The 111,384-nt window shown below is 71.3% G+C and carries 107 protein-coding genes, 2 tRNA genes, 3 pseudogenes and 1 riboswitch (2 of these 113 cut by a window edge); of the genes and pseudogenes, 40 read left to right on the top strand and 72 right to left on the bottom strand.

The annotated features are described in order from the left end of the window. The 6 genes from J1M46_RS14385 to J1M46_RS14360 form a co-directional block, all read right to left on the bottom strand. Nucleotides 1-313 carry the 5' portion of a hypothetical protein gene (locus J1M46_RS14385; RefSeq protein WP_206448407.1) on the bottom strand. 236 nt of this gene lie to the left of the window's left edge, so only the first 313 of its 549 coding nucleotides appear in the window; it begins with the start codon at nucleotides 311-313; its stop codon lies beyond the left edge, outside the window. 84 nt (nucleotides 314-397) lie between these two features. Next, the gene (locus J1M46_RS14380) at nucleotides 398-1,027 is read right to left on the bottom strand and encodes a DNA-directed RNA polymerase subunit beta (protein WP_206448406.1); all 630 of its coding nucleotides are present in this window, start codon (nucleotides 1,025-1,027) and stop codon (nucleotides 398-400) included. Nucleotides 1,028-1,111: 84 nt separating this feature from the next. Continuing rightward, entirely contained in the window at nucleotides 1,112-1,504 is a 393-nt protein-coding gene (locus J1M46_RS14375) for an ectoine synthase (protein WP_206448405.1), read from the bottom strand. A gap of 40 nt (nucleotides 1,505-1,544) precedes the next feature. Beyond that, nucleotides 1,545-2,831: a diaminobutyrate--2-oxoglutarate transaminase gene (gene ectB, locus J1M46_RS14370; RefSeq protein WP_206448404.1), complete on the bottom strand. Its 1,287-nt coding sequence runs from the start codon at nucleotides 2,829-2,831 to the stop codon at nucleotides 1,545-1,547. Further along, the gene (gene ectA / locus J1M46_RS14365; RefSeq protein ID WP_206448403.1) at nucleotides 2,828-3,367 is read right to left on the bottom strand and encodes a diaminobutyrate acetyltransferase; all 540 of its coding nucleotides are present in this window, start codon (nucleotides 3,365-3,367) and stop codon (nucleotides 2,828-2,830) included. The genes ectB and ectA overlap by 4 nt, the downstream gene beginning before the upstream one ends. Next, a complete protein-coding gene (locus J1M46_RS14360; protein ID WP_206448402.1) occupies nucleotides 3,364-4,698 on the bottom strand; it encodes an aspartate kinase in 1,335 nt (444 codons plus the stop codon). Before J1M46_RS14360 ends, ectA begins: the two co-directional genes overlap by 4 nt. 316 nt (nucleotides 4,699-5,014) lie before the next feature. On the opposite strand from J1M46_RS14360, the gene J1M46_RS14355 reads away from it, so the two are divergent. Then, nucleotides 5,015-5,087, top strand: a tRNA-Lys gene (locus J1M46_RS14355). A gap of 16 nt (nucleotides 5,088-5,103) precedes the next feature. Continuing rightward, on the top strand, nucleotides 5,104-5,796 hold the full coding sequence (locus J1M46_RS14350; RefSeq protein WP_206448401.1) for a GyrI-like domain-containing protein: 693 nt from the start codon (nucleotides 5,104-5,106) through the stop codon (nucleotides 5,794-5,796). A gap of 196 nt (nucleotides 5,797-5,992) precedes the next feature. On the opposite strand, the gene J1M46_RS14345 is transcribed toward J1M46_RS14350, so the two are convergent. Next, nucleotides 5,993-6,310 carry a DUF2249 domain-containing protein gene (locus J1M46_RS14345; RefSeq protein WP_092915619.1) on the bottom strand — a complete coding sequence of 106 codons (318 nt, stop codon included), beginning with the start codon at nucleotides 6,308-6,310 and terminating at the stop codon, nucleotides 5,993-5,995. Between the two features lie 26 nt (nucleotides 6,311-6,336). Between J1M46_RS14345 and J1M46_RS14340 the strand changes: the two genes are divergently transcribed. From J1M46_RS14340 to J1M46_RS14330, 3 genes are read left to right on the top strand one after another with little or no spacing between them, the layout of a single operon-like run. Next, nucleotides 6,337-7,005 carry a helix-turn-helix transcriptional regulator gene (locus tag J1M46_RS14340; protein WP_206448400.1) on the top strand — a complete coding sequence of 223 codons (669 nt, stop codon included), beginning with the start codon at nucleotides 6,337-6,339 and terminating at the stop codon, nucleotides 7,003-7,005. Then, the gene (locus J1M46_RS14335) at nucleotides 7,002-8,201 is read left to right on the top strand and encodes a hypothetical protein (protein ID WP_206448399.1); all 1,200 of its coding nucleotides are present in this window, start codon (nucleotides 7,002-7,004) and stop codon (nucleotides 8,199-8,201) included. The genes J1M46_RS14340 and J1M46_RS14335 overlap by 4 nt, the downstream gene beginning before the upstream one ends. Next, nucleotides 8,198-10,969, top strand: a complete 2,772-nt coding sequence (locus J1M46_RS14330) for a multicopper oxidase domain-containing protein (RefSeq protein ID WP_206448398.1) — start codon at nucleotides 8,198-8,200, stop codon at nucleotides 10,967-10,969. Before J1M46_RS14335 ends, J1M46_RS14330 begins: the two co-directional genes overlap by 4 nt. 36 nt (nucleotides 10,970-11,005) lie before the next feature. Here J1M46_RS14330 and J1M46_RS14325 read toward each other — a convergent pair whose 3' ends face one another. Then, nucleotides 11,006-11,938 carry an aldose 1-epimerase family protein gene (locus tag J1M46_RS14325; protein ID WP_206448397.1) on the bottom strand — a complete coding sequence of 311 codons (933 nt, stop codon included), beginning with the start codon at nucleotides 11,936-11,938 and terminating at the stop codon, nucleotides 11,006-11,008. A gap of 160 nt (nucleotides 11,939-12,098) precedes the next feature. On the opposite strand from J1M46_RS14325, the gene J1M46_RS14320 reads away from it, so the two are divergent. Continuing rightward, nucleotides 12,099-12,935, top strand: a complete 837-nt coding sequence (locus J1M46_RS14320) for an SDR family oxidoreductase (RefSeq protein WP_206448396.1) — start codon at nucleotides 12,099-12,101, stop codon at nucleotides 12,933-12,935. 33 nt (nucleotides 12,936-12,968) lie between these two features. On the opposite strand, the gene J1M46_RS14315 is transcribed toward J1M46_RS14320, so the two are convergent. Both J1M46_RS14315 and J1M46_RS14310 read right to left on the bottom strand, forming a co-directional pair. Beyond that, nucleotides 12,969-13,042, bottom strand: a tRNA-Leu gene (locus tag J1M46_RS14315). Nucleotides 13,043-13,064: 22 nt separating this feature from the next. Further along, complete coding sequence (locus J1M46_RS14310) at nucleotides 13,065-13,445, bottom strand: A1S_2505 family phage non-structural protein (protein ID WP_206448395.1); 381 nt, start codon at nucleotides 13,443-13,445, stop codon at nucleotides 13,065-13,067. Nucleotides 13,446-13,523: 78 nt separating this feature from the next. Between J1M46_RS14310 and J1M46_RS14305 the strand changes: the two genes are divergently transcribed. Together J1M46_RS14305 and J1M46_RS14300 are read left to right on the top strand one after the other, a co-directional pair. Continuing rightward, a complete protein-coding gene (locus J1M46_RS14305) occupies nucleotides 13,524-14,060 on the top strand; it encodes a gamma carbonic anhydrase family protein (protein WP_206448394.1) in 537 nt (178 codons plus the stop codon). Between the two features lie 70 nt (nucleotides 14,061-14,130). Then, the gene (locus J1M46_RS14300) at nucleotides 14,131-14,625 is read left to right on the top strand and encodes an SRPBCC domain-containing protein (protein WP_206448393.1); all 495 of its coding nucleotides are present in this window, start codon (nucleotides 14,131-14,133) and stop codon (nucleotides 14,623-14,625) included. Nucleotides 14,626-14,644: 19 nt separating this feature from the next. Here J1M46_RS14300 and J1M46_RS14295 read toward each other — a convergent pair whose 3' ends face one another. Together J1M46_RS14295 and glyA are read right to left on the bottom strand one after the other, a co-directional pair. Next, entirely contained in the window at nucleotides 14,645-15,532 is an 888-nt protein-coding gene (locus tag J1M46_RS14295; protein WP_206448392.1) for a bifunctional methylenetetrahydrofolate dehydrogenase/methenyltetrahydrofolate cyclohydrolase, read from the bottom strand. After that, nucleotides 15,529-16,875, bottom strand: a complete 1,347-nt coding sequence (gene glyA / locus J1M46_RS14290) for a serine hydroxymethyltransferase (RefSeq protein ID WP_342384397.1) — start codon at nucleotides 16,873-16,875, stop codon at nucleotides 15,529-15,531. Before glyA ends, J1M46_RS14295 begins: the two co-directional genes overlap by 4 nt. A gap of 43 nt (nucleotides 16,876-16,918) precedes the next feature. Then, a riboswitch (ZMP/ZTP riboswitch) is annotated at nucleotides 16,919-17,010 on the bottom strand. 140 nt (nucleotides 17,011-17,150) lie between these two features. Here glyA and J1M46_RS14285 point away from each other — a divergent pair. Next, nucleotides 17,151-17,921 carry an SDR family NAD(P)-dependent oxidoreductase gene (locus J1M46_RS14285; protein ID WP_206448390.1) on the top strand — a complete coding sequence of 257 codons (771 nt, stop codon included), beginning with the start codon at nucleotides 17,151-17,153 and terminating at the stop codon, nucleotides 17,919-17,921. A gap of 225 nt (nucleotides 17,922-18,146) precedes the next feature. Here J1M46_RS14285 and J1M46_RS14280 read toward each other — a convergent pair whose 3' ends face one another. After that, complete coding sequence (locus J1M46_RS14280; protein ID WP_206448389.1) at nucleotides 18,147-21,683, bottom strand: bifunctional proline dehydrogenase/L-glutamate gamma-semialdehyde dehydrogenase; 3,537 nt, start codon at nucleotides 21,681-21,683, stop codon at nucleotides 18,147-18,149. A 172-nt stretch (nucleotides 21,684-21,855) separates the two neighbouring features. On the opposite strand from J1M46_RS14280, the gene J1M46_RS14275 reads away from it, so the two are divergent. Further along, the gene (locus tag J1M46_RS14275; protein WP_206448388.1) at nucleotides 21,856-22,752 is read left to right on the top strand and encodes a LysR substrate-binding domain-containing protein; all 897 of its coding nucleotides are present in this window, start codon (nucleotides 21,856-21,858) and stop codon (nucleotides 22,750-22,752) included. A 79-nt stretch (nucleotides 22,753-22,831) separates the two neighbouring features. Beyond that, nucleotides 22,832-23,965 carry an AI-2E family transporter gene (locus J1M46_RS14270; protein WP_206448387.1) on the top strand — a complete coding sequence of 378 codons (1,134 nt, stop codon included), beginning with the start codon at nucleotides 22,832-22,834 and terminating at the stop codon, nucleotides 23,963-23,965. Between the two features lie 35 nt (nucleotides 23,966-24,000). Here J1M46_RS14270 and J1M46_RS14265 read toward each other — a convergent pair whose 3' ends face one another. After that, nucleotides 24,001-25,215 (bottom strand): MFS transporter, encoded by a 1,215-nt coding sequence (locus J1M46_RS14265; RefSeq protein WP_206448386.1) that lies wholly within the window; start codon nucleotides 25,213-25,215, stop codon nucleotides 24,001-24,003. A 53-nt stretch (nucleotides 25,216-25,268) separates the two neighbouring features. Here J1M46_RS14265 and J1M46_RS14260 point away from each other — a divergent pair, with 53 nt between their 5' ends. The 4 genes from J1M46_RS14260 to J1M46_RS14245 all read left to right on the top strand — a co-directional run bounded on the left by J1M46_RS14260 (nucleotide 25,269) and on the right by J1M46_RS14245 (nucleotide 30,223). Next, nucleotides 25,269-25,550 (top strand): DivIVA domain-containing protein, encoded by a 282-nt coding sequence (locus J1M46_RS14260; RefSeq protein ID WP_206448385.1) that lies wholly within the window; start codon nucleotides 25,269-25,271, stop codon nucleotides 25,548-25,550. A gap of 20 nt (nucleotides 25,551-25,570) precedes the next feature. Continuing rightward, nucleotides 25,571-26,419 (top strand): formyltetrahydrofolate deformylase, encoded by an 849-nt coding sequence (gene purU, locus J1M46_RS14255; protein ID WP_342384396.1) that lies wholly within the window; start codon nucleotides 25,571-25,573, stop codon nucleotides 26,417-26,419. A gap of 123 nt (nucleotides 26,420-26,542) precedes the next feature. Continuing rightward, nucleotides 26,543-29,041 (top strand): ExeM/NucH family extracellular endonuclease, encoded by a 2,499-nt coding sequence (locus J1M46_RS14250; protein ID WP_206448384.1) that lies wholly within the window; start codon nucleotides 26,543-26,545, stop codon nucleotides 29,039-29,041. Between the two features lie 51 nt (nucleotides 29,042-29,092). Then, nucleotides 29,093-30,223 carry an N-acetylglucosamine-6-phosphate deacetylase gene (locus J1M46_RS14245; protein WP_342384395.1) on the top strand — a complete coding sequence of 377 codons (1,131 nt, stop codon included), beginning with the start codon at nucleotides 29,093-29,095 and terminating at the stop codon, nucleotides 30,221-30,223. Nucleotides 30,224-30,259: 36 nt separating this feature from the next. On the opposite strand, the gene J1M46_RS14240 is transcribed toward J1M46_RS14245, so the two are convergent. The 7 genes from J1M46_RS14240 to J1M46_RS14210 all read right to left on the bottom strand — a co-directional run bounded on the left by J1M46_RS14240 (nucleotide 30,260) and on the right by J1M46_RS14210 (nucleotide 40,397). Beyond that, on the bottom strand, nucleotides 30,260-31,000 hold the full coding sequence (locus tag J1M46_RS14240; protein ID WP_206448383.1) for a GNAT family N-acetyltransferase: 741 nt from the start codon (nucleotides 30,998-31,000) through the stop codon (nucleotides 30,260-30,262). A gap of 72 nt (nucleotides 31,001-31,072) precedes the next feature. Next, nucleotides 31,073-31,861 carry a glucosamine-6-phosphate deaminase gene (nagB, locus tag J1M46_RS14235; protein ID WP_206448382.1) on the bottom strand — a complete coding sequence of 263 codons (789 nt, stop codon included), beginning with the start codon at nucleotides 31,859-31,861 and terminating at the stop codon, nucleotides 31,073-31,075. Nucleotides 31,862-31,879: 18 nt separating this feature from the next. After that, the gene (locus J1M46_RS14230; protein WP_206448381.1) at nucleotides 31,880-35,272 is read right to left on the bottom strand and encodes an error-prone DNA polymerase; all 3,393 of its coding nucleotides are present in this window, start codon (nucleotides 35,270-35,272) and stop codon (nucleotides 31,880-31,882) included. Nucleotides 35,273-35,420: 148 nt separating this feature from the next. Then, nucleotides 35,421-37,019: a DNA polymerase Y family protein gene (locus tag J1M46_RS14225; RefSeq protein ID WP_206448380.1), complete on the bottom strand. Its 1,599-nt coding sequence runs from the start codon at nucleotides 37,017-37,019 to the stop codon at nucleotides 35,421-35,423. 118 nt (nucleotides 37,020-37,137) lie between these two features. Continuing rightward, entirely contained in the window at nucleotides 37,138-38,457 is a 1,320-nt protein-coding gene (locus J1M46_RS14220) for an LPXTG cell wall anchor domain-containing protein (RefSeq protein WP_206448379.1), read from the bottom strand. A gap of 80 nt (nucleotides 38,458-38,537) precedes the next feature. Further along, complete coding sequence (locus J1M46_RS14215; protein ID WP_206448378.1) at nucleotides 38,538-39,599, bottom strand: hypothetical protein; 1,062 nt, start codon at nucleotides 39,597-39,599, stop codon at nucleotides 38,538-38,540. Between the two features lie 30 nt (nucleotides 39,600-39,629). Beyond that, nucleotides 39,630-40,397 carry a hypothetical protein gene (locus tag J1M46_RS14210; protein ID WP_206448377.1) on the bottom strand — a complete coding sequence of 256 codons (768 nt, stop codon included), beginning with the start codon at nucleotides 40,395-40,397 and terminating at the stop codon, nucleotides 39,630-39,632. A 262-nt stretch (nucleotides 40,398-40,659) separates the two neighbouring features. Here J1M46_RS14210 and J1M46_RS14205 point away from each other — a divergent pair, with 262 nt between their 5' ends. Continuing rightward, on the top strand, nucleotides 40,660-41,556 hold the full coding sequence (locus J1M46_RS14205; RefSeq protein ID WP_342384394.1) for a 1-phosphofructokinase family hexose kinase: 897 nt from the start codon (nucleotides 40,660-40,662) through the stop codon (nucleotides 41,554-41,556). 58 nt (nucleotides 41,557-41,614) lie between these two features. Beyond that, nucleotides 41,615-42,061, top strand: a complete 447-nt coding sequence (locus tag J1M46_RS14200) for a GNAT family N-acetyltransferase (RefSeq protein ID WP_206448375.1) — start codon at nucleotides 41,615-41,617, stop codon at nucleotides 42,059-42,061. A gap of 52 nt (nucleotides 42,062-42,113) precedes the next feature. Here the strand turns inward: J1M46_RS14200 and J1M46_RS14195 are convergent, their stop codons facing one another. The 6 genes from J1M46_RS14195 to J1M46_RS14170 form a co-directional block, all read right to left on the bottom strand. Beyond that, nucleotides 42,114-43,922 (bottom strand): ABC transporter ATP-binding protein, encoded by a 1,809-nt coding sequence (locus tag J1M46_RS14195; RefSeq protein ID WP_206448374.1) that lies wholly within the window; start codon nucleotides 43,920-43,922, stop codon nucleotides 42,114-42,116. Next, complete coding sequence (locus J1M46_RS14190; protein ID WP_206448373.1) at nucleotides 43,919-45,847, bottom strand: ABC transporter ATP-binding protein; 1,929 nt, start codon at nucleotides 45,845-45,847, stop codon at nucleotides 43,919-43,921. Before J1M46_RS14190 ends, J1M46_RS14195 begins: the two co-directional genes overlap by 4 nt. A 397-nt stretch (nucleotides 45,848-46,244) precedes the next feature. Beyond that, nucleotides 46,245-46,796, bottom strand: coding sequence for an adenylate kinase (locus J1M46_RS14185; protein ID WP_206448372.1), 552 nt, complete (start codon nucleotides 46,794-46,796; stop codon nucleotides 46,245-46,247). Nucleotides 46,797-46,836: 40 nt separating this feature from the next. Beyond that, on the bottom strand, nucleotides 46,837-48,654 hold the full coding sequence (gene purH, locus J1M46_RS14180; protein WP_206448371.1) for a bifunctional phosphoribosylaminoimidazolecarboxamide formyltransferase/IMP cyclohydrolase: 1,818 nt from the start codon (nucleotides 48,652-48,654) through the stop codon (nucleotides 46,837-46,839). Beyond that, nucleotides 48,651-49,274: a phosphoribosylglycinamide formyltransferase gene (gene purN, locus J1M46_RS14175; protein WP_206448370.1), complete on the bottom strand. Its 624-nt coding sequence runs from the start codon at nucleotides 49,272-49,274 to the stop codon at nucleotides 48,651-48,653. Before purN ends, purH begins: the two co-directional genes overlap by 4 nt. Before the next feature lie 10 nt (nucleotides 49,275-49,284). After that, nucleotides 49,285-50,772, bottom strand: a complete 1,488-nt coding sequence (locus J1M46_RS14170; RefSeq protein WP_206448369.1) for a cell division protein PerM — start codon at nucleotides 50,770-50,772, stop codon at nucleotides 49,285-49,287. A gap of 151 nt (nucleotides 50,773-50,923) precedes the next feature. On the opposite strand from J1M46_RS14170, the gene J1M46_RS14165 reads away from it, so the two are divergent. After that, a complete protein-coding gene (locus tag J1M46_RS14165) occupies nucleotides 50,924-53,143 on the top strand; it encodes an NADP-dependent isocitrate dehydrogenase (protein WP_206448368.1) in 2,220 nt (739 codons plus the stop codon). An 86-nt stretch (nucleotides 53,144-53,229) separates the two neighbouring features. Here J1M46_RS14165 and J1M46_RS15875 read toward each other — a convergent pair whose 3' ends face one another. The 5 genes from J1M46_RS15875 to sucC form a co-directional block, all read right to left on the bottom strand. Continuing rightward, the gene (locus tag J1M46_RS15875; RefSeq protein ID WP_342384393.1) at nucleotides 53,230-53,520 is read right to left on the bottom strand and encodes a hypothetical protein; all 291 of its coding nucleotides are present in this window, start codon (nucleotides 53,518-53,520) and stop codon (nucleotides 53,230-53,232) included. Next, entirely contained in the window at nucleotides 53,495-53,710 is a 216-nt protein-coding gene (locus J1M46_RS15870) for a hypothetical protein (RefSeq protein WP_342384392.1), read from the bottom strand. Before J1M46_RS15870 ends, J1M46_RS15875 begins: the two co-directional genes overlap by 26 nt. 143 nt (nucleotides 53,711-53,853) lie before the next feature. Then, a complete protein-coding gene (locus J1M46_RS14155) occupies nucleotides 53,854-54,027 on the bottom strand; it encodes a hypothetical protein (protein WP_206448367.1) in 174 nt (57 codons plus the stop codon). Nucleotides 54,028-54,164: 137 nt separating this feature from the next. Further along, nucleotides 54,165-55,064: a succinate--CoA ligase subunit alpha gene (gene sucD / locus J1M46_RS14150; protein ID WP_206448366.1), complete on the bottom strand. Its 900-nt coding sequence runs from the start codon at nucleotides 55,062-55,064 to the stop codon at nucleotides 54,165-54,167. A gap of 11 nt (nucleotides 55,065-55,075) precedes the next feature. Next, a complete protein-coding gene (gene sucC, locus J1M46_RS14145; RefSeq protein WP_206448365.1) occupies nucleotides 55,076-56,242 on the bottom strand; it encodes an ADP-forming succinate--CoA ligase subunit beta in 1,167 nt (388 codons plus the stop codon). 188 nt (nucleotides 56,243-56,430) lie between these two features. On the opposite strand from sucC, the gene J1M46_RS14140 reads away from it, so the two are divergent. After that, complete coding sequence (locus J1M46_RS14140) at nucleotides 56,431-57,153, top strand: VIT1/CCC1 transporter family protein (RefSeq protein WP_206448364.1); 723 nt, start codon at nucleotides 56,431-56,433, stop codon at nucleotides 57,151-57,153. A gap of 21 nt (nucleotides 57,154-57,174) precedes the next feature. Here the strand turns inward: J1M46_RS14140 and J1M46_RS14135 are convergent, their stop codons facing one another. The 4 genes from J1M46_RS14135 to J1M46_RS14120 are packed head-to-tail and all read right to left on the bottom strand — an operon-like array spanning nucleotide 57,175 to nucleotide 61,011. Then, nucleotides 57,175-58,170: a cation transporter gene (locus tag J1M46_RS14135; RefSeq protein ID WP_206448363.1), complete on the bottom strand. Its 996-nt coding sequence runs from the start codon at nucleotides 58,168-58,170 to the stop codon at nucleotides 57,175-57,177. Beyond that, entirely contained in the window at nucleotides 58,167-58,661 is a 495-nt protein-coding gene (locus J1M46_RS14130; RefSeq protein ID WP_241249140.1) for a transporter substrate-binding domain-containing protein, read from the bottom strand. The genes J1M46_RS14135 and J1M46_RS14130 overlap by 4 nt, the downstream gene beginning before the upstream one ends. 44 nt (nucleotides 58,662-58,705) lie before the next feature. Continuing rightward, entirely contained in the window at nucleotides 58,706-59,362 is a 657-nt protein-coding gene (locus J1M46_RS14125; RefSeq protein ID WP_342384391.1) for a response regulator, read from the bottom strand. An 11-nt stretch (nucleotides 59,363-59,373) separates the two neighbouring features. Continuing rightward, nucleotides 59,374-61,011 carry an ATP-binding protein gene (locus J1M46_RS14120; RefSeq protein ID WP_241249138.1) on the bottom strand — a complete coding sequence of 546 codons (1,638 nt, stop codon included), beginning with the start codon at nucleotides 61,009-61,011 and terminating at the stop codon, nucleotides 59,374-59,376. 161 nt (nucleotides 61,012-61,172) lie between these two features. On the opposite strand from J1M46_RS14120, the gene J1M46_RS14115 reads away from it, so the two are divergent. The 5 genes from J1M46_RS14115 to J1M46_RS14095 all read left to right on the top strand — a co-directional run bounded on the left by J1M46_RS14115 (nucleotide 61,173) and on the right by J1M46_RS14095 (nucleotide 65,299). Further along, complete coding sequence (locus J1M46_RS14115) at nucleotides 61,173-62,219, top strand: Bug family tripartite tricarboxylate transporter substrate binding protein (protein WP_206448361.1); 1,047 nt, start codon at nucleotides 61,173-61,175, stop codon at nucleotides 62,217-62,219. Further along, nucleotides 62,216-62,761: a tripartite tricarboxylate transporter TctB family protein gene (locus tag J1M46_RS14110; RefSeq protein ID WP_206448360.1), complete on the top strand. Its 546-nt coding sequence runs from the start codon at nucleotides 62,216-62,218 to the stop codon at nucleotides 62,759-62,761. Before J1M46_RS14115 ends, J1M46_RS14110 begins: the two co-directional genes overlap by 4 nt. Next, entirely contained in the window at nucleotides 62,761-64,431 is a 1,671-nt protein-coding gene (locus J1M46_RS14105; RefSeq protein ID WP_206448359.1) for a tripartite tricarboxylate transporter permease, read from the top strand. The genes J1M46_RS14110 and J1M46_RS14105 overlap by 1 nt, the downstream gene beginning before the upstream one ends. 239 nt (nucleotides 64,432-64,670) lie before the next feature. Continuing rightward, on the top strand, nucleotides 64,671-65,051 hold the full coding sequence (locus tag J1M46_RS14100) for a VOC family protein (protein ID WP_206448358.1): 381 nt from the start codon (nucleotides 64,671-64,673) through the stop codon (nucleotides 65,049-65,051). Nucleotides 65,052-65,119: 68 nt separating this feature from the next. Then, entirely contained in the window at nucleotides 65,120-65,299 is a 180-nt protein-coding gene (locus tag J1M46_RS14095; protein ID WP_206448357.1) for a hypothetical protein, read from the top strand. Between the two features lie 140 nt (nucleotides 65,300-65,439). Here the strand turns inward: J1M46_RS14095 and J1M46_RS14090 are convergent, their stop codons facing one another. From J1M46_RS14090 to J1M46_RS14080, 3 genes are read right to left on the bottom strand one after another with little or no spacing between them, the layout of a single operon-like run. Then, nucleotides 65,440-66,180 (bottom strand): DUF3800 domain-containing protein, encoded by a 741-nt coding sequence (locus J1M46_RS14090; RefSeq protein ID WP_206448356.1) that lies wholly within the window; start codon nucleotides 66,178-66,180, stop codon nucleotides 65,440-65,442. Nucleotides 66,181-66,184: 4 nt separating this feature from the next. Next, a complete protein-coding gene (locus tag J1M46_RS14085; protein WP_206448355.1) occupies nucleotides 66,185-68,566 on the bottom strand; it encodes an ATP-dependent helicase in 2,382 nt (793 codons plus the stop codon). After that, nucleotides 68,563-69,513 (bottom strand): glycerophosphodiester phosphodiesterase family protein, encoded by a 951-nt coding sequence (locus tag J1M46_RS14080; protein WP_342384390.1) that lies wholly within the window; start codon nucleotides 69,511-69,513, stop codon nucleotides 68,563-68,565. Before J1M46_RS14080 ends, J1M46_RS14085 begins: the two co-directional genes overlap by 4 nt. A gap of 132 nt (nucleotides 69,514-69,645) precedes the next feature. Here J1M46_RS14080 and J1M46_RS14075 point away from each other — a divergent pair, with 132 nt between their 5' ends. Both J1M46_RS14075 and J1M46_RS14070 read left to right on the top strand, forming a co-directional pair. Beyond that, complete coding sequence (locus tag J1M46_RS14075) at nucleotides 69,646-70,641, top strand: Bax inhibitor-1/YccA family protein (RefSeq protein WP_206448354.1); 996 nt, start codon at nucleotides 69,646-69,648, stop codon at nucleotides 70,639-70,641. Nucleotides 70,642-70,720: 79 nt separating this feature from the next. Then, nucleotides 70,721-70,906 (top strand): hypothetical protein, encoded by a 186-nt coding sequence (locus tag J1M46_RS14070; protein WP_206448353.1) that lies wholly within the window; start codon nucleotides 70,721-70,723, stop codon nucleotides 70,904-70,906. A gap of 117 nt (nucleotides 70,907-71,023) precedes the next feature. Here the strand turns inward: J1M46_RS14070 and J1M46_RS14065 are convergent, their stop codons facing one another. From J1M46_RS14065 to J1M46_RS14055, 3 genes are all read right to left on the bottom strand, one after another. Further along, complete coding sequence (locus J1M46_RS14065; protein ID WP_206448352.1) at nucleotides 71,024-71,611, bottom strand: class I SAM-dependent methyltransferase; 588 nt, start codon at nucleotides 71,609-71,611, stop codon at nucleotides 71,024-71,026. 2 nt (nucleotides 71,612-71,613) lie between these two features. Continuing rightward, on the bottom strand, nucleotides 71,614-72,012 hold the full coding sequence (locus J1M46_RS14060) for a VOC family protein (RefSeq protein WP_206448749.1): 399 nt from the start codon (nucleotides 72,010-72,012) through the stop codon (nucleotides 71,614-71,616). A 99-nt stretch (nucleotides 72,013-72,111) separates the two neighbouring features. Continuing rightward, nucleotides 72,112-73,101 carry a bile acid:sodium symporter family protein gene (locus tag J1M46_RS14055; RefSeq protein WP_206448351.1) on the bottom strand — a complete coding sequence of 330 codons (990 nt, stop codon included), beginning with the start codon at nucleotides 73,099-73,101 and terminating at the stop codon, nucleotides 72,112-72,114. Between the two features lie 119 nt (nucleotides 73,102-73,220). On the opposite strand from J1M46_RS14055, the gene J1M46_RS14050 reads away from it, so the two are divergent. Beyond that, nucleotides 73,221-74,003, top strand: a complete 783-nt coding sequence (locus J1M46_RS14050; protein WP_206448350.1) for an acetoin reductase — start codon at nucleotides 73,221-73,223, stop codon at nucleotides 74,001-74,003. A 24-nt stretch (nucleotides 74,004-74,027) separates the two neighbouring features. Here J1M46_RS14050 and sufU read toward each other — a convergent pair whose 3' ends face one another. Genes sufU through J1M46_RS14020 form a run of 6 tightly spaced genes read right to left on the bottom strand, consistent with a single transcriptional unit; the run spans nucleotide 74,028 to nucleotide 78,779 of the window. Further along, nucleotides 74,028-74,480 carry a Fe-S cluster assembly sulfur transfer protein SufU gene (sufU, locus tag J1M46_RS14045; protein ID WP_206448349.1) on the bottom strand — a complete coding sequence of 151 codons (453 nt, stop codon included), beginning with the start codon at nucleotides 74,478-74,480 and terminating at the stop codon, nucleotides 74,028-74,030. Beyond that, nucleotides 74,480-75,781, bottom strand: a complete 1,302-nt coding sequence (locus J1M46_RS14040; protein ID WP_206448348.1) for a SufS family cysteine desulfurase — start codon at nucleotides 75,779-75,781, stop codon at nucleotides 74,480-74,482. The genes sufU and J1M46_RS14040 overlap by 1 nt, the downstream gene beginning before the upstream one ends. Before the next feature lie 46 nt (nucleotides 75,782-75,827). Next, the gene (locus J1M46_RS14035; protein ID WP_206448347.1) at nucleotides 75,828-77,126 is read right to left on the bottom strand and encodes a sigma-70 family RNA polymerase sigma factor; all 1,299 of its coding nucleotides are present in this window, start codon (nucleotides 77,124-77,126) and stop codon (nucleotides 75,828-75,830) included. After that, nucleotides 77,123-77,476, bottom strand: coding sequence for a YciI family protein (locus tag J1M46_RS14030; protein WP_241249137.1), 354 nt, complete (start codon nucleotides 77,474-77,476; stop codon nucleotides 77,123-77,125). Before J1M46_RS14030 ends, J1M46_RS14035 begins: the two co-directional genes overlap by 4 nt. A gap of 34 nt (nucleotides 77,477-77,510) precedes the next feature. Continuing rightward, nucleotides 77,511-77,966, bottom strand: a complete 456-nt coding sequence (locus J1M46_RS14025; RefSeq protein WP_206448345.1) for a YciI family protein — start codon at nucleotides 77,964-77,966, stop codon at nucleotides 77,511-77,513. Nucleotides 77,967-78,005: 39 nt separating this feature from the next. After that, on the bottom strand, nucleotides 78,006-78,779 hold the full coding sequence (locus J1M46_RS14020) for a hypothetical protein (protein ID WP_206448344.1): 774 nt from the start codon (nucleotides 78,777-78,779) through the stop codon (nucleotides 78,006-78,008). A gap of 76 nt (nucleotides 78,780-78,855) precedes the next feature. Between J1M46_RS14020 and J1M46_RS14015 the strand changes: the two genes are divergently transcribed. Then, complete coding sequence (locus J1M46_RS14015) at nucleotides 78,856-79,116, top strand: type II toxin-antitoxin system Phd/YefM family antitoxin (RefSeq protein WP_206448343.1); 261 nt, start codon at nucleotides 78,856-78,858, stop codon at nucleotides 79,114-79,116. Continuing rightward, complete coding sequence (locus J1M46_RS14010) at nucleotides 79,113-79,520, top strand: PIN domain-containing protein (protein WP_206448342.1); 408 nt, start codon at nucleotides 79,113-79,115, stop codon at nucleotides 79,518-79,520. Before J1M46_RS14015 ends, J1M46_RS14010 begins: the two co-directional genes overlap by 4 nt. Nucleotides 79,521-79,573: 53 nt before the next feature. Here the strand turns inward: J1M46_RS14010 and J1M46_RS14005 are convergent, their stop codons facing one another. The 10 genes from J1M46_RS14005 to guaB all read right to left on the bottom strand — a co-directional run bounded on the left by J1M46_RS14005 (nucleotide 79,574) and on the right by guaB (nucleotide 89,977). Continuing rightward, on the bottom strand, nucleotides 79,574-79,918 hold the full coding sequence (locus tag J1M46_RS14005) for a type II toxin-antitoxin system PemK/MazF family toxin (protein WP_206448341.1): 345 nt from the start codon (nucleotides 79,916-79,918) through the stop codon (nucleotides 79,574-79,576). After that, complete coding sequence (locus tag J1M46_RS14000) at nucleotides 79,915-80,160, bottom strand: CopG family transcriptional regulator (protein WP_206448340.1); 246 nt, start codon at nucleotides 80,158-80,160, stop codon at nucleotides 79,915-79,917. The genes J1M46_RS14005 and J1M46_RS14000 overlap by 4 nt, the downstream gene beginning before the upstream one ends. A 288-nt stretch (nucleotides 80,161-80,448) precedes the next feature. Further along, nucleotides 80,449-82,020, bottom strand: a complete 1,572-nt coding sequence (gene guaA, locus J1M46_RS13995; protein ID WP_206448339.1) for a glutamine-hydrolyzing GMP synthase — start codon at nucleotides 82,018-82,020, stop codon at nucleotides 80,449-80,451. Further along, a complete protein-coding gene (locus J1M46_RS13990) occupies nucleotides 82,020-82,559 on the bottom strand; it encodes a DUF3817 domain-containing protein (RefSeq protein WP_342384389.1) in 540 nt (179 codons plus the stop codon). The genes guaA and J1M46_RS13990 overlap by 1 nt, the downstream gene beginning before the upstream one ends. A gap of 22 nt (nucleotides 82,560-82,581) precedes the next feature. Then, nucleotides 82,582-83,421, bottom strand: coding sequence for an SURF1 family cytochrome oxidase biogenesis protein (locus tag J1M46_RS13985; RefSeq protein WP_206448337.1), 840 nt, complete (start codon nucleotides 83,419-83,421; stop codon nucleotides 82,582-82,584). 24 nt (nucleotides 83,422-83,445) lie between these two features. Next, nucleotides 83,446-85,230, bottom strand: a complete 1,785-nt coding sequence (locus tag J1M46_RS13980) for a glycerol-3-phosphate dehydrogenase/oxidase (protein ID WP_206448336.1) — start codon at nucleotides 85,228-85,230, stop codon at nucleotides 83,446-83,448. Between the two features lie 38 nt (nucleotides 85,231-85,268). After that, a complete protein-coding gene (locus J1M46_RS13975; RefSeq protein WP_206448335.1) occupies nucleotides 85,269-86,393 on the bottom strand; it encodes a GuaB3 family IMP dehydrogenase-related protein in 1,125 nt (374 codons plus the stop codon). 69 nt (nucleotides 86,394-86,462) lie between these two features. Further along, the gene (locus J1M46_RS15950) at nucleotides 86,463-87,257 is read right to left on the bottom strand and encodes a PadR family transcriptional regulator (RefSeq protein WP_206448334.1); all 795 of its coding nucleotides are present in this window, start codon (nucleotides 87,255-87,257) and stop codon (nucleotides 86,463-86,465) included. Next, on the bottom strand, nucleotides 87,254-88,216 hold the full coding sequence (locus tag J1M46_RS13965; RefSeq protein WP_206448333.1) for a DUF4097 family beta strand repeat-containing protein: 963 nt from the start codon (nucleotides 88,214-88,216) through the stop codon (nucleotides 87,254-87,256). The genes J1M46_RS15950 and J1M46_RS13965 overlap by 4 nt, the downstream gene beginning before the upstream one ends. A gap of 252 nt (nucleotides 88,217-88,468) precedes the next feature. Further along, nucleotides 88,469-89,977 (bottom strand): IMP dehydrogenase, encoded by a 1,509-nt coding sequence (gene guaB / locus J1M46_RS13960; RefSeq protein WP_206448332.1) that lies wholly within the window; start codon nucleotides 89,975-89,977, stop codon nucleotides 88,469-88,471. A gap of 177 nt (nucleotides 89,978-90,154) precedes the next feature. Between guaB and J1M46_RS13955 the strand changes: the two genes are divergently transcribed. From J1M46_RS13955 to J1M46_RS13935, 5 genes and pseudogenes are all read left to right on the top strand, one after another. After that, nucleotides 90,155-91,570, top strand: a complete 1,416-nt coding sequence (locus tag J1M46_RS13955; protein ID WP_342384388.1) for a branched-chain amino acid ABC transporter permease — start codon at nucleotides 90,155-90,157, stop codon at nucleotides 91,568-91,570. A gap of 1 nt (nucleotide 91,571) precedes the next feature. Continuing rightward, nucleotides 91,572-92,588, top strand: a complete 1,017-nt coding sequence (locus tag J1M46_RS13950) for a branched-chain amino acid ABC transporter permease (protein WP_206448331.1) — start codon at nucleotides 91,572-91,574, stop codon at nucleotides 92,586-92,588. Then, nucleotides 92,581-93,576 carry an ABC transporter ATP-binding protein gene (locus J1M46_RS13945; RefSeq protein ID WP_206448330.1) on the top strand — a complete coding sequence of 332 codons (996 nt, stop codon included), beginning with the start codon at nucleotides 92,581-92,583 and terminating at the stop codon, nucleotides 93,574-93,576. Before J1M46_RS13950 ends, J1M46_RS13945 begins: the two co-directional genes overlap by 8 nt. Continuing rightward, nucleotides 93,573-94,361: an ABC transporter ATP-binding protein gene (locus J1M46_RS13940; RefSeq protein WP_206448329.1), complete on the top strand. Its 789-nt coding sequence runs from the start codon at nucleotides 93,573-93,575 to the stop codon at nucleotides 94,359-94,361. Before J1M46_RS13945 ends, J1M46_RS13940 begins: the two co-directional genes overlap by 4 nt. A 196-nt stretch (nucleotides 94,362-94,557) precedes the next feature. Further along, nucleotides 94,558-95,646: pseudogene (locus J1M46_RS13935) on the top strand (IS1634 family transposase); the annotation flags it as partial. A 1,426-nt stretch (nucleotides 95,647-97,072) separates the two neighbouring features. Here the strand turns inward: J1M46_RS13935 and J1M46_RS15695 are convergent. Further along, nucleotides 97,073-97,195, bottom strand: coding sequence for a hypothetical protein (locus J1M46_RS15695; RefSeq protein WP_274606947.1), 123 nt, complete (start codon nucleotides 97,193-97,195; stop codon nucleotides 97,073-97,075). A 118-nt stretch (nucleotides 97,196-97,313) separates the two neighbouring features. On the opposite strand from J1M46_RS15695, the gene J1M46_RS13930 reads away from it, so the two are divergent. The 3 genes from J1M46_RS13930 (at nucleotide 97,314) to J1M46_RS13920 (ending at nucleotide 98,372) form a co-directional block, all read left to right on the top strand. Then, nucleotides 97,314-97,604 (top strand): hypothetical protein, encoded by a 291-nt coding sequence (locus tag J1M46_RS13930; protein ID WP_206448327.1) that lies wholly within the window; start codon nucleotides 97,314-97,316, stop codon nucleotides 97,602-97,604. A 137-nt stretch (nucleotides 97,605-97,741) separates the two neighbouring features. After that, the gene (locus J1M46_RS13925; protein ID WP_206448326.1) at nucleotides 97,742-98,146 is read left to right on the top strand and encodes a hypothetical protein; all 405 of its coding nucleotides are present in this window, start codon (nucleotides 97,742-97,744) and stop codon (nucleotides 98,144-98,146) included. Then, nucleotides 98,130-98,372, top strand: a complete 243-nt coding sequence (locus tag J1M46_RS13920) for a helix-turn-helix domain-containing protein (protein ID WP_206448325.1) — start codon at nucleotides 98,130-98,132, stop codon at nucleotides 98,370-98,372. Before J1M46_RS13925 ends, J1M46_RS13920 begins: the two co-directional genes overlap by 17 nt. A 2-nt stretch (nucleotides 98,373-98,374) precedes the next feature. On the opposite strand, the gene J1M46_RS13915 is transcribed toward J1M46_RS13920, so the two are convergent. Both J1M46_RS13915 and J1M46_RS13910 read right to left on the bottom strand, forming a co-directional pair. Then, entirely contained in the window at nucleotides 98,375-98,977 is a 603-nt protein-coding gene (locus J1M46_RS13915) for a hypothetical protein (RefSeq protein ID WP_206448324.1), read from the bottom strand. Nucleotides 98,978-99,096: 119 nt separating this feature from the next. Further along, entirely contained in the window at nucleotides 99,097-99,441 is a 345-nt protein-coding gene (locus J1M46_RS13910; protein ID WP_206448323.1) for a DUF6788 family protein, read from the bottom strand. Nucleotides 99,442-99,596: 155 nt separating this feature from the next. Between J1M46_RS13910 and J1M46_RS13905 the strand changes: the two genes are divergently transcribed. Beyond that, complete coding sequence (locus tag J1M46_RS13905; protein ID WP_206448322.1) at nucleotides 99,597-101,042, top strand: ISKra4 family transposase; 1,446 nt, start codon at nucleotides 99,597-99,599, stop codon at nucleotides 101,040-101,042. 194 nt (nucleotides 101,043-101,236) lie between these two features. On the opposite strand, the pseudogene J1M46_RS13900 reads toward J1M46_RS13905, so the two are convergent. After that, a pseudogene (locus tag J1M46_RS13900) lies at nucleotides 101,237-102,128 on the bottom strand (IS5 family transposase); the annotation flags it as partial. Nucleotides 102,129-102,191: 63 nt separating this feature from the next. Here J1M46_RS13900 and J1M46_RS15945 point away from each other — a divergent pair. Next, nucleotides 102,192-102,495, top strand: a pseudogene (locus J1M46_RS15945) (IS1634 family transposase); the annotation flags it as partial. Nucleotides 102,496-102,956: 461 nt separating this feature from the next. Here J1M46_RS15945 and J1M46_RS13895 read toward each other — a convergent pair. The 3 genes from J1M46_RS13895 to groES all read right to left on the bottom strand — a co-directional run bounded on the left by J1M46_RS13895 (nucleotide 102,957) and on the right by groES (nucleotide 105,663). Then, nucleotides 102,957-104,228 (bottom strand): ABC transporter substrate-binding protein, encoded by a 1,272-nt coding sequence (locus J1M46_RS13895; RefSeq protein WP_206448321.1) that lies wholly within the window; start codon nucleotides 104,226-104,228, stop codon nucleotides 102,957-102,959. Between the two features lie 162 nt (nucleotides 104,229-104,390). Next, entirely contained in the window at nucleotides 104,391-105,302 is a 912-nt protein-coding gene (rarD, locus tag J1M46_RS13890; protein WP_206448320.1) for an EamA family transporter RarD, read from the bottom strand. 64 nt (nucleotides 105,303-105,366) lie between these two features. Further along, complete coding sequence (gene groES / locus J1M46_RS13885) at nucleotides 105,367-105,663, bottom strand: co-chaperone GroES (protein ID WP_092915762.1); 297 nt, start codon at nucleotides 105,661-105,663, stop codon at nucleotides 105,367-105,369. Between the two features lie 153 nt (nucleotides 105,664-105,816). Here groES and J1M46_RS13880 point away from each other — a divergent pair, with 153 nt between their 5' ends. Continuing rightward, complete coding sequence (locus tag J1M46_RS13880; protein ID WP_206448319.1) at nucleotides 105,817-107,019, top strand: class I SAM-dependent methyltransferase; 1,203 nt, start codon at nucleotides 105,817-105,819, stop codon at nucleotides 107,017-107,019. A gap of 10 nt (nucleotides 107,020-107,029) precedes the next feature. Here J1M46_RS13880 and J1M46_RS13875 read toward each other — a convergent pair whose 3' ends face one another. The 7 genes from J1M46_RS13875 to tsaE all read right to left on the bottom strand — a co-directional run. After that, nucleotides 107,030-107,335: a hypothetical protein gene (locus tag J1M46_RS13875; RefSeq protein WP_206448318.1), complete on the bottom strand. Its 306-nt coding sequence runs from the start codon at nucleotides 107,333-107,335 to the stop codon at nucleotides 107,030-107,032. Between the two features lie 7 nt (nucleotides 107,336-107,342). Then, on the bottom strand, nucleotides 107,343-108,305 hold the full coding sequence (locus J1M46_RS13870; protein WP_206448317.1) for a hypothetical protein: 963 nt from the start codon (nucleotides 108,303-108,305) through the stop codon (nucleotides 107,343-107,345). A 97-nt stretch (nucleotides 108,306-108,402) separates the two neighbouring features. Beyond that, the gene (locus J1M46_RS13865) at nucleotides 108,403-108,801 is read right to left on the bottom strand and encodes a DUF4190 domain-containing protein (protein WP_206448316.1); all 399 of its coding nucleotides are present in this window, start codon (nucleotides 108,799-108,801) and stop codon (nucleotides 108,403-108,405) included. 86 nt (nucleotides 108,802-108,887) lie between these two features. Beyond that, nucleotides 108,888-109,949: a tRNA (adenosine(37)-N6)-threonylcarbamoyltransferase complex transferase subunit TsaD gene (tsaD, locus tag J1M46_RS13860; protein WP_206448315.1), complete on the bottom strand. Its 1,062-nt coding sequence runs from the start codon at nucleotides 109,947-109,949 to the stop codon at nucleotides 108,888-108,890. Further along, nucleotides 109,946-110,467: a ribosomal protein S18-alanine N-acetyltransferase gene (gene rimI, locus J1M46_RS13855; protein ID WP_206448314.1), complete on the bottom strand. Its 522-nt coding sequence runs from the start codon at nucleotides 110,465-110,467 to the stop codon at nucleotides 109,946-109,948. Before rimI ends, tsaD begins: the two co-directional genes overlap by 4 nt. Next, nucleotides 110,467-111,093 (bottom strand): tRNA (adenosine(37)-N6)-threonylcarbamoyltransferase complex dimerization subunit type 1 TsaB, encoded by a 627-nt coding sequence (tsaB, locus tag J1M46_RS13850; RefSeq protein ID WP_241249130.1) that lies wholly within the window; start codon nucleotides 111,091-111,093, stop codon nucleotides 110,467-110,469. Before tsaB ends, rimI begins: the two co-directional genes overlap by 1 nt. Continuing rightward, nucleotides 111,090-111,384: the final stretch of a tRNA (adenosine(37)-N6)-threonylcarbamoyltransferase complex ATPase subunit type 1 TsaE gene (tsaE, locus tag J1M46_RS15530; RefSeq protein ID WP_241249129.1), read on the bottom strand. It continues 1,688 nt past the right edge of the window; 295 of the gene's 1,983 nt are visible here — the last part of the coding sequence; the start codon falls outside the window, past its right edge; it ends in the stop codon at nucleotides 111,090-111,092. Before tsaE ends, tsaB begins: the two co-directional genes overlap by 4 nt.

Here is a 111,384-nt window from a genome sequence, read left to right as displayed (position 1 = left end):
CGTCGCCCTCGACGTGCTCGGCGGAGACCACCACCCCCACGAAGAAGGTGCCCGCCTCGGCCTCACCGGATTCCATCGGCGGGTCGGCGATCACGTTGGTGACATCGAACGACCAGGTGTCGCCGAGCCCGTCGTCGACGGTGTACGGGAAGTCGCCGGTGGCGGGCTCCGGCGCCGCGCTCGGGTTCGGGACGGCCGTCACTGCGGGCGGCGCTTCGGGCAGCGCAGGCGGCAGCGGGAGGCAGCCGGTCAGCGCGATGGCGCTCGCCCCGATCACGAGGGCGGCTGCGAGGGTGCGGCGGGGCTTGGGCATGCGAATCTCCGGATCATCCGACGGCCACGACTGGCGGCTCCGCCGAGCCTACGCCGCCGGCCGGGCCGCTCGCTCGGGCCAGCCTCAGGCGAGCGAGTCCGAGCGCCACAGACGCCCGCAGATGCGCAGATCCTCGGCGATGTCCGTGAGCCTGGCCGCGAGCTTCGTGCGCGCGCTCGCGCGATCCGGATGCGTCGTCTCGTCTTGGTGGGCGAGCTGCACGGCACCCGCCGCGGTGACGATCGCGAACGCGGCGGCGCGCTCGAGCGCGAGCGCGAAGTCGCCGGCGAAGACACCGCGCAGGATCGTCTCCGAGAGCGTCCGCAGCTCGGCGGGCGTGGCCGGTGCCGGCACTCCCGCGACCACCGGCGCGGCCGTGGGCAGCGCATCCGCCCCCGCCTGGTAGAGATGGGCTGCCTCCTCCGCCCGCTGGGTCACCAGCGCGTGCAGCAGGTGCACCCGCCAGAGCGCACCCGGCAGCGAGTGCGGCCGGGCGCCCGACCAGAGCTCGGCGACGATGTCGATGCCGTCCTCGCGCGCCACCCGCAGGATGCGCTCGACGACCTCCGGGTCGGCGCCGGCGCGCACGCGGGCGAGCAGCGCGTTCGCCGTCTCGCTCGCCAGCTGCAGCCGCACCACCGGGTCGACGTCGCCCTCGACGCGCTCGAACCAGTCGTTCGAGAAGTGCGTGGGGCGGTGGAAGTCGTCAGCCATCGTCGACGATCCTCTCACGCGGCACGTGCGAGGGCGCCGCCTGGCATGCAACCCGGCGGCGCCCTCTGCGGCTGTCGTCGCCGGTCAGGCCGAGGCCGTCAGCAGCGGGTAGACGCCGTCCTCGTCGTGCACCTCGCGGCCGGTCACCGGCGGGTTGAACACGCAGGCGCAGCGGATGTCGGTCTCGGCGCGCACGGTGTGCTTGTCGTGCTTGTCGAGCAGGTACATCGTGCCGGGCTTGAGCTCGAACTCCTCGCCCGTCTCGCGGTTCACGAGCGTGCCGGTGCCCTGGTAGACGTAGACGCACTCGATGTGGTTGGCGTACCACATCTCGGTCTCGGTGCCCGCGCGCAGCAGGGTGTCGTGGAAGGAGAAGCCCACGCCCGCGTCTGCGAGCACGAAGCGGCGGCTGCGCCAGGTGTCGTGGTCGACGTCGTTGGCGGTGCCGTCGAGCTCGTCGATGTGGATGACCTTCATGGAGTTCCTCTCGTCGTTCGGGGTGATGTCGGGCGTTGCGTCACGCCGTGGCGGCCCGCACGGCCTCGTCCAGCAGCGCGATGCCGCGCTGCAGCTGCTCATCGGTGATGGTCAGCGGCGGCATGAGCTTGATGACCTCATCGTTCGAGCCGGAGGTCTCGACGAGCAGCTTCCGGTCGAAGGCGGCGGCCGCGGCACGGCCGGCGACGGCCGGATCCTCGAAGCGCACGCCGCGCAGCATCCCGCGGCCGCGCAGCGTCGCGCCGGAGTGCTCGGCGATCTGCTGCAGGCCCGCGTCGAGCAGCGCCGCCTTGGCCTGCACCGACTCGGCGAACGCGTCGTCGGCCCAGAAGGTCTCGATCGCGGCGGTCGCGGTCGCGAAGGCGGGTGCGAAGCCGCGGAAGGTGCCGTTGTGCTCGCCCGGCTGCCAGACGTCGAGCTCGGGCTTCAGCAGCGTCAGCGCCATCGGGAAGCCGTAGCCGGAGAGCGACTTCGACACGCAGATGATGTCGGGCACGATGCCGGCGGCCTCGAAGGCGAAGAACGTGCCCGTCCGACCGCAGCCGCTCTGCACCTCGTCGACGATCAGCAGCACCTCGAAGCGCTTGCACATATCGGCCAGCGCGCGCAGCCACTCGGGGCTCGCGGTGCGCAGGCCGCCCTCGCCCTGCACGGGCTCGACGATGACAGCGGCGGGCAGGTCGATGCCGGAGCCGCTGTCGGACCAGACCCGCTCGAGCCAGGCGAGCCCGTCGAAGCCCGGCTCCTCGTATGGGGCGGTGACGCCGAAGGGCAGCGGCACGCCGGCGGCGGCCCGCTTCTTGGCGTTGCCGGTGACGGCGAGCGAGCCGAGCGTCATGCCGTGGAAGGCATTGGTGAACGAGACGATGTCCCGCCGGCCGGTGGCCTTGCGGGCGGTCTTCAGCGCCGCCTCGACCGCGTTCGTGCCGGTCGGCCCGGGGAAGAGCACGCGGTGCTCGAGGCCGCGCGGCACCAGGATGTGCCGCTCGAACGCCTCCAGGAACGCGCGCTTCGCGGGCGTGTGGGTGTCGAGCGAGTGCACGACGGCGCCGCTGGCGAGGTAGTCGATCGCCACCTGCTGCAGCACCGGGTGGTTGTGCCCGTAGTTGAGCGCGCCTGCGCCGGCGAAGAAGTCGAGGTAGGTCTCGCCCTGCTCGCTCACCTGCTCGGCGCCCGAGGCGCTCGCGAACACCGCGGGCCACGATCGCGCGTAGGACCGGACCGCGGATTCGCGACGCTCGAAAGCGCTGATGTCGCCGATGCCGCCTGCGGGCGTCTCGGCCGGAGTTGTGGTGGTGGTGCTCATCGGATTGCCTCCTCAAGTGCGTCGAGCGCCTCGGTCTCCTCGCGCGGCTCGGGCCGCAGCGGGGCGATGCGATGCAGGAGCTCAGCCTCCCACTCGCTCTCGTCGCCGGGGAAGTGCTCGGGTGCGAACAGGTCGGTGACGGTGTGCTCGGCGCCGCGCCGCTCGGCGAAGGACGCGAACAGCCGCACCGATGCCTCGTTTGCTCGGGTGATGGTGGTCTCGACCGCGGCCGCGCCGGTGCGCGAGGCGAGCTCGTCGAGCATCCGGCCGGCGATGCCGCGGCCGCGCTGCGACTCGTCGACCGCGACCTGCCAGATCATCAGCGTGGTCGGGTCCTCGGGGCGCAGGAACCCGGTGACGAAGCCGACGAGCTCGTCGTCGACATCCGCCACCACCGTGGTCTCGCGGAAGTCGCGCGCCCACAGCATGTAGGCGTAGGGCGTGTTGAGGTCGAGCCGCTCGCTGTCGCGGGCCAGCTCCCACAGCTGCGCGCCCTCGTCGGGTCGCGGGGCGCGGAAGGCGATGGTGCCGATCATGCGGCCGCCCCGCCGTGCACGATGGCGAGCTCGACCGCATCGAGCCCGAACGCGCCGTGCAGCACCCGGGTCGCGTGCTCGAGCTGCTCGAGCGGCACGACCACCGACAGCCGGATCTCGCTCTGCGCGATGAGGTGCACCGTGATGCCCTCGGCGCTGAGCGCCTCGAACAGCTGCGCCGACACCTGCGGGGTCGAGCGCATGCCGTCGCCGACGACGGAGACCTTGCCGACGTCGTCGGTGAGCGTGAGGGTCGCGAACCCCAGCCGGTCCTGCTCGCGCTGCAGCGCCTTGGCGGCACGCGTGGCGTCCTCCATCGGCAGCGCGAACGAGAAGTCGATCAGGCCGGTGTCGGCGGCGGTGTGCGTCTGGCCCACCATGTCGACGGTCGCGACGGCGCCGGTGATGACGGCGAAGATGGCGGCGGCGGTGCCGGGCACGTCGGGCACGCCCACCACCGTCAGCATGGACTGGTCGTCGGTGTGCGTGACTCCGCTGATGATGGGCTGCTCCACGGGGCTCTCCTCGAGGTCGGCGTGCTGGTGGACGGATGCGTGGGGGTCGCTGGTGAGGGGATCGGCGGCCAGCGCGGTGGCGACGGGGTCGTCGGAGATCCAGGTGCCCTCGGTGTCGCCGAAGCTCGAGCGCACGTGCAGGCTGACGCCGTGGCGGCGGGCGATCTCCACCGAGCGGCGGTGCAGCACCTTCGCGCCGTGCGCGGTGAGCTCGAGCGCCTCCTCGGTCGAGAGGTACGGCAGCCGCTGCGCGTGCGGCACCACCCGCGGGTCGGCGGTGTAGAGGCCGTCGACGTCGGTGCGGATCTCGCACACCTCGGCGCCGAGCGCGGCGGCGAGCGCGACCGCGGTCGTGTCGGAGCCGCCGCGGCCCAGCGTCGTGACGTCCTCATCGGCGTTGCCGCCCTGGAAGCCGGCGACGATCGGGATCACGCCCGCCGCGATGGCGTCGGCGATGCGCGCGGGCTGCACGTCGAGGATGCGCGCGTCGCCGAACGCCTGGTCGGTGCGCAGGCCCGCCTGCACGCCGGTGAACGAGGCGGCCTCGTGCCCGAGCTCGTGCAGCGCCATCGCCAGCAGCGAGGTCGAGATGCGCTCACCGGCGGTCAGCAGCATGTCGAGCTCGCGCGCCACCGGCTCCGAGGAGACCCCGCGCGCCAGCTGCAGCAGCTCATCGGTGGTGTCGCCCATCGCCGAGACCACGATCGCCACATCGTGGCCGGCGTCGCGGGTCGCCGCGATGCGGCGCGCGACCATGCGCAGTCGGTCGGAATCGGCGACGGACGAACCGCCGTACTTCTGCACGATCAGGGGCATGCATCTCCTCGGTCGATGATCGGGGGGTGCCAGTGGGCGCGAGCCGGTCGGCGCGTGCGAGTCATCCAGGCGCCGCGAGCACACAGGGCTCCGGCAGCCGGGACTCAGCGAACGACTATCGACGCTATCGAGATCTCGATCGATCGCAACCGTGTTCGCGCTCGGAATACCGGGAGCACGGCATGCTACGCGCGTGGGCGCGCGCATATGAAGATGCATCGCCCCGCCGAAGATGACGAGCAGGCAACGATTTCGCCTCGGCGGCGAGGCTCGGGCGTGTCCCGCCGGCTGCTGCACGCCGTTACCCTGGATGCGCGGGCCTGTAGCTCAGTCGGTAGAGCATCGGACTTTTAATCCGTCGGTCGTGGGTTCGAGCCCCACCGGGCCCACGCGAGGTGATGCGGCATGACCGCCAAGCTCGACCTCAAGCGCGAGCTCGACGCCTACCGTGCGAAGCGCGGTGAGCTCAGGCTGGTGGACGTGCCGCCGCTGCAGTACCTGATGATCGACGGGCACGGCGACCCGAACACCGCGCCCGCCTACCGCGAGGCGCTCGAGGCGCTCTACCCGCTCGCCTACGCGCTGAAGTTCGCCAGCAGGCGCGAGCTCGGCCGCGACTACGTCGTCATGCCGCTCGAGGGCCTGTGGTCAGCGGCCGACATGGATGCCTTCACCGTCGCCCGCGACAAGTCGCGGTGGGACTGGACGCTGCTGATGCTGGTGCCCGACTGGATCGATCGCGCGCTCTTCGACAAGGCGGCGGATGCGGTGCGCACGCAGGGCGCGCCCGCGCGGCTCGACGAGATCCGGCTCGCGCCGCTCGAGGAGGGCCGCTGTGTGCAGACGCTGCACCTCGGCGCCTTCGACGACGAGGGCCCGGTGCTCGAGCGGATGCACGCGTGGCTCGAGGCGCAGGGGCTGCAGAAGGGCGGGCGGCACCACGAGATCTACCTCAGCGACGCCCGCCGGGTGGAGCCGGCGAAGCTGCGCACGATCCTGCGTCAGCCGGTGGCTGCGCGCGCCGAGCGGGAGCGGCGCGAGCTCCGGCTGGCTGGCATCGCCGTTCGGGTCGGCGGGCAGCAGTCTCGGCAGGGCTGACTCCTCGCGCATGAGCCGGGCGAGCCGCGTCGTCTGCGCCAGATGGCCGTCGGCGCACTCGGGCTCCCACTCGGTCGCCGCGACGATCACCTCGAAGGGCTGCCGGAGATGCAGGATCGCACGCTCGCGCGCCCGGCTCAGTCGCCCGTGACACACGAGCTGGCCCAGTGCGGCAGCCGGTCGTGGCGGCAGTCGCCTACGCGACGCGCACGAGCCGGATGCGCCAGCGCTCCGGGCCGCGGTCGAGGTAGTCGACCTCGAAGGCATCCGGGTGGCGCTGGCCGAGCTGCGTCAGCAGCGGCACGGGATCGTGCGTCGCCGAGATGATCATTCCGCTGCCGCGCTGCAGCGCGTCGAGTGCGCCGAAGATGGCGGCGTGGCGCACGGCGTGCGGGATCGTCTGCACATCGAGCTCGGGCATGGTGTCGTCGTGCTCGCCGCACGCGCAGGCGTGGGCGGCGGCGGGGGCCTCGTTCGCGTCGTCGAGGCTGCGGTGGATCTGGATATCGGCCATGCCCAGAATTTACTACAATAAGTACCGTGGAAAATACCTCCCGCCGCAGCATCAGCGGACGACTGCACTCTGCCTCGCGCGAACGGCTGCTGCGCACGCTCGAGGCGCAGCACGCGCCCGTGTCCCTCGCCGCGCTCGCGCTGGCCACCGGCCTGCACGAGAACACCGTGCGCGGCCACCTCGATGCGCTCCGCCGTGACGGCTTCGCCACCAGGCGCGCGGCGCCGGCGGCCGGCCGGGGCCGCCCGGCCTGGCTGTGGCAGGCGGCGGAGCCGGAGGCGTCGACGCCGTACGCGCCGCTCGCGAGCGTGCTCGCCGCGACGGTGATGCGCGTCAGCGACGATCCGGTCGCCGAGGCTCGCGAGGCCGGGCGGGCATGGGGGCGCGAGCTCATGGCGGCCCGGGCGGCCGACGAGGATGCGCCGCGCGGCGAGTCGTCCGCGCGGGCAGCCGTCGTCGACCTCATGCGCGAGCAGGGCTTCGCGCCCGATCCGCAGGGCGACGGCACGACGGTGCTGCTGCGCCGCTGCCCGCTGCTCGAGGCCGCGGCGCGGCATCCGGAGGTCGTCTGCGCCGTGCACCTGGGCATGGCCGACGGCGCACTGCAGGCGCTCGGCGCCGAGCGCACCGCGACGGCGCTCGAGCCCTTCAGCGGGCCGAGCGAGTGCACGCTGCGACTGCTGGACGCACGGTGACCGCGCGCCGCGCGCTGCCGCTGCGCGCGCTGTGGATGCTGCCGGCGGCGCTCGCGCTGCTGGCGGGGCTGGACGCCGCGCTGCTACTGCTCGGGCTGCCCGCGCCCGTCACCACCGCGCGGCTGCCGCTCGTGCACGGCGTGGTGCTGGTGCTCGGCTTCGTCGGCACGCTGATCGCCCTCGAGCGCGCGACCGCGTGGGGCCGCCGGATCGGCTTCGCGGCGCCGGCGCTGCTGGGTGCGGGCGCGGTGCTGCTCGTGGTCGACGCCGTGCCGCTGGCGGCGGCGAAGCTGGTCCTGGTCGCCGGCATGGCGGCGTTCACCGCGCTGTACCTGCCGCTGTGGCGCAGGCAGCGCGACGCGGCGCTGCTCACCCAGCTGCTGGCGGCGGCGCTCGGGTGCGCCGCCGCGATCCTCTGGCTGGGCGACCTGCCGGTCACGCGGCTGATGCCGTGGCTGATCGCGTTCGTCGTGCTGACGATCGCCGCCGAGCGCGTCGAGCTCGCCCGCATCACGATGGGCGCGGGTGCCGGCGGACGGCTGCTGCTGGCGGCGTGGGCGACGACGGCGGCGCTGGTGGTCACGCTCATCGACGCCGACGCCGGTGCGCGGCTCCTCGGCGGGGTGCTCGCCGCGCTCACCGTATGGCTCGTGCGGCACGATGTCGCACGACGCACCATCGCGGCGCGCGGCGTCACGCGCTTCATGGCCGCCTGCATGCTGGCGGGCTACGGCTGGCTCGCCGTGGCAGCCGGCGTGCTGCTCTTCGGCCACCCGGTCAGCCAGCCCGCGTACGACGCCGTGCTGCACGCCGTGTTCCTCGGCTTCACGATCTCGATGATCATGGCGCACGCCACGACGATCCTGCCCGCGGTGCTGCGCATCCCGCTCCCCTATCGGGCCGTCATGTGGGCGCCGATGCTGCTGCTGCACGCCGGGCTCGTGCTGCGCATCGGCTTCGGCGATGGCCTGGGCGGGCCGGCCGCTTGGCAGCTCGGCGGCGTGCTCAACATCATGGCGGTGCTGCTGTTCCTGCTCGTCGCCGTCGGCAGCGCGATCGCGGGCCCGGCAGCGCGGGCGCCCGCGCAGGCCGCCGCATCATCCGCAGCCGAGCCGGCCCCAGGCATCCGGATCGGCATTGGTGCAGGCATCGTCACCGGTGCGCGCACCGGCACCAACACGGGCGCTGTGCGATGAGGGCCGCCTCCACCACACGCGGGTTCCAGCCGCTGCGCGATCTGCCGACGGTGCTGTGGCTGCTGCTGCTGGTGCTCGTCACGATCGCGCACCGCGACCTGCCTGCGCCGCGCTGGCTGATGCTGCACGTGCTGCTGCTGGGCGCCGCGACGCACGCCATCCTGGTGTGGAGCCAGTACTTCTCGTTCGCGCTGCTGCGATCCAAGCAGTCGAGCAGCGACCGGTCCCGTCAGACCTGGCGGCTGGCGCTGTCGAACGCCGGCGCGGCGCTCGTCGTCATCGGGGTGCCGCTGGGCGTCTGGCCGGTCACGGTCGCCGGCGCCGCGCTGCTCATCGCCGCCGTCGCCTGGCATGCCGCGAGTCTCGTCAGCCGACTGCGCGGGGCGCTCGCTGGCCGCTTCGGCCGCACGGTGCGCTACTACGTGGCCGCGGCGGCGTTCCTGATCGTCGGCGCGAGCCTGGGCACCTGGCTGGCCGGCGGCTTCGGCGCCGACCGCGAGCGGCTGGTGCTCGCGCACGCGCTCATCAACCTGCTCGGCTGGGTCGGGCTCACGGTCACCGGCACGCTCGTGACGCTCTGGCCGACGATGCTGCGCACGCGCGCCGACGAGCAGGCCGGGCCCTCCGCCGCTCGCGCACTGCCCGTGCTCGCCGTCGCGGCGGCCGTCGCGACGGCCGGTGCCGCACTCGGCGCGAGCGGCGTGCTCGCGCTCGGCCTGCTCGGCTACGCGGCGGGGCTCGTGCTCATCGCGATCGGCATGGTGCGGGCCGCCCGCTCGGCGCCGCCGCGCAGCTTCGCAGCCGGCTCGGCGGGCATGGCGGTGCTCTGGGGCGTCGGCACGCTGCTCGCGCTGGCCGGCACGGCGCTCCACGCCTGGTCGACCGGCGCCGACTTCGTCGCCGTGCGAGCGGCGATGGATGCCGTGGTGCCGTACGCCGCAGCCGGCTTCGTCGCGCAGGTGCTCATCGGCGCACTCAGCTATCTGGTGCCGGTGGTGCTCGGCGGCGGACCGACGCCGGTGCGCACCGGCACGCGGGCGCTCGATCGCGGCGGCGCGCTGCGGATCGCGACCGCCAACGTCGCGCTGGTGGTCTGCGCGCTGCCGGTGAGCAGCCTCATGCGGGTGATCGCGTCCATGCTGTACCTGATCGCGGTGGGGTCGTTCCTGCCGCTGCTGGTGATCGCGATGCGGGCGCAGCGGCGCGCCAAGCAGGCGCAGGCCGCGGGCGCGGGCGCTGCGCCGGTCGCGGGCGCCGCCTCGGTCGCGGGCGCTGCGCAGCCTGCGGCCGCGCGGCGGCGCGGACCCATCGCACCGGAGGGCGAGCGACCGGCCGGGCAGCGCTCCGGTCAGGCCGTCGCCGGGCTGCTGGCGGTCGTGCTCGCGGTCGTGATCGCGGCGGCCGTGCAGCCGCAGGACCTCGGTCTCACCGCTCCCCCGGCGGGTGCGGCGGCGGCAGCACAGCCCACCGCCGAATCCGCACCCGTGCAGACCGTCGAGGTGAGCGCCGCCGACATGCGCTTCACCCCCAGCCGCATCGAGGTGCCGGCGGGCACCCGGCTGGTGATCGAGCTCACGAACGCGGATGCCGAGATCGAGCACGACCTGGTGCTCGACACCGGCGTGCGCTCACCGCGACTGGCACCGGGCGAGCACGCGAGCATCGATGCTGGCATCGTGACCGCCGGCGCCGAGGGCTGGTGCTCCGTGATCGGCCACCGGCAGATGGGCATGACGCTCGCGATCGTCGTCACCGGCGAGCCCGGTGGCGCCACGGCGCCCGACGCGGCCCACCATCACTCGGCGGCCGGCGCCGGTGACGGCGGCGACGCATCCGCTGCCGGTGACGGCCACGACGCATCCGACGCCGTCTACGACCCGATGGCCGAACCGGGCGCAGGCTTCACCGCCCGCGACGCCGCGCTGCCGCCGCTGCCGCCGCCGGCCGACGGGCCCGTCACGCACCGGGAGACGCTCACCGTGACCGAGCAGGTGGTCGAGGTCGCGCCGGGGGTGCGGCAGACGCTGTGGACCTTCGACGGCGCCGTACCGGGCACCGCTCCGGGCCCGACGCTGCACGGCCGGGTCGGCGACCGCTTCGAGATCACACTCGTCAACGACGGCACCATCGGTCACTCGATCGACTTCCACGCCGGGGCGCTGGCGCCCGACGAGCCGATGCGCACCATCGGGCCCGGCGAGGCGCTGACCTACGCGTTCACCGCCGAGCGGGCCGGCATCTGGATGTACCACTGCGCGACGATGCCCATGAGCGCGCACATCGCCAACGGCATGTTCGGCGCCGTCGTGATCGAGCCGGAAGGCCTGCCCGAGGTGGATCGCAGCTACGTGCTCGTGCAGTCGGAGCTCTACCTCGGACCGCAGGACGGCGAGGTCGACGTCGCGCAGCTGGCGACCGGCCAGCCCGACATCGTGGCGTTCAACGGCTACGCCCGCCAGTACGAGCACGCACCGCTGGCCGCCCGGGTCGGCGAGCGCGTGCGGGTGTGGCTGCTGGATGCCGGAGTCGCCCGGCCGTCGAGCTTCCACGTCGTGGGCGGGCAGTTCGACACCACCTGGGCCGAGGGCGACTACCTGCTCGACGCGCGCGAGGGCGGCGACGGCGGCGCGCAGGCGCTCGCCCTGCAGCCGGCGCAGGGCGGCTTCGTCGAGCTCGTCTTCCCGGAGGCGGGCCACTACCCGTTCCTGAGCCACGTGATGATCGACGCGGATCGGGGGGCGCAGGGGGTCTTCGAGGTGGCGCAGTAGCGCGGCGGTGGCGTCGCGCCGGCCAGGACGCGCCGGTCAGAAGCCGACGGGCTCGATGCCCCAGTGGCCGATCCAGCGCTCGCCCGGCTCGAGCCAGACGAGGCCCGTGCCGCTGTTGAGCGCGTTCGCGGGCGCGCTCATCGGCTCGACCGCCGCCGCGTGCTTCGGGCCTGCCGCGGCCGGGAAGCTGCTGGGGGTGAAGACCACCGCGAAGGGGTAGGCCGAGTCCTGCCACAGCTCCGCCCCGCGGCCACCCGCGTCGAGGAGCGACGAGGTGGCCACCCCGCCGACGAACTCCAGCCCCGCATAGTTCGCGTCGATGTCGAGCTCCGCCAGGCGGCGGCCGCCGCGCAGGTCGGGCGCCGACGCATCCATCGCATCCACCAGGGTCTCCTCGGTGGGGATGAGCCCCTCCGCGTTGAACACCCGGGCGGCGGGCACCGTGAGCGTCAGCTCGCCCGGTGCGGTGTCGCCGACGGCGAGGTACGGATGCGCGCCGCACGCCCACGGCGCGCGCTCGGTGCCGACGTTGGTCGCCTCGTGCGTCACCAGCAGGCCGTCGTCGGTGAGCTCGTACGCGATCGTGGTGTCGAGCAGGAACGGCCAGCCGGTCTGCGGATGGATGGTCGCCGCCAGCACCACCTTCGACTCGGTGTGCTCGAGCAGCCGGTAGGGCGCGAAGCGCAGCAGGCCGTGGCTGGCGTTGCCCTTGTCGCGCTCGGTGATGGCGAGCTGCTGCGTCGTGCCCTCGTGCCGCCAGTCGCCGCCGGCGACTCGGCCGCCCCAGGGGGCGAGCACGATGCCCTGCGCCTTCGCGGGGCGGGCGTGCTCGGGGAACGGCTCGACCAGGTCGACGCCGTCGAAGACCAGCTCGCGCAGCCCCGCCGCGACCTCCGTCACGACGGCGCGCAGCTGCCGGCCGTCGACGCTGCGGGCGATGATGAACTGCTCTCCGGTGGGCGGTCGCATGCCGCGAGCCTACCGATGCGCCGCTGGCTGAGCGCCACCCGCCGAGCACTCCCCCAGCGTTGGCTGAAGCGGGCCGAGTGCGCGGGGCGCGCGCCGGACGGGCGCGTACGCTCGCTCCTTGGCGCGCCTCGCCAGCACTGAACCGGAAGGCCCGATGAGCATGACTGACGCACCCGCATTGGCGATCACTGGCGCCACCGGAGCGGTCGGGCGGCTCACCTCGGAGGAGCTCGCACGAGGCGGCACTCCCCTGCGCCTGCTGGCCCGCGCGCCCGAGCGTGCGCCCCAGCTGCCCGACGCGGTCGTCATGCAGAGCTCGTACGGCGACCGCGATCAGGCTGCGCTCGAAGGCGTGTCGACGCTGCTGATGGTCTCGGCCGGCGAGGAGGAGGGGTGGCTGCAGCAGCAGCTCGACTTCGTGGCGGCGGCGGCCGCGGCGGGTGTCGAGCACATCGTCTACACCTCCTTCCAGACGGCGGCCACCGATGCTGTCTTCACCTACGCCCGCGACCACTTCGCGACCGAGGAGGCGATCCGCGCCAGCGGCATGGCCTGGACGATGCTGCGCGACAGCTTCTACCTCGACTTCCTGGCGCTGCTGCCGGATGCCGACGGCCTCCTCCGGGCGCCCGCGGGCCAGGGGCGGGTCGCGGCGGTCGCCAAGCTCGACGTCGCACGCTCCGCGGCCGCCGTGCTGCGCGACCCGGCAGCGCACGCGGGCCGCATCTACGACATGACCGGGCCGGAGGCGCTCTCGTTCGCCGAGATCGTCGAGACCCTGTCGGCGGCCGCAGGACGACGCATCCGCTACCTCGACGAGACGGTCGAGGAGGCCCGTCGCTCGCGCGCGCACTTCAACGCGCCCGGGTGGCAGATCGAGGGCTGGATCACGACCTACACCGCCATCGCCGAGGGCCGGTTCGCGCGCGTCAGCGGCGACGTCGAGCTGCTCACCGGCAGCAGGCCGATCAGCCTGCGCGAGCTGCTGGTGCATTGAGCCGACCGACCCGCTGCGGGCAGCTGGCGCGGGTGCCCCCACTGGGGTTCGAACCCAGACTTGGCGGATTTTAAGTCCGCTGCCTCTGCCAGTTGGGCTACGGGGGCCGGGCGCGCGCCCGCCCCTACGCTACGCCGACTCGGCCGCCAGCACGGCCGCGAAGCGCTGCGGCAGCAGCACATTGGCCGGCGCGCCGCGGAACAGCGGCGCGATCTGGCCCGGTGTGTGGCCGGCGATGCCGCAGCCGATCTCGGTGACGAGGAACTCGAGCTCGGGGTGCCCGGCGGCGAACGCGAGCAGCTCGGTCACCTCGCGCTCGATGGTGCCGAGCCCGCTCATCGTGTCGACGCCGTACGACTGCCCCTGCAGACCGCTGCCCTGCCCCCAGACCGCACCGAAGCGCTCGTGCGCGGTGCGGGCGGCGCCGGCGGCGTGCATCCCCTCGGCGTTCGAGCCGAAGACGAACACCTGGTGCGGCTCGAGCGACTCGATGCGGGCAGGGGCGACCATGCACCCATGGTGCACCCGCAGCGCTCGCGCGACCAGCCGCATCCGCCCCACCCCCGCCCTTCGGCGTACGCTGGCGCCATGACTGTCCACGACCGCGCCACGATCATCCCGCTGCCCGACCGCGTGCCGCACCTGCCGAAGTCGGCGCTGGTGATGCCGGGCGCCGTCATCGCAGGGCAGGTCTCGCTCGGCGAGCGCGTCGGCATCTGGCCCGGCGCCTCCATCCGCGCCGAGGAGGAGCCCGTCGTGATCGGCGACGACTCGAACGTGCAGGACTCCTGCTCGCTGCACGTCGACCACGGCTCGCCGCTCACGATCGGCGCGCGCGTCTCGATCGGCCACAACGCCGTCGTGCACGGCTGCACCGTCGAGGACGACGTGCTGATCGGCATGCACGCGACGGTCATGAACGGCGCGGTCATCGGCACCGGCTCGATCATCGCCGCCGGCGCGCTCGTCACCGAGGGCACCGTCATCCCCGAGCACTCGCTCGTCGCGGGCGTGCCCGGCAAGGTGCGGCGCGAGACCACCGAGGACGAGCGGCGCGGCATCGAGCGCAACGCCGAGACCTACGCGAAGCGCATCGAGGTCTACGTCGAGGCCATCGGGCACTGACGCCGCCCGAAGGCCCTGGCGGGCCAGGCGGGCGGATGCGTAGGCTCGGCCCCACGGGGAGGAGACCGAGATGGCGATCCAACGGACGGGCACCGTCACCGAGCACGGCGAGATGTGCGAGCTGACGCTCGAGCGCAAGGTGGGAGCCGACGCCATCGCGGTGTGGCCGTTCCTGTCGGAGTCGCGCGAGCTGGGCATCTGGTTCGCGAACTACGTCGGCGAGCCCGACTCGGGCGAGGTGGTGCTGTCGATGACCGCCGAGGACGGGGAGTCGACGAGCGCCGTCGAGATCCTCGAGTGCACGCCGCCCGAGCACCTGATCGTGCAGACCACCGACGACTCGGGCAGCTGGAGCCTCGAGGTCGAGCTCGTCGACGGCGGGCACGAGCCCGGCTCCGGCACGCTCATCCGCTTCTCGCACCACGAGCTGCCGCTGTCGATGCTGCCCGACGTGGGCGCCGGCTGGGAGTGGTACCTCGACCGGCTGGTCGCCGCGATCGCCGGCGAGCCGATGCCCGCGTGGGACGACTACTACCCGGCGCTGCGCGACGCGTACGCCGGCTGACGCATCCGTCGCATCCGGGTCAGCGCGAGCGCACCCGGTGCTCGGCCATCTGCACCACGTTGTCGAGCAGCATGACGCGCGTCATCGGGCCCACACCGCCGGGCACGGGCGAGACCCACGCCGCGACATCCTTCACGCCCGGGTCGACATCGCCGAGCAGCTTCACCTTGCCGGTCTCGGCCGAGAGGCCGCGCGTGATGCCCACATCGAGCACCGCGGCGCCGGGCTTGACCCAGTCGGCCTTGATCAGCCCCGGCACGCCCACGGCGGCCACGACGATGTCGGCCTCCCGCACCTGGGCGGCGAGCTCGGGCGTGCGCGAGTGGCACAGCGTCACCGTCGCGTCGATGCCCTTGCGGGTCAGCAGCAGGCCGAGCGGACGGCCGACCGTGAGGCCGCGGCCGACGATGGCGACCGTCGAGCCTGCGATCTCGATGTCGTGCCGGCGCAGCATCTGCACGATGCCCGCAGGCGTGCACGGCAGCGGCGAGTCGATCGGGCCGTCGACGCCCAGCACCAGCCGGCCGAGGTTGGTCGGGTGCAGGCCGTCGGCATCCTTGTCGGGATCCATCAGCTCCAGCATCGCCTTCTCGTCGTGTCCGTCGGGCAGCGGCAGCTGGATGATGTAGCCGGTCACCTCGCGCGCCGAGTTGAGGTCGGCGATCGCCTTCCGCACGTCGGCGGTCGAGGCGCCCGTGGGCAGGTCGACGCGGATCGACTCGATGCCCACCTCGGCGCAGTCGCGGTGCTTGCCCTTCACGTAGGACTGGCTGCCCGGGTCGTCCCCGACCAGCAGCGTGCCGAGGCCCGGCGTCATGCCCTTCGACGCGAGCGCATCCACCCGCTCCTTCAGCTCTGCCTTGATGGCGGATGCGGTGGCGTTGCCGTCGAGGAGCCGTGCGGTCATCGGTGGTCGCCGCCCTGGCTGACGGAGGAGCCGAGGTCGTGCACCGCCGTCGGCTGGCCGGAGGGGCCCACGCCCGGGTAGAGCGGGAAGGCGTCGGCGAGCTTCGCCACGCGGGCGCGCAGCGGCTCGGGGTCGGCGCCCGGCAGCAGCGCGAGCGCGATGACGTCGGCCACCTCGGTGAACTCCTCGTCGCCGAAGCCGCGGGTCGCGAGCGCGGGCGTGCCGATGCGCAGGCCGCTCGTGACCATCGGCGGGCGCGGGTCGTTGGGCACCGCGTTGCGGTTGACGGTGATGCGGATCTCGTGCAGGAGATCCTCCGCCTGCTTGCCGTCGATGGCGGCGTCGCGCAGGTCGACCAGGACCAGGTGCACGTCGGTGCCGTTCGAGCGCACCGTGATGCCCGCATCCGCCACGTCCTGCTGCATGAGCCGCTCGGCGAGGATGTGCGCGCCGCGCAGGGTGCGCTCCTGGCGCTCCTTGAACTCGTCGCTCGCGGCGAGCTTGAACGCGGTGGCCTTCGCGGCGATCACGTGCATCAGCGGGCCGCCCTGCTGGCCCGGGAAGACGCCCGAGTTGATCTTCTTGGCGATGTCGGCGTCGTTCGTGAGGATGAAGCCCGAGCGGGGGCCACCGATGGTCTTGTGCACGGTCGAGGAGACCACGTGCGCGTGCGGCACCGGGTTGGGGTGCAGGCCCGCGGCGACGAGGCCGGCGAAGTGCGCCATGTCGACCCACAGCAGCGCGCCCACCTCGTCGGCGATCGCGCGGAAGGCGGCGAAGTCGAGCTGGCGCGGGTAGGCCGACCAGCCGGCGACGATCACCTTGGGCTTGTGCTCGAGCGCGAGGCGGCGCACCTCCTCCATGTCGACCTGGCTGGTGGTCTCGTCGACGCCGTAGGCGACGATGTCGTACAGGCGGCCGGAGAAGTTGATCTTCATGCCGTGCGTGAGGTGGCCGCCGTGGTCGAGCGAGAGGCCCAGCACGGTGTCGCCGGGGCGCGCGATCGCGTGCAGCACGGCGGCGTTCGCGGTGGCGCCCGAGTGGGGCTGCACGTTGGCGAACTCGGCGCCGAAGAGCGCCTTCGCGCGGTCGATCGCCAGCTGCTCGGCGACGTCGACGTACTCGCAGCCGCCGTAGTAGCGGCGACCCGGGTAGCCCTCGGCGTACTTGTTGGTGAGCACGCTGCCGGCGGATTCGAGCACCGCGACGGGCACGAAGTTCTCGCTGGCGATCATCTCGAGGTAGTCGCGCTGGCGGTTCAGCTCCTGCTGCAGGACCTCGGCGATCTCAGGGTCGACCTCGCTGAGCGGCGAGTTGAACGTGCTGGGCAGGCGGTCGGTCACGGGTGCTCCTTCGCTGTGCGCTCGCGCGCGTCGCTGGCTGGTGTGCTGCGGCCCAGGCGCGCGGCCCATGGCGTTCACCACAGATCGGCCGCTCCCCGGTGGTGCTCCACCAATGCGCCAGTCACGGCCGCACTCATCGTATCCCGCGTGCGCCACCGCGCGCGGGTGGACCCCTTCTGGATCGCGAGGTGCGCGGCGCCGGGGCGATCCCATACGACAACCACAGGTCGCGCGCGCAGACTCGTGAGCACATCTCAGATCTCCAGGAGGATCCCATGAACGTCATCGATCTCACCGGCAAGGTCGCCATCATCACCGGTGGCGGCAGTGGCATCGGCAAGGCAACGTGCGAGCTCTTCGCGAGCCTGGGCGCGACGGTCGTCGTGAGCGACATCGCCGAGACCGCGCACGAGACCGTCGCGAGCATCGAGGCCGGCGGCGGCACCGCATCCGCCGTGGTGGGCGACATCGGCGACGCCGCCGTCGCCGACTCGATCGTCTCGGCAGCCGTCGAGCGCCACGGGAAGCTCGACGTGCTGGTGAACAACGCCGGCATCATGGATCGCTTCGCCGGCGCCGCGACCACCGAGGACGACATCTGGCGGCGCATCATGCGCGTCAACCTCGACGGCCCGTTCTTCCTCACGCGCGCGGCGCTGCGGGCGATGCTGCCGGCCGGCGGCGGCTCGATCGTGAACGTCGCGAGCGCAGCGGGCATCCGCGGTGCGGCGGCCGGCGCGGCCTACACCGCCTCGAAGCACGCGGTCGTCGGCCTCACCCGCAATACGGCATACACGTACGCGAAGCGGGGCATCCGCGCGAACGCGGTGGCGCCGGGCGGCGTCGAGACGAACGTGATGACCGAGGACATCCAGCAGCACATCGACCAGGAGTCGATGGCGGCCATCACTCCCGTGCACCAGTCGGCGCAGCGTGTGGCCCAGCCGATCGAGCAGGCGAACCTGATCGCGTTCCTCGCCTCCGATGCGGCGAGCAACGTCAACGGCGCGATCATCCCGAACGACGGCGGCTGGTTCGCGGGCTGAGCGCCGCGCGGCTCGCCGGACGGGCGTCTGGCGCGAGCGCATCGCGTTCGCAAGTGGACCTGTTCTGGATCGCAGGTCCCGTCCTGGCGGGTCCCCTGATCCCGCAGAGGTCCACGTGGCGAGGGCGGTCCGCCCGGAGGGGTCCGTGGAGCGGCGAAGGGGTCCGCGGACGGCGAAGGGGCCGGAATCGCGAGATCCCGGCCCCTTCCGCAGCTGCCGCGGCCGCTAGATGAGGTGGTCGGTGAGGTGGTTGGGCGTGCCGAAGCGGTGCGCCGTGATCGCGACCGCCTGCTCGCGCAGGAACGGCAGCAGCTCCACGCGGCCCGCCTCCGTCACCGGGTGCGACACGATCGCGAGGTCGGGGCGGCCCTCGACCGCCTCCGCCAGCGCGCGCACGCCCTCGGCGACCGTCGCCTCGGCGGCCAGGTAGCGGATGCGTCCCTGCGGCAGGCGCGTCGCCGCACGCGCGAAGCCGGCGTCGTCCTGCACCTCCACCGGAACCCCGGCCGCCGCGAGCGCCGCGCGCACCGCGGGCGCGGGCTCGATCGCGGTCGACACGTGCACGTCTGCGCCGGCGCGGAGCGCGGCAGCCACGGTGCGGGCGAGCTGCACGAGCCGTGCGCCCTCGGCCAGCCGGATGACGACGTTCGGCATCGGCAGGTGGCGCAGGATGTCGCGCTCGGCGAGCAGCTGCTGCACATCGCGGGCGACACCCAGCTCGCCGGCCCACACGTGCTGGTCGGAGCCGGCCGCGCGGCGGAGCGCGTCGGCCTCGGCGCGCGTGACGGAGGAGTCCGTCGTGGCCGAGCTCGACGCATCCGCCGTCGCCTCGGTCGTCGACCTCGCGGTCGCACCCGTCGTCGCCACCGACGCGACCGCGTCGACGAGCGTCTGCACCGCGTGCAGCTCGATCGGCGCCGTCTCGCGCGCCTCGGCCGAGACCCAGTCGACCAGCGGCATCAGGTAGCTCGGGCCGCCGGCCTTGGTGGTTGGGCCGACGACCGAGCGCTTCCAGCCGCCGAAGGGCTGGCGCTGCACGATCGCGCCGGTGATGCCGCGGTTGACGTAGAGGTTGCCGGCCTGGATGGTGCCCAGCCACTGCCCGATCTCGGCGGGGTCAAGCGAGTGGATGCCCGAGGTGAGCCCGTAGTCGACCTCGTTGACGAGCGCGATGGCCTCCTCGAGGGTGTCGACGCGCATGATGCCGAGGATCGGGCCGAAGTACTCGGTCAGGTGGTACTCGCTGCCGCGCTGCACGCCGGCGCGCAGGCCGGGCGACCAGAGCTTGCCCGTCTCGTCGAGCCGCTCGGGCTTGACGATCCACGACTCGCCCTCACCCAGCTTGGTGAGGCCGTCGAGCAGCTTGCCCTCTGCGGGTGCGACGATCGGCCCCATCTGGCTCGTCGCGTGCCACGGGTAGCCGGTCTCGAGCGAGCGCACGCCGTCGACGATCTGGTTGTGCAGGCGCTTCGACGTGCCGGCCTGCCCGACCAGGATGGCGAGCGAGGCCGCCGAGCACTTCTGGCCGGCGTGGCCGAAGGCGCTCGCCACGATGTCCTTCGCGGCGAGGTCGAAGTCGGCAGAGGGCATCACGATGATGGCGTTCTTGCCGCTCGTCTCGGCCAGCAGGTTGAGGTCGGGGCGGATGCGCCGGAAGGCCTGGGCGGTCTCGAAGCCGCCGGTGAGGATGACGCGGTCGACGCGCGGGTCGCCGATCAGCTGGTCGCCGAGCGAGCGCTCGCCCAGCTGCACGAGCTGCAGCACGTCCTTCGGCACGCCGGCCGCCCAGAGCGCCTCGACCATCGTCGCACCGGTGCGCGCGGTGGCGCGGGCGGGCTTGATGATGACGGATGCGCCGCTCGCGAGCGCCGCGAGCGTCGAGCCTGCGGGGATGGCGATGGGGAAGTTCCACGGCGGGGTGACGGCGATCAGCCGCGAGGGCACCGCGACGGCGCCGTCGACGCGGTCGAGGTCGCGGGCGCGCTCTGCGTAGTAGTGGGCGAAGTCGATCGCCTCGCTCACCTCTGGGTCGGACTGGTCGAGGGTCTTGCCGGCCTCGCTGGCCGCGACCTCCATCAGCTCGCCGCGGCGAAGTTCGAGCTCGACGCCTGCGCGGTGCAGGATCTCGGCGCGCTCGTCGCCCGAGAGCGAGCGCCAGGAGTCGTTCGCGGCGATGCCGGTCTCGATGACCGCCTCCAGCGCCTCGGCGTCGCGCAGCGTGGCCGCCTCGACGGCGTCGACGCCCAGGCGCGAGTCCTTCGCGCGCTCGCGGATGCCGGCCGCCCATGCCTGGTTGGCGGGCAGCGAGGGGTCGGTGTCGGGAGCGTTGCGGAACCCCTCCTCTGTGGCCGGCACCACCGCATCCGCCCTGTTCTGCACCCGGTGGCTGGCGGGCGCCGCGGCGGCGAGGCCGGAGAGCGAGGCGAGGAAGCGATCCTTCTCACGCTCGAACAGCGCCTGTGAGGTCGCCAGCTCGAACACGGCCGACATGAAGTTCTCGCGGCTCGCGCCCTCCTCGAGGCGGCGGATCAGGTAGGCGATCGCGACGTCGAACTCGTTCGGGTGCACGACCGGCGTGTAGAGCAGCAGGCCGCCCACGTCGCGGCGCACCACCTCGGCCTGGCCCTGCGCCATGCCCAGCAGCATCTCGAACTCGACCCCGCGTGTGACGCCGCGCTGCTTGCCCAGCAGCCAGGCGAAGGCGACGTCGAAGAGGTTGTGGCCGGCGACGCCGAGCTCGACGTTGGCGATGCGCTCGGGCGTGAGCGCCCAGGTCAGCACGCGCTTGTAGTGCGTGTCGCTGTCCTGCTTCGTGTGCCAGGTGGCGAGCGGCCAGTCGTGGATCGAGGCCTCGACGCGCTCCATCGGCAGGTTCGCGCCCTTCACCAGGCGCACCTTGACGTTGCCGCCGCCGTTCGCGACGCGCTCGGCCGCCCACGCCTGCAGGCGCTGCATGGCCGGCAGCGCGTCGGGCAGGTAGGCCTGCAGCACGATGCCGCCGCGGTACTGCTCGAGGCCGGGCTCGGCGAGGATCCGCATGAAGACCGCCATGGTCATCTCGAGGTCCTTGTACTCCTCCATGTCGAGGTTGATGAAGGTGCCGGTCTCGGCCGCGCGGCGGTAGAGGGGCAGCAGCCGCTCGACCACGTGCTCGACGTGCGCGTCGAAGGCCCACGGCTGGTGGGGCGCGGTGGTGGCCGAGACCTTGATCGAGACGTAGTCGACGTCGTCGCGCTCGATGAGCGCCATCTTGCCGTCGATGCGGCGCTTCGCCTCACGGCCGCCGAGCACGTACTCACCGAGCAGGTTGACGTTCAGGCGGGCACCGGTGGCGCGGATGCGCTTGATCGCGGCGCCGAGGCGGGCGTCGGTCGCGTCGATGATGAGGTGGCCGACCATCTCGCGCAGCACCCGGCGCGCGATCGGCACCACGATGTGCGGGGCGAGCGGGGCGACGCCGCCGCCGAGCTTGAGCGCCTGGCGCATCGGCCAGGGCAGGAACGCGGGCGCGTCGCCGGCGATCTCGCGCAGCGTGCGGGCGGCCACGTGCACATCCTCGGGGCGCACGACGCCGTCGACGAAGGCGACCGCGAAGTCGAGGCCCTTGGGGTCGTTCAGCACCCCGGCGAGCTGCTCGGCGCTCGCGTCGGCGGGAATCTGCGCTGCGGCCTCGAGCCATGTGCGCACCTGCGCGACGATCTCGGGAGCGAGCGCCTGCAGCGCCTCCAGCTCGGTGTCCTTCTCGGTGGCGGCTGCGCCCATGCTGCTGCCCTCTCTCGCCGTGCCGCGGGCGTGCCCGCGTGGGTGTGGTGCGCGCCGACATGCGCGTCGCGGCCAGTTTGCCCGCAACCATCGTTCAGGTACAGTGACGGTTCACGATGAATATGCATCACGTTGAGTGATGCTTTGGCTGCTGGTCTGCGGGAGGCCGACGATGCTCGAGGTTCGACGGCTCCGGCTGCTGCGCGAGCTGCGGCTGCGCGGCACGATCGCGGCGGTCGCCGCGGCCCTCGCCTACGCGCCGAGTGCCGTCTCGCAGCAGCTCAGCGCGCTCGAGCGCGAGGTCGGCGTGCCCCTCACCCACAAGCAGGGTCGCCGACTGGCGCTGACCCCGCAGGGCGAGCTGCTCGCCCAGCATGCCGAGCGGGTGCTGGACGAGCTGGAGACCGCCGAGCGCGCGGTCGCGGCATCACTCGGCCGCCCCATCGGCACGGTGCGCATCGCGGTGTTCCAGTCGGCGGCGCTCTCGCTCGTGCCCGGCATGCTGCGCATCCTCGCCGACACCGCCCCCGAGCTGCGGATCGAGATGGTGCAGCGCGAGCCCGAGACCGCGCTCTACGACACCCACGTGGGCGACTTCGACCTGGTGGTCGCCGAGCAATACCCGGGCCACGCGGCGCCGCAGCATCTGGGGCTCGACCGCGAGGTGCTGATGACGGATGCGCTGCGGCTGGCCGTGCCGCCCGGCAGCGACATCCGCACCCTCGCCGATGCAGCATCCCACCCCTGGGTGATGGAGCCGGCCGGCGCGGCCTCGCGCCACTTCGGCGAGCAGCAGTGCCGGGTGGCCGGCTTCGAGCCCGATGTGCGCTTCGCGACCGCCGACCTGCAGGCGCAGATGCGGCTGATCGAGACCGGCCACGCGGTCGGGATCATGAATGACCTCACCGGGGTCGGCACCGAGGTGCGATTCCGCGCACTGCCGCTGCCGGGCGCGCCCAGGCGCGAGATCTTCACCGCCGCGCGCGCTGCCTCCAGCGGCTCGCCCGCGATCGCCGCGGTGCGCGAGGCGCTGCGCGGCGCGGTGCCCGCCGACGTCGCCCCCGACTGATCGCTCCCCCGCGCGCTGCCGCAGGCCCACCTCGCAGGCGAGGCTCGGTAGCGTGGGAGCACGCACCCGAAGGAGACCCGTGGGCCTGTTCACCCGGAAGCACCCGATCGTGGTCGCCGAGCCACCCGTCCGTGCGCCCTTGTCACTGTGGGCCGACACGTTCGGCCGCCTCGCGACCCGCGCGCTGCAGACCATCCTGGTGCTCGTCGTGGTCGTCGGTGCGATCTTCGCGATGACGCAGCTGACGGTCGTCATCATCCCCGTCATGCTCGCGCTGATCCTCGCCTCCGCCTTCTCCCCCGTGATGCGGTGGATGCGACGCAAGGGCGTGCCGGCCGTGCTCGCGACGATCATCGCCCTGCTGGCGATCGTCCTCGTGCTCGGCGGCGTGGTGTGGCTCATCGTCAACGCGGTGCGAGACCAGATCGGCGAGCTCATCGAGCAGGCGAACGCGGGTTTCGACCGGGTCGTGGAATGGGTCGCGACGCTGCCGTTCGCCCCCACGGACGACCAGCTCATCGGCGCACGCGACGCCCTGGTCGACTTCCTCACCAGCGCGCAGTTCGGCTCCGGTGCGCTGGCGGGCGTGAGCGCCGCCGCGAGCTTCGCCACCGGGCTCGTGCTGATGATCGTCGTGCTGTTCTTCTTCCTCAAGGACGGCCCGCGCATCTGGGAGTTCCTGCTGCGCCCCTTCGAGGGGGAGGCATACGCGCGCGGCAAGCGCATCGGTGGCAAGACCGTCGAAACGCTCGGCGGCTACGTGCGCGGCACCGCCATCGTCGCAGCCGTCGACGCCGTGGGCATCGGCCTCGTGCTCTGGATCCTGCAGGTGCCGCTCGCGCTGCCGCTCGCTGTGCTCGTCTTCCTGCTCGCCTTCATCCCGATGGTCGGCGCCACGCTCGCCGGGGCGCTCGCGACGCTCGTCGCGCTCGTCGCCAACGACCTGCCCACTGCGCTGATCGTGCTGGGCGGGGTCATCGTCGTGAACCAGCTCGAGGGCAACTTCCTGCAGCCGGTGGTCATGGGCCGCTCGCTCAAGCTGCACGCCCTCGTCATCCTCATCGCCCTCACCATCGGCACCGTGCTCGCCGGCATCGTGGGCGCGGTGCTCTCGGTGCCGATCGCCGCGGTGGCGTGGGGCATCACGCAGGTGTGGGATGGCGACGATCAGCCCGCGCGCGCGTTCCGGCAGAAGCGGCCGGAGCTCGCCTGACGGATGCGCCCGACCGGATGCGGCCGGGCCGCCGCTCAGGCGGTGCGCGAGCGGCGCACGCTGCTGATCGCCACCAGCAGGAGGCTCACCGCGATGCCGGTGAAGAGCACCCAGGGCAACGATCCCGGTCCCCAGCTGTCGAAGGCGATCGCGCCCAGCAGCGCACCGGCACCGATGCCGGTGTTGAAGCCGGTCGTGTACCAGGCCATGGCCGGCTGCAGCAGCCGCTCGGGCGCGGCCTCGAGCAGCCGCGTCTGCAGCAGCGGCGGCAGCGCCCCCATCGCGAGGCCCCACACCAGGATGGCCGCGAAGGTCAGCGGCAGCACGGTCGAGAGCGCGAGCACCACCATCGTCAGCAGCATCACGATCATGCAGGCGACGACACCGGCGAGCGGGCGACCGCCGAGCCAGATGGTCAGCGCCAGCACCGCGATCGCGCCCATCACGCCGTAGGCCAGCAGCGCCGGGCTCAGCCACTCCTCCGGCAGCTGCGCGTGCTGCACCAGGAACGGCGCGATGAACGTATAGAAGGCGTACTGCCCGGTCATCGCCAGCGTGGTCGAGATGATCGCGACGACCATGCCGCTCATCGACACCCGCGAGCCCTCGACCGGCAGTGCCAGCGACCCGGTCTCGGTCGTCGCGACATCCTTCAGGTGGTCGACGGGCGGCAGCACCTTCCAGACCGCGAGCGCCGCGAACAGGCAGGCGATGCCGAACACCGCGAACGCCCAGCGCCAGCCGACGGCCTGGCCGAGCAGCGTCGAGACCGGCAGGCCCAGCACGAAGGCGAGCGAGCCGCCGGCGCTCGTGATGGCGACCGCGCGCCCCAGCTGCTCGGGCGGCACCAGGTAGGCGGCGTAGGCGCCCACGACCGTCCAGAAGACGCCGTGGGCGAGGCCGCCGATGATGCGCATCGCCACGATCCACTCGTAGGTCGGCACGATCGCGGTCGCGAGACAGGAGGCGGTGAAGACCAGCAGCACGCTGATCACCAGCAGGTGCCGCGGCACGCGGCGGGTGAGGCGGATGAGCGTGGTCGAGGAGGCGACGACGGTGAAGGCGAACACCGACACGAGCAGGCCGATCGCGCTCTCGGTGACGCCCAGGTCGCGACTCATCGGCAGCACCAGGCCCATCGGCAGCATCTCGACCGAGATGTTGACGAAGATGGTCAGCGCCAGCACGAGCAGCGCCGCCATCGGGAAGGGCCGTGCCTGCCGCTGCCCGGTCGCCGTCTGCTCACTCACGGCGTTGAGCCTACGCCGAGTCCACGGTCAGGCTCGCTCGATACTGTCGCCGCATGCTCACCTCCGCCGAGGTCGTCGATCTCCGCTTCTCCCCCGCCGGCCTCTTCCGGGCCGGCTACGCCGCCGACGCCGTCGATGACTGGCTCGACCACGTCATCCGCACCCTTCGTGCATATGAGGGAGACGCCGAGGGCGCCGTCGAGCTGCTCGCCGAGGATGTGCACGAGGCGACCCTGCCGACCGGGCGCGGCCGCGACGCCTACGCGACCGAGGAGGTCGACGACGCGATCGACCGCATCGCCACCGCCCTCGCCGAGCACGAGCGGGCGGCCTGACCCGGCCTAGACTCGATCGGGTGAGCAACCACTGGATCCTGTCGTTCGTCTGCGACGACCGGCCGGGCATCGTGCACGCCATCTCGGGCGCGATCGTCGAGTGCGGCGGCAACATCACCGAGTCGCAGCAGTTCTCCTCCGCCGACACCGACCGCTTCTTCATGCGGCTGCAGGTGCAGGCCGAGGCGGAGCGGGCCGACTTCGAGGCTCGGCTGGCGCCCGTCGTCGAGCGCTACGGCATGCAGTGGCAGCTCGACGATGTCGGCCGCCCGCTCAAGACCCTGGTGCTGGTGTCGAAGGCGGCGCACTGCCTGAACGACATGCTCTTCCGCCAGCGCGCCGGCCAGCTCTCGGTCGACATCCCGCTGGTGATGTCGAACCACGCGGAGCTCGGCTCGCTCGCCGCCTTCTACGACGTGCCCTTCGAGCACGCCCCGGTGACGGATGCGTCCACGAAGGCCGCGTTCGAGGCCCGCGTGCTCGAGGTGGTCGAGGCCGAGGGCATCGAGCTGGTGGTGCTCGCCCGCTACATGCAGATCCTCTCGCCCGAGCTGTGCAACGCGCTCGAGGGTCGGCTGATCAACATCCATCACTCCTTCCTGCCCGGCTTCAAGGGCGCCAACCCCTACCGGCAGGCGCACGCCCGCGGCGTCAAGCTCATCGGCGCCACCGCCCACTTCGTCACCAGCGACCTCGACGAGGGCCCGATCATCGAGCAGAACGTCGAGCGCGTCGAGCACACGCAGACCCCCGCGCAGCTCGTCGCGATCGGGCAGGACGTCGAGTCGCGCACGCTCTCGCGCGCGGTGCAGTGGTTCGCCGAGGACCGCGTGCTGCTCGACGGGCAGCGCACCATCATCTTCCGCTGACGCAACCGCTGCGCACCGGCTCTCGTTCCGCGCGGCTTCATCGCGCGTTCACATCAGGCTCTCGCCAATGCCACTGCAGCGGGCTAGGTTGATCCCACCCCTTGCCCCCGACGGAGTGGACCCATGCACGCACGCACACTGCTCGGCACCGGAACGGTCGCCGCGCTCGCCCTGACAGGCCTCGTCGCCACCCCCGCGATGGCCGCCGATCATCCGGTCATCAACGAGTTCTCGGTGAACACCACCGGCAGCACCGATGTCGAGTACATCGAGATCCACGCAACACCAGGCACGGATCTGAGCGGCTACTCGCTGCTCGAGATCGAGGGCGACGAGGGCGCATTCCTCGGCTTCGTCGACGGTGTGTGGACCGCACCCGTGCTCGATGCGAACGGCATCGGCCTACTCTCGCTGGCTCCCGGCGACCTCGAGAACGGCTCGGTCTCCCTGCTGCTCGTGCGGGGCTCGGCATCCCTCGGCACCGACATCGACGTCGGTGACGACGGCGCCATCGACATCGGCGTGGCGTTCGAGCTCGTCGACGCGGTGGCCGTGCACGACGGCGGCACCGGCGACCTCACCTACGGCACCACGCTCGGCGTTGCCTACGACGGCGCCGAGTTCGCTCCGGGCGGCGCGAGCCGCGTGCCTGACGGCAGGGACATGGATGCGGCCACGGACTGGGTGCGTAACCACTTCAACGGATTGGGCATCGACGGCTACACCGGCCCCGCCACGGTCGGCCAGGCGTTGAACACACCCGGCGCAGCCAACGAGGTGTTCGCCGACGAGGAGCAGCCGCCGGTCGAGCAGGAGTGCGTCACCGAGGGCATCACGCCGATCGGCACCGTGCAGGGCGAGGGCGACGCGACCACGATCACGACGCCGGTCACCGTCGAGGGCGTCGTCACCGGCGACTTCCAGGTCGGCGGCTTCGACGGCGTCTCGCTGCAGGACGCGGGCGACGACAACCCCGCGACGAGCGACGGCATCTTCATCTACGCGCCGAACGCGCCCGAGCTCGTCGCCGGCGACCTCGTACAGGTCACGGGCACCCCGTCCGAGTACTTCGGCATGACGCAGATCGCGAACGGCGCCGTGCTCGACTGCGGCGATGCCGCGCTCCCCGCGGCCGTCGAGCTGACCCTGCCCGTCGACGATCACGAGTCGCTCGAGAACATGCTCGTCACGCTGCCGCAGTCGCTCTCGATCCTCGAATACTTCAACTACGGCCGCTACGGCCAGGTGGTCGTGGGCACCGAGCGCCAGATGCAGCCCACCGCGGTCGCGGCGCCCGGCTCTGCCGAGGCCGCAGCCGTGCGCGAGGCCAACGCAGCGAACCGCATCACGATCGACGACGCGCGCTCGTTCCAGAACCCCGACCCGGCAATCCACCCCGGCAATCTCGAGGAGTTCACGCTCGCGAATCTCTTCCGCGGCGGCGACACGATCACCGGCATCACGGGCGTGCTCGACTGGCGCTTCGACACGTGGGCGATCCAGCCGACCGCGGCTGGCACCTACCAGGCCGTGAACCAGCGAACGGCTGCGCCCGAGATCGACGGCTCGAGCCTCGAGGTCGCAGCGTTCAACGTGCTGAACTACTTCACGACGCTCGGCGACCGCGGTGCGGTCACGGCGGAGGAGTTCGACCGCCAGGAGGCGAAGATCGTCGCCGCGATCAACGAGCTCGACTCGGCGATTGTCGGCCTGCTCGAGATCGAGAACAACGACGGGGTCGCGCTCGACACGCTCGTCGCAGCGCTCAACGCCGCCGCGGGCATGCAGCAGTGGGCCGGCATCGACACCGGCATGCTCGGCACCGACGCGATCACGACCGCGCTGATCTACCAGCCGGCGCTCGTCGCGCCGGAGGGCCCGCACGCGGTGCTCGACGCGAGCGTCGACCCCCGCTTCGACGACTCGAAGAACCGCCCCGCGCTCGCGCAGACGTTCCGCGACCTCGCGAGCGACACCACGCTCACCATCTCCGTCAACCACCTGAAGTCCAAGGGCTCCGCGTGCGAGGGCGACACCGGTGAGCCCGAGCAGGGCAACTGCAACACGGTGCGCACCGCGGCGGCAGCGGCGCTGTCCGACTGGCTCGCGGCGAACCCGACGGGCATCGAGGCGGACGGCTCGCTCATCATCGGCGACCTCAACTCGTACGACCACGAGGACCCGATCACCACGCTCGAGGGCGCCGGCTGGACGGATCTGCTGGAGCAGTTCCAGGGCGAGGACGCCTACACCTACGTCTTCGACGGCCAGCTCGGCTACCTCGACTACGGCATCGCCGACGCCGGTGCGCTGCCGTTCGTCGTCGGCGCTGCCGCCTGGCACGCGAACGCCGACGAGGCGAGCCTGATCGACTACACGATGGAGTTCAAGCGGGATGCGCAGGACGCCCTGTTCGCACCGGACTCGTACCGCGCGAGCGATCACGACGCCGTCGTGATCGGGCTCTCGTTCGACACGGACGAGCCGGGTGCTGGCCACCCGGGCTTCGGCGACGACCACCCGGTCTTCGGCGACGCGCACCCGGGCCGCGGCTTCGGCAGCGGACACCCGGTCTTCGGCGACAACCCTCCCGGCAACGGGCACGGGCCGCGCGCCTGGTGACCAAGGCCGTGCGGCATCGAGCGCTCGCTCGATGCCGCATAGGCTGACGGCGTGACTCCGCCCAGCCTGCTGCTGACCGCAGGCGGTGCGCTCCTCGAAGGCGTGCTGGTGCCGGATGCGTGGCTGCAGTCCGAGGGCGGCGTCATCACCGCGCTCGGCCAGGGAGCGCCGCCGCGCAGCCCCGATCTGGCGCTGCCCGATGCCACGCTGGCACCCGGCTTCGTCGACCTGCACTGCCACGGCGCCCTCGGCTCGGCCTTCGACGACGACGAGCCCGACTGGGCTGCCATCGCCGCCTTCCGCTCGGCGCACGGCGCGACGCGGCAGGCGGTCTCGCTCGTCACCGCGCCGCTCGAGCAGCTGCTGCCCCGCGTCGCCGCCGCGGCCGCCGCGTGCGCCGCCGACGGAGCACTGCTCGGCGTGCACCTCGAGGGCCCGTTCCTGGCCGACAGCCACCGCGGCGCCCACGACCCGGCGGCGCTGCAGGCACCGACGCCGGAGTCGGTCGAGCGACTGCTCGAGGCCGGCGACGGCCGGCTGCTGCAGGTCACCGTCGCGCCCGAGCTGCCCGACGCGCTCGACGCCATCGGCAGCTTCACCGACGCGGGAGTGCTGGTCGCCGTCGGCCACACCGGCGCCGACGCCGACACGGTGCGCGCCGCCTTCGACGCGGGCGCGACGCTGCTCACCCACGCCTGCAACGGCATGCCGCCCATGCACCACCGCTCCCCAGGGCCCCTCGCCGCCGCGCTGCTCGATGCGCGCGTCACCCTCGAGGCGATCGCCGATGGCGAGCACGTCGCGCCCGAGATGCTCGCGCTGCTGCTGCAGGCGGCGCCCGGCCGCATCGCGCTCGTCACCGACGCGATGGCCGCTGCCGGCATGGCCGACGGCGACTCCCGCATCGGCTCCCTCGACGTGCGCGTCGAGCAGGGGCTGCCCAGGCTCGCGGGCAGCGGCGCGATCGCCGGCTCGACGCTCACGCTCGATCGCGCGATCCGGGTGCTGGTCGCCGCCGGCGTCCCGCTCGAGACCGCCCTCGATGCGGCGACGCGTGCACCGGCGGATGCCCTGGGTCGCGACGACCTCGGCACGCTCCGCGTGGGTGCACGGGCAGACCTGGTCGCGCTGGATGCGCGGCTCGAGCCGGTCGGCGTCTGGCACGACGGCGTGCGGCACTGACGCACTGACGCGCCGACGCGCCGACGCGCCGAGACGCTACTCGACGTCCTCAGCCGCCCCGGCATCCTCCTCAGCGACGACATCCCAGCTGCCGAGCCGCGTGAGGCCGGCCGACCGCGCGAGCGCCACCGAGGCGAGATTGTCGAGCTGGCAGCGATACTGCGGCTCATGGCCGCGGCTCAGCGCACCCGCGCTCATCGCCCGCACCACCTGGCGCGCGATCCCCTTGCCACGAAAGCGCGGCAGCGTGAGCACGCCCAGATCGGCGAGCGTGCTGCCCGCCCACGGGTACATGCTCGCTGCGCACGCCAGCTCGTCGACGACGAAGGCGCCGAACACGAGCCAGTGGTCGAGCTCGACGTAGGCGTCGTCGAGGTCGCCCTCGCTGGCCTCGGCCTCGAAGGCGGCGAACGCCGCGGCGTCGGCCTCGGTGAGCCGGCGGATGTGCGCGGGCACGGGTTCCTGCAGCAGCGGCCCGTGCGCCTCGGCCGGGAGGAAGAAGAGATGATCTGCGCCATGCAGTCGCATCCCCGCGTCGGCGAGCGCCGCCTCGAGCGACGGGCGGTCGACCTCGCCGCCGCCGACGAGGCCCAGCGCCTCGGCCACCGCGGAGGTCAGCGCCACGACGCCTGCGCCGTCGACGGGCTCGAGCAGCGACAGTCGCCGTTCGTGGGACAGCTCGTCGTCGACCACGACGCGCAGCGCGCCGCTCGCGCTCGGCATCGCATCGGCGGGCACCTGGCGGAGCCAGTGCTCGGTGACAGTGCGGGAGTGCATGGAGCTTCCGATCCGAGATCCTGCGGTGGGCCGCGAGCCGTCCGCGCCGCGCCGAGGGCGCAGCCTCGCAGACTAGCGGATGCCGACGCCTGCGGCCGCGCGCGCCTCGGGCGTCAGGCTGCTCGCCGCCGCCTCGTCCACGATCACGATGACATCGGCATGCTGCTGCAGCGCGGTCGCGGGCCATGCGGGTGAGACGGCGTCCTCGAGCGCGTGCGCCAACGCATCCGCCTTCGCCTCGCCCTGCGCGACCAGCACGATGCGGCGCGCGTCGAGGATCGTGCCGACCCCCTGGGTGACGCAGCGGCGCGGCACCTGGTCGGGGTTGTCGAAGAAGCGCGCATTGTCGGCGATCGTCTCGGGAGCGAGCTCGGCCTCGCGGGTGCGGGAGTCGAGCGCCGAGCCGGGCTCGTTGAAGGCGATGTGGCCGTTGCGGCCGATGCCCAATATCTGCACGTCGACGCCGCCGGCCTCGCTGATGCGCCGCTCGTAGGAGGCGGCCTCAGCAGCCAGGTCGGCGGCGGAGCCGTGCGGCACGTGCACGCGGGCCGGGTCGAGCCCGAGCGGCACGACCACCTGTTCGTCGACCACGGCGCGATAGCTGTGCGGGTCGCCGTCGGGCAGGCCGACGTACTCGTCGAGCGCGAAGGCGCTCGCGTCGCGCAGGTCGATCTCGCCAGCGGCCTGCCGGCGAGCGAGCTCGACGTAGACGCCGCTGGGCGACGAGCCGGTCGCGACGCCCAGCACGGGCGCGCGATCGCCGGGCAGCGCCTCGACGACGGCATCGGCGGCGAGCGTCGCGAGCTCGTGCGGCGAGCGCGCGATCGTCAGCCGGATCGTCGGGGTCCCTGGAGCGCGCATCGGACAAGCCTAGCCGCGCTACCGGAAGTCTCTGGAGCCGCGGCTGGGCACCTCGAAGCGCTCGAGCCGATCGGCCAGCAGGGCGATGACGCCCTCCTCGGTGCGCTGCAGCATGCCGCGGATGATGAGCGCCGGCGCGTGCCTGGCGACCTGCTTCTGGTTGAGCCACAGCCCCTTCGAGACGATCACGTTGAGCATGCCCGTCTCGTCCTCGAGGTTCATGAACGTGACGCCCTGCGCGGTGCGCGGCCGCTGCCGGTGCGTGACCACGCCCGCCGCCTGCACGCGCCTGCCCGGCTCGGCCTCGCCGAGCGCCGCGATCGGCAGCACCCCGCGGCCGTCGAGCATCGCCCGCGCGTGCCGCACCGGATGGTCGTCGGGCGCGACGCCGGTCGCCCAGATGTCGAGCGCCACCTGCTCCTCGGCTGACAGCAGCGGCAGCAGCGGCACCTGCAGGCTCACCTGCGTGCCCTCCAGCTGATCCTCGCGCTCGGTCGACGCGGGCCCCGCCAGCCACAGCCCCTCGCGGCGGCCGACGCCCAGCCCGTCGAGCGCGCCGGCGGTCGCGAGCGCCTCGAGCTCGCCCCGGCCGAGGTCGGCGCGGCGCGAGAGGTCGTGGATGTCGCGCAGCGGGTGCGCCGCGCGGGCGGCGACGATGCGCTCGGCGGCCGGCGTGCCGATGCCGTGCACCTCCGCGAGCCCCATCCGCACCGCGAGGCCCGCGTCGCGGCGGTGCAGACCCCGCTGCGCCAGCGACTCGCTCGCCCGCGCAGGCACCGGCGGCTGCTCGTGCGCCAGGCACGCGTCGTCACCCGGCGTGCGCTCGCCGCGCTGCTCGAGCCCGGCAGCGACGCCCGAGTGCACCACGTCGGGCCGCAGGGTCTCGACGCCGTGCCTGGACGCATCCGCCACCAGGGTCTGCGACGACCAGAACCCCATCGGCTGGCTGCGCAGCAGGCCCGCGAGGAACGCCGCCGGGTAGTGCAGCTTCAGCCAGGAAGAGGCGTAGACGAGCTTCGCGAAGGCGAGCGAGTGCGACTCGGCGAAGCCGAAGCCCGCGAAGGCCTCGATCTTGCGGTAGATCGCCTCGCCGGTCGCCTCGTCGATGCCGTTCGCGGCCATGCCTGCGAAGAGCTTCGCCCTGAGCGCGGCGATCTTCTCCTTCGAGCGCTTCGAGCCGATCGCGCGCCGCAGCTGGTCGGCCTCGCCCGCGTCAAAGCCGCCGACCGCGACCGACATCTGCATCAGCTGCTCCTGGAACAGCGGCACGCCCAGGGTGCGCTCGAGCACCGGCTCGAGCAGCGGGTGCGCGTAGCTGATCGGCTCCTGGCCGCTGCGGCGGCGGAGGTAGGGATGCACGGCGTCGCCCTGGATGGGGCCGGGGCGGATGAGCGCGATCTCGATCACCAGGTCGTAGAACGAGCGGGGCCTGAGCCTGGGCAGGGTGGCGAGCTGCGCGCGCGACTCGACCTGGAAGACGCCCACCGCATCCCCCTCACAGAGCATGTCGTAGACCCCGGCCTCCTCGAGCGGGATGGTCGCGAGCGACCACTGCTCGCCCGTGTGCTCTGCCGCGAGCGCCATGGTGTGCGACATGGCGCCGAGCATGCCCAGGCCCAGCAGGTCGAACTTGACCAGGCCCATCCACTCGCAGTCGTCCTTGTCCCACTGCAGCACGGTGCGGCCGGCCATGCGCGCCGGCTCGATCGGGCAGACGGTGCCGACCGGCTGCTCGGTGAGCACCATGCCGCCGGAGTGGATGCCGAGGTGGCGGGGCGCGTGCAGGAACTCGCCCGCCAGCAGCGCCACCGGCTCGGGGATCGAGCCCTCGTCGACCTTCGAGTACGACTCCACCGACTTCGACCAGGCGTTCTGCTGGCCGACGGCGTAGCCGAGCGCCTTCGCCGCGTCGCGCACCGCCGACTTCGGGCGGTAGGTGATGACGTTCGCGACCTGCGCGGCGTTGCGGCGGCCGTAGCGCTCGTAGACGTGCTGGATGACCTCCTCGCGGCGGTCGGCGTCGAAGTCGATGTCGATGTCGGGCTCCTCCTCGCGCATCATCGAGATGAAGCGCTCGAAGGGCAGCTTGTAGCGGATCGGGTCGACGGCGGTGATGCCGAGGATGAAGCAGACCGCGCTCGCGACCGCGCTGCCGCGGCCCTGGCAGAGGATGCCGCGGCCGTGCGCGAACTCGGCGATCTCGAACACGATCAGGAAGTAGCCGGCGAAGCCCTTCTCGTCGATCAGGCGCAGCTCGTGCTCGAGCCGGTCGCGCACGATGCTGCTGCTCGGGCGGCCGTCGCCGCCGGCCGCGTAGACCCGCGGCAGCCGCTCGGCGACGAGCGCCCGCAGCCAGCTGATGGGCGTGTGGCCGGCCGGCACCTCGGTCTTCGGCAGCTTCGGGGAGGCGGCGCGCAGGTCGAAGGCCAGCTCGCGGCCGAGCGCGGCGGCGGTGTCGATCGCGCCGGGGAAGGCGCGGAAGCGGCGGGCCATCACGGCGCCGGAGCGCAGCGACGGCACGCCCCCGGCGGGCAGCCAGGCGTCGATCTCGTCGATCGAGCGGCGAGCGCGCACCGCCGCCACCGCATCGCCCAGCTGCTGGCTGACCGGGGAGGCGATGTGCGCGTTGGTGGTGGCGATCACCGGCAGCCCGCGCCGCTCGGCGAGCCCGGCCAGCACCCGGTTGCGCTCGAAGTCGCGCGGGTCGCCGATGTCGCTCAGCTCGACGGCAACGCGGTCGCGGCCGAACAGCGACGTGAGCCGGTCGAGTTCGTGACCGGCCGCATCCGCGCCGTCTGCGTTGGCGCCGAAGCGGTCGAGCGCCTGGCGCACGCCTCCCTTGCGGCAGCCCGAGAGGATCAGCCACTCGCCGCGCGCGGCCTCGGCGAGCGTCTCCAGCCCGAAGATCGGCCGCCCCTTCTCGCCCGGCCCGTGGATGTCGCTGGTGAGGTAGCCGTCGGTGAGCGCCGAGGCGAGCGCCGAATAGCCGGCCGGCCCGGTCGCGAGCGCCACCAGGTGGCTGCCGTCGGGGTCGGGGATGCCGTTCTGCGGCGTCTCGAGGCCGAGCGTGAACTCGGTGCCGAACACAGTCGGCAGCTGCGCCTCGGCGGCGGCCTCGGCGAAGCGCACCGCACCGTAGAGGCCGTCGTGGTCGACCAGCGCGAGCGCCTCGAGGCCCAGCCTGCGCGCCTCGTTGACCAGCTCGGCCGGGCTCGAGGCGCCGTCGAGGAAGGAGTAGTGCGAGTGGGCGTGCAGCTCGGCGTAGGGGGTCGCGGCGCCGGCGGCGGGCACGCGGATGCGCGCTCGGCGGGCGTCGTCGGACTCGGTCGTGTGCTTGGTGCCGACGTCGCGGTCGCTGAGGATGCCCTCGAGCTCGCGCCACGGCATCGCCGGGTTGTTCCAGCCTGCCATCGCTCCTCCTCCCTCTCTTGCCTGTCCAGTCCTTCCCGCTCGTCGTGCCGCGCCGCCTGTCGGTCAGACGGACGCCTGGTCGCAGACCCGCCGAAACCGCGTTGCGGAACCAGGGAGCCGTCTGACGGACGAGCGAGCGCGGCGGCCGTCACGCATAGCGACCCTCCGCGAGCCAGGCGCCGTCGGCGTGCAGCAGCACCCACGCCTCGCCCTCGCCGTCGAGCAGCTGCACGCGGTGCACCGTGTCGCCGAGCTCGCGGCGGCGAATCGGCCACGGCCCCGCCCATGCCACCACCCGGCGGCGCGCGGCGGCGGGCGGCGAGAAGACGGCGGGGGATGCCTCGCGCACGTCGAGCGCGCCGGGCTCGACCGTCAGGCCGGCGGCATCGGTGAGCAGCACCGGCAGCGGCGGGCGGAAGACGACGCTCGGCCGCGGGGCGGGCAGTGCGCCCGGCCACGGCCCCGCCGACGGGATCGGCGCCGCATCGCCCCAGGGGGTGAGCACCCCGCGCTCGGCCAGCAGCCTGCCGCCGCCGGGGGCGGCGGTCAGCACCGCCTCCCGGCCGAGCATGCTCTGCAGCCGCTCGAGCGCATGCTTCGTGCGATCGTCGATGCCGCCACCGCCCCACAGGCCCGGCATGTGGGAGGCCTGGGCATCGAGCCGCTCGGGCAGCGCCTGCACCTCGACGAGCGCCGAGCCGAGCGCACTCTCGGTCAGCTGCCAGCGCATCCGGTCGACGATGTCGCCCGCGCGCAGGAAGCCGGGCTGGCGCCACAGCCGCTCGCTCACGCGGCCCTCCTCGCCGCGCAGCACGATGCGGATCTCGCTGCACACCAGCCGCTGCTCGGCCAGCTGTCGCACGAAGCGCTCGACCGGCTCGCGCACGGCGAGCGCCAGCTCAGCCACCCCCTCGATGCCGGGCTCGAAGACCAGCCGCAGCGCGCGCTCCTCCCCCAGCCCGGCGTCGTCGATGCGGCGGTCGTCGAGCCCGCGGGCGCGAGCGAGCGCGATGACCCCAGCGGCGCCGAAGCGATCGCGGATGCTGGCATCGGGCAGCTGCGCGAAGCCGCCGAGCGTGTGCACGCCGAGGCGGTGCAGCATGCTCGGCAGCTCGTCGTCGCCGAGCACCCCGACGGGCAGCGGGGCGAGGAACTCGGCGCTGCGCCCGCCGGGCACGATCATCTCGCCGCCGGTGCCACCGCCCGCGCCGGCACCCGCAGCGGCGCCGGCAGCCAGCTCGGCGGTGAAGCGGTCGTCGGCGACACCGAACGCGGCGACCAGGCCGAGCTGCGCGAGCGCGTCGCGCACCGCCTCGATCGCGCGCGGCTCGGAGCCGTAGAACCTGCTGGCCCCGCGCATCCGGAACGCCAGTGCCCCGTCGCCGATCGGCTGCGCGGCCGGCACGACGGTGAGCACCGTGCGCACGACCTGCTCGAATGCGAGCGCCTCCCCCACCGGGTCGGCCTGGGCGAGCGCGAGCATGGGCGATGCGGCCTGCGCGTCGCGCACCCGCATGCCGACCCGCACGCCGTCGGCCCGCGCGCCCTCATCGCAGGCGGCGATGCGCAGCGCGTGCACGATCGCGCCCGGCGAACCGACCTCGCCGCCCGCCGGCAGGGCGCCTGTCTGGCGCGCGACGACGACCGGCCAGTCAGGTACGCGCAGCACGCCGACGCGGCTCTCGCGGGCGCACTGCGGCGCGCCACCGGCGACCCCGGCCTCGCTCACGATCGTCGCATCGGTCATGCATCCATGATCGAACATACGTTCGAACAAGGCAAGTGGATGCGGTGTGTCGCGCCCGCCGGACGGCGCGGCGGAGCGCGGGGCACGGCTCGCGCGCCCCGCGCTCCCCGTACTCGCCTCAGCCGCGCACGCGGCGCCGCATCAGCAGCAGCCCTCCCAGCGCCAGCAGCGCCAGCGCAGGCAGCAGCACGTCGGCGATGCCCATGCCCGTCTGCGGCAGCGTGTCCGCGCCACCGGACGCCGCAGCGTCAGCCGCGGGTGCATCGTGCTTGGTGTCCGGCACGGCCGTGCCATCGGTGTCGCCAGCGTCAGCGCCCTTGCCGTCGGTGCCGTCCGTACCGTCGGTGCCAGCGGTCCCATCGGTACCATCGGTGCTGTCGGTGCCGTCCGTGCCAGCGGTCCCGCCGGTGCCGTCGGTCCCGTCAGTGCCGTCAGTGCCGTCGGTGCCGTCGGTGCCGTCGGTGCCGTCGGTGCCGTCGGTGCCGTCGGTGCCGTCCGTGCCAGCGGTCCCGCCGGTGCCGTCGGTCCCGTCGGTGCCGTCGGTCCCGTCGGTCCCGTCGGTCCCGTCGGTCCCGTCGGTCCCGTCGGTCCCGTCGGTCCCGTCGGTCCCGTCGGTCCCGTCGGTGCCATCGGTGCCGTCATCCGTGCCCGGCACCTCCGCCGCTGCGCAGTCGCCGGTCGTGCCGTTGAGACTGACCGCGAGGCACACATCGACCGTCGAGTCGATCACGTCGACCGTGACGTCGACCACGGTGTCGATCGTCGTGTCGAGCACATCTCCGACCGTCCCATCGAGCACCTCGCCGATCGTCCCATCGAGCACCTCGCCGACCGTGCCGTCGATCACCTCGCCGACCGTGCCGTCCAGCACGTCGCCGCCCAGGTCGACATCGACGACTGCGTCGACGATGCCATCGAGCGCCGGCAGCGGCCCATCGCTGTCGGTGGTGAGATCGATCACGACATCCGCGTCGACCGACGCCGTCTGCTCGTCACCGAGCAGCCCAACATCGACCGCCGCATCGACCACCGCGGTCGGCTCCGTCGCATCCGCGTCACCCGACTCGGACAGCAGATCGCCGCCGAGATCGACTGCCACATCGGCGTCGACCACCGCGTCGGCCACATCGCCGGTCGCACCGTCGGCGACCCCGGTGTCGGTCAGGAGACCGTCGCCCAGATCGACCACGGCGTCGACGTCGACCGACGCCAGCTGCTCGTCACCGAGCAGCTGGACGGTCGCGTCCGCATCCGCCGTGGTCGCCTGCTCGTCGCCGAGCAGGTCGACGACTGCGTCGACTGCCCCGATCTGCACGTCTCCCAGGCCGACATCCACGGTGGCGTCAACCTCTGCCGCACTGGCCACGCCAGTGCCTGCGGCCCACAGGCCGCCTGCGAGCGCTGCAGTCCACAGCGCGCGCTTCATGAGCTTGTTCATCGCTCTTCCCTTTCAATGAGTGATCTGCCATCCCGCTCCGGGACGACTGCATGCCGCGCTCGATGCGCGGTGCGGATCACTCAGTCAGGGCTCGCGTCGTGCTCCTCGATCGTCGAAGCGGGCAGGCGGTCGTCATCGGCCGTCTGCACCTCGCCGCCCGTGGGCTCGGGCAGCGAGTGGTCATGGGTGTCGGCCTCGGCCGCCGTGCCGCCGGCGGGCGCACCGCTGCCTCCCGCGGGTGCGGGGCCGGGCAGCGCAGGCGTCGCTGGCGCGCGCCGCTCCTCGGGAGCGGGCGACCAGGGCGGCGACGCCGCCACGGCGGTGCCCGGCGGCGGAGCCGGCAGCTGCAGGGCGCGCTGCGGCGCGCTCGGGGCCGCGGATGCGTCGGCTCGGCTCATCGACGCCGGCCCGGCATCATCACCGGGCTGGGTCGGATGCGGCGTCGGAGTCGGGGGCGTCGCCGCAGGCTCGGGCGTCGTGACGAGCGGAGGTGCGTCGCCAGGCAGGATCGCGCCGGGTGCTGGCAGCAGCGGTTCGGTTCCCGGATCGACCCCGTCGATCACGGGCGAGATCGGGTCGACCACGGGGTCGAGCGCATCCACGACCGGATCGAGCACGCCGACGACGGGCGACAGCGCATCCGTGACGGGAGCCACGACGGGCGACAGCACGCCGGTCACCGGCGAGAGCGCATCGGTCACCGGCGACAGCACCCCGGTCACCGGTGCCAGCGCCCCCGTGACGGGGGCAACGGCATCCGTCACCGGCGCGATCGCGGCGACGACCGGCGCCACGACCCGGGAGACGGGCGCAGTGATGGCCTCGACCGGCCTGGCGATCGCCTCGACGACCGGTGCGACCGGGGTAACGACTGCTCCGACGGTGGTGCGCAGCGGCTCCGACACGGTCGAGACGACAGGGGCGAGCGGCGCCGTCACCGTGGAGACGACGGGAGCCAGCGGCTCCACGACTGACGAGACGGTGCGGTTCACCAGGCCGCCGAGCAGCCCCTCATCCTCGGCGCCATGTGCGGACGAGCCACCGATGAGCATCGAGCATGCGATTGCGCCGAGGGAGGCGGCGATGGAGATGAGCCCCACGCGCACGGCACGGTGACGGTCGAACAGGCTTGCGTCGCCCATGCGTCACCTCCCGCGTCATCGCAGTCGCGTTCATGCGACGATACGTCCGCCGTCCCAGCCATGGCCGTTCTTCACTGAACCCTGAGCCCCAGCAGCAGTTGCCACTGAGCCTACGCTGAGCCTGCGCTGAGCATCGGGGATCCGCTCGCTCCGGACGCCATCGATCGGGATGCGCGCTAGCTGCGCGGCACCACCGCTCGAGGCCTCGACGACGATGGCCCCCGCCGCCAGCCTGCCGTCGCCGTCAGCGAGCCCCTGCCACTCGGCGCGCACGCTGCGCACGACCGTGGCCGCGCTCGGCCAGGGGCCGGCCACGAGCAGCGTCGCGGACGCCTGCCGCAGCCGCGCTGCGAGCCGGGCTGCATCGGTGGGGCTCACGCTGCCGGGCGAGGCCGCCAGCACCACGGGCATCGCCTCGGCCAGGCTCGCGACCACATCGAGCCACGAGCGGCCCGGATGCGGCACGAGCGCCACGCGCTCGATGGGCACGCCCAGGTCGCGGGCGGCCTCGACGCCGAGATCCGGCATGCCGACGATCGCGCCCCACGCGCCGGCCGGCATGGCGGCGCCCATGCAGACGAGCGCGAGGCTGCGCGACTCGATGCTGTGGGCGGCGCCGGAGCGCAGCCGGCGCACGACCTCCTCGAGCCCGGCGGGTGCCGACTCGTCGAGCGAGGGCACCGCGTGCTGCGGCGCCGCCTGCTGCATGCCGCGCAGACGTGCGCGCAGCGCCTCGACGGTCGCCGTGCGGTCCTCGCCCGCGCGGCGCTCGAGTCGTGCAGGAACCCGTGTGCTCACCACTTCATGATCGAACGTGTGTTCGAGTGATGTCAATCGCCGACGGCGTGTCGAGAGGCGTCCGCCAGCATCGTGCTGCCGCGCATCGAACCCGGCCGCGCCGATCACGAATCGGTAACGATGGCGCCCGACGCGCGCAGCCGAGCCGCCGCGGCTCGCACGGCATGAGCGGATGCGGGAGGATCGAGCAGGAGCACGCATGCGGGAGGGGGTCAGGATGCAGGCAGCCAGCGTCGCCTCGACGTCCGCACCGATCCTCTGCGTGACGACGAATCCCGCGATCGACATCACGTACACGATGGACGAGCTGCGGATCGGCACGAGCCACCGCGTCGAGACCGGTCTCGCGTGCGCGGGCGGCAAGGGCGTGAACGTCGCTCGTGTGCTGCACCAGCACGACGAGCCGACGATCGTGATCGCACCGATCGGCGGCCCGGTGCGCGTGCTGTTCGTGCACGACCTCGACCGCTCCGGCATCGCGCACCGCCTCGTCGAGGTCGACTCCCCCACGCGCCGCACCACCGCGATCGTGACGCCGGCGGGCACGACCAACCTCAACGAGCGCGGCGAGGCGATCAGCGCCGGCGACTGGGACCGACTGCTGCAGATCGTGCGTGCGGAGGCGCCCGCCGCCCGCGTCGTCGTCTCCTCCGGATCGCTGCCGCCCCAGACCCCCGGCAGCTTCTGCGCCAGCGTCGTCGAGGCCGCCATCGCCGCCGGCAAGCCGGTCATCATCGACGTCGGCGGCGAGCAACTGCGGCAGGCGATGGCCGCGGGCGCCACCGCGGTCAAGCCCAACCGGCACGAGCTCTTCGACGCCATGGGCGGCACCGACCCGCTCGACGCCGCACGCCGGCTGGCGGCCAACGGCACCGGTGCGGTCTTCGCCTCGCTCGACGTCGAGGGCATGCTCGCGGTGCTGCCGGACGGCCGCGCCTGGCACGCGCAGCTCGACCACGTGCTCGACGGCAATCCGACCGGTGCGGGCGACGCCGCCGTCGCCGCGCTCGCGCTGGCCATCGCCGAGGGTGCGACGCTCGAGGAGCAGCTCGCCAGGGCCACCGCGTGGTCGGGAGCGGCCGTGCTCGCCCCGCAGGCGGGCTCGATCGTCGACGCCGAGCGGCTGGCTGCGCGCATCCGCATCACACCCATCGGCTGATCCGACAGCACCGGCGACTCCCATGTGGCAGCGGGGCGGGCGCTGGTACGGTGTGCCCATGACGAACCTGCGCCTCGAAGAGCTCTCCGCCGCGAACGTCGTCGCGGCCAACGGCATGACGCTGAAACGCGGCCAAGAGGCCTTCCTCGCGGCCAATGCGAAGCTCGAGGAATTCGTCAACACGCAGAGCGCCTGGCAGCGCGTCATCTTCGACGGCGACGAGCCGGTGGCCTACGTGATGGCCAACTTCGACGCCGAGGTCGATCGCGACGAATACCGCTCGAGCATCCTCCGCATGTACGTGGCGGGCGAGGCGCAGCGCCGCGGCGTCGGCACCTTCACCGTCGACCAGGTCGCCCAGGAGGCCAAGCGCCTCGGCTTCGACAGCGTCTACGCGGTGTGGGAGGAGGACGATCTCGGGCCGGGCAACTTCTTCCAGGCCGTCGGCTTCGAGATCATCGGCGAGAACGAGTACGGCGAATCCATCGGGCGCAAGTCGCTCTGACAGCCTGACGGGCCCACCGCCGTGCGCGCTCGCACCGTAGCGCCACCGCCGATCACACCAGCGAGTCGCGCCAGGCGCGGTGCAGCGACGCGAACTTGCCGCCCTGGGCGATGAGCTCGTCGGGGCTGCCGTCCTCGATGATGCGGCCGTGCTCCATCACCAGTACCCGGTCGGCGATCGCGACGGTCGAGAGCCGGTGGGCGATGATGATGGCCGTGCGGTCGGCCAGCAGCGTCGTCAGGCCCTCCTGCACGAGCCGCTCGGAGGGGATGTCGAGCGAGGCGGTGGCCTCGTCGAGGATGAGCACGCGCGGATCGGCGAGGAAGGCGCGCGCGAACGACAGCAGCTGCCGCTGGCCGGCGCTCACGCGGCCGCCGCGCTTGTTCACGTCGGTGTCGTAGCCGTCCGGCAGCGCCGTGATGAACTCGTGCGCGCCGACGGCTCGGGCTGCCATCTCGATGTCCTCGACGCTCGCGCCGGGCCTGCCGAGCGCGATGTTGTCGGCCACGGTGCCCGAGAAGAGATAGGCCTCCTGCGTGACCATCACGACCGCCCTCCGGAGGTCGTCGTTCGTGAGCGCACGCAGGTCGACGCCGTCGAGCTTCACAGAGCCCTCGGTGGGGTCGTAGAAGCGCGAGACGAGCTTCGCGAGCGTCGACTTGCCCGCGCCGGTGGTGCCGACGAGCGCGATCGTCTGCCCGGAGGGGATGTGCAGCTCGAAGTCGGGCAGCACCGTCGTGTCGCTGCCGTACGAGAAGCGCACCTCGTCGAAGTCGATCTGGCCGCGCGAGGCCGGCAATGCCTTGGGTGCCGCCGGCTCCTTGACCGTCGGCTCCTCCTCGAGCACGCCCGAGATCTTCTCGAGCGCGGCCGAGGCCGCCTGGTAGCCGTTGAAGAACATCCCGATGCCCTGGATGGGCTGGAAGAAGTTGCGCGCGTAGAGCGCGATGCCCAGCAGCGCACCGATGTCGAGCGTGCCGTCGACGACGCGCAGGCCGCCGACCAGCACGAGCGTCGCGAGCGTGATCGCGCCGATCGCCATGATGCCCGGCTCGTAGATGCCGAAGATGTTGATGGTGCGGAAGTTCGCGTCGCGGTAGTCGTCGACGCGCTGGTCGAACTCGTGCTGGTCCCTCGGCTCCGTGCGGAACGCCTTCACCGCACGGATGCCCGTCATGGTCTCGACGAAGTGCACGATCATGCGCGCGCTGGTCGTGCGGGTCTCGCGGAACAGCTTCGTCGAGCGCAGCTGGAACCAGCGGGTGAGGATGACTGCGGGGACGAGGGCCACGAAGATGATGAGGCCCGAGAGCGGGTCGAGGATCGTGATGGCGACCGCCGTGAAGCCCATGAACAGCACGCCCCGCACGAGCTCGTTGAGCCCCTGGTCGAGCAGGTCGCGGATCGATTCGAGGTCGCTCGTCTGCCGCGCGATGATGCGGCCCGAGGTGTAGCTCTCGTGGAACTCGAGGCTGAGGCGCTGCGCGTGGTCGAAGAGCCGGCGGCGGAGGTCGAACAGCACCGTCTGGCTGATGCGCGCGATGCTCACGGTGTAGACGAACATGAGCACGCCGCCGACGATCGCGGCGACGATGTAGACGATCGTCGCGCCCCACAGCGGCACCCAGTCGGACCGCTCGATGATGGCCGGCAGCGCGGTGTCGATGCCGTAGGCGATGAGCATGGGCCCGGCGACGTTCGCGGCGACCGCGATCACGACGAGCACCATCGTCAGCACCACGCGTGCCATGTGCGGCTTGAGCAGCGAGCCGAGCAGCCGGCGCGAGCGCGCGCGGATCTGCTTCGACTCCGCCTTCGTGTAGTCGGTGCGGTCTTCGCCCTGCACTCCCTGGACGGTCATCGGGTCACCTCCTCGGTGGTCGTCTGCGGATCGAGGTCGTCGAGCTGGATCTGCTCCATCGAGCCGGTGACGGTCTCGATGGTCTTCCGGTCGCGCGCCGCCTCCTCGAGGCTGGAGATGACGAAGCGATAGTGCGCGCTGCGCGCGAGCAGCTCGGAGTGCGTGCCGACGTCGTCGATCCTGCCGTCACGCATGAGCGCGACGCGGTCGGCGAGCTGCACGGTGCTCGGCCGGTGGGCGACGATGAGCGCCGTCGTCGTCTCGAGCACGTTGCGCAGCGCCGCCTCGACGAGCGCCTCCGTCTCGACGTCGAGCGCCGAGAGCGGGTCGTCGAGCACGAGCACCGCGGGCGCCGCGGCCACCGCGCGGGCGAGCGCGAGCCGCTGCCGCTGGCCGCCGGAGAGCGAGAGGCCCTCCTCACCGATCTCGGTGTCGAGACCCTTCGGCAGGTCGCGTGCGAAGTCGGCCTGCGCGATCGCGAGGGCGCGGTCGAGGGCCTCCTCGGACGCATCCGGGGCACCCATGAGCACGTTGTCGCGCACGGACGCCGAGAACAGCGTCGCGTCCTCGAAGGCCATCGCCACGTGCGTGCGCAGCTCCTCGAGCGTGAGATCGCGCACGTCGACGCCGTCGAGCAGCACGCGGCCACCCGTCACGTCGTACAGGCGGGTGGGCAGCGCGGTGAGCGTCGTCTTGCCGGAGCCGGTGACGCCGATGAGCGCCATCGTCTCGCCCGGCTCGAGCGTGAGCGTCGCGCCGTCGACGAGGTCGCGCTCGTGCGGCTGCGCGTCCTGGTAGCGGAAGTGCACGTCCTCGAACACGAGCCGGCCCTTCGGGCTCGCGATCGTGCGCGGCGCGACCGGGTCGACGATCGTGTTCTCGGAATCGATGATCTCGTGGAAGCGGCGCGAGGCGTTCGACGCGTCGATGAGGAACGCGAAGAGGAACCCGATCGACTCGATGGGCCAGTTGAGCACCATCGCGACCGCGAAGAAGCCCGCGAGCGTGCCGACCGAGAGCTGACCGCTCGCGGTGAGGGCGACGCCCAGGAACAGGCAGACGGCGTAGGAGACGTAGGGGACGATCGTCAGCCACATCCACAGGTGGCCGTCCATGCGCGCCTTGTCGATCTCGGTCTCGCGCAGCGTTGAGGCCTGGCTCGTGAAGCCCTCGAGCGCGTGCCGGCCGCGGCCGAACGCCTTCAGCACGCGGATGCCGTGGATCGACTGCTCGACCGTGGTCGCGAGGTCGCCGGCCTGATCCTGCGCGGCACGCGAGACGAGGAAGTAGCGGCGCTCGAAGCGCAGCGCCACGAACACGACCGGCGCGGACATCACCACGAACACCGACGCCAGGATCGGGCTCCAGACGAACAGGATGACGATGCCGACCGCGAGGGTGATCGCGTTGACGACCAGCAGCGGTGCGCCGAAGGCGCTGAAGCGGCGGATCATGCCGAGATCCTGCACGGCGCGGCTGAGCAGCTGGCCGGACTGCCAGCGGTCGTGGAAGGCGACCGGCAGCGCCTGCAGCTTGCGGTAGAGCGCGCTGCGCATCGTCGCCTCGACCTGCGTCGACGGCAGCGTGACGAGGAAGCGGCGCATGAAGACGAAGAAGGCCTCGCCCAGCGCCAGCGCCAGGATCAGCAGCGCGACAGGCCAGACGGCGGCCGCGTCTGCCTCGGCGAGCGGGCCGTCGACGAGCACGCGCATCACCATCGGTGTCGCGAGGCTCAGCAGCGCTGAGAGCAGTGCTGCGAACGTGCCCAGCAGCAGCCTCGGCAGCACGGGGCGGATGTACGGCAGCAGCCGCGCAAGCGCGCTCAGGTGGCCGATCGGCTTGGTGTCGCCAGGGCTCTGGACGCCAGAGGTCTGGTCGCCAGAGGTCTGGTCGGGCGGGGACTGGTCCGGGAGGGACGAGGACATTGCGGATCCTTCATGCCGCCGGCGTCGTGCGCCAGCGGTTGGAGCGGTGCGACCGGTGGGTCGCCAGGGGTGGTGCTTCGTCGATGATCGGTCGCGCCACTGACAGCTCAGGGCGATCCGACTGCGACGGGGCGAGCAGGGCTCGCGGCGGGCTGGCTGGCCCTCCTGCTAGCGGACGCCTGCGCGTGCGGAGCGGACGGGGAAGAGGCCGGCGGCAGCGATCGGGGCGGTCGTCGTCGTGCTCATGGCATCCTCCTTGGTCGGCCGCTCCGGTGTGGCGCGTGCAGCCTTTCAGTCTAAGCAGATGCGGGTTGCCCCGTCCACCCCTGTGATCGAGGTCTCCCAATCATTTCTGCTTTGTCCCCCACTCGTGCGCACGGAGGGTGGCGCCGGGACGTCAGCCTTCCAGCTGCGCGAGCAGGGCGTCCGCGTGGCGGGGGCGCGCCAGGAGGAGCACGGGTGGCGCCGACGCATCCGCGTGCCACTGCCGGAGGCGCTCGCGCTTCGAGCGCCAGGAGCGGAAGTGCCACCACAGGATCGAATCGCTCGAGAGCGCGATGCGCAGGCTCTCGCGGTTGCCGTTGCAGACCAGCTCACGGGTGCGGATGCGTCGGGCCGTGCGGCGCACGAGGCGCGCGAGCGAGGTGGCGCGCGGGTAGTCGAGGCCGACGATCGCGTCGACGCGCTCGAGCGCGGCGGCGTTGTGGAAGCGGTAGACCGAGTCGATGACGTAGGCCTCGCCATCGAGCACCGGCAGGATGCGCCGGTCGAGCTCGTCGCGCGGCGGCTGCACCCAGCCCGGCTCCCAGCACAGCTCGTCGACCAGCACGACGGGCAGGCCGAGCCGCTCCCCCAGCAGCGCCGCCATCGTCGACTTGCCGGAGCCGGTGGCGCCGAAGCAGAGGATGCGGCGAGCCCGCCGCACGTCGTCGATGGTGCCCGCGCTCATCCGAGCGAGACTACCGGCGAGCGCGGAGTGCCGCGCGCGCTCAGTGAGCGAAGTGCCGCTCGCCCGTGAAGTACATCGTGATGCCGGCGGCGTTCGCGGCCGCGACGACCTCCTCGTCGCGCACCGATCCGCCCGGCTGCACGACCGCGGTGACGCCCGCGTCGAGCAGCACCTGCAGGCCGTCGGCGAACGGGAAGAACGCGTCCGACGCTGCCACCGAGCCGGCCGCCCGCTCCCCCGCGCGCGAGACGGCGAGGTGGCACGAGTCGACCCGGTTGACCTGCCCCATGCCGACGCCCACCGAGGCGAGGCCGGAGGCGAGCAGGATGGCGTTCGACTTCACCGAGCGCACCGCGCGCCACGCGAACTCGAGGTCGGCGAGCACCGCGTCGGAGACGTGCGAGCCCGACACGCGCCGCCAGGTGTGCGACGAGAAGCCCTCGAAGGTGTCGGGCTGCTGCACGAGCACGCCGCCCGAGACCTGCCGCAGCTCGCTGCCCTCGCGCACGTAGCCGGCGGGCAGGCGCAGCAGCCGGATGTTCTTCTTGGCCGTCAGCAGCTCGAGCGCCTCGGGCTCGAAGTCGGGCGCGACGACCACCTCGGTGAAGATGTCCTTCACCGTCTCGGCCATGGCCGCGGTCACCGTGCGGTTCGCGGCGATCACGCCGCCGAAGGCCGACACCGGGTCGCAGGCGTGGGCGCGCTGGTGCGCCGAGGCGATCGCGTCGGCGGCGCCCGGTGCTGCGACCGCGATGCCGCAGGGGTTCGCGTGCTTGATGATGGCGACGGCCGGCTCGGTGAAGTCGAACGCGGCGCGCAGGGCGGCATCGGCGTCGACGTAGTTGTTGAACGACATCGGCTTGCCGTGCAGCAGCTCGGCCTGCGTGATGCCGTTCCCGCCCGGCAGCCCGAACAGGCCAGCCTGCTGGTGGCTGTTCTCGCCGTAGCGCAGCCCCTGCACGAGGCTCGCCGCGCCGACGGCCCGAAGCAGTCCGGTGGCGCTGCCGGTGTCGGGCAGGGCGTCGGATGCGTCGGTCTGCGCAGCCGCGCCCGCCGCGTCCGCGCGGGCGGGCGCGGGCGCCGCCGTGGGGCGCTGCTCGCCCGGCTCGACCAGCGCGGGCGCCTCGGCGACCGGCGCGGCGGCAGACGGCGCTGCGGCAGCGGTCGCGGCGTCTACGGGTGCTGCGGCCGCGGGTGCAGCAGCGGCTGCCGGTGCTGCAGGCAGCTCCTCGACCGGCTCGCCGGCGAACCAGCACGCGACCGCGCGGTCGTAGCCGGCGGTGTGCGCGAAGGCGTCGCGGGCCAGCGCGCGGCGCTGCATGAGCGAGAGCCCGGTGGCTGCCGCCTTGGCGATCAGCGGGTAGACGCGCGGGTCGGTGACGATCGCCACGTTCGCGTGGTTCTTGGCGGATGCGCGCACCATCGCCGGGCCGCCGATGTCGATCTGCTCGACGATGTCGGCATCGGGCGCGCCCGAGCGCACCGTCTCCACGAAGGGGTAGAGGTTCACGATCACGAGCTCGAAGGGCGCGATGCCCAGCTCGGCCAGCTGCGCCTCGTGGTGCTCGAGCCGCAGGTCGGCGAGCAGGCCGGCGTGGATGGCGGGGTGCAGCGTCTTCACGCGCCCGTCGAGCGCCTCCTGGAACCCCGTGACGCGAGCGACCTCGGTGACCGGCAGTCCCGCATCCGCCAGCATCTTCGCGGTCGAGCCGGTGGAGACCAGCTCGACCCCGGCGGCGGCGAGCGAGCCGGCGAGCTCGACGATGCCGCTCTTGTCGCTCACCGAGATGAGCGCGCGCTGGAACGGCACCTGGTCGCGGTCGCGGTAGAGACTCGGGTCGTGCTGGGGTCCGCTCACTGTGTTCCTTCACTGTCGGGTCGGTCGAGTCGGCGTTCGATGCCGTGATCGGCGAGGTCGATGGAGCCGTCGGCGATGTGGCCGATGACCCGCGCCAGCAGGTCGCGCTCGACGAGCTTGATGCGCTCGTGCAGCACATCCTGGGTGTCGCCGGGCAGCACCGGCACGCGCTGCTGCGCGAGGATCGGGCCGGTGTCGACGCCGCTGTCGACGATGATGACGGATGCGCCGCTCTCGGCCACGCCGGCCGCGAGCGCGTCGCGGACGCCGTGCGCGCCGGGGAACTCGGGCAGGTGCGCCGGGTGGGTGTTGAGGATGGCAGGCTCGAACCGGGCGACGGCGGCGCTGGAGAGCAGCCGCATGAAGCCGGACAGCACGACCAGGTCGGGCTCGAAGGGGGCGATGCGGTCGGCGATGCGCATCGACCACTCCTCGCGCGGTGCCGTGAAGGGCTCGACGAAGGTGGGGATGCCGGCGGCCCGGGCCGTCTCGATGCCGCCGCACTCGCGGTCGGCGCCGACGGCGATGATCTCGGCAGGCACGCGCCCCGCCTTCGTGCGGTGCAGCAGATCGGCGAAGTTGGTGCCGCTGCCGGAGACGAGGACGACGAGACGCAGCACGGACTCCATCCTACCGAGGGCTGCGGTCGGCCTCCGCCTCGCGGTCGTCGCCGGCTGCGTCTTCGGCCACGGGCTCGACCGCCTGCGTGCTGGTCTGATCCTCGGTGGAGACCGACACGACCGGCTGCGTCTCCTCGGCCGGCTGCTCGGCGGGCAGCGGCTCGATCACCTCGGTCTCCTGCGCGTCGACGTCCGGCTCGGGTGCGTCGTCCCCGCGACCGAAGCCGAAGAACTCGCGGATCGTCGATCCCTCGCGCTCCGCGGCGAGCGGCACCGCGAAGCCGCCCGCGAGCGCACCGGCGCTCCTGCCGCCGGCGATCATGCCGATCAGCAGGCCGATCCCGATCTCGAGCGCTCCCCAGGCGGCGACGAGCACCGCATCCGGACCGGTCGTCTCGAGCCTGCCGGGACCGGCTGCGCCGGTGGCGAGCATGGCGGCGATGCCCAGCAGCGCCCCCGCCAGCACTCCGCCGCCGACTGCGGCGATCGCGAGCTCCCACCAGTGCACCGGGCGCGCCTCGCTGCCGGCCAGCAGGCTCTGGCGTGCGAGCACGCCCACCAGCACCGCCGCGAGCACCGGCAGCGCGACGACGACCGCCATCCAGGGCTGCGCGCTCGGGTCGATGGCGGCCAGCAGCGGCATCGCCGGCACGGGGCCGAGGTCGGTGCCCAGCGGCGAGATGCTTGAGCCGGTGCCGATCATGAAGCCCGGCCCGATCGCCCATGAGGCGCCCCAGACCACCGCGATCGGCGCGAGCGCCAGCTGCAGCAGGAACATGACGACCACGCCGACCGGCGTGACGCCGAGCGACTCGAGCATCAGCAGCGCCTCGGTGAAGCGCAGGAACAGGCCGACGGCGACCAGCAGCGCGCCGATGCCGAGCACGCCGATCGCGCCGCCGAAGCCCGCGCGGATCGCCGCGCGGACGGGCCGCAGCCACTGATCCTCGATCGTGAGGCTGCGCGCGATGGCGGCCAGCCAATCATGCCCGTGCACCGCCACCACCGCAGCGACCATGCCGAGCAGTGCGACGAGCGCGGGCAGGATCGCCGCGTGCGCGAGGTTGGGCGCGGCGCTGGAGTGCTGCGCGCTCGAGCCCACCAGCAGGCCGATCACCGCGGTCGCGGCGGTGCCGAGCACGACCGCGATGGCCGTGTCGATCAGCGGCAGCGAGGCGAGCCGGCGCCCGCTGCGCCAGTGCAGCCAGAAGGTGATGAACCCGATGCCCCAGGCGCCGAGCGAGAGCACGAACGAGCGCCCGGCCTCCTCGATGCCGACAGCGACGACGGCGTCACGGCCGAGCGAGATGCCGATGTCGACGCCGTGCCCGAGCAACCAGGTGTCGGCCGCCAAGCGCCACTGCAGCAGCGGGTCGCCGCCGAAGCCCTGGTCGAAGCCCCAGACGGCGAGCACGGCGAGCGCACACACGACGAGTCCGACCGCCGCGATGGCGGCGGACTCGACTGCCTGGCCGATCCCGGCCCACACGCGACGCACGGCTGGCACTGTACCGAGGCATCCGCTCTCGTCGTGGTCGCCTCGCCGCGCACCACCCGCTGGGCTCACGGTAGGTTGGAGGGGCACGGCGCGGCCTGTGCACGCACTCCCGGCCGCCGTCCATCACTTCACCGCGAGGGGTTCGAGCCGCATGGCCAAGATCATCTACACGTACACCGACGAGGCGCCGATGCTCGCCACGCACTCCTTCCTGCCGATCGTGAGCGCATTCGCCGCCGCGGCCGACGTGGAGGTCGAGAGCCGCGACATCTCGCTCGCCGGGCGCATCGTCAGCGCCTTTGCCGACCTGCTGCCTGCCGACCAGCAGGAGTCGGATGCGCTGGCAGAGCTGGGCGCGCTGGCCCAGACGCCGGAGGCCAACATCATCAAGCTGCCGAACATCTCGGCGTCGGTGCCGCAGCTGAAGGCGGCCGTCACGGAGCTGCAGGAGCGCGGCATCGCACTGCCCGACTACCCGGACGAGCCCGCGAGCGACGAGGAGCGCGACATCCGCGCCCGCTACGACGCCATCAAGGGTTCGGCAGTCAACCCGGTGCTGCGCGAGGGCAACAGCGACCGCCGCGCGCCGCGCTCGGTGAAGGAGTTCGCCCGCAAGCACCCGCACTCGATGGGCGCGTGGGCCGAGGACTCGAAGACCGCCGTGGCCACCATGAGCGAAGGCGACTTCTTCTCGAACGAGCAGTCGGTGACGATGCCGGCCGATGACACACTGCAGATCCGCCTGGTGGGCACCGACGGCGAGACCACCGTGCTGAAGGAGTCGCTGCCGGTGCTCGCCGGCGAGGTCGTCGACGCCACCTTCATGAGCGCGAAGGCGCTGGATGCCTTCCTCACCGAGCAGATCAAGCGCGCCCGTGACGAGCACGTGCTCTTCTCGGCCCACCTGAAGGCCACCATGATGAAGGTCTCCGATCCGATCATCTTCGGCCACGTGGTGCGCGCGTTCCTGCCTGCCGTGTTCGAGAAGTACGGCGCGCAGCTCGAGGCGGCAGGCCTGTCGCCCGAGAACGGCCTCGCGTCGATCCTGTCGGGCCTGGGTGAGCTCGACGACTCGACCGCTGCCGGCGTGCGCAAGGCGATCGAGGACGGCATCGCCGACGGCCCGCGCCTGGCGATGGTGAACTCCGACCGCGGCATCACCAACCTGCACGTGCCCAGTGACGTGATCGTGGATGCGTCGATGCCGGCCATGATCCGCCAGTCCGGTCACATGTGGGGCCCGGATGGCGAAGAGGCGGACACGCTCGCCGTGATCCCCGACTCCTCCTACGCCGGCGTCTATCAGGCGACGATCGAGGACTGCCAGGCCAATGGCGCCTTCGACCCGACGACGATGGGCTCCGTGCCGAACGTCGGCCTGATGGCGCAGAAGGCCGAGGAGTACGGCTCGCACGACAAGACCTTCCGCATCGAGCGGGACGGTCGCGTCGAGGTCGTGAACTCGACCGGCGAGGTGCTCATGTCGCACGAGGTCGAGGCCGGCGACATCTGGCGTGCCTGCCAGACCAAGGACGTGCCGGTGCGCGACTGGGTGAAGCTCGCGGTCACCCGCGCCCGCGCCTCGTCGACTCCCGCGATCTTCTGGCTCGACAAGGGCCGCGCACACGACGCCGAGCTGATCAAGAAGGTCGAGGCAGAGCTGCCGAAGCACGACACCGACGGCCTCGACATCCAGATCCTCTCCCCTGTCGAGGCGACGAAGGTCTCGATCGAGCGCATCCGTCGTGGCGAGGACACCATCTCGGTGACCGGCAACGTGCTGCGCGACTACAACACCGACCTGTTCCCCATCCTCGAGCTGGGCACCAGCGCGAAGATGCTGTCGGTGGTGCCGCTGCTCAACGGCGGCGGGCTGTTCGAGACGGGCGCCGGCGGCTCTGCCCCGAAGCACGTGCAGCAGCTCGTCGAGGAGAACCACCTGCGCTGGGACTCGCTGGGCGAGTTCATGGCGCTGGCCGAGTCGTTCCGCCACCTGTCGGTGACCACGGGCAACGCTCGCGCCGGCGTGCTGGCCGAGACGCTCGACGCCGCGACCGGCTCGTTCCTGAACGAGAACAAGTCGCCCTCGCGGAAGGTCGGCGAGATCGACAACCGCGGCAGCCACTTCTGGCTCGCGCGCTACTGGGCCGAGGAGCTTGCCGCGCAGACCGATGATGCGGCGCTGCAGGCGACGTTCGCACCGGTGGCCGAGGCGATGGTCTCGCAGACCAGCACGATCGAGCAGGAGCTGCTGGCCGTGCAGGGCAGCCCCGTCGACCTGGGCGGCTACTACCGCGTCGAGACCGACCTGGCCGACGCCGCCATGCGGCCGAGCTCCTCGCTCAACGCGATCCTCGCGCCGCTGCGCTGATCTGTCCGCGAATGGCCCGGCTCCGGCCGGGCCATTCGTCGTCTCTGCAGGTCCTGGGAACGCAGCCGGTGCGCGAAGAGCGCAGTTCAGGTCAGGTCGTCGTGCTCTCCGCGGCACCAGGCGATGTGGCGGGCAGCTGAGCGCTCGACCGCCGCAGGGCCCTCCTCGATCAGCTGGCCAGGGATGTTGCCGTAGATGCGGCGGTACGGCAGCGGCGCGAGCTGATCGGCGATGCGCCGCACGACGCCCGGCGACATCGGGATGTTGTTCGGGAACGAGCGCATGAAGCCCAAACTGGCCCGGGCGGGCTTGGGCTGGATCGTGTCGCCCGCCAGCAATGATCCCTCACCGTCACTGCCCTGCGCCCAGAGCACCATGCAGGAGCCCGGGAAGTGACCGCCGAAGCGGATCAGCCGTACGCCGGGCAGCAGATCGACCTCGGTTGCCGGCCTCGGTCTGCACCAGCAGCGCCCGCTGACCGATGCCGACGGCGGGCTCGGAGGTGAGCGCCCAGAGCCTCGACTCGACCTCGACGACGTCGATGCGCATGCCGTCGCGGGCGTGCACGTCCGTGCTCGTCCACCCCTGCCCCTACTTCGGCACCCACTGCCGCTCGTCGGCGCAGATGGGGCAGGTCTCCGGCAGCGGCTCGGCTGACTCGACGCCGCACGTCGCGCACAGGATCGTCGCGTGCGCTGCGCCGGCGGCCATCAGCGCCCGTCGACCTCTGGCGCCGCGGCTTCGTCCTCCTCGGGCTCGAAGGTCGACGGCTCGTCGGTGGTGGTCGCTCCGAGGCCGTCCTCCTCAGGCGGGATCGTGCCGTCCTCGCCGAGCCCGCCGGGCTTCTTCGTGCCCTCGTGCTCGTTGCCCTGCTGCTCGCTCATCGCCGCCTCCTCGCTCGTCGCCGACGATGGCTCGTCGGATCGTGCGGCCACCGTAGTCCGCGCACCCTGGCGAGGCCTGAGCGCACCCGCCGACGACGAAGGGCCCCGGCATCAGCCGGGGCCCCAGGTCTGTCGCGTCAGAGCGACTCGATGATCTCCCGCATCAGGCGAGCGGTCTCGGTCGGCGTCTTGCCGACCTTGACGCCGGCGGCCTCGAGGGCCTCCTGCTTCGCCTCGGCCGTGCCCGACGAGCCCGAGACGATCGCGCCTGCGTGGCCCATCGTCTTGCCCTCGGGGGCGGTGAAGCCCGCAACATAGCCGACGACCGGCTTCGTGACGTGCGCCTTGATGTAGTCGGCCGCGCGCTCCTCGGCGTCGCCGCCGATCTCGCCGATCATGACGATCGCCTTGGTCTCAGGGTCGGCCTCGAAGGCCTCGAGCGCATCGATGTGCGTGGTGCCGATGACCGGGTCTCCGCCGATGCCGATGGCGGTCGAGAAGCCCAGGTCGCGCAGCTCGAACATCATCTGGTAGGTCAGCGTGCCCGACTTCGAGACCAGGCCGATCGGGCCCTTGCCGGTGATGTTCGCCGGCGTGATGCCGACGAGCGACTCCTCCGGCGTGATGATGCCGGGGCAGTTCGGGCCGATGATGCGCGTGGTGCCCTTGGCCTTCGCGTGCGCCCAGAACTCGGCCGAGTCCTGCACGGGGATGCCCTCGGTGATGACCACGAGCAGGCCGATGCCCGCGTCGACGGCCTCGATGACGGCGTCCTTGGCGAATGCCGGCGGCACGAAGACGATCGAGGTGTCGGCGCCGGTGGCCTCCATGGCCTCGGTGACCGAGCCGAACACGGGCAGCTCGAGCTGCGAGCCGTCCTGCGCCGTGTGCGTCACGGTCGTGCCGGCCTTGCGCGCGTTCACGCCGCCGACGATCTGGGTGCCGGCCGCGAGCATGCGGGCGGTGTGCTTCGAGCCCTCGCCGCCGGTGATGCCCTGCACGATGACCTTGTTGTCCTTGTTGAGGTAGATCGACATCTCTTGCTCCCTTACGCCGCGGCCAGTTCGGCGGCCTTGTCGGCTGCCTCGTCCATCGTGTCGACAACCGTCACCAGCGGGTGCCCGGCGTCGGCGAGGATCTTGCGACCCTCCTCGACGTTGTTGCCGTCGAGTCGGACGACGAGCGGCTTCGAGGCCTCGTCGCCGAGGATCTCGAGCGCCTGCACGATGCCCGTGGCGACCGCGTCGCACGCGGTGATGCCGCCGAAGACGTTGACGAAGACGCTCTTCACGTCCTTGTCGTTCAGGATCACGTCGAGACCGGCCGCCATGACCTCGGCGGATGCGCCGCCGCCGATGTCGAGGAAGTTGGCCGGCTTCACACCGCCATGCTTCTCACCCGCGTAGGCGACCACGTCGAGCGTGGACATGACGAGCCCTGCGCCGTTGCCGATGATGCCGACCTGGCCGTCGAGCTTCACGTAGTTGAGGTCGGACTCCTTGGCCTTCGCCTCGAGCGGGTCGGCCGCGTCCTTGTCCTCGAGCGCGGCGTGGCCGGGCTGGCGGAAGTCGGCGTTCTCGTCGAGCGTGATCTTGCCGTCGAGCGCGATGATGTCTCCGGCCTCGGTGAGCACGAGCGGGTTCACCTCGACCAGCGTGGCGTCCTCCTTGACGAAGACGTCGTAGAGCTTGACGATCACCGGTGCGACCTTCGCGACGAGCTCCTCGGGGAACTTGCCGGCGCGCACGATCTCCTCGGCCTTCGCGGCGTCGATGCCGACGGCGGGGTCGACCTCGATCTTCGCGAGCGCCTCGGGGCGCTCTTCGGCCAGCTGCTCGATCTCCATGCCGCCCTCGAAGGAGCACATAGCGAGGTAGGAGCGGTTCGCTCGGTCCAGCAGCACGGAGAAGTAGTACTCCTCCTTGATCGCGGCGCCCTCCGCCACCATCACGCGGCGCACCGTGTGCCCCTTGATGTCGAGGCCGAGGATCGCATCCGCTGCGTCCTTCGCCTCTGCGGGGCTCTTGGCCAGCTTCACGCCGCCTGCCTTGCCTCGTCCGCCGGTCTTGACCTGTGCCTTCACGACCACGACACCGCCGCCGAGCTCCGTGGCTGCTGCCTCGGCCTGCTCGGGGGTGTCTGCCGTGATGCCGCGCAGCACGGGCACCCCGTGCTGCTCGAACAGGTCTCTTGCCTGGTACTCGTAGAGATCCACGCGTCATCCAATCCGTGTGTGTGGGGGGATTCGCCGTGGCAAGCCTAGCCGCCCGGCGCATGCACCCCCGCCCGCTTTCGGGCCGCCGAAGGGCCAAGATTCGGCTTTCTTGCGGCTTTCGCACGAGCCTCGCCTTGCTTGCGGACGGCCCTGCGACGGTCGACGATGGAGGTTCAGGAGGAACGTCCATGGATCCCGCTCTGCAGCGCCGGCCCGACCTGCCGCCGCCCGTCGCATCGATGATGTCGAAGCTCAACTGGCTGCGCGCCGGGGTGCTCGGTGCGAACGACGGCATCGTCTCCACCTCGGCGCTGATGGTCGGCGTCGCCGGCGCCGGCACCGCGATCGGCGGCGTGCTCACGGCCGGTGTCGCCGCCATGGTCGCCGGTGCATTCTCGATGGGCGTGGGCGAGTACGTCTCGGTCTCGTCGCAGCGCGACAGCGAGCGCGCGGCGATCCGGCGCGAGCAGGCACTGCTGCAGGCGAATCCCGACGGGCAGATCGACCAGCTCGCGCACATGTACGAGGAGCGCGGACTCGAGCCGGGCACTGCGCACCGGGTCGCCGTCGAACTCACGCAGGCAGATCCGCTGCGCGCGCACCTCGACGTCGAGTACAAGCTCGACCCCGACGACCTCAACAACCCGTGGGCGGCAGCCGCCTCCTCGGCGGTGGCGTTCACGCTCGGCTCCCTGATCCCGCTGCTGGCAGCGCTGCTCTCGCCCGCAGCATGGATGCCGTGGTCGATCGTGGTCGCGACGGTCACCGCGCTGCTGCTCACCGGCATCATCTCCGCGCGCATCGGCGCCTCGAGCAAGCGCGCCGCGATGCTGCGCGTGCTCATCGGCGGGGTGTTGGCGCTCGCCGCGACGTGGTTCGTCGGCTCGCTCTTCGACACCCCGTTGCGCTAGCCCTCAGCTCGCTCGCCGCAGCTACCGGCTGCCGCGCCTGCGCCGCTCCTGGCGCTCCTCCTGCTGCTCCGGCAGGTCGAGCTCCTGCACGATCGAGACCGAGACGTCGTGCACGCGCCAGTCGAGTGCCTGGACAGCGGCGACCGCACGGTCGACATCCGTCACCTTCACCTTCGCCCGCTTGGGCACCACGTAGGCCTCGACGTGGAACACCTGGCCCTCGTCGCGGATGCGGCTCGCGGCGTCGCGCACCCACCCGAGGCCGCGCAGCAGCTCGTCGACCTGCTCGTGCACGGGATCGGGCTCCGACTGGTCGTAGGTCGTCGCCCGCATGTCCATCAGGTCGAGCACCGACGCGCGGGTGTTCTTGAGGCCGTCCCACAGGATGCCGGCGGAGATGAACAGCGCCGCGGCGCCGTCGAGCCACCAGATGCCCAGGCCGATGCCCAGCACACCGACGATCGAGCCGGCGTTCGTCGTCCAGTCGGCCTGCGCCATGTCGGCATCGGCGTAGAGCAGCTTGTTGTGCAGCTGCTTCGCGAGCTTCATCTTCGCGCGGCCATAGAAGAACGGCGGGATCATGATGACGGCCATCACCGCGATCATGAGCCAGCCCTGCCAGAGCGTGACGCCGAACACCTGCATCGTGCCGATCGGCGGGTGCTCCTGCTTCACCAGCCCGCTGATCGCCTCAAAGCAGAGGTTCGCACCCACGGCGAGCAGCGCGACAGCGGCGACCAGGTGCCCGACGCCCATCGCCCGGTGGTAGCCGTAGGGGTGCTTCGCCGTCGCCGCGCGGCGGACGAACGGCAGCGCGGCCAGGAAGGCGAGCTGCGGGATGGTCGAGAGGATGTCCTCGACCCAGGCGGTCTGCATCGCCTGGGAGTTGCCCATCACCAGCGCGACGAGCACGATCGTGCCCGCCGTGTAGGCGAGCACCGCCCACTCGAGCGTGCGCGCCTTGCGCAGCGCGCGCGCCTGCGCCTCGGGCAGCTCGCGCCCGCCGAGCAGGCTCACGACCGCCCCGCCGTCTCAGCGTCGAGGTGGCGCTCGAGCGCCGACAGGAACGCGTTCTCGCCCATCGGCGCGAGCATCACCAGCCCCTTGCTCGAGCCGTCCGCCTGCTCAGCCTGCGCGTACGCGCGCGTCAGAGCGGCCCGTTCGCTCCAGGGCGTGTCGTCGGTGAGGCCGCCGATGACCAGGTCGATCTCGCCCGCCTCCAGCAGCCCGACCAGGGTCTGCTCGCTGCCCTCGGTCCACTCGAGGGTCGCGCCGACCGAGTCGGCGAACGAGGTCACCAGGTCGACCTCGCTGCCGGTGGGCTGCTCGTCGCTCGTGTCGACGTAGGGCGGGTTGGGCGTTACACCCACCTCGAGCACGCCGCCGGTGACGGCATCGAGCGTGCCCTCGACGTCGGAGGGGATGGTCATGCCGCAGCCCGCGAGCGCCGCCGTCACTGCCACGGCGAGCGCGCCGGAGCCGAGCCGACGCATCCGTCTGCGCTTCATGTCGGGCATGCTAGCCCCGCTCTCTGCAAGCGGGCTCGCGGCCGTCAGCGCGCGCTGTAGCGCAGCTCGGGCCTGCCGGTGCCGCCGTAGCGCGGCTCGACCTCGGCGCGGCCGTCGACCACCAGCCGCTCGAGGTAGCGGCGGGCGCTCACGCGAGACATGCCCAGCCGCTCGCCCACCTCGGCCGCGCTCACCGACTGCTCGATCGTCGCCAGCAGCGCCGCGACCCGATCGAGCGTGAGCTGCGAGCCGGCCGGCGTGGGCTTCTGCCGGTCGGAGGGCTGCAGCATCGCGTCGACCGCGCGCTGGTCGAGCGGGTGGGTCGAGAGGTTCTCGGCCTGCGCGAGCTCGGCTCGGATCGACTCGAGCCGCTCGCGCATCGCCTCCATGCCGAACGGCTTCACGAGGTAGTGCCGCACGCCGAAGGAGCGCGCCGCGCGCACCGTCTCGAGGTCGCGCGCCGCGGTCACCGCCACCACCTCACCGGCGAACCCGCGCGCGCGGGCGACCCGCAGCACCTCGATGCCGGATGCATCCGGCAGGTGCACGTCGAGCAGCACCAGATCGGGCCGCACGGCCTCGATCGCCTCCAGGGCGTCGCGCCCGGTGCCCGCCTCGCCGACGACGGTGAACGCGCCGTGGCGCTCGACGAAGCCGCGGCTGACGAGTGCCACGGCCTTGTCGTCCTCGACGATCAGCACCCGCAGCAGTCTCACGACGCGGCCCCGGTCGCCGCCGGGCTCACCGCAGCGGGGCTCGTGCCGGCCGCGTCGCTCTCGACCGGCAGCCGGGCGGTGAAGCGCGCCCCGCCCAGCGGCGAGGGGCTGACCGTCGCCGAGCCGCCCAGCCGCTCGGCGACGCGGCGCACCAGCATGAGCCCGTAGCCGCGCGTGAGCCCGCCGGGCCGCTGCTTGCTCGAGACCTCGTGACCGAAGATCGCCTCCCGCAGCTCGGGGTCGACGCCGGGTCCGTCGTCGTCGACGACGATCGTCACGAGCCGGCCGCCGGCGCTGTCGACATCGTCGAGCGACACCTCCACACGGCCGCCGGGCGAAGCGTCGAGTGCGTTGTCGATCAGGTTGCCGAGCACCGTCAGCCAGTCCCCCGCGACCGAGGGCGACGACGCCGGCCGCAGGGACGCATCCGCCCGCACCTCGAGCTCGACGCCGCGCTCGCGAGCCCGCGCCCGCTTGGCCAGCAGCAGCGCCGCCACCTCGAGCTCGAGGATGCCGTGCGCGGGCTCGAGCGCCGCCAGCGCACCGCCGGCGCCGGCCCGCTGGATGACGGCCATGGCCGCGTCGGTCTCGCCCAGCTCGAGCAGCCCGCCGAGCGTGTGCAGCGTGTTGGCGAACTCGTGCTGCTGCGCGCGCAGCGTCTCGGTGGAGTCCCGCGCGCCGGCGAGGTCGCGCAGGGCCGCGTCGAGCTCGGTGCGGTCGCGCAGGATGAGGACGGTGCCGATCGAGCGGTCGTCGACGACCACCGGGTCGGCGCGCACCACGAGCATCCGCTCGCCCGCCAGCACCAGCTGCTGCTCGCCCGCGTCGGCCAGCAGCGGCTCGAGCTGCGCATCGATCACCTCGGCCACCGGCACGCCCGCGAGGTCGTCGCCCTCGCGGCCCAGCAGCCGCAGCGCCGCATCGTTGCAGAGCACGATGGCGCCGGCCTCGTCGAGCACCACGAGCCCCTCGCCGATGCCGTGCAGGGTCGCGTTGCGGGTCTCGAGCATCGACTTGATCTCCTCGGGCTCGAGCCCGTAGATGCGCCGGCGCACGAGCGATGCAGCCCAGCTCGCCAGCAGCACGCCGATGACGGCGGCGATGGCGAGGAAGAGGGCGAGGATCCAGACGTTCGACAGCCACGCGGCCTGCAGCTCCGACTCGAGGATGCCGACCGAGACCTGTCCGACGATCGCGCCCTGCGCGTCGAACACCGGCACCTTCGCGCGCCACGACTCGCCGAGCGTGCCGGTCTGCCTGCCGGTATAGAGGTCGCCGGTGATGACGGCATCCGGCTCCGTCGAGGCGACTTCGCCGATGCGCTCCGGGTTGGGGTGCGAGAAGCGGATGCCCTCGACATCGGTCACCACGACGTAGGTGACGTCGGATGCCTCCCTGACGGTCTCGGCGATCGGCTGGATGACGGCAGACGGGTCGGCGTCGTCATACGCGTCGATCACCGAGGGCAGCTGCGCCACCGAGTATGCGACGCCGATCATGCGGTCGAGGTACGCGTCGCGCAGCGCGCGCTCCTGCAGCCAGGCCGCAGCGACGCCGGAGCCGACGATGACGACGAGCATGATGGCGCTCTGCAGCACCACCAGCTGCGTGCGCAGCTTCATCCCCCGTCGCATGAGCCAATCGTAGGCGTCGCGCAACCCCTCAGGGCGCTGACCAGAACGACCGAAACGGCCGAATCGACCACAACGGCGCCCACCGCTGCCGTCCGGGCTAGCGTCGCCGGTGATCGTGACCCGGCATGGTGCCGGGCGCTCAAGGAGGAGAAGTGCGATCCATGCACCCACGCACCACGCGCAGCACGCGTCTGCAGTCCATCGCCCGCATCGGCATCGCAGGCGCCGCAGCCATCACGCTGGCGGCCTGCTCGTCGGGCGGAGCACCGGCCGGCTCTGACGCCCCCGAGGGCGACGCAGCACCGGCGGCCATCGAGGCCGTCAACGTCATCGCTCCCGCCGATCCGGGCGGCGGCTGGGACGCCACCGCTCGCGCCATCGGCCAGGTGCTGACCGATTCCGACCTGGTCGGCAGCGCCCCGGTCACCAACATCGGCGGCGCCGGCGGCACCGTCGGCCTCGCGAGCCTCGCGACCGAGACCGACCCGAACACGCTCATGATCACGGGCTCCGTGATGATCGGCGCGGTCGAGACGAACGCCTCCGACAACCGCCTCGAGGACACCACGCCGATCGCGGCCCTCACCGAGGAGCCGCTCGTCATCGTCGTGCCCGCCGACTCTGAGTTCCAGAGCCTGCAGGACCTCGTCGACGCGATCATCGCCGAGGGCAAGAGCGTCGCCGTCACCGGCGGCTCGGCCGGCGGCATCGACCACATCCTCGCCGGCCTGCTGCTCACCGAGGGCGGCGTCGCCCCCGAGGAGGTGCCGAACACGCTGAACTACATCGCCAACTCCGGCGGCGGCGAGGCGCTGACGATGCTGCTGGGCAACACCGTGCAGGCCGGCATCTCCGGCGTCGCCGAGTTCTCGGAGTCGGTGCTCTCGGGCGACCTGCGCGCACTGGCCGTCTCGAGTGAGGAGCCCTCGGAGCTGCTGCCCGAGGTGCCGACGATCCAGGACGAGGGCATCGACGTGACGCTCACCAACTGGCGCGGCGTCATCGCCCCCGGCGGCATCTCCGAGGAGGAGCGCCAGGGCCTCATCGACCTGGTCACGCAGATGCACGAGCAGGAGGCCTGGGCCGAGGTGCTCTCCACCAACGGCTGGACGGATGCGTTCATGGCCGGTGACGAGTTCGACACCTTCGTCGGCGAGGAGATCACGCTCACCCAGGAGACGCTGCGCACGATCGGCCTGATCGAATGAGCACCGCCCCGGCCGGCGCACCCTCGCAGGGTGCGCCGGACCGGGCGCGCGCCGCCCGGATCGAGGCCATGGCCTTCGTCGGGTTCCTCGTGGTGCTCTCGATCGCCGTGCTGATCGCGACCACCACCATCCGCGAGCCTCCCGGCTCGACGGGCACCCTCGGCGCCCGGGTGGTCCCGTACGTCATCGGCGGCCTGCTCCTGGTCAGCTCGCTCGTCGTCTTCATCCAGCAGCTGCGCGGCCACTTCGGGCACGCGGAGGAGGGCGAGGACGTCGATCTCGAGCACGGCACCTCCTGGGGTGTGACGGGCATCGTGGTGCTCGCCTTCCTCTCGCTCATCATCACCATCCCGTCGCTCGGCTGGCCGCTCGCCGTCGTGATCCTGTTCACCGGCGCCTCACTCGCCCTCGGCGCGAAGCGCTGGTGGGTCTCTGCCCTGATCGGCCTGGCGCTCGGCATCATCACGCAGTTCCTGTTCGGCACCCTGCTGGGCCTGTCGATGCCGCCCACCGGCACACTGACCTCCTGGATCGGCCTCTGATGGAAACCTGGTCCCTGCTGCTCGACGGCTTCGCCACCGCGCTCCAGCCGATCTACCTGCTCTACGCGCTGCTGGGCGTGCTGCTGGGCACCGCCGTCGGCGTGCTGCCCGGCATCGGCCCGGCCATGACCGTCGCGCTGCTGCTGCCGATCACCTACGCGCTCGAGCCCACGGCGGCGTTCATCGTCTTCGCCGGCATCTACTACGGCGGCATGTACGGCGGCTCGACCACCTCGATCCTGCTGAACACGCCGGGCGAGTCCGCCTCCATCGTCACCGCCCTCGAGGGCAACAAGATGGCCCGGGCCGGCCGCGGCGCCGCCGCGCTCGCGACGGCCGCGATCGGCTCCTTCGTGGCCGGCACGATCGCCACGGTGCTGCTGACCCTGTTGGCACCCACCGTCGCCCGCCTCGCGGTCAGCCTCGGCCCATCCGACTACTTCGCCCTGATGGTGATCGCCTTCCTCACGGTCGGCGCGCTGCTGGGCGACAGCGCCTGGCGCGGCATGGTCTCGCTCGCGGTCGGCCTCTTCATCGGCCTCATCGGCGTCGACACCCTCACGGGCCAGTCGCGGTTCACGCTCGGCATCCCGCAGCTCGGCGACGGCATCGACGTCGTGCTGGTCGCCGTCGGCCTGTTCGCGCTCGGCGAGGCCCTCTACGTGGGCTCTCGCCTGCGGCACGGCGAGCTGCCGATCATCCCGATCACGCGCGGCTGGCGCACCTGGATGCGCCGCAGCGACTGGGCGCGCTCCTGGAAGCCGTGGCTGCGCGGTGCGGCCATCGGCTTCCCGATCGGCTCGATCCCTGCGGGCGGGGCGGATGTCGCGACCTTCCTGTCGTACGCGAGCGAGCGCAGCCTGGCGAAGCCTGAGTACCGCAAGCAGTTCGGCAAGGGCGCCATCGAGGGCGTCGCCGGCCCCGAGGCCGCGAACAACGCGGCGGCCGCGGGCGTGCTCGTGCCGCTGCTGACGCTCGGCATCCCCACCTCGGCGACGGCCGCGATCATCCTGAGCGCCTTCCAGACCTACGGCATCGCGCCCGGACCGCGGCTGTTCGAGACGCAGTCGGCGCTCGTGTGGGCGCTGATCGCCAGCCTCTTCATCGGCAACGCGCTGCTGCTGGTGCTCAACCTGCCGCTGGTGGGCATGTGGGTGAAGCTGCTGCAGATCCCCCGCCCCTACCTCTATGCGGGCATCCTGGTGTTCGCCGGGCTGGGCGCCTACGCGGCCAACTTCACCACCTTCGACATCGGGGTGCTGCTGGTGCTGGGCGTGCTGGGCTTCTTCATGCGACGGCTCGGCTTCCCGGTCGCGCCGCTCGTGGTCGGCGCCATCCTCGGGCCGATGGCCGAGGAGCAGCTGCGCAAGGCGATGCAGATCTCGCAGGGCGACGCGTCCTACCTCGTGCACAGCCCGTTCTCGTGGGTCGCGTACGGCGTGATGATCGTGATCATCGCGCTGTCGCTGTGGCTCAAGCGCCGCCGCGCGCGCTACGAGGCGTCGCTGCCGGCGGTCGACACGGTCGCGATCGCCTCGCTCGACGAGCAGATCGAGCTGCACGAGCCGCACCCCGAGGTCGATCGCGGTCGACTGTCGACCACGGCACTGCCGAGGGTGCGGCCCGACGACGAGGGCGACGACCTCGACGATTCGCCGCCATCTCGCTGAGCGGTCAGGCCCGATGGGCCGTCTCGAGATCACCACACGACGGATGCCGTCCCGGACACCCCGGGGCGGCATCCGTCGTCTGCGCCCAGGCGGCCTGGTCGCTCTGCCGGGTGGCTGGCGGCACCCGAGCCCTGCGCCGACTCGGTCGGGGCCCCCGACCCCTGCGCCGTGTGGGCGCCCCGGCGTAGCGTCGGTGACGACGCGGCCGACGACGACCGCGCACCACGATGGGAGCGAGCATGGACTGCCGCATCGAGCTGATCTTCGTGCCGGTGAGCGACACCGACAGGGCCAAGGCGTTCTATGAGGGGCAGCTGGGCTGGCACGTCGACTTCGACCAGACCGTGCAGCCGGGGCTGCGCTTCGTGCAGATCACGCCGCCGGGATCGGCATGCTCGATCGCCTTCGGCGAGGGCATCTCGGAGGACGAGCCGGGCAGCATGCGCAACGTGCAGCTGGTGATCGACGATGCCGACGCGACGCGCGATGCGCTCACTGCCGCCGGTGTCGGCGCGAGCGAGGTGGACGAGCAGCCGTGGGGCCGCTTCGTCACCTTCAGCGACCCCGACGGCAACCGCTGGACCCTGCAGCAGCTGCCCGACCGCAGCGCGCAGGGCTGACCTCCCGCGGCCATCGAGTACGCCGCAGGCCGTATCGAGATGACGCCCGCTGTGTCAGGCTGGGCGACATGCAGGAGCACGAGCAGCGCGAGCACGAGCGGATCCCGCCGGAGCTCGACCCGTACTTCGACCGCTACGACGACGAACGGCCGCCGCGCACCATGCGCCGACGGCTGCAGCCGGTCATCTGGCTGGTCGGAGCGGTCACGCTCGTAGCGATGGTGCTGCTGGTGACGCCCGGCCTGTAAGCCGATCACTGGCAAGCCACCGCCAAGCGAGGGCGTTCGGAATCACAACCGCACCCGATCGGATCAGGCGGTACAATGAGACAAGTGGATCGGGAATGCTCGATCGGCGTCGGGCCCCGGGAGACCGGGGCCTTTCGCTTTCATGGGTAGGTCTTGAGGCCCCAGCCGGCCATGCGTCCGAGACGGTCTCGACGGATCTTGGACTCGATGACATCCCAGGCTCGATTCGGCTGTTGGGGACGCAAGTGATGCAGCCCGATGGGGCGGGCAACCATGTCCGCCAGCTGCAGTCCGCTGCTGTTCGCACCCTTCGACGCACACTGGAATCGCAGCGTCCGAGCGAGCCCTTCCATCTGCGTCGACGAGCAGATCCGCAGGAACTCAAGTTCGAGGGTCCGGTCCTCTTCCCTGCCCCGGCTCTCGAACACCACTGACGTCGGTCGACCGACCTGACCATGCGCCTGCAGCTCGAGGAACACTCGCTCCAGTCCGAACTCCAATGCGACGTGGTACGGATTCGTATCGATCCCCCGCCGCCGCTTGAAGGCCGGCTTATCGATCACGGCGGCCACGATGGTCATCGGCGCTGCCGCCATGATCTCGTTGAGCTCTGCCATGAACTGTGTTCGCACCTGCGGGTTCAGCAGCACGTCGAACGGCGGCTCAGCCTTCCGGATCTCGCGCTCGTGCAGCACGATCATGTCGTGACCGAACGTCGAGAACTTCAGTTCCTGCACGCGCGGCACGACAGAAGCGATGTAATCCTCGACCCGGAAGACGCAGAACGCCAGGACGAAGACCGGGTACTGCGCATTGATCGAAGTGAGGCTGTGATCGCCGCTCTCGTCGACGTAGACCACGTAGTCCCCGAACTTCGGCATGTGCTCAGAGCTTCTCGATGGGCGCGATCTTGATCAGCAGCCGCTTGCGGCCGGCGCCCTCGAAGAGCACCTCGGCGACGCGCTTCTTGTCGAGGCCGGTCACCGCCTGCACGCGGCCCTCGCCGAAGTCCTTGTGGCGGATGCGGTCGCCGGGCTCGAGCACCATGGCGCTGTTGTCGCGCACCTCGGTGATCATGTTGGCGAACTCCTTCTTGGGCGTCTTCGGCAGCGGCTTCGGGCTGTCGCGGTAGCCGGTGACGAACGACTCGCGCGGCTCGTCGCGCCAGCGCCCGGCGAGCGCTCGCTGCGGCGAAGGCCGCACCGCCGTCGGCGGCGTGCGCCAGTCGATGAGGCCCGCGGGGATCTCCTCGAGGTAGCGGCTGGGTGCGGCGGGGTTGACCTCGCCGAACTGCGCGCGCGTCATGGCGAGCGAGAGGTGCAGCCGCTGGCGCGCGCGCGTGATGCCCACGTAGAACAGGCGCCGCTCCTCGGCCTCGCCGCCCGGTTCCATCGCCGCCATCCGGTGCGGCAGCAGCTCCTCCTCGATGCCGGTGATGAAGACGGCGTCGAACTCGAGCCCCTTCGCCGTGTGCAGGGTCATCAGCGAGACCTGCCCGCCGGAGTCATCGAGCTCGTCGGCGGCCGCGACCAGCGAGGTCTCGGTGAGGAAGTCGAGCAGGTTGGCCGCCGGGTTCTGGCGCCGGAACTCGCGCGTGACCGCCACCAGCTCCTCGACGTTCTCGAGCCGTGCCGCGTCCTGCGGATCGGGCGAGCGCCGCAGCTGGTCGGTGTAGCCCGAGCGGCTCATGAGCTCGCGCAGCACCTCCCCCGGGTCGGCCTCGGGCCGGGCGCTGAACTCGTCGAGCAGCGCCGCGAGATCCTTGATCGCCGCCGCGACCTTCGGGCCGAGGGCGATCTCGTCGACGCGACGCATCGCATCCCGCAGCGTGATCCGGTGCTCGTCGGCGTGCGCCTGCAGCGCCGCCTCGGTGGCCGGGCCGATGCCGCGCTTGGGCACGTTCATGATGCGGCGCAGGCTGAGCGGGTCGTCGGGGTTGGCCACCGTGATCAGGTACGCCATCGCGTCCTTGATCTCGGCGCGCTCGTAGAACTTGGTACCGCCGATGACCTTGTATGGGATGGCGGTGCGGATGAGCACCTCTTCGAGCGCCCTGGTCTGCGCGTTGGTGCGGTAGAACACCGCGACGTCGCTGTACGACATGCTGCCGCCGCTGGTGAGCTCGACGATCTCGTCGGCGACGAACTGCGCCTCGTCGTGGCCCGAGTAGCCGGTGAAGCCGATGATCTTCGCGCCGTCGCCGGAGTCGGTCCAGAGGTTCTTCGCGCGCCGGTCGAAGTTGTTGCCGATCACGGCGTTGGCGGCCGAGAGGATGTTCTGCGTCGAGCGGTAGTTCTGCTCGAGCATGATGACGCGAGCATCGTGGAAGTCGCGCTCGAAGTCGGTGATGTTGCGGATGTCGGCACCCCGGAAGGCGTAGATCGACTGATCCGAGTCACCCACGACCGTCAGGGATGCGCCCGGCAGGTCAGTGCGGAGCTCGGGCAGCTCGGCGCGCGTGACCGGCTTCGTGAGCTCGCGGATGAGGGCGTACTGGGCGGCGTTCGTGTCCTGGTACTCGTCGACCAGGATGTGGCGGAAGCGCTTGCGGTACTGCGCCGCCACCCTCGGGAAGGCGCGCAGCAGGAAGACGGTCTGCGAGATGAGGTCGTCGAAGTCGAAGGCATTGGCACGCCGCAGCTCGGCGTCGTAGTCGCGCCAGAGCTCGAGGAAGGCGGCATCGAGCGGGTTCTCGAGGCTGACGGTGCGCGCCCACGAGTCGACGTCGTGCAGTTCGTTCTTCAGCTTCGAGATGCGGGCCGAGACGCTGCCGGGGGTGAGGCCCTGGATGTCGGCGCCGCGCTGCTTGATGAGCCGCTTGATGAGCGCGCGCACGTCGCCGGAGTCGTAGATCGTGAACGACTCCTTGAAGCCGAACTCCTCGGCCTCGCGCCGCAGGATGCGCACGCACGCGGAGTGGAACGTGCGGATCCACATGCCGCGCGCCTCCTCCCCCACGAGGTGCTCGACGCGCTCGCGCATCTCGGCCGCAGCCTTGTTCGTGAAGGTGATCGCGAGGATCTGGCTCGGCCACGCCTCGCGGGTGGCGAGCAGGCCGGCGACCCGATGCGTGAGCACGCGTGTCTTGCCCGAGCCGGCACCGGCGACGATCAGGAGCGCGGGACCGCGGTGCTCGACGGCGTCGCGCTGCGGCCGGTTCAGCCCGGCGAGCAGATGCTCGGGGATGCCGTCGCCGCGGGGGCCGATCGGGCTCGGCCTCGCGACGTCCCCGAAGCCGTCATCGTGCAACCCCCACAGATCGTTCATATGGGTTCGATTCTAGGCGAGCGCGCCCACACGCGCGGTCGGCCGAGGGCGCCGGTGGAGGCGCTCGTGGCCGCTCCGCTACGGCTCGATCCGCCGCCACAGATCGGGGTGGTCGACGAAGACCGCCTCCAGCCCGAGCTCGGCCAACAGCATCCACTCGCGCTGCCAGTCGCCCCATGCGGCCGGGTGCTCGCCGAGCCGATGCGCGGGCTCCAGGAAGGCGTTCTCGGGCCGCAGCGTCCAGGTGATGGTGCCCAGCCCTGCCGCGCGCGCCCGCTCGACCAGGTCGCTCGCGCGGCTGGCCCGGCCGCATCGTCGGCAAGGCGCAGGTCGGGTGCCGTTCCGTCGGCTTCCATCAGGTAGACCAGGCGGGCGTCGACGCCGAGCGCGCGCACCTGGTGCAGCGCGCTCTCCTCGAAGGACTCGACCGTCAGCGCTCCCGGTGCGATCCAGCGGGTGCGCGCCAGCGCATCCGCCAGCATCGCATCGAGCGGGAGGCCGATCGCGGCGAGATGGCTGGGGTGCTTGAGCTCGGCGACCACGTCGAGGCCGGTCTCCTCGGCGATCGCCAGCAGCTCGGTGAAGCGCAGGATGGGCTCGGCGCCGTCGCGGCGGGCACTCGTCGGTCGCAGCTGCGGCAGCCGCTCGCGGGTGCGGAGCGTGGCGAGCTCGGACCAGGCGAAGTCCTCGACGAACCAGCCGGTGAGCTCGTGCCCGTCGATCGACTGCGTGCGGCGGCGGTCGGCGAACTCGGGACGGTCGGCGATGTCGGTCGTCTCGCCCAGCTCGTTGTCGTGCCGCACGACCAGCACCCCGTCGCGGCTGGCGACCAGGTCGGGCTCGACGGCGTCGGCGCCGAGCTGCGCGGCGAGGCGGATGGCGCGCTCGGTGTGCTCGGGAGCCCAGCCGGAGGCGCCGCGGTGGGCGATGACGCGCGTGGTGTGCACGGCGCCAGGCTAGCCTGCCGCTCGCCGTGCGCGAACGGCGTGCCATCCACAGCGAAATCTGGGCATCCATCGGTAGTCTGAGCGCAGACCGCCCGACGTGGCGGCCGCAGATCTTCGACAGGAGCAACTCCCTTGGCAGGCAACCCGGCGTTCCGCAACTCGCCCGCGTTCACCGAGAACTCCCAGCGCGCCTCGCAGGCGACGCCCGGTGGGCAGCAGGCTCCCTATGGCCAGGCTCCGTACGGCCAGGCCCCATACGGGCAGCAGCCCTACGGCCAGCAGTCGTACGGGCAGCCGCAGCAGTACGGCGGCACCCCCTACGGGCAGCAGCCGTACGGTCAGCAGCCTGGCGTCCCCTCGCCCGAGCAGCTGAACCAGCAGTTCAACGCCCCGTCGGCGGGCCCGGTCGAGACCGAGCGGCTGACGTACGACAGCGTGATCATGAAGACGGTGCTCACGCTCGGCGTAACCGCGCTCGGCTTCATCGTGACGCTCGGCATGCTGTGGTTCTCGGGCACGTCGCTGCCGTTCTACGTGCTCACCTACGGCGGCGCGCTGGTCGGCTTCGTGCTCGCGCTCGTGAACATCTTCAAGAAGGAGCCGAGCCCCGCGCTCATCCTCGGCTACGCCGCGGCACAGGGCCTCTTCCTCGGTGGCTTCTCGGGGCTGCTCGAGTTCGGCGGCATCGGCGGTGAGCCGATGACCGGCATCATCTTCCAGGCGCTGCTCGCAACCGCGTGCGTCATCGGTGTGACGCTCGCCGGCTACGTATTCCGGGTGTTCCGCACGTCGCCGAAGCTGAACAAGATCTTCTTCATCGTGATCATCGCCTACGGCCTGTTCTCCCTCGCGAACTTCGTCGGCATGATGGTGGCTCCGACCGGCATGTTCGGCTGGCGCAGCTCGGTCGAGATCATGGGCATCCCGCTCGGCGTGATCCTCGGTGTGCTCGCGGTGCTGCTCGGCGCCTACTCGCTCGTGATGGACTTCGAGGGCATCGAGATGGGCGTCAAGCGCGGCGTGCACAAGAAGTACGGTTGGTCGGCCGCGTTCGGCCTCGTGCTGACGATCATCTGGCTCTACGTCGAGATCCTGCGCATCATCGCGATCCTGCGCAGCAGCAACTAGCAGCTCGACTGCGAGAAGGGGTCCCGGCTTCGGCCGGGACCCCTTCTGCCGTGCCCGCCTTGTGCGGCACACTGTGCGCATGAGCGACCAGCCAGCATCCGTCGACGTCTACATCGCCGGCTTCCCGCCGGACGTGGCCGAGCGGCTGCAGCAGGTGCGGGCGGCCATCGTGGCCCAGGTGCCGGCCCGCGATGCGCACGGGCCCGAGGAGCGGATGCGGTCGAGGCCGAGGTCGGGGCGCTGCGCTCGAGCAAGGACACCGTGATCCTGAAGCACGCAGTGCCGCTGCCGATCGAACCCGTGGGGCGCATCACCACAGCAATCGTGACCCAGTGCGCTGAGGAGTCCTAGCGCTCGCCTTGGACGCCCCCGCCACCTCCCGCTACGGCCGAAGCCGCATCCGGAACCAGCGCGGCTTCGTGCGGTTCAGCGGCCACCCGAGCCCGGCAGTCGGTGCCGGTGCAGTCGAGACGAGCTGCCAGTCGGCGAAGGACTCCTCGATCTGCACCTGCGAGACGCCCTCGTAGCTGAACCATGCGCGACCGAAGGCGAGCATCAGCAGCCTCGCACCCGGCGCGGCGATCGCTGTGACGCTGCGAGCCGCCGCCTGCCGCTGCGCGGTGCTGAGGGTCTGGAAGCAGCCGATATCGATCACTACGTCGAAGCTGCCGAGGCTCGTCGGCAGCCGCGTCACGTCAGCCACCTCGTAGCTCGCCCCGGAGTGATCGCTGCTGCGGGCGTGCTCGATCGCCGAGGGCACGAGATCGACGCCCACCGCATCCCAGCCGCGCTCGGCCAGCTTCGGGGTGTGCATGCCGCGTCCGCACCCGAGGTCGAGCGCGCGGCCCGGCGGGTCGGGGCTCTCGTCCCGCTCGCGGTCGAGGGCGGCTGCGACTGCGGGGCCGGAAAGCTCGGCGTAGCGCTCCCACGGCCTGATGCCGAGGCGGTAGAGCGCCGGGTAGATGCCCATGGCTACCGCTCCCGGCTCGAGAGCACGCAGAACTCGTTGCCGTCGATGTCGGCGAGCACCGCCCAGGTGACCTCCGGCCCCTGACCCACATCGATGCGCTTGGCGCCCAGCGCTTCGAGCCTGGCGATCTCGGCGTCGCGGTCGTCGCTGGTGTGCGGGGCGAGATCCATGTGGATGCGGTTCTTCGTCTGCTTCTCGTGGTCGACCAGCACGAACACGAGGCCGGGCGGCACCTGCTCGAACTCGAGCTTCGGCCGCAGCTCCTCAGCCCACTTCGGGATGATCACGACCTCGTCGGCCGCTTCGAAGACGACCTGCCAGTCGAGCACCTCGGCCCACCAGCGGGCCAGCCTCGGCACATCCGTCGTCTCGATCACGTTCGAATACCAGCGCAGCGCCATCGCGGCTCCCTCGGCTCGGATGTCGCTCACGCTACGCCCTGTCGCCCACGCAAACGACCCCCGCCCGAGCGTGGGCGAGGGTCGTTCGGAGGCAGCGGGTCAGCTGACGGGGGCGTCCTTGGTTGCCTCGGTCACCTGCTGCTGCGCATCCTTCGTCGGGCGGCGCGACCAGAAGGAGGCCAGCAGCGCGCCCGAGACGTTGTGCCAGACGGAGAAGATGGCACCGGGCAGCGCCGCCTCGGGCATGAAGTGCGTCTTCGCCAGGCCGGCGGCGAGGCCGGAGTTCTGCATGCCCACCTCGATCGCGACCGCGCGCTGGGCGCTCGAGTCGAGGCCGACCGACTTCGCGGCCAGGAAGCCGAGGCCGTAGCCGAAGCCGTTGTGCAGGATGACCACCAGCGCGACCAGCAGGCCGACCGAGAGGATCGTGGCGGCGGAGGCGGCGACGACCGCGAGGATGACGAGCGTGATGCCCGTGACCGACACGAGCGGCAGCCAGGGCAGGATCGCCTTGACGACCTTCGGCAGCAGCATCCGCAGCACGACGCCGGCGATGACCGGCAGCAGCACGATGAAGATGATCGTCTGGAACAGGCCCCAGGCGTCGACCGGCAGGTAGGAGCCGGCCAGCCACAGCACCAGCAGCGGCGTCAGCACCGGTGCGAGCAGCGTGGAGGCGGTGGTCATCGCGACTGAGAGAGCCGTGTCACCCTTGGCGAGGTAGACCATCACGTTCGAGGAGGTGCCGCCGGGGGCGGAGCCGACCAGCACGACGCCGACGAGCAGCGCGGGCGGCAGCTGGAAGACGGTGGCGAGGCCGATGGCCACCAGCGGCATGATGACGTACTGCGCCACGACGCCGATGACGAAGGCCTTGGGCTTCTTCGCGATCACCTTGAAGTCGACCGGCTGCAGCGTCAGGCCCATGCCGAGCATGATGATGCCGAGCAGCGGGTTGATCATCGCGCCGAGCGGCAGGAACGGCTGCGGTGCGAAGAGCGCGACCGCGCCGGCGGCGAGGACGACGACGGGGAACCAGGTGCCGGCGAAGCGACCGATGCGCTCGCCGAAGGGCGCGGACTTGGGCATAGAACAGCCTCTCTCGTTGTTATCTGATACCAAACCATAACGTTCATGCCCCGACTCGCCGTGGCGAGCGCGCGACCGCGCGCGTAGCCTGCGGGGGGGACCACCTACAAGGAGGAATCATGGCCATCGACGGGAAGATCGCACTCATCACCGGGGCAGCGCAGGGCATCGGGCAGGGCATCGCCGAGCGCCTCGCCAAGGACGGCGCGGATCTCGCGCTGCTCGACCTCACCGAGGAATCGCTGCAGGAGACCAAGGCGAGGGTCGAGGCACTCGGCCGGCGCGCCATCACGATCGCGGGCGATGTCTCCGACAAGGCCAGCCTCGAATCGGCGGTGAACCGCACCGCGGACGAGCTCGGCGGCTTCGACATCATCGTCAACAACGCGGGCATCGCCGGTCCCATCACGCCGGTCGAGGGCATCACCGAGGCCGACTTCGACAAGATCTACGCCATCAACGTCAAGGGAGTGCTGTTCGGCATCCAGGTCGCCGCCGCGAAGTTCAAGGAGCTCGGCAAGGGCGGCAAGATCATCGCAGCCACCTCGATCGCCGCCCACGACTCGTTCCCGATGCTCGGCCTCTACTCGTCGACGAAGTTCGCGGTGCGGGCGCTCATCCAGGCCTCGGCGCAGGAGCTCGGCGCGCACGGCATCACCGTGAACGGCTACTCCCCAGGCATCGTCGGCACCGGCATGTGGGAGGAGATCGACCGCGGCTTCGCCGAGCTCACGGGTGCTGAGATCGGCGCCACCTACAAGAAGTACGTCGAGGGCATCACGATGGGTCGCGCATCCACACCGGACGACGTCGCGAGCTTCGTCTCCTACCTCGCCGGCCCTGACTCGGACTACATGACGGGCCAGACGCCGCTCATCGACGGCGGCATGGTCTTCCGCTGATCGACTGACGCAGGGGAGGCGCCGTCAGCCGTCGAGCTCGGCGAGCGCCTCCTCGAGCGCCACCCACGCGAGCATCGCACACTTCACGCGCATGGGGAACTTCGCGACGCCCGCGAACGCGACCGCGTCGCCGAGCAGCGCTTCGTCGGGCTCGACCGCGCCGCGCGAGCGCAGCAGCTCGCGCATCGCCTCGATCCGCTCGCGCACCGCGGCGACCGTCAGCCCTGGCGCCTGCTCGGCGAGCACGGAGGCCGAGGCCTGCGAGATCGAGCATCCCTGCCCGACCCAGCCGAGCGCATCCACTCGTGCCTCGTCGCCGTCGCCTGCCAGGCGCACGCGCACGGTGACCTCGTCGCCGCAGGTGGGGTTCTTGAGGTGCCGTTCGGCGTCAAAGGGCTCGATCTCGCCCTCGCCGGCGCGCAGCTTCGCGTGCTCGAGGATGAGCTCCTGGTAGAGGCCGGCGAGCGGGTCGGCCATCACGCCACCCCGAAGTAGGCGCGCACGCCCGAGAGCACGTCGAGGAACCGGTCGACCTCGTCCTCGGTCGTGTAGAGGTAGGCGGATGCGCGGGTCGTCGCGGCCGTGCCGAGGCGGCGGTGCAACGGCTGGGCGCAGTGGTGGCCGACGCGGGCCGCGATGCCGTGGGCGTCGAGCAGCTGGCCGGCGTCGTGCGCGTGCACGCCGTCGACGATGACGCTCGCCAGGCCCGCACGCTCGGCGCCGAGACGAGGCCCGACCAGTCGCACGCCGTCGATGGCGGCGGCACCGGCGGCCAGCCGCTCGCCGAGCGCGACCTCGTGGGCTTCGATCGCCGGCATGCCGACGGCCTCCAGGTAGTCGACGGCCGCAGCCAGGCCGACGATCGAGGCGACCGGCTGCGTGCCGGCCTCGAACTTCTGCGGCGCAGGGAGGAACTCGTGCTCGGTCATCGTGACGGTCGTGATCATCGAACCGCCGACGCGCGCGGGCGGCAGCGCCTCCCCCAGCGCCTCGGTCAGGTAGAGCACGCCGATGCCGCCCGGGCCGAGCATCTTGTGACTCGAGAAGGCGGCGGCGTCGACGCCCAGCGCGCGGAAGTCGACCGGGCGGTGCGGCACCGACTGGCAGGCGTCGAGCACCACCAGCGCGCCGGCCTCGTGCGCGGCGGCGACGACCGCGGGCACGTCGGCGATCTGCCCGGTGACGTTCGAGACGTGGGCGATAGCGACGACGCGCGTGCGCTCCGTGATCAGCGCGAGCAGCGCATCCGTCGTCCACACCCCCTCGTCGTCGACCTCCACCCAGCGCAGCGTCGCACCGGTCTCGGTCGCGAGTCGCTGCCAGGGCAGCAGGTTGGCGTGGTGCTCGGCCTCGGTGACGAGGATCTCGTCGCCCGGGCGGATGCGCAGGGTCGGGTCGACGGCGCCGGCTCCGTCTGCATGGGCCCGGTTGGCCTCGGCGAGCGAGAGCGCGACGGAGTTGAGCGCATCCGTCGCGTTCATCGTCCAGGAGATCTCGGTCGGGCGTGCGCCGACGAAGCGGGCGATGCGCTCACGGGCGAGCTCGTAGTCGTCGGTCGCGAGCGCCGCGAGCGTGTGGGCGCCGCGGTGCACGGCGGCGTTGTGCTGCGTGCGGAAGGCCCACTCGGCCTCGAGCACCTGGCGAGGCTGCTGGCTGGTGGCGCCGGAGTCGAGGTAGACCAGCGGCACCCCGCCGGGCTGCTCGGCGAGGATCGGGAAGTCGGCGCGCAGCTGCTGCACGCGTTCCTCGGTCAGGGCTGTCTCGGTCGCGGTCGTCACGCATCAAGGGTAGTAGCCGCGCCCGTCGGGGACATATGCGTGCTTGTCAGCGCCCGGCAGCGGCCTTCGCGAGCAGCACGGCACGCTCGCGCGCGTTCTCGGTGCGCTCGGCGGCGAGTGCGAACGCCACGCGTGCCTCGTCGTCGCGGCTGAGTCGCGCGAGCAGCTCGCCGCGCACCGACGGCAGCAGATGGCTCATCGCGAGCGCCCTCTCCCCTGCCAGCCCGTCGACGATCGCGAGCGCCGCATCCGCCCCTCCGTCAGGTCCCCTGACCATCGACAGCGCCACCGCCCGGTTGAGGGTGACGATCGGCGAGGGCGCGATCTGCTCGAGCCCTTCGTAGGCCGCGACGATGCGCGCCCAGTCGGTCGAGGCGAGATCGGATGCGTCGGCGTGCGTCTGCGCGATCGCCGCCTGGAGTGCGTACGGGCCGAGGCCGCGGCCGAACGACTCGGCACGGTCGAGCGCCGCCGTGCCGCGCCGGATCGCACCGCGATCCCAGCGGCGGCGGTCCTGGTCGGCGAGCAGCACCGGCTCGCCCCGCGCGTCGACCCGTGCCGGGAAGCGGGCGGCGGTGAGCTCCATCAGCGCCAGCAGCCCGTGCACCTCGGGCTCGTCGGGCTGCAGCGCAGCGAGGATGCGGGTGAGGCGAATGGCCTCGCGGCTGAGTTCGGGTCGCATCCAGTCGTCACCGGCGGTCGCCGCGTGGCCCTCGGTGAAGATCAGGTAGAGCACGCCCAGCACCGCGCTCAGCCGCTGCTGCCGCTCGGCGCGCGGCGGCGTCTCGAACGGCACGTCGGCGTCGGCGAGCGCCTGCTTCGCGCGCACGATGCGCTGCTGGATCGTCGCCACCGGCACCATGAACAGGCGCGCGATCTCGGTCGTCTCGAGGCCTCCGACGACGCGCAGCGTCAGCGCGACGCGCGCCTGCTGGCTGAGCACCGGGTGGCAGGCGGTGAACACCAGCCGCAGCACGTCGTCGTCGATCTCGTCCGGATCCCAGGGCAGCGCATCCGCCGCCTCGGCCTGCGCCCGCTCGAGGTCGAGCCCCATCGCCTCGACCCGCTCGGCGAAGCGCTCCTGGCGGCGCCAGCGGTCGATCGCCTTGCGCTTGGCGACCGAGGTGAGCCAGGCCGCCCCGTTGCGGGGCACGCCCTGCGTCGGCCACTGGGCCAGCGCATCCGTCAATGCGTCCTGCGCGAGATCCTCGGCGAGCGCGAAGTCGCCCGTGTAGCGGGTGAGGGTGGCGACGATGCGCGCCGACTCGATGCGCCAGACCGCGACGACCGCGCGCCGGGCGGATGCCTCCGCTCGGCGCGCCGTCTCGTCGTGGGCTTCGGTCACCGGCGCAGGTCCGCCTCGCCGTGCACCCGACGGATCTCGAGCTTCGTGCCCGGCCCGAGCGGCGCGCGCGCGGCCCACCCGGCGGCTGCGTCGATCGAGTCGACGTCGATGAGCCAGAAGCCGTTGAACAGCTCCTTCGTCTCGCCGTAGGGGCCGTCGGTGACGAGCGGCGGCTCGGCAGAGAAGTCGACGACGACGCTCTCGCGCGGGCTCGCGAGGCCCTGCGCATCGACGAGCACGCCGGCTTCCTCCATCGCCGCGTTGTAGCGGCCCATCGCCTCGAGCATCTGCTCGAACGGGGCGTCGCGGCGCTCGACGGCCGCGGCGTCCTCGTCTCGCATGATGAGCATGAACTGCATGATCAGCGCTCCCGTCGTCCGCGGCTCAGCGCGCGTCGCCGGCGGCCTGCGCCTGGCGGTCGGCCTGCTTGGCGGCCTGCTCCTCGCGCCAGCCCTCTTCCTTCTGCACCCATTCGTTGTCGGCCGGGAAGTCCTCCGGTCCGGTCACGCGGCGCACCTCGAGCTTGGCGCCCGGGCCCAGCGGGCAGCGCTTCGCCCACTCGGCGGCCTCCTCCTTGCTGGCGACGTCGAGGATCCAGAAGCCGTTGAAGAGCTCCTTCGTCTCGCCGTAGGGGCCGTCGGTGACGAGCGGCGGGTCTGCCGTGAAGTCGACCACGAAGCCCTCGCTCGCGTCGCTCAGGCCCTCGCCTGCCAGCAGCACGCCGGCCTCCATCAACGACTCGTTGTACTTCCCCATCGCCTCGATGATCTGCTCGAAGGGGATCTCCTTGTACTCGGCGACGGCTGCGTCGTCCGAGCGCATGATGAGCATGTACTGCATGGTCGTACTCCTTGTGTGCTGGGCCGCTGCTCGACCCTCTCACTCAGGACGTCGATCGGGAACGCCCTCGATCGACATCGGCGCAGAACTCTCTTGCGGCGTCGCCCCTGGGAGCCCGCCCGGCTCATGCCCGACCGTCGCCGACAGCGACCACGCCCCCGCGATGATCCCCGCCGCGACCAGGCCGAGCGAGAGCGTGCCGAGGATCGACAGCGCCGCCGAGACCAGCAGCAGCGCGAGCGCGCCGATCACGAGCGCACCCGCGACCCGGCGGCTGCGGCCCCTTGCCCGCAGCCAGAGGCCGACCGCCGCGAGACACGCCGCGGCGACCGTGGCGATCAGGGCAGGCAGCGCGAACTCGTTCCACTGCGCCAGCCGTGACCCCGCCCCCGCTGCGATCGCCTCTTGCGCGTTGCCGTCGTGCACGGATGCGTCACGCAGCATCACGAGGCACGTCACCACGGTGGGCACGACGGCCAGCAGCGCGGCGGACGCGAGCGCCGCAGCTCGCTCGCGCACCCGCCTCCACACCGCGAGGAAGAGCAGCGCGGCCGTCAGCACCGCGAGCCCTCCCAGCACGAGGATCGCGGCGCCGGGAAGGAACAGCACGATGCCGTCTCCGCACACCCAGCCGCCGTCGGCTGGGCTGGGCGACTCGGTGCCGCCCACGCTCCACGAGCATCCGAACCGCAGGAATCCCTGCAGCCAGCTCGCGGCCGACAGCCCCGTGAGCACGGCGCCGATGAACCCCGCAGCGACTGTCCACAGGGCCAGCGCTCGCGCGCCCCGAGCCTGTTCCAGCTGCTGCATCATGCACTCATGATCCCCCACCGCACCGCGACCGCATCGCCTCTGTCGCCGAAGGACTACAGAGTGCTACATTCGTCGCATGGTCGAGATCGCTGCACGAGAGCTGCGGAACAACACCGCCGAAGTGCTCAGACGCGTGGAAGGCGGTGAGTCGGTGACGATCACCTCGCGCGGCCGACCCGTCGCGCAGCTCTTCCCGATCGACAACGACGCCCGGAGGCCCATCTCGCGGGAGGAGCTCGCGCGCCGCCTGCAGCACTTTCAAGCAGATCCCGGGCTTCGTGACGACCTTGCGCTGCTGGCGGGCGACACGACCGATGACCTCGGCCCCATCCAGTGAAGGCGCTTTCGCCAGACGTCCTCCTCGACACCAGCGTGTTCATCGCGATCGAGTCAGGTAGGCCGATCGACCTGGCTGCGCTGCCCGATCACGGCGCGGTCAGCCCGGTGACGATTGCCGAACTCCAGGCGGGCGTGCTTCTGGCAGGTGACGTCGACACCCGCGCTCGCAGGCTCGGCACGCTCGGCATGGTGGCCGACATCACTCTGCTGCCGGTCACGGCGGAAGTCGCAGCGCACTGGGCACGGCTGCGGGTGCATCTCCGCGAAGCGGGTCGACGCATCAACGTGAACGATCTGTGGATCGCAGCAACCGCTGCAGCACATGGGCTGCCGCTCGCGACGCAGGATGCCGACTTCGATCCGCTCGCCGGCGTCGCTGGCATCGAGATCATTCGAGTCTGAGCTCGTCGGCTTCGTGCGCGAGACTTCCGCCCAACCCGTGCCTGCCTGAACCGCTAGATCCCAAGCGCGAGACGGATGCCGTCAGCAATCTTCATCTGGATGTACCCAGGGATGCGCCCGACTGCATACGGCTCCACGAACTCGCGGCTGACGGGGCCGACCTGGGTCACCAGTGCGACAGCATCCTTGTCGAGGCCGGAGGCATCGACCGGCACGAGCACGTTGCCTGGAAAGGCCTCGAGCGCGACGTTCGATGTCAGCGGCACGACGAGCACCGTCGCGATCTGCGTCGCGAGCAGCCAGTCCTCCTGCATCACGACGGCCGGGCGTCGCTTGGCAGGCTCTGAGCCGCGAGGCGAGCCGAAGTCCACCCACACGACATCTCCGTGGGCGATCACCACTCCGTGCTCTCGAGCATCGTGCGCTCCGTCTCACGCACGAACAGGCTGCCTGCCCCAGGCTGGCCGACACGTGCGATGACCGAATCCGCCAGCGCGGTCAGCTCAGAGTCGCCCTCAAGGTCATCGGCAAGGCGGCGGCCCGCGAGGCGGTAGAACTCCGACCGGTTCATGCCGTGACGAGCGGCCAATCGTTCGAACCGCTCGAAGTCGCCGTCCGGGATCGAGATCGCAGTCTTCATGCTCACAAGTATAACTCGTTATACCCGCGGCTGCTCGTGCGGCTGAGATGTGCACGCCGCCGGACGCGTCGCAGCGACGGCGAGCGAGGTTCCGCGGAACGCGGCCATCGTCGCGTGCACATCTCAGCCCGACCGCATGTGCGGCGAGCCCCGCCCCGCGCGAGCGCCGGTCCCGCGGTCTGCGGGGTGTCGAGTTATGCAGAGGTCCGGGTGCCCCTTGCGGGCATCCGGACCTCTGCATTGTCTGAGCTGAGGAGCAGACTGCGCGACCGGCGCGCTACTGCCCCGTCACTCCCACTCGATCGTCCCCGGCGGCTTCGACGTCACGTCGAGCACGACCCGGTTGATCTCGGCGACCTCGTTCGTGATGCGGTTCGAGATGCGGGCGAGCACGTCGTAGGGCACGCGCGTCCAGTCGGCGGTCATGGCGTCCTCGGAGGAGACCGGGCGAAGCACCACCGGGTGGCCGTAGGTGCGGCCGTCGCCCTGCACGCCCACCGAGCGCACGTCGGCCAGCAGCACCACGGGGCACTGCCAGATCTCCCCGTCGAGACCGGCCGCCGTCAGCTCGGCGCGAGCGATCGCATCCGCTCGCCGCAGGATGTCGAGCCGCTCCTCGGTGACCTCGCCGATGATGCGGATGCCCAGGCCCGGCCCGGGGAAGGGCTGGCGGCCGACGATGACCTCCGGCAGGCCGAGCTCGCGGCCGATGGCACGCACCTCGTCCTTGAACAGCGCCCGCAGCGGCTCGATGAGCTGGAACTGCAGGTCGTCGGGCAGGCCGCCGACGTTGTGGTGGCTCTTGATGTTGGCGGTGCCGGTGCCGCCGCCCGACTCGACCACGTCGGGGTAGAGCGTGCCCTGCACGAGCCAGCGGATCGGCTGCCCGTCGGCGGCCGCCTCCGCGGCCAGGTCGCGCTCCGCCTGCTCGAAGGCGCGGATGAACTCGCGCCCGATGATCTTGCGCTTCGTCTCCGGGTCTGTGACCCCGGCGAGCGCCGTCATGAACTGCTCCCGCGCATCCACCGTCACGAGCCGCACGCCCGTTGAGGCGACGTAGTCCTGCTCGACCTGCTCGCGCTCGTCCTGGCGCAGCAGGCCGTGGTCGACGAAGATGCACACCAGCTGGTCGCCGACCGCCTCGTGCACGAGCGCCGCGGCGACCGCCGAGTCGACGCCGCCGGAGAGCCCGCAGATGACGCGGTCGGTGCCGACCTGCTCGCGGATGCGCGCGACCTGCTCCTCGATGATCGAACCCGAGTCCCAGTCGCCCGGCAGGCCCGCGATGTCGTGCAGGAACGACTCCAGCACGCGCTGGCCGTGCTCCGAGTGCTTGACCTCCGGGTGCCACTGCACGCCGGCCAGCTTCCGCTCGCGGTGCTCGAACGCGGCCACCGGGGTGTCTGCGGTGGTCGCGAGCACCGTGAAGCCCTCCGGCGCCTGCGAGACCGAGTCGCCGTGGCTCATCCACACCGTCTGCGCCCCGGGCTGCCCGTCGAGCAGGGAACCGGCCGCATCCACCGTCATCGCCGTAGAGCCGTACTCGCGCCGGCCGGTGTGGGCGACGGTGCCGCCGAGCTGCGCGGCCATCACCTGGAAGCCGTAGCAGATGCCGAAGGTGGGGATCCCGAGCTCGAGGATGCCCTCGTCGAGCCGCGGCGCGCCCTCGGCGTAGACGCTCGAGGGGCCGCCCGAGAGCACGATCGCCGCCGGGTCCTTGGCGCGCACCTCGTCAGCCGTGATGGTGGAGGGCACGATCTCGCTGTAGACGTCGGCCTCGCGCACGCGGCGCGCGATGAGCTGCGCGTACTGCGCGCCGAAGTCGACCACGAGCACGGGCCGCTGAGCGGTGTCGGACATCAGGCTTCCTTCGAGGTGGGAGCGGAGGAGGAGACGGCGGATGCGCTGTCGCGGCTGGCCTTCTCGGCCTCCAGTCGCGCGAGGTCGGCCAGGGCGACGCGGTGCATGCGGTGCTCGACGAAGAACGACAGGAACGGCACCACGCCGCCCGCCGCCATCGCCAGCAGGCGCGGGAAGGGCCAGCGCAGCAGGCTCCAGAGCCGGAAGCTCGCGAGCAGGTAGACGACGTAGATCCAGCCGTGCACGATCAGGATCATCAGCGAGATGTTGATGCCGCCCTCGCCGAGCGAGACGATCTCGCAGCCCATGCCGCCGGGCACGAACAGCGAGTACCACTGGCAGCCTGCGCCGGGCACGACGGCCTCCAGCGCGAGCGGGCCGGAGGCGCCGAACGCGAAGATCTCGACGTGCGTGGGCGAGTACTTCAGCACCATCTCGGCCACCAGCAGCAGCAGGAACATTCCCGTCACCCACGACATCACGCGGTAGAACTTGATGGCGGTGCGGATCTGCGGCAGCTGTTCGATAGGGCGGGGCACGGGTGCCAGTCTATCGAGCGGTTCAGGTGCCCGCGGCCGCGGCGGCAGCCGCCTCTTCGTCCTCGATCGCCTCGATCTCGCGCTCGTGCGCATCCTTCACCAGCCGGTACCAGAGGTAGAACGCGAACAGCATGAACGCGACCCACTCGACCGCGTAGAACACATTCAGCCAGTTCAGCTGCGTGTCGCTCACCGGCCGCATCGAGATGATCGGCTGCGCGCTCTCGGTGAGGGCCCCGGATGCGGCTGCCGACGGCTCGTCGAGGATCGCATACGACCCGTAGACCAGGCCGTTGTAGTCGCTCCACTGGTTGATGAGCGCGGCGACCGACATCGCCTCGCTGGTGCCCTCGCGGATGTCGCCCTGCGTGGGTGCCTCGGTGGGCATCAGTCGCCCGACCAGCTCGCCGGAGGCATCCGTCGCACCGGCAGCAGCCGTGAGCTCGGCGACGCGGGCGTCGGCGGCGGCTGGGTCGGCGAACCAGGCCAGCGCGACCGGCAGCGAGGCCGGCTGCCCGTCGGGCTGCTCGATCAGCATGCGGCCGATCACCCATGCGCCGGTGCGCTCGTCCTGCTGGCGGCCGACGAGCGTGTCGAAGTCCTCCGCCACCCAAGTGCCCGAGAAGCCGACCATGCGGCCGCCAGCCTCGGTGGTGAGGGTCGCGGTCGGCTCGGCGACCTGCGTGAGCGGCACGGCCGTCTCGGTGTCGCGCTCGTCGGTCTGGCCCTGTTCGACGGCACGCTCGATCTGCCACTGGCCGAGCAGCGCGAACACGCCCGCGACCAGGAGGCAGAGCGCGAGCACGCCGATCCACCGGGGTCGCTTGGCGACCTGCTTGAAGGTGGGGCGAGGGGTGCTCATGGGCACCCCCAGCCTATCGGTGGATCAGGCGGCGGGCTCCGGGCGGGTGCGCACGGTGTCGGCCGTCGGCAGCGCGCTCAGCGGCACGATGTCGGGTGCCTCCAGGCGCGCGCGGTCGGCCGATTCGTCGTCCGGCAGCTCCTGGCTCTGCAGCTCGGCTGCCACCCGCTTGTTGTAGGTGTTGACCTCCTGCTCGACGCGCGCGTCATCCCAGCCCAGCGCATCCGCCATGATCCGTGCGGCGACCGGGGCTGCGGCGACGCCGCGGTCCCACGCCTCGATCGAGATGCGGGTGCGGCGGGCGAGCACGTCGTCGAGGTGCAGCGCGCCCTCATGGGTGCAGGCGTAGCGCACCTCCGCCCCGATGTAGTCGTCGGCGCCCGGCAGCGGCTCGGCGAGCGACTCGTCCTTGCGGATCATGTCGAGCAGCTCGTCGGTGAGCGTGCCGTAGCGGTTCAGCAGGTGCTCGATGCGGTGCTTGTGGAGGCCGAAGGCACGCGCGATCTTCGAGCGCTTGTTCCAGGCCGCCTTGTAGCCCTCCGCGCCCAGCAGCGGGATGTCGGCCGTGCACGACTCGGGCACCTTGCCGTCGAGCGAGGTGGCGACCTCGTCGATCGCGTCCTTGCCCATCACACGGTAGGTGGTGAACTTCCCGCCCGCGATGATCACCAGGCCCGGCACGGTGTGGCCGACGTGGTGCTCGCGCGAGAGCTTCGCGGTCGAGCCGCCGTCGCCGGCGGACAGCAGCGGGCGCAGCCCCGCGTAGACGCCCTCGACGTCGGCGCGCGTGAGCTTCGTGGAGAGCACCCGGTTGACGTTGTCGAGGATGTAGTCGATGTCGGCGGCGGTCGCGGCGGGGTGCGCCTTGTCGAGCTGCCAGTCGGTGTCGGTGGTGCCGACGATCCAGTGCCGGCCCCACGGGATGACGAACAGCACGCTCTTCTCGGTGCGGAGGATCATGCCCATGGTCGAGTGGAAGCGGTCGCGCGGCACCACCAGGTGCACGCCCTTCGAGGCGCGCACCTTGATCTCGCCGCGAGCGCCGACCATCGCCTGGGTGTCGCCCGTCCAGACGCCGGTGGCGTTGACGACCTGCTTGGCGCGGATCTCGAACTGCTCACCGGTCTCGTAGTCGTGCGCCTGCACGCCGACGACCCGCTCGCCGACCTTCAGGAAGCCCTCGGCGCGCACGCGGCTGGCCACGTGGGCGCCGTAGAAGGATGCGGTGCGCGCGACGGTGGCGACGTAGCGGGCGTCGTCCATCTGCGCGTCGTAGTAGGAGAGGCCGCCGATGACCTTCTCGGTGTCGAGGGAGGGGATCTCCTTCTGCAGCCGCTTCTTCGACAGGTGGCGGTGCAGCGGCACACCGGGCTTCATGAAACCCGTGTAGCTGAACGCGTCGTACATCGCCATGCCCGCGCCGATGTACGCGCGCTCGACCACGGGCGTCTCGAGCGGGTAGAGGAACTGCACGGGCTTCACCAGGTGCGGGGCGAGGCGCTGCAGCAGCAGGCCGCGCTCGACGAGCGCCTCGCGCACGAGCTCGAAGTTCATCTGCTCGAGGTAGCGGATGCCGCCGTGGATGAGCTTCGACGAGCGGCTCGAGGTGCCGGAGGCGAAGTCGCGCGCCTCGATCAGCCCAACCCGCAGGCCGCGGGTGACGGCGTCGAGCGCCGCGCCGGCGCCGACGATGCCGCCGCCGATCACGAGCACGTCGACCTCGCGGTCGCGCATCGAGCGAAGAGCGGCAGCGCGCTCCTCGGGGCCGAGCTTCCTCGACCGACTCACGCTGTTGGTGGTCTCAGCCATGGATCCTCCTTCGGTACGTCGCCCCGATCGGGGCTTCTCTAGCGCGGTGGGTTCGCCTCGACGACCACGTCGATCCGCTGGAACTCCTTGAGATCCTTGTAGCCGGTCGTCGACATGGCCTTGCGCAGAGCGCCCATGATGTTCGCCGTCCCGTCGGCGACGGGCGAGGGGCCGTTCAGCACCACGTCGAGCTGACCGACCTGGTCGACCTGCACACGGTTGCCGCGCGGCAGCTTCTGGTTGTGGGCCTCTGGGCCCCAGTGCCATCCGCGCCCGGGGGCGTCGGTGGCGCGCGCGAGCGCGGTGCCGAGCATGACGCCGTCGGCGCCGCAGGCGAGCGACTTCACGACCTGGCCGGAGGTGCCCAGCGAGCCGTCGGCGATGACGTGCACGTAGCGACCGCCCGACTCGTCGAGGTAGTCGCGGCGGGCGGCGGCGACGTCGCTGACCGCGGTCGCCATCGGGGCCGCGACGCCCAGCACGCGCTCGCTCGTGGATGCGGCACCGCCGCCGAAGCCGACGAGCACGCCTGCCGCGCCCGTGCGCATCAGGTGCAGCGCCGCCGTGTAGGTGACGACGCCGCCGACCACCACGGGCACGTCGAGCTCGTAGATGAACTGCTTGAGGTTGAGGGGCGTGCCCTGCTCGGCCGAGACGTGCTCGGCGCTCACGGTCGCGCCGCGGATCACCATCAGGTCGACGCCTGCGGCGAGCACGGTCTCGTAGTGCTCCTGCACCGCCTGCGGGCTGAGGCTGCCGGAGACGACGACGCCGGCGTCGCGGATCTGCGCCAGCCGGTCACGGATCAGCTCGGGCTTGATCGGCTCCGCGTAGATCTCGCGCATGCGGTTGGTGGCGAGGTCGGCGGGCAGGCCGGCGATCTCGGCCAGCAGCGGCTCGGGGTCGTCGTAGCGCGTCCAGACGCCCTCGAGGTTGAGCACGCCGAGGCCGCCGGCACGCCCGAGCGCGATCGCGGTCGCGGGGCTCATCACCGAGTCGGTCGGGGCGCCCAGCACGGGGATCTCGAACTTGAACGCGTCGATCTGCCACTGCAGCGAGACCAGATCGCTGTCGCGCGTGCGCCGGGACGGCACGATGCTGATGTCGTCGAACCCGTAGCCCGTACGAGCGCGCTTGCTGCGGCCGATCTCGATCTCCGTCACCTCGCCAGCCTATCGCCGCCGATCCGGGCGGCCGCCCAGGTTGGGCTCCTCGATCGGCCGCCGGTCCGCTCAGCCGCCGAGCACGCTCTTGATCCGCAGCAGCGCCGCCTCCAGCTCGCGCCGCACGGTCGCGGCGCGCTCGGTGGTCATGTGCTCGCCGCGCTGCCGACGGGCTGCCTCGCGCACCTGCTGCCGGAAGTCGCTCAGCGCGAGGTCGACGTCGTGGACCGCCATGCGCGCTGCGGCCTTGCGGGCCGTGTGCGACGCATCCGCTCGCGAATCGGGAGCCTGCGGCGACCCGGGGGCTCCGGTCCATGGGGAGTCGGCCCAGCTGGCGTCGGCCCCCTGGGCGCCGGCCCATGCCGGCGGTTCGGGGGCGGATGCGTCCGGCCGCTCGTGCGCGTCGGGTCGCGGCGCGCTCGGTTCGCCGACGCCGCCGGTGCGCGCGCTCGCAGAGCCGGGGCGGCGGGCGGCGCTGCGGGCGTCGCGCTCGGCCTCCGCGAGGTCGGCGCGCAGGCCCTGCATGGCCGAGCGCACGCTCGCCCGCACGTCGGAGGCCATCCGCCGCACCGAGTCGGTGATCTCACTCTCGAGCGAGTGCAGCTCGCCCTCCCGCTCGCGCAGCTCGGCTCGGCCGGCGTCGGTGATCGTGTAGGTCGACTTGCGGCCGTCGACCGTCTTGGTGACCAGCCCCTCCTCCTCGAGCTTCGCCAGCCGCGGGTAGATGGTGCCCGCGCTGGGCGAGTAGGTGCCGCCGAAGCGATGCTCGAGCGCCTGCATGAGCTCGTAGCCGTGGCGGGGCGCCTCGGCCAGCAGGCTCAGCAGGTAGAGCCGCAGCGCACCGTGGCCGAAGACGGGGGTCATGCGCCCCTCCGCGTGCCGTCCCGCTGCACGATCGTGACGTCGCCCGAGACGGTGCTGGCGCTGAAGTCGAACGCGTTCGCGCCGTCGACACTCTCGCGCCCGCCGCGCTTGGGCATCGCGACCCCCGCGACCGAGCCGCGGCCCGAGACCGTGCGGGTGGTGGCGCGCACGCCCTGACCGGCGTCGAGCCGCACCGTGACGTCGCCCGAGACGGAGTTCGCCGTGATGCCGCGCGGCGAGCCGTGCACGTCGAGCAGCACCTCGCCGCTGACGGTGTCGATGCCGATGTGCTCGAGCGCGCCGGAGGCGGTGACGCTCGCCGAGACGCCGTGCACCGAAAGCCGGCCGGTGCCGCCGGAGACCTCAACATCGCCCGAGACGGTGTTGAGGTCGAGATCGCCCTCGTGCGACTCGACCTGGATCGCCCCCGAGACCGTGCTGAGGCTCGCGCGCGAGCGCAGGCCGGTGACCAGGGCGGATGCGTTGACCTGGCCCAGCGACAGCGCCACCTGCCTGGGCACGACGATGCTCAGCTCGACCCGCGCGCGCACGCCCACGAGCGCCTTCACCGACTCCCACACGTCATCCCAGCTCACCTTCGGGTGGGAGATCGAGAGGCGACCCTGCTCGAGCGTGACCGTGAGGTCGCGACCCTCGACGCGGTGCACCTCGACCCGCGCGGTCGGCTCGTCGTGGCCGACGATGTCGACGCTGCCGCCGACGATGCCCACGCGCAGCGCGGTCACCGCGTCGAGGTCGATGACGCGGCTCTGGCCCTCGCCGATCGTCCAGCGCTCGGAGATCGCGTCGGCGCCCGACGCTGCCGCGCCCGATGCGCTGCGCGGCCTGGTGTCGCCGCTGCCATGCGTGTCGACGCTCTCCTGCGCGCCGAAGCCCTCCGGCCCGCCGCCGCCCTGCGCGCCGAAGGCGTCGGACCCGCCGCTCCACTGCTCGTTCATCGTGCTCTCCTGCCCTGCGCGCCGGCCCCGGCGGCCGCCACTCGCGATATATCGCGTTACGTGGAAGTCACGATATATCGCGTCTGGGCTGATGCGCAACCCCTGTCGACCGAAGCCGCGCCGCCCTGCCCGCGCCGCGCCGATTGCTCCCGGGCCGCGCCGCACACGCAGAACGGACCCGTTCGAGACCCGGGGACCCGCTCTGGGGGGTCCCCGAATCCCGAACGGGTCCGTGAAAGCAGTGCTCGCCGGCTAGCGGCGGTAGTTCGGCGCCTCGACGACCATCTGGATGTCGTGCGGGTGCGACTCCTTGAGGCCGGCGGCGGTGATCTGCACGAAGCGGCCCTTCTGCTGCAGCTCGTCGATCGTGCGCGCGCCGGTGTAGAACATCGACTGCCGCAGGCCGCCGACCAGCTGGTAGGCGACCGTGCCGAGGTGGCCGCGATAGGGCACCTGGCCCTCGATGCCCTCGGCGATGAGCTGCTCGTCGCTCGGCACGTCGGCCTGGAAGTAGCGGTCGCGCGAGTACGAGGTCTTCTTGCCACGGGTCTGCATCGCGCCGAGCGAACCCATGCCGCGGTAGGCCTTGAACTGCTTGCCGTTCACCAGCACCAAGTCGCCCGGGCTCTCGCTCGTGCCCGCGAGCAGCGAGCCGAGCATGACCGACGAGGCGCCGGCGACGAGCGCCTTGGCGATGTCGCCCGAGTACTGCAGGCCGCCGTCGGCGATGACCGGGATGCCCGTGCCGGCGTCGTGCGCGGCCCGTGCCGCGTCGTAGATGGCGGAGACCTGCGGCACGCCGACGCCGGAGACGACGCGTGTGGTGCAGATCGAACCCGGGCCGACGCCGACCTTCACCGCGTCGACGCCCGCCTCGATGAGCGCCGCTGCACCCTCGTAGGTGGCGACGTTGCCGCCGATGATGTCGATCTCGTCGAAGCGCGAGTCGCCCTTGAGGCCCGCGACCATGTCGAGCACGCCCTGGCTCTCGCCGTTGGCGGTGTCGACCACGATCACGTCGACGCCCTCGGCCGCGAGCGCCACCGCCCGGTCGAAGGCGTCGCCGAAGAAGCCGATCGCTGCACCGACGCGCAGTCGACCGTGCGCATCCTTCGTGGCGTTCGGGTACTGCTCGACCTTGTCGAAGTCCTTGACCGTGATCAGGCCGTGCAGGCGGCCGTCGTCATCGACGAGCGGCAGCTTCTCGAGCTTCGTGCGGGCGAAGAAGTCGAACGCCTCCTCGCGCGAGATGCCGACCTTGGCGGTCTGCAGCGGCGCCGGCGTCATGACGTCGCGCACGCGCGTCGTCGCGAACTCGCCGCGGGTCACGAAGCGCATGTCGCGGTTGGAGATGATGCCGACGAGGATGCCCTCGGCGTCGACGACCGGCAGGCCCGAGACCTTGAACTCGCCGCAGATGCGGTCGACCTCTTCGATCGTCGCGTCGGCAGTGGTGGTGAGCGGGTCGGTGATCATGCCCGACTCCGAGCGCTTCACCCGGTCGACGATGCCGGCCTGGTCGGCGATCGAGAGGTTGCGGTGCACGATGCCGATGCCGCCCTGGCGTGCCATGGCGATCGCCATGCGATCCTCTGTCACGGTGTCCATCGCGCTCGAGACGAGCGGCATGGAGAGGCGGATGCGGCGCGAGAGACGGGTGCCCGTGTCGGCCTCGGAGGGGATCACATCCGTGCGGCCCGGAAGCAGCATGACGTCGTCATAGGTCAGGCCTACGGGGCCGAAGGGGTTGCGCATTTCCATCGCTTCCATCGTATCTATTCGGTAACGGTCCCGCCGCATCCAGGCATTCTCGCTTCCGGTGACGCTGAAATGGACACGGAGCGGCTCGCGTGGCCGCTACTGTGTCACCACCGATGTAACGGGCAAGATGCACGCGGCATTCCCCAGGGCAGCGCAGCCCCACAACATGGAGGACATGTGAAGACGTCCAGCAGACCTCGACGCGGAGGGCTGCGACGAGCGATCGTCGTCGGCCTTGCTGCGCTGGGGATGATCGCGGGCGGAGCGGCTGCGGCCACCGCCGCAGATCTCCCGAGCACCGAATCCACCGATCAGTACACGTTCCAGGGCATCATCCGCGACGGGCAGACCCCGCTCGAGGGCGTCGAGATCACCGTCTCCGGCAACGGCGTCGAAGAGACGGCCGCGACGGATGCGAGCGGTGCATGGTCGATCGGCGTGGCCGATCCCGGCACCTACACCGTCTCGATCGACCCGGCCACGCTGCCGGACGGCATCTCGCTGCGCGACCCGGCGGAGTTCGAGAGCCGCGAGTTCACGACCGCCAGTACGTCGCAGATCGGTGTGCTCTTCCCGCTCCAGGGCGCGGGCGGCGGCGGCACCGGCGGCGAAGGCGGCACCGGTGCCGAGCCGGGGACCGGCGGCACGGGCGGCGACTCGGCCGATCCGGGCGGCGGCAGTGCCGCAACCGGCACCACCGACAGCAGCTTCTGGTCGACGGTGCTGGCACGCTCGGTGTCGGGCCTCAGCTTCGGTCTGCTCATGGCGCTCGGCGCCATCGGCATCACGCTGATCTACGGCACCACCGGAGTCAGCAACTTCGCGCACGGCGAGCTGCTCACCTTCGGCGGCGTCGTCTTCTATGCCACCACGACGCTGGTCAACTGGCCCGTCTGGATCGCGGTGATCGTCACGCTCGCGGCGTCAGCGGCCCTCGGCTGGATGCACGACTGGGCGATCTTCAAACCTCTGCGAAAGCGCGGCGTCGGGCTGGTGCAGGTGCTGATCGTGACGATCGGACTCTCGATCGCACTGCGCTACTTCTTCCAGTTCCTCATCGGCGGCGGCATCCTCGGCCTCTCGGTGCCGCGCGGCGACATCCTGAACGTCGGTCCGATCGTGATGCGGACGGGCGATGTCGTGAGCATGGTCATCGCGATCTTCGTACTCGTCGCCGTCGGCCTGTTCCTCACCCGCACGCGGCTCGGCAAGGCCACGCGCGCGGTGAGCGACAACGCCTCCCTGGCCTCGGCCTCCGGCATCGACGTCGACCGCGTCATCCGCATCGTCTGGGTGCTCGGCGCGCTGCTCACCGGCGGCTCCGGCATCCTCTACACGTACTTCATCGGCGCGAACATCAAGTGGGACGTCGGCTTCACCGTGCTGCTGCTGCTGTTCGCGGGCGTCACCCTCGGCGGCCTCGGCAGCGCGTTCGGCGCCCTCGTCGGCGCTGTCGTGGTCGGGCTCGTCACCGAGCTCTCGACGCTCTGGATCGCCGCCGACCTGCGCTATGCCGTGGCGCTGCTGGCGCTGATCCTGGTGCTGCTGTTCCGACCGCAGGGCATCCTCGGTCGCAGGGAAAGGGTTGGTTGACATGGACTTCCTCGCGATTCTCAGCAATGCCGCGGGCGAGATCCTCTCCCCCACCACGGCAGCCTTCGCACTCGCCACGATCGGCCTCAACGTGCACTTCGGCTACACCGGGCTGCTGAACTTCGGCCACGCCGCGTTCATGGCGATCGGCGCGTATGCCTTCGCCATCTTCACGATGCAGGTCGACCCGACGGCGACGCTCGGGTGGCCCGTGTGGCTGTCCTTCCTGACCGCCGTCCTCGTGGCGATCGTGGCGGCAGTCGCCTTCGCGCTGCTGCTCGGCATCCCGACGCTCCGGCTGCGCGGCGACTACCTCGCGATCGTCACGATCGCGGCGGCAGAGATCGTGCGCTTCACGATGCGCACCTCCGAGTACTCGGCGATCACGGGCGGCTCCCAGGGCCTGCGCGGGCAGGACTACAAGGGCGACGTCGACGCGCTCAACCCGCTCACCGGCTCCACCTACGGCTTCGGCCCCTGGGCCGGCAGCGCCTACGACACCTGGATCCGCATCCTCGCCTGGGGCCTTGTGATCGTGGCGCTCATCATCGTCTGGCTGCTCATGCGCAGCCCGTGGGGCCGCGTCATCAAGGGCATCCGTGAGGACGAGGATGCGGTGCGGTCGCTGGGCAAGAACGTCTACGGCTACAAGATGCAGGCGCTCATCCTCGGCGGTGTGATCGGCGGGCTCGCCGGCATCATGTTCGTGCTGCCCCGAGCGGTGCAGCCGGACAACTTCGCCACCGCCATGACCTTCTACATCTGGACGGCTCTGCTGCTCGGCGGTGCCGCCACCGTGATCGGCCCGCTGCTCGGCTCCATCCTGTTCTGGGTGCTGCTGTCGTTCACCGGCGGCCTGCTGAGCGGGCTGCAGTCGATCGGCGCCTTCGGCGACATGACCGGCACCCAGGCCGGCCAGCTGCGGTTCGTGCTCGTCGGCCTCGCGCTGATAGCGATCGTCGTATTCAGACCGCAAGGCATCCTGGGCAACAAGAAGGAGCTGTCGTTCCATGTCTGAGACCACCACTCCCCCGACGACGCACCCGCTCGTCGACGGCGAGGTCGGCCCCGGCTGCAAGAAGGTCGACCCGATCGTCATCGCCGATGGCGTCGTGCGGCAGTTCGGTGGCCTGACGGCCGTCGACGTCGAGCACGCCGAGATCCCGCGCGGCGCCATCACGGCGCTGATCGGGCCGAACGGCGCCGGCAAGACCACCTTCTTCAACCTGCTCACCGGCTTCGACCGCCCCAACAAGGGCACCTGGTCGTTCGAGGGCCAGTCGCTCGCGCACGTGCCCAGCCACAAGGTGGCGCGGCGCGGCATGGTGCGCACCTTCCAGCTGACGAAGTCGCTCGGCCGCCTGACGGTGCTGCAGAACATGCTGCTGGGCGCGCGCGACCAGCGCGGCGAGGGCATCTTCGCCGCGCTCGTGCGCCCGCTGTGGAGGGCGCAGGAGGAGGCCAACATCAAGCGGGCGGACAGCCTGCTGGCCCGCTTCAAGCTCGACACCAAGCGCGAGGACTACGCCGCGTCGCTCTCGGGCGGCCAGCGCAAGCTGCTCGAGATGGCACGCGCGCTCATGAGCGAGCCGACCCTGGTGATGCTCGATGAGCCGATGGCCGGCGTCAACCCGGCGCTGACGCAGTCGCTGCTCGACCACGTGAAGGGCCTGAAGGAGGACGGCATGACGGTGCTCTTCGTCGAGCACGACATGCACATGGTGCGCCATATCTCCGACTGGGTGATCGTGATGGCCGAGGGCAAGATCGTCGCCGAGGGTCCGCCCGAGACGATCATGCACAACCAGGCGGTCGTCGACGCCTACCTGGGCGCGCACCACGACACCGACCTGGGCACGCTGACCAACCAGCAGGTGGCGCAGATCCACGGGGCCGCCGAGGACGAGGTGCCCATCGACGCCGGAGCACCCGGTGCCGAGCAGCGCACGCCGGCTGCCGATGCGCAGCCGGCGACGGATGCCGACCATGAGGAGGGCAAGCGATGACCGACAGCGCCACGAGCACCCCGGTGCTCGAGACCAAGGAGCTCGTCGCCGGCTACCTGCCCGGCGTCAACATCCTCAACGGCTGCTCGATCGTGGCCAACCAGGGCGACCTGATCGGCATCATCGGACCGAACGGCGCCGGCAAGTCGACGCTGCTGAAGGCGGTCTTCGGGCAGGTGAACGTCCGCGGCGGCGAGATCCTGCTGCACGGGGAGGACATCTCCGGGCTCAAGGCCGACAAGCTGGTCGGCAGGGGCGTCGGCATGGTGCCGCAGAACAACAACGTGTTCCCCTCGCTCACGATCGAGGAGAACCTCGAGATGGGCCTGTTCCAGGCGCCGAAGATGTTCAAGGAGCGCTTCGAGTTCGTCGGGGCCCTGTTCCCCGAGCTCGTGTCGCGCCGCAAGCAGCGCGCCGGCAGCCTCTCCGGCGGCGAGCGCCAGATGGTCGCGATGGGCCGCGCGCTCATGATGGACCCCTCGGTGCTGCTCCTCGACGAGCCGAGCGCCGGCCTGAGCCCGGTGCGCCAGGACGAGACGTTCCTGCGCGTGGCAGAGATCAACAGCCACGGCGTGACGATCGTGATGGTGGAGCAGAACGCCCGGCGCTGCCTGCAGATCTCGCACCGCGCGTACGTGCTCGACCAGGGCAAGGACGCCTACACGGGAACCGGCCGAGAGATGCTGAACGACCCCAAGGTCATTCAGCTCTACCTCGGCACGCTCGCGACCGACGTCGAGGAGAAGGCGAAGACGGCTCCTTCGGCATCCTCAGATCACGTGTAGTCGTGTAGCCGAATCAAGCAAGCGAACTGGGCCACATCGACCTTGACTGTTGAAGGCTCCAGAACTTCCGTGCCGTGAGCGCATCTTTTCACAGCGCACTCTCACCTGGATCGTGCCACCTCGGCCGGATTTCGTGACCTGATGGTCATTCTGCCTTGAGTTTCCGGGGTTCTTGGTGTCCGTGCGGGGCACTAATCGGGCGCTTCTAGACTGCCCAAGTGGGTATGTTCGCGCAACGGCTGCGGAGGCCGCGTATGCGCACGCGACCCGGGCTGGCGCGCTCACGCTGGTCCTCTATGACGTGACCACGCTGTATTTCGAGGCCGAGTACGAAGACGCGCTGCGGAAGGTCGGCATGAGCAAGGAACGGCGCGTGGATCCGCAGATCCTGGTCGGCCTGCTCGTCGACGCCGGCGGCTTCCCGCTGGAGGTGCACGCGTTCCCCGGCAACAAGGGCGAGACGCTCACGCTGCTGCCGGTGCTGGACGCCTTCCGCGCCCGCCACGGCGTCGAGGAGCTGGTGGTGGTCGCCGATGCCGGCATGCTCTCGGCGGCGAACCTGAACGCTGTCGAGGACGCCGGGTTCCGGTTCATCGTCGGCTCCCGCACCTCCTCCGCCCCGCACGACCTGACACCGCATTTCGAGCGGCACGGGAACGCGTTCGCCGATGGGCAGATCATCGAGACGCAGCGCACGATGGGCAGAGGCGAGCAGGCGCGGAAGCGGCGGGTGGTCTGGCACTACTCGTTCAAACGAGACAAGCGCGACAACCTCACCCTCAACAAGCAGATCGAGCGCGCGGAGAAGATCGCCGACGGCTCCCGGCCGGCGAAGCGGGACCGGTTCGTCACGATCGACGGGAAGAGCGTCGGCGTCAACTGGGCACAGATCGAGAAGGCGCGCACCTGGCAGGGGCTCAAAGGCTATGTCGCCAACATCCCCGAGGACGTGCTCGACGGGGCCGGCGTGGTCGCCGCGTACCACGACCTGTTCCAGGTAGAAGCGTCATTCCGGATGGCCAAGACCGACCTCAAGGCGCGACCGATGTTCCATGCGCAGGAGGACTCGATCCAGGCGCACCTCACGATCGTGTTCTGCGCCCTCGCCATCAGCCGCCACCTGCACGCGACCACCGGCGCCTCGATCCGCCGCATCGTCCGCGCCCTCAAGCCGCTGCGCGACATCGTGATCAGCGTCGACGGACACCGGATCACCGCCCAGACCCCTGCCACCGGCGAAGCCGCCGAGATCCTCACCAAACTCAGGTCGGCCATGGGGCACTAACTTGGCACGATCCAGGTCTCAGCCTGCCAAACGAAATCTCATGAAGAATCGTCGAACGGTCGGTTCATCGAAGAATGGAGATATAGATGCGTCGCACATATGGATCGCGAAGAGTCGCGGCGGCTGCCAGTGTCGCGACTATCGTCTTTGCTGGACTATTTGTCGGCGGCGCCGCCGCTTCTGCAGCTGACTATGGATGTGCCACTTCGATCTCGGCGACGAAAGGCTACGGCACCGCAAACTGCTGGTTGCTCCCCGTGGGGAAGACACAGTTCCGTGCTGCCGTAGGTTGCCAACGCATCGGTGGCAGCCAGTTCTACGTCAGCTATTCCTTGTGGCGGTGGGCAAATCAGAACGCTGACGCGGTCTGCTCACTTGGCTACAACGCAATTCAAGTCAACGTGCAATTCCGGTGATTCGCCCAAAATAGCAGCACCCGAGACGGCTCAAGCAGCGCACGACCAGTTCGGAGAAGTGATGAAGCTCGAAAATGCAACAAGGCATGGGATCTCAAGCCTTCTCGCGGTTTGCGCCATCGGGGCGGCATCAATGATTGCTGCCGCTCCAGCGCAAGCCGCCGCGAATTGCGGGATCGCAATTACGGACGATGGCTCATCCGGTACATGCTGGTCCCTGCCGGCCGGCATGAGTCAGTGGCGTATGTCGCTTGGATGCGAACGAGTCGGCGGTACCCAGTTCTACATCAACTACTCACTCTGGAGAAGCGCTGGACAGAACGGAGAAGTATGGTGTCGAGCCGGATATGAGGCCGTTCAGACTCATCTCCAGTTCCGCTGAAAGTTCTTGCCACCGCGGTTGAGGTTGTGAGGGGTTGCGTCCGGCAGAGCGGTGTACGACTCTCCGGTGATCGCGTCGCAGCGAACGTAGTGACGATCGCCATGTGATCCCTCGGGAGAACTCTTCACGTCCGTCTCGAAAGGACTGTCGCTCACAGTGTCAACCATGCCCGTTTCCTGCGCGAGCACGTCGAGCAGGCATCCCCGAACCTGGTGCGTGAGATGTTCTCGGCGTCCATCAACGCGCTGCTGTCGACGGATGCCCCTGGTGTCACGTCGGCGTGACCTGGATCGTGCCACTTCGAGTCCAGTTCGCGCGCGGAGGGCTTGACTGCCTTGATTCTTCCCGGGGTTCTTGGTGCGCGCGTTACGCACTAATGCTGCTCCGGTGGGCTGTTCATGCGGAAGGTGAGGACCGCCTCGCGCGCGACGGCGGTGGAGATCGCGCCGAAGACGCGGGACCTGCGCACGATCGTCGAGCGTCTCGGGTCCGCGCATGACGAGGCTCAGTTGGAGCTTCTGGTCTAGGGCGTGTCTCGTAATGTCGTTGTCCAGGCGATTTCGGTGATCGGGCGTGCCAGACGCAGCACGTCGCTCGGGTCCGCGTCGGGGCTGAGCAGGTCGACCGTTCAGCGGTGCGCGGGGTTCGTCGGCACGAACCGGCCGTCGACGATGATCCTATCGACGGCGTCGACCCCGGCCCGCCGTGCGGCGGTCTCGCCGAGGTAGCGGCACACCTCGCGCAGCCGCAAGGTAGTCCCGTGCCGGCTGGCGGCCCGGCGTCGCGCGCTGCCTGGCGCTCCTCGAGCAGGGCGTCGCGGAGCGTGGCGGCGATCGCGGCCGGCCGTGGCTCGTCGCCCTCGCGCGTATGTGCTCGCGCAGCTCGTGGAACTCGGCGATGACGTGGCCGCCGGCGTGCAGCCAACCGTCGAGGACCAGGTCGCGGCTGTCGCCGATCGCCACGGTGAACGCCTGAGCGCGCGGCCAGTGCGCGAGCAGGTCACCGCGGAGCTCGTCCACGATCTCGGCGGGCGGGTGGTCGTCGGTGGTGTCGCTCACGATGCGTCAGCCAGGATCGGGCGAGCAAGCGCAGCTGCCCGGTCGAAGTGCGCCTCCAACCTGATGCCGATGTGGGTGCCGTCGTGCTCTGCGCGTAGCTGAGCAAGATCGATGCGGTGGGAGGGCTTCGTCATGCCAGTGTCATAGACGGCCGCGCCCGCCCTCGCACGTGCCTTGACGTCACCTACCGGATCATGCATCCTGAATGTAAGAAGGATTTTACATTGCGGAGGAACACCATGAGACTTCGAACGTGGATCACGATCGTAGCCATAGCCATTCTCGTGCTGGCATCAGGCTTGGCAATCGCAGATCAGCTTGAGCTGGAATGGCTCCGCTTGGCCGTCCTCGTCGCGGCGCCCGCGGCCGCCGGGATCGCGGTGCTAGTCACGAAGAACCGCAAGGCCCGCACGGACCGCTCGATGGAGCTGGGAAGCGTCGAGCGAGCAATGGATGTGGAGGCTCGCGCCGGAGCCTTCAAAGACTCGGCAGTCGCAGCAGCCGCAGCCCTGCTTCTGGGGGCCCTCGTACCCGACCTTCCCGCCTGGGTGATCGGACTCGCGGTGCTGGTTGCCATCGCCGTTTCCTACTGGGTTCGACGGGTCCTCGTTGGGAGGGCAAGCAGCAATGTCAGTGATGAATAGGGTTCGCGACTACAGGAAGAACGCGGGCCTGACTCAGGAGGAGCTCGCCGCCCTGTGTGGAGTCTCTCGACAGACGATCATCGCCGTTGAGCGAATGTCCCATGAACCGATGCTGACGTTGGCGCTCCGGATCGCTGCAGTACTACGAACTCCCCTGGAGCAGATGTTCTGGCTCGACCCGCCCGCCCAGAATCTACCGAGCGAGCGGGCCGCGCCAGGTGCCTAGCCCTACCCGACGCAGGAGAACCGGGGGCCGAACACGTACGACTTCAGGTTGCCGGGGCAGGTGCCGTAGTTGGCGATCCAGGTGCCCGCGGCGACCACCGCGGCGATGATCGCAATGCAGCTCACCGTTCCGAGGCCCGGAATGGCACACAGCGCAGCCGTCAGCGCAGCTCCGCCCCCGCCGACGATGAGCTGCTGGTCGAAGTTGTTGAGGAGGATGTAGGGCCCGCCGTTGTCCCAGCCACCGCCGATGGTCGGCTGGACGAGCTCATCCGAGGGCACGAAGACCACGAGATCGAAGGACCCACTCGGGACCAGGGGGTCGGAGACGGGAACGTGGAAGGTGTACTCCTGCCCCGTGATTCCGCTCTCCACGGTTCGAGGCACATCGCTCGCGAGCAACTCGGCGATTGCTTGGTCCCACTCCTCCGGCGCAACGGACGTTCCGCCCGGCTGTGCAAGAGAGGCGCCGTCACCGCTTGACGGTGCCTCTTCCACAGCCTGGGCGCGAGAATCCGTAAGGAAGAAGCTGAGCACCAGCGCGATCGCTGCGATCAGCGCCACGATCACATGGCGGTGGGTTTCGTGCTTGGTCGCACTCGTCATAGACATAAGGGTGCGGCTCTCTTGGAGTGACGCGTCGGACGCCTGATTCGTCCGTGGAGGCCGGAGTGGCGGCGAGGCAGCCGGCCTGGCACGTCGCGTTGACGGCTGGTGGCGACGGGCTATCGGTTGGGGCCCTCGTGCTGCTCCAGGGCGTGCAGTGAGGCTGTCTCGAGCTTCGCGACCAGGTCTTTGGCGCGGCGGGCGTTGTCGAACCAGGGCTGGTATCGGTCGAGCTGTTCTGGGCTGAGGTACCGGGTCACCGTTTTGCCGGCCACGGTGCGGGTCCACTGGATGTAGGGCCCGTGCAGCGTGGGCGGGTCGTCTTTGCATGCGCAGCGGCGTTTGCCGCAGCGCATGTGCCGCACGAGGACGCTCCCGGGCAGCAGCCCGTCGAGTTCGGCGAGTTGGGCGGCCAGCGCGGTACGGGTGGCCTGGAACGGCAGTCTCGGCGTGTCGGGGTCCATCTCGCTCCTTCGCTCCGGCGGTGGGGGAATCATGGTTCTCGGCGATCCTACTGCGCTACCGCTGTAGGGTGCCGTGAGCAAGGGAGCCTGTCGTGCCAGAGCACACCCAGACCACCGAGACCTTCACCGCCAGCCAGACCCGGTTCGCCGAGCTGATGGACTTCGCCGCCGGCGCCTCTGCCGCCGACCTCGACCACGCCGGCCTGGAGGAGCAGCTCACCAGCCGCGGCCGCGAGCTGCTGCGCCAGCTCTACCAGGACCACTTGGACCTGCGCGCGACCCGGGAGCTGCGCCTGGTCACGGTCGCCGACGCCGCCGGCGTCGCGCATCGGATCGTCGAGGCCGACCATCAGCGCACCCTTGCCACCGTATTCGGGGAGGTGAGAGTGGCCAGGCTGGCCTACCGCGCTCACGGACAGGCCAACCTCCACCCGGCGGACGCGGCACTGAACCTACCGGCCGAGAAGCACTCCCACGGGCTGCGTCGGCTGGCGGCCACCGAGGCCGCCCGCGGCGCGTTCGACGAGGCGCGCGCCGCGCTGACCCGCGGCACCGGGGCCTCGACCGGCAAACGCCAGGTCGAGGCCCTGACCGTGCGAGCCGCCGTGGACTTCGCCGCCTTCTACGCCACCCACCGCCAGCCCGCCCCCGCCGAGCAGGGTGAGCTGCTGGTCCTGCAGGTCGACGGCAAAGGCATCGTCATGCGCCCCGAGGCGCTGCGCCCGGCCACCGCGAAAGCAGCCGGCCAGGCATCCCCGAAACTCTCGGGCCGGTTGAGCAAGGGAGAGAAGCGCTACCGCAAGCGCATCGCCGAGGTCGGCGCGGTCCACGACGCGACCCCGGTCATCCGCACCGTCGCCGACATCCTGCCCGCCACCGACGCCGAACGAGCCGCGGCCACCGACGGACCCCGCGCCACCGGCAAGTGGCTGACCGCCAGCGTCGCGCAGGACGCGGCCACCGTCATCGCCGAGGTGTTCGACGAGGCGAAGCGCCGCGACCCCGACAAGGCCCGCACCTGGATCGCCCTCGTCGACGGCGCCAACCACCAGATCGAGCGGATCACCGCCGAAGCGGACGATCGAGCAGTCAGCGTGCACATCCTGATCGACTTCGTCCACGTCATGGAGTACCTGTGGAAGGCCGCCTGGTGCTTCCACTCCGAAGGCGACCCGGCCGCCCAAGCCTGGGTGCACGCCAAAGCCCGCGACATCCTCGCCGGCAAGGCCAGGACCGTCGCCGCCACCATCCGACGCGCCGCCAGCACCCGAGAGCTGAGCGCCACGGCACGCAAAGGAGCCGACGCCGCCGCCCGCTACCTCACCAACAAGGCGCCCTACCTCGACTACCCCGCCGCCCTGGCCGGAGGCTGGCCGATCGCCACCGGCGTCATCGAAGGCGCCTGCCGACACCTGGTCGCCGACAGGCTCGACATCACCGGAGCCCGCTGGGGCCTGCCCGGCGCCGAAGCCGTCCTCCAGCTACGCGCAGTGCGCAGCAACGGCGACTTCGACGACTACTGGATCTTCCACCAACAACAAGAACTCCAGCGCGTCCACGCCACCCGCTACGCCGACGACGCGATCCCACAAGCCGCATGACCGTCACTCCAAGAGAGCCGCACCCTAGACATAACATCCTCGTACTTTCCGTCTCGTCGTTGAGTCAAGTTCGAGCACGGCAGATGCCCGACCTGCCTAAAGGCTATCCACAGCGCTTGCAAAGCGAAACCTTAGGCGGCGTGTTGGGGTCGCGCGAGCGACCTCAAAGCGAGCCGCTGTCCACGCGCGCCCAAGGGCGTGTCTCGTAGTGTCGTTGTCCAGGCGATGACGGCGTGGAGGACGGCTGCGGCGCGATAGACGATCGCGAGCTTGTCGTAGCGGGTGGCGATGCCGCGCCATTGCTTGAGGTGGCTGAAGCGACGCTCGACGACGTTGCGGCCGCGGTAGTCGTCTACGTCGAACGCGGGCGGTCTTCCGCCCGCTGATCCGCGCCGCTTGCGATGCCCGATCTGGTCGGACGGTTCCGGGATGACGGCGCGGATGCTGCGATCGCGCGGATGCTGGCGGATCGCCCTGGACGAGTAGGCCCTGTCGCCTCGGACCGCGTCCGGCCGAGTGCGCGGACGTCCCGAGGTTCGCCCGACGCGCAGCTGCTGCAGCAGCGGCAGCATCGCCGGCGCGTCATCGGCCTGGCCTGGTGCGACCGCGACCACCAGCGGCCGACCGTGCCCGTCGACGAGGTGGTGCAGCTTGGTCGAGAGGCCGCCGCGGGAGCGGCCGACCGCGTAATCAGGCGACTCGACGAGCGGATTCTTGTAATTCGATGAAGCCCCCTGTGTGGCGAGTGGCGTTCGTCGCGTGCTGGTGCGCACGGGCGATCGTCGAGTCGATCGACACCGACCAATCGACCAGTCCCGCGGCGTCGGCCTGAGCGGTCAACACCGCCAGCAGCCGATCCCAGGTGCCATCGGCGGCGAGCATTCGATGCCACCGCCAGACCGTCTGCCACGGCCCGAACACCTCCGGCAGATCACGCCACGCGATGCCGCAGCGATAGTGGTAGATGACGCCCTTGACCATCGTCTGCGCGTCCGCGAACGGCCGGCCCGGACGGCCCGTCCGGCGCGGCAACGCGTCCTCGATCAACGGCCACTGAGCATCCGAGAGCGACTGGAAGCGCGACATACCCTGACACTCCCAGCCACACCCGACGATTACGAAACACGCCCTAGTTCCCCCGTAGACGCATCACGGCTGAGCCGGCAGGCCGAGTTCGATCTCGATGCGCTGATCCCGGCGCCGGCTGCGACGACGGCGCCGAAGGTCGCGTCCACGCGCTCGAGGGTGCTCTGGGAGGTGCTGGAGGAGGCGTACGCGGTGCTCGGCTTCGACGCGATCGGTGACGAGCCGTTAAAGCAGCTCGTGCTCGCCCGCATCGTGGATGCCTACCTCGAAGGCAGACACGCCGCGGGTCTGGGCCGAGCTGGGCGTGCCAGACACCCCCTCGCTGTCAACCGTTTGGCGGGTGCTCGCGCACAGAATCGTCCAGGATGGCGATCATGACTATTCGTTCCTCTGAGGGCCACTGATATTGCGTCTGGGGGCCTCTCGCGCGTGGTCGCAATCGCGGCAGTGAGGGCCAGTCACTATTCGGGTTGAGGGCCACTGTTCTTAGGCTTCTGCCGCGTGGCGGATCGCGCGGCTGAAGGAGTGATTGCAACGAGTTGACGGCGCAAGACACTAGCTCGCCCTCTTCTCGCCTGTCGGCCCTCGTCACTGCATGCCTCGGGACATCGATCTTCCCGATTCATCCAGCACGCCCGCGGCGCCAAATGGGCTGCGGCCTCCTTGTGCCGCCGAGGCTCCTCGTCGCGCTCCGGACCGCCTTCGTCCGGTATCCCACTGCGCTGTCAGAGCGAGAGCGTCCCGCCTGCATTTATTGCCGGACACCACCCGGTCTCAGCACGATGGGGACGGCCCGGCCATGCCGGATCCGCCCCCATCGACTCCGATTCACTCGTTGAGCGAGCCGAACTCCGCGCGGAGGAAGGTGTACTGGTTGTCGGCACCGTACTGGTAGATGCCGATGTACGCCTCCGTCGGGTCACCGTTCTCGTCGAACGTGATCGGGCCGGAGACACCGTCGTAGTCGATGTCCTCGCCGTCGGCGAGCAGCTGCAGGCAATCGGCGACGGCCGTGCACTTCGTGCCACCCTCGGAGACCGTCTGCAGGTTGTCGCGGATGGTGTCCGAGTCGGGGCTGCCGCCCTGCACCGCAGCGAGCGCGGCGAGCACGACTGCGTCATAAGACTCGGGCGCGTACGAGAAGTCCTCGAGGTCGGGGGTGACCTCGAGCAGGCGCTCGCGGAAGGTCTCGTCGGCGGGGTTGCCGGGCAGCGTACCCAGCGCCCCGGTCAGCGTACCCTCGGGGAAGTTGTACGAGTTCGACAGGTTGCCGTCGACGAAGTACATGCCGGCCGGGTCGAAGCCCTGCGTGACGAGCTCGGGCACGATCTGCGCCGTCTCGGCGAAGGCGAGGATGCCGATCGCGTCGGGGCTGTCGGCCATCACCGCTGCGACCTGGGTGGCGAGGTTCGTGTCACCCGGATTGTACAGCTCGCTGTGCGTGACCGTGCCGCCGGCCGCCTCGATCGCCAGGGTGGCGTTCTCCTGCAGACCGGTGCCGTACGGGTCGTTGATCGTGATGAAGCCGACCGAGGCCGCACCGTTGGCGACCATCAGGTTGCCGAGCACGCGGCCCTGTAGCACGTCCGAAGGAGCGGTGCGCCAGTAGTAGCCGTCGTCCTCGTAGTCGCTGAACTGAGGCGAGGTATTCGCCGGGGAGATCTGCACGATCCCCGCGTCGATCACTTGGTCGATGAACGTCAACGAGACGCCCGACGAAGCCGCGCCGATGATGACGTCTGCGCCAGCCGAGACCAGGTTGCCGACCGACTGCGTGGCGATGTCGGTCTGCGTGTCACCGGAGTCCTGGTGGTCGACCTCGATCGTGTACGGGTAGTCGGCCGCCTCGAGCTCCTGCGCTGCGAGATCGACGGCCGCGAACTCGGGCGGGCCGAGGAAGGCGAGGTTGCCGGTCTGGGGCAGCACGGTGCCGACGTAGAGCGTGTCGTCGGACGCGCCTTCGTCGGGGCCGGCCGAGCCGGACGGTGCGGGGGTACCGCCACCTGCACAGGCGGCGAGCAGCAGCACGCCCGCAGTTGCTGCGCCGAGCGCGGCATACCGGCGGGGGCTGTGCCCCTTGGTGCGAAGGAAGGACTGCATTGTTCTCCTCGATTGCTGAGTAGCTCGCTGACGCGGGCGTTGTTGCAACAGTAGGCGAGGAACGGGCCGATTTCCGGCGTTCTGCGTTACGTCCTGGTAACGGTCTTGGCGCACGCGCGACCGGTTGGGGAGATCCTGGGCGAGGCCTGAGGCGCGGCGGGCCTACGCCGCAGGCAGGATCGGCCGGGGCCTGCGGAAGCGGTGGCCCGCGATGTCGACGGTGAAGAGCACCAGTGACGCCCAGACGAGGATGAACCCGATCCAGCGCTCGAGCGGCATCGGCTCGAGCATGATGAACGCGCCGAACAGGAAGGTCATGATCGGCGTCAGGTACTGCACGAAGGCGACCCAGGTGAGCGGGATGCGTCGGGTCGCGGCCGCGAATGCGAGCAGCGGGATCGCGGTCACGATGCCGAAGCCTGCGGCGCCGAGGATCCCGGTGGCGCCGTTGGCCCCCACGGTGACGCCGTTGACCGCGAAGGCCACACCGAGCATGACTATCGACGCCGGCAGCGCGGCCGTGGTCTCGATCGTGAACCCCGACAGCGCATCCACCGACCCGCTCACGCGCTTCTTGATCAGGCCGTAGGTGCCGAACGAGAAGGCGACCAGCAGCCCGATCCACGGCACCTGGCCGTAGCCGACGATCATGACGCCCACAGCGACGGCGCCCAGGCCCACCGCCACCCACTGCAGGGGGCGGAGCCGCTCACCGAGGAAGATGACGGCGAACACGACGCTCACGAGCGGGTTGAGGAAGTAGCCGAGGCTGGTCTCGAGCACCTTGTCGCTGAGCACGCCGACGACGAACGCCGTCCAGTTGATGAGCACCGCGTGGCCCGCGATCACGAGCGTCCAGGTGTCGCGGCGGCTGCGCAGCACCGTGCGCATGCGCGCCCAGCCGCGCGTCGCGGCGACGAGCGCGAATGCCACGACGACCGACGAGATGACGCGCCAGCCGATGAGCTCGAAGCCGTCGATGCCGCGGGTGAGCTGCAGATAGGCGGGCAGGAAGCCCCAGAAGAGGTACGCGAACAGCGCGTACCCGAGGCCTGCCTTGGCGTGCTCGCCCATCGCCCCTCCGGGAAGACTGAAGGCGGCGCCCCCGAAGGGGCGCCGCCGAGATGTCAGTGCTGCGTCAGCGGACGACGATGGCGAGCACGTCGCGCGCCGAGAGCACCAGGTACTCGTCGGCGCCGTACTTCACCTCGGTGCCGCCGTACTTCGAGTAGAGCACGCGGTCGCCGACGGAGACGTCCATCGGGACGCGGTTGCCGTTGTCGTCGATGCGGCCGGGGCCGACAGCCACGACCTCGCCCTCCTGGGGCTTCTCCTTGGCGGTGTCAGGGATGACGAGACCGCTTGCAGTGGTCGTCTCAGCCTCGACCTGCTGGATGACGATGCGGTCCTCGAGCGGCTTGATGGAAACCGACACGGTTGCCTCTTTCTTCTCAGTCTTTGGGGTCTGCCCGGATGCACCGGACAACAGCCCAAGCCTAGGCGCTCGATTGGCACTCGGTCAACATGAGTGCCAATCGCGGGCCTCGCGGCGACGCGGCACGAGCCCGCGCGGTGCTTCACTGGAGGCATGGATGCCGAAGAGCTGCGCGCACTGCTGTCCGCCGACGGGCTCGCGCTGCTCGAGCGCGTCGAGGCTGGCCCGGACGGCACCGGGCTCGACGATCGCGACCTGGTGCGCGAGGTGACCCGGCTGCGGGCCGAGGGGCACGACCCCCGGCTGGTCGCCGCCGTGCTCACGCAGGCGAAGCTGCGCCGCAGGGCGCGCGCGAAGTTCGGTGAGTTCGCCACCGAGATGCTCTTCACCGAGGCCGGGCTCGAGCAGGCGACGCGGCTGCGCGTCGCCGCGCACCATGCGGGGCGGATGCGCTCGGCCGGCATCGTCTCGGTGGCCGACCTGGGGTGCGGCATCGGTGCCGACTCCCTCGCGTTCGCCACCCTCGGGCTCGAGGTCACCGCTGTCGAGCGCGACGAGGTGACCGCCGCGATCGCGACGTACAACCTCGCCGCGTGGCACGCATCCGTCGTGCACGGCGACGCGCTCGAGACACCGGTCGACGCGGAGGCGCTCTGGTTCGACCCCGCCCGCCGCGATGGGCGCAGGCGCTTGAGCGACCCGGGCGACTGGTCGCCGGCGCTCGATGCGGTGTTCGCACGCGCGGCCGAGCGGCCCGCCGGGGTGAAGCTCGCGCCGGGCATCGACCGGGCGCTGCTGCCCGCGGAGGCCGAGCACCAGTGGGTGACGGATGGGCTGGAGACGGTCGAGGCGGTCGTGTGGACCGGCTCGCTGGCCCGGCAGGGCATCGTCCGCAGCGCGCTCGTGCTCGGCGACGGCGGCGCCGCGGAGCTCGCGGGCGAGCCCGCGCACCCGGAGCCCGGCGAGCTGGGCGAGTGGCTCTACGAGCCGGCCGGCGCGGTGATCAGGGCAGAGCTGATCGGCACGCTCGCCGAGCAGCTGGGTGCGACGAGCATCAGCGACGGCATCGCCTACCTGAGCGGGCCGCAGCAGGCGACCACGCCGCTCGCGCAGGCGTTCAGAGTGCGGGAGACCCTGCCGCTGGACGAGCGCCGCATCGCGCAGCGGCTGCGGGAGCTCGGCATCGGCGAGCTGGAGATCAAGAAGCGCGGCGCCGACATCGACCCGGCGACCCTGCGCAAGCGGCTGAAGCTCTCCGGTGACGAGCGCGCGACGCTCTTCGCGACGCGCGTCGGCGGCCGCCACCGGGCGATCCTCGCCGATCGGGTCTCGGCGGAGGCCGCGGGCCACAGCTGAGGCGGTGCCCTCAGGGCAGCAGCAGCCCCGGGACGAGCGGCCCCCAGGTGACCATGGCGACCACGACGAGCACGGCGGCGAGCAGCGTGCCGAGCAGGCCTGCGACGAGCGCGATGAGTGGCCACGGGCGCGCGCGGCGATCGCGCGGAATCGCGATCGCCGCGCAGATCGTGCCCGCGAGCGCGAACGGCAGGCCGATGCCGCTGGCTGGCGCGAACACGAGTCCGAGCCCTGCGAGGATCAGCGCGGCGAGCGTCAATGTCGACCAGCCACGGGTCCCGACGTCGGGGTCGCCCGGCCGGCCCGCCGAGCTCACCGTGACGTCACATTCCAGCGTACTGCGCCCATGCGATCAAGCTCATGATGTTGAAGATGAACAGGCCCAGCGAGATGATCGCGGCCAGCGCGCCGACGATGCCCATGATGAGCGGCCAGGGCTTTGCCTCCGGATTCTTCTTGATGGCGACGAAGCCGAGGACCGAGCCGACGGCAGCGGGCAGGAAACCGGTACCGAAGAGGAACGTGCCGAGCACGCCCAGAGCGGTCAGGATGATGGACCAGAGCGTGATGCCCTTGATCTTCTTCTCCCCCGGTTGCGCAAAGCCCTGCTGCTGGCCGTAGCCCTGCTGCTGGCCGTAGCCGACAGCCGCCGGGTCGCCGTAGGAGGTCTGCTGGCCGTAGGCAGACTGCTGGCCGTAGGCGGGAGGCTGCTGGCCGTAGGCCTGGTCGGCCGGAGCACTCTGCCCGTACTGCTGCTGACCGTACGAGGGGGCGCTGGTGCCGTAACTCGGCTGCTGACCGTATGCCTGCTGCTGCGAGGCATCGGGCTGCTGACCGTAGGGCGCCGAGCCACCCTGTGCGGCCGGCTGGCCGTGGCCGAGCTGCTGACCGTAGGCGGGGGGCTCCTGCGCCGCCGGCTGGCCGTAGCCGGGCTGCTGACCGTAGGCGGGGGGCTCCTGCGCGGGCGGCTGGCCGAAGCCCTGCTGCTGCCCAGTGGGCTGACCGTAGGGCTGCTGCTGGCCGTAGCCGGGCGCCTCCTGCGCGGGCTGGCCATACGAAGGCGCCTGCTGCTGGCTCTGATCGCCGTACGACGGTGCCGCCGGAGCATCCTGCGCCTGACCGAACGAGGGCACCTGCTCTGCCTGCTGGCCGAAATCAGCCGCGGGCTGCGCGCTCGCGGGGTCGCCCGCCTGCGCACCATCTGTCGGCGCGGCGTTCGCCTGCTCTGGCTCGCCCTGGTCGGGTCGACGGAATCGGTCGTCGGCCGGCGGGAACTGGTCGCTCACGGGAAACCTCCTTGCGGCGCGCGGTTGCGCGGGCACCACCGTACCGCGCGGCAGGCAAGCGCAGCCTGGATGAATTGTGAGCGCGAGGTGGACGCGCTCAGACGCCCAGTGCCCCGAACTGCTCGGCGATCGCCAGGAACGCGCCGATGCCGATGATCGTGCTGGCGATGATCGCGACGATGGTGGCGATCCCGAGCAGGATCGCCCAGATCGCGAGCAGGCGGCCGTCGTCGCCGGTGCGCGCGATGCGGCGCAGCGCGATGAACCCGAGCACGATCGCGGCGAGCGATCCGAGCCCGACGAAGACGGTGGTGCCCAGTGCCGCTGCACCGATCGCGAGCAGCGCCAGCAGATCGGTCTTCGGTCCCGGATGCGTCGGCGCCGTCCACTGCATCGGCTGCGGCTGCGCAGGCATGGGCGGCGGCGGCATGGCTCCCGCAGGCATGGGTGCTGCAGCTGTGCCCCACGCGGGCTGCTGCCAACCGGTCTGACTCATGCTTCGCCTCCCCTGACGCTCCGACTCTGATCCTGCCAGCCCGACCTGGGCATCCGCTTCACCGAGTCACCATCACCGGGTCGCCGTCACTGGGTCACCTGCACGGTGCTGGCTTCGAGCGTCGATTCGGCGGCGAAGCCCGCCGGGCTGGGAGCATCGCCGCGCGCGACAAGCATCGCGCCGACCGCGGCGATCATCGCGCCGTTGTCGGTGCAGAGCTCGAGCGGCGGGATGCGCAGGGTGACGCCCGCGGCCGCGCAGCGCTCGGTCGCGACCTCGCGCAGCCGAGCGTTGGCGACCACGCCGCCGCCCAGCAGCAGGCGCGGGATGCCGTGCGCCTCGCACGCGTCGAGCGCTTTCGCGATCAGCACCTCGACGACGGCTTCCCGGAAGCTCGCGGCGACGTCGGCGGTCGGCAGCGCCTCCCCCGCGGCCTCGGCGCGCTCGACGTGGCGCGCGACCGAGGTCTTGAGGCCCGAGAACGAGAAGTTCCAGCGGTGCTTCTGGCGGTCCTTCGGGGCGGTGAGGCCGCGCGGGAAGGCGATCGCGCGCGGGTCGCCGCCGACGGCGGCAGCGTCGATCGAGGGCCCGCCGGGGTAGCTGAGCCCCAGCAGCCGGGCGGTCTTGTCGAAGGCCTCGCCCGCGGCGTCGTCGATCGTCTCGCCCAGCAACTCGACGTCGCCGGCCAGATCGCGCACGAGCAGCAGCGAGGTGTGGCCGCCGGAGACCAGCAGCGCGATCGTCGGCAGCTGCAGCGGCTCACCCGAGAGCACGTCCGCGGCGACGTGCCCGACCAGGTGGTTCACGCCGTACAGCGGCAGCTCGCGCGCGGTCGCGAGGCCCTTGGCCGCGCCGATGCCGACCATGAGCGCGCCCGCCAGTCCGGGACCGGCGGTCACGGCCACCGCGTCGAGGTCGTCGAGCGTCAGCCGCGCGTCGTCGAGCGCCGCGCGGATCGTCGGCTCCATCGCCTCGAGGTGCGCGCGGGCCGCGATCTCGGGCACGACGCCGCCGAAGCGCGCGTGCAGCTCCATCGACGAGGCGATGCGGTTGGCGAGCAGCTCGGTGCCGCGCACGATGCCGACGCCCGTCTCGTCGCAGCTCGTCTCGATGCCGAGCACGACCGGTGCTGCCGCGGGTGCGCTCATCGGGGCATCTCCCTCTTCATCGCGACGGCGTCGATGTCTTCCGGCTGGTAGTAGCGCGGCCGCACGCCGATCTCGCGGAAGCCGACCGACTCGTAGAGCGCGCGCGCGGCAGGGTTGTCGGCCCGCACCTCGAGGAACAGTTCGCGCACCCCCCGCCGCTCGGCCTCGACCAGCAGCTCGGCCAGCAGCGCGCGCCCGATGCCGCGCCCTCGCGCCTCGTCGACGACTGCGATCGTCTGCACATCGCCCTCCACACCCACCGAGCGCAGCCCTGCATACCCGAGCGCCCGGCGCGCACCGGTGGTCGCGGCAGCCTCGGTGGCCTCGGCGGCGGCATCCTCGGCCACGATGTAGCGACCCCATTCGCTGCCGATCTCGGCCCGCATCGTCTCCGCCTCCCAGGCGCTGGCGCCGAACGACGCCCGCTCGATGGCCATGATGACGTCGAGGTCGGATGCGGTGGCCGTCCTGATGCGGAACGTGCCGGTGCCGCGCGTGGTGCCGTCATGCTCGACCATCACTGGCTCACCCGCTTCGGCCCGGCGGTTGGCACCGCATCGGCCTCGCGCAGGTAGAGCGCCTGCTGCACCTCTGCGGCACCGCGCGCCACCGCGAGCGCGAGCAGCGCGGCGTCGATCGCCTCGGCGTCGATGCGCTCGAGACCCCGGTGCTCGCCAGCGGGCGGCGGCACGTCGTCGGCCGGCGCCAGGTGCGGGCCGACGGCGACCAGCCCGTCGACCACGATGCTCCACGCGCGCTCCTTGCGCCGCACATCCGTCGTCACCTGGGCGCTGCCGCTCGTGACGCCCGTGTGGCTCGCGACGCCGCGGCAGGGCACGCCCAGGCCGAGCGCGGCGGCCCTCGCCGCGGCGATGCCGACCCGCAGGCCGGTGAACGCGCCGGGACCCATGCCGGCGACGACGAGCCCGATGCGTTCGCGGCGGCCCTCGAGGGCGCGTTCGAGCATGCCGCCCAGGTGCTCGGCGTGGCGCCGGGTGTCGGCGGCCTGCTCGCGGAAGACGACCGTCTCGCCGTCGACCACCGCCACCGAGGTGCCGAGCGAGGTGTCGATCGCGAGCACCATGCCCGGCTGGGTGGCAGCCTGCTGCGTCATGCTCTGCTGCGTCATGCTCTGCTGCGTCATGCGAGCTCCTGCCTGTCGTCGCCCGCGGACCCGTTCTGGCTTGCGGGACCCGCTGCATCGGGTCCCCCGATCCGCAAGGGGTCCCGGAGCTCGGCCGCGGGGCCGGCAACCCGCACGGCGCGATCGGCCGCGAGGCCGCGCACGCGCCCGGCGGGCCACCCCGGCCCGTGGCCGCTGAGGCGCACCGCGCGCGGCGATGCCTCGTCGTCGTCGCCGTCATCCTCACCGGCGACGGGCCGCGCGATCTCCACGCGCAGCCACGACTCGAGCGCGTGCTCGAGCGGCGCGCCC

It is taken from the genome of Agrococcus sp. KRD186, assembly GCF_017168255.1.
Taxonomy (GTDB): Bacteria; Actinomycetota; Actinomycetes; order Actinomycetales; family Microbacteriaceae; genus Agrococcus.
Note: the sequence above shows the minus strand (reverse complement) of the source record. Positions and strands in the feature narration are given on the sequence as shown.

Coding starts and splice junctions, on each gene's coding strand:
- J1M46_RS14380 (WP_206448406.1), bottom strand. CDS start 1,027: ATGGCTGACGACTTCCACCGCCCCACGCACTTCTCGAACGACTGGTTC.
- J1M46_RS14375 (WP_206448405.1), bottom strand. CDS start 1,504: ATGAAGGTCATCCACATCGACGAGCTCGACGGCACCGCCAACGACGTC.
- ectB (WP_206448404.1), bottom strand. CDS start 2,831: ATGAGCACCACCACCACAACTCCGGCCGAGACGCCCGCAGGCGGCATC.
- ectA (WP_206448403.1), bottom strand. CDS start 3,367: ATGATCGGCACCATCGCCTTCCGCGCCCCGCGACCCGACGAGGGCGCG.
- J1M46_RS14360 (WP_206448402.1), bottom strand. CDS start 4,698: ATGCCCCTGATCGTGCAGAAGTACGGCGGTTCGTCCGTCGCCGATTCC.
- J1M46_RS14350 (WP_206448401.1), top strand. CDS start 5,104: ATGACCGCCAAGCTCGACCTCAAGCGCGAGCTCGACGCCTACCGTGCG.
- J1M46_RS14345 (WP_092915619.1), bottom strand. CDS start 6,310: ATGGCCGATATCCAGATCCACCGCAGCCTCGACGACGCGAACGAGGCC.
- J1M46_RS14330 (WP_206448398.1), top strand. CDS start 8,198: ATGAGGGCCGCCTCCACCACACGCGGGTTCCAGCCGCTGCGCGATCTG.
- J1M46_RS14325 (WP_206448397.1), bottom strand. CDS start 11,938: ATGCGACCGCCCACCGGAGAGCAGTTCATCATCGCCCGCAGCGTCGAC.
- J1M46_RS14320 (WP_206448396.1), top strand. CDS start 12,099: ATGACTGACGCACCCGCATTGGCGATCACTGGCGCCACCGGAGCGGTC.
- J1M46_RS14310 (WP_206448395.1), bottom strand. CDS start 13,445: ATGGTCGCCCCTGCCCGCATCGAGTCGCTCGAGCCGCACCAGGTGTTC.
- J1M46_RS14305 (WP_206448394.1), top strand. CDS start 13,524: ATGACTGTCCACGACCGCGCCACGATCATCCCGCTGCCCGACCGCGTG.
- J1M46_RS14300 (WP_206448393.1), top strand. CDS start 14,131: ATGGCGATCCAACGGACGGGCACCGTCACCGAGCACGGCGAGATGTGC.
- J1M46_RS14295 (WP_206448392.1), bottom strand. CDS start 15,532: ATGACCGCACGGCTCCTCGACGGCAACGCCACCGCATCCGCCATCAAG.
- J1M46_RS14285 (WP_206448390.1), top strand. CDS start 17,151: ATGAACGTCATCGATCTCACCGGCAAGGTCGCCATCATCACCGGTGGC.
- J1M46_RS14280 (WP_206448389.1), bottom strand. CDS start 21,683: ATGGGCGCAGCCGCCACCGAGAAGGACACCGAGCTGGAGGCGCTGCAG.
- J1M46_RS14275 (WP_206448388.1), top strand. CDS start 21,856: ATGCTCGAGGTTCGACGGCTCCGGCTGCTGCGCGAGCTGCGGCTGCGC.
- J1M46_RS14260 (WP_206448385.1), top strand. CDS start 25,269: ATGCTCACCTCCGCCGAGGTCGTCGATCTCCGCTTCTCCCCCGCCGGC.
- J1M46_RS14250 (WP_206448384.1), top strand. CDS start 26,543: ATGCACGCACGCACACTGCTCGGCACCGGAACGGTCGCCGCGCTCGCC.
- J1M46_RS14240 (WP_206448383.1), bottom strand. CDS start 31,000: ATGCACTCCCGCACTGTCACCGAGCACTGGCTCCGCCAGGTGCCCGCC.
- nagB (WP_206448382.1), bottom strand. CDS start 31,861: ATGCGCGCTCCAGGGACCCCGACGATCCGGCTGACGATCGCGCGCTCG.
- J1M46_RS14230 (WP_206448381.1), bottom strand. CDS start 35,272: ATGGCAGGCTGGAACAACCCGGCGATGCCGTGGCGCGAGCTCGAGGGC.
- J1M46_RS14225 (WP_206448380.1), bottom strand. CDS start 37,019: ATGACCGATGCGACGATCGTGAGCGAGGCCGGGGTCGCCGGTGGCGCG.
- J1M46_RS14220 (WP_206448379.1), bottom strand. CDS start 38,457: ATGAACAAGCTCATGAAGCGCGCGCTGTGGACTGCAGCGCTCGCAGGC.
- J1M46_RS14215 (WP_206448378.1), bottom strand. CDS start 39,599: ATGGGCGACGCAAGCCTGTTCGACCGTCACCGTGCCGTGCGCGTGGGG.
- J1M46_RS14200 (WP_206448375.1), top strand. CDS start 41,615: ATGACGAACCTGCGCCTCGAAGAGCTCTCCGCCGCGAACGTCGTCGCG.
- J1M46_RS14195 (WP_206448374.1), bottom strand. CDS start 43,922: ATGACCGTCCAGGGAGTGCAGGGCGAAGACCGCACCGACTACACGAAG.
- J1M46_RS14190 (WP_206448373.1), bottom strand. CDS start 45,847: ATGTCCTCGTCCCTCCCGGACCAGTCCCCGCCCGACCAGACCTCTGGC.
- J1M46_RS14185 (WP_206448372.1), bottom strand. CDS start 46,796: ATGAGCGCGGGCACCATCGACGACGTGCGGCGGGCTCGCCGCATCCTC.
- J1M46_RS14165 (WP_206448368.1), top strand. CDS start 50,924: ATGGCCAAGATCATCTACACGTACACCGACGAGGCGCCGATGCTCGCC.
- J1M46_RS15875 (WP_342384393.1), bottom strand. CDS start 53,520: ATGGTGCTCTGGGCGCAGGGCAGTGACGGTGAGGGATCATTGCTGGCG.
- J1M46_RS14155 (WP_206448367.1), bottom strand. CDS start 54,027: ATGAGCGAGCAGCAGGGCAACGAGCACGAGGGCACGAAGAAGCCCGGC.
- sucD (WP_206448366.1), bottom strand. CDS start 55,064: ATGTCGATCTACCTCAACAAGGACAACAAGGTCATCGTGCAGGGCATC.
- J1M46_RS14140 (WP_206448364.1), top strand. CDS start 56,431: ATGGATCCCGCTCTGCAGCGCCGGCCCGACCTGCCGCCGCCCGTCGCA.
- J1M46_RS14130 (WP_241249140.1), bottom strand. CDS start 58,661: ATGAAGCGCAGACGGATGCGTCGGCTCGGCTCCGGCGCGCTCGCCGTG.
- J1M46_RS14120 (WP_241249138.1), bottom strand. CDS start 61,011: ATGCGACGGGGGATGAAGCTGCGCACGCAGCTGGTGGTGCTGCAGAGC.
- J1M46_RS14115 (WP_206448361.1), top strand. CDS start 61,173: ATGCACCCACGCACCACGCGCAGCACGCGTCTGCAGTCCATCGCCCGC.
- J1M46_RS14110 (WP_206448360.1), top strand. CDS start 62,216: ATGAGCACCGCCCCGGCCGGCGCACCCTCGCAGGGTGCGCCGGACCGG.
- J1M46_RS14105 (WP_206448359.1), top strand. CDS start 62,761: ATGGAAACCTGGTCCCTGCTGCTCGACGGCTTCGCCACCGCGCTCCAG.
- J1M46_RS14100 (WP_206448358.1), top strand. CDS start 64,671: ATGGACTGCCGCATCGAGCTGATCTTCGTGCCGGTGAGCGACACCGAC.
- J1M46_RS14095 (WP_206448357.1), top strand. CDS start 65,120: ATGCAGGAGCACGAGCAGCGCGAGCACGAGCGGATCCCGCCGGAGCTC.
- J1M46_RS14090 (WP_206448356.1), bottom strand. CDS start 66,180: ATGCCGAAGTTCGGGGACTACGTGGTCTACGTCGACGAGAGCGGCGAT.
- J1M46_RS14085 (WP_206448355.1), bottom strand. CDS start 68,566: ATGAACGATCTGTGGGGGTTGCACGATGACGGCTTCGGGGACGTCGCG.
- J1M46_RS14070 (WP_206448353.1), top strand. CDS start 70,721: ATGAGCGACCAGCCAGCATCCGTCGACGTCTACATCGCCGGCTTCCCG.
- J1M46_RS14065 (WP_206448352.1), bottom strand. CDS start 71,611: ATGGGCATCTACCCGGCGCTCTACCGCCTCGGCATCAGGCCGTGGGAG.
- J1M46_RS14060 (WP_206448749.1), bottom strand. CDS start 72,012: ATGGCGCTGCGCTGGTATTCGAACGTGATCGAGACGACGGATGTGCCG.
- J1M46_RS14055 (WP_206448351.1), bottom strand. CDS start 73,101: ATGCCCAAGTCCGCGCCCTTCGGCGAGCGCATCGGTCGCTTCGCCGGC.
- J1M46_RS14050 (WP_206448350.1), top strand. CDS start 73,221: ATGGCCATCGACGGGAAGATCGCACTCATCACCGGGGCAGCGCAGGGC.
- sufU (WP_206448349.1), bottom strand. CDS start 74,480: ATGGCCGACCCGCTCGCCGGCCTCTACCAGGAGCTCATCCTCGAGCAC.
- J1M46_RS14030 (WP_241249137.1), bottom strand. CDS start 77,476: ATGCTCATCATGCGAGACGAGGACGCCGCGGCCGTCGAGCGCCGCGAC.
- J1M46_RS14025 (WP_206448345.1), bottom strand. CDS start 77,966: ATGCAGTACATGCTCATCATGCGCTCGGACGACGCAGCCGTCGCCGAG.
- J1M46_RS14020 (WP_206448344.1), bottom strand. CDS start 78,779: ATGATGCAGCAGCTGGAACAGGCTCGGGGCGCGCGAGCGCTGGCCCTG.
- J1M46_RS14015 (WP_206448343.1), top strand. CDS start 78,856: ATGGTCGAGATCGCTGCACGAGAGCTGCGGAACAACACCGCCGAAGTG.
- J1M46_RS14000 (WP_206448340.1), bottom strand. CDS start 80,160: ATGAAGACTGCGATCTCGATCCCGGACGGCGACTTCGAGCGGTTCGAA.
- guaA (WP_206448339.1), bottom strand. CDS start 82,020: ATGTCCGACACCGCTCAGCGGCCCGTGCTCGTGGTCGACTTCGGCGCG.
- J1M46_RS13985 (WP_206448337.1), bottom strand. CDS start 83,421: ATGAGCACCCCTCGCCCCACCTTCAAGCAGGTCGCCAAGCGACCCCGG.
- J1M46_RS13980 (WP_206448336.1), bottom strand. CDS start 85,230: ATGGCTGAGACCACCAACAGCGTGAGTCGGTCGAGGAAGCTCGGCCCC.
- J1M46_RS15950 (WP_206448334.1), bottom strand. CDS start 87,257: ATGACCCCCGTCTTCGGCCACGGTGCGCTGCGGCTCTACCTGCTGAGC.
- J1M46_RS13965 (WP_206448333.1), bottom strand. CDS start 88,216: ATGAACGAGCAGTGGAGCGGCGGGTCCGACGCCTTCGGCGCGCAGGGC.
- guaB (WP_206448332.1), bottom strand. CDS start 89,977: ATGGAAATGCGCAACCCCTTCGGCCCCGTAGGCCTGACCTATGACGAC.
- J1M46_RS13950 (WP_206448331.1), top strand. CDS start 91,572: ATGGACTTCCTCGCGATTCTCAGCAATGCCGCGGGCGAGATCCTCTCC.
- J1M46_RS13945 (WP_206448330.1), top strand. CDS start 92,581: ATGTCTGAGACCACCACTCCCCCGACGACGCACCCGCTCGTCGACGGC.
- J1M46_RS13940 (WP_206448329.1), top strand. CDS start 93,573: ATGACCGACAGCGCCACGAGCACCCCGGTGCTCGAGACCAAGGAGCTC.
- J1M46_RS13925 (WP_206448326.1), top strand. CDS start 97,742: ATGAGACTTCGAACGTGGATCACGATCGTAGCCATAGCCATTCTCGTG.
- J1M46_RS13920 (WP_206448325.1), top strand. CDS start 98,130: ATGTCAGTGATGAATAGGGTTCGCGACTACAGGAAGAACGCGGGCCTG.
- J1M46_RS13915 (WP_206448324.1), bottom strand. CDS start 98,977: ATGACGAGTGCGACCAAGCACGAAACCCACCGCCATGTGATCGTGGCG.
- J1M46_RS13910 (WP_206448323.1), bottom strand. CDS start 99,441: ATGGACCCCGACACGCCGAGACTGCCGTTCCAGGCCACCCGTACCGCG.
- J1M46_RS13905 (WP_206448322.1), top strand. CDS start 99,597: ATGGACTTCGCCGCCGGCGCCTCTGCCGCCGACCTCGACCACGCCGGC.
- J1M46_RS13895 (WP_206448321.1), bottom strand. CDS start 104,228: ATGCAGTCCTTCCTTCGCACCAAGGGGCACAGCCCCCGCCGGTATGCC.
- rarD (WP_206448320.1), bottom strand. CDS start 105,302: ATGGGCGAGCACGCCAAGGCAGGCCTCGGGTACGCGCTGTTCGCGTAC.
- J1M46_RS13880 (WP_206448319.1), top strand. CDS start 105,817: ATGGATGCCGAAGAGCTGCGCGCACTGCTGTCCGCCGACGGGCTCGCG.
- J1M46_RS13865 (WP_206448316.1), bottom strand. CDS start 108,801: ATGAGTCAGACCGGTTGGCAGCAGCCCGCGTGGGGCACAGCTGCAGCA.
- tsaD (WP_206448315.1), bottom strand. CDS start 109,949: ATGAGCGCACCCGCGGCAGCACCGGTCGTGCTCGGCATCGAGACGAGC.
- rimI (WP_206448314.1), bottom strand. CDS start 110,467: ATGGTCGAGCATGACGGCACCACGCGCGGCACCGGCACGTTCCGCATC.
- tsaB (WP_241249130.1), bottom strand. CDS start 111,093: ATGACGCAGCAGAGCATGACGCAGCAGAGCATGACGCAGCAGGCTGCC.